The following is a 115343-nucleotide window of genomic DNA, read 5'->3' on the forward strand; positions in this document are numbered from 1 at the left end:
GATGCTGATTCAGACGCCGATGCGGATGCGGATGCCGACTCAGATTCCGACTCAGATTCAGATTCCGATTCCGATGCGGACGCCGATTCAGATGCGGACGCCGATTCAGATGCGGATGCGGATGCCGATGCAGACGCCGATTCAGATGCGGACTCCGATTCCGATTCCGATTCCGATGCTGATGCGGATGCTGATTCCGATTCAGATGCTGATGCGGACGCCGATTCCGATTCAGATGCGGACGCCGATGCTGATGCGGATGCTGATTCCGATTCAGATGCGGATGCGGACGCCGATGCGGATTCCGATGCGGATGCAGATTCAGATTCCGATTCAGATGCCGACGCCGATGCTGATGCTGATGCCGATGCTGATGCCGATGCTGATGCGGACGCCGATTCAGATTCCGATTCAGACGCTGATGCTGATTCCGATTCCGATTCAGACGCTGATGCTGATTCAGACGCCGATGCGGATGCGGATGCCGACTCAGATTCCGACTCAGATTCAGATTCAGATGCGGATGCGGATGCGGACGCCGATTCCGATTCAGATGCGGATGCTGATTCCGATTCAGATGCTGATGCGGATTCCGATTCAGGATCTGGCAATAAGAAACCGGGTAGCAAATTACCACAAACAGGTTCTTCCTCGATTGCAGCCTCAGTTGTTGGTGGTTTAGCATCTGTAGGTGCTGGATTTGGATTGTGGAATAGAAAGAAAAAGAAAAAGAAATAAAAATAGAAAGAAATAAAAATTGGATTGTTGATAGAACACACTCTTCGTGTTCTATCAACAATTTTAAGGATTAATAGTTTAGAGGTCAATGTATATGGCTAAAGACACGCTGAAGAAGTATATATCCAATATACTCATAGTATTTTTAATAATTTTAGGGGCAATAGCTATTTTTAGTGTTCCTCTAAAAAATCAAATCATTAATATGAATGTAAAACAGTTTTCCATCGAAAATATGACAAAGGAACAAGTGAAGGAGAATCATGAAAAATTAACAGAATTAGAAAATGATCCCATTGAAGAAAACAGTTTTGATTTTGAGTCAATCTCATTAACAAGTTTGTCTTCGATTGTCAGATTACAGCTAGATGAAAATAACGAAACAATAGCTAAGGATAGGACGATGGGCGCAATTTTAATTCCAAGTGTAGGTATTGATTTACCTATTTTTTTTGGAGTAACAGATTTTACATTAAGTTTTGGAGCAGGAACTATGAAACAAGACCAAGTTATGGGAGAGGGAAACTATAGTCTTGCAAGTCATAGAAGTGAAAGTAGAAGCTTATTATTTAGGCCTTTAGAGCATGTGGAAATCAATGATTTGATTTACATAACAGACTTGGAACAAGTTTATATCTACAGTGTTTCTTTTAAAGAAATCGTAAACCCAGAAAGTACGTATTTAATTGAAGATATCCCCGATCGGAAGATGATTACTCTTGTGACATGTGATGATGCCAGAGGAACAAGAAGACTAGTAATTCAAGGAGAATTGATAGAGACAGTGGAATATCATAATGATTTTTTTGAATCTACTTAAAAATTAAATTAATACTTACTTTTCCAATGGAACAGACTGTGTACCAAAAAACTCAATTAAGATAGGGTGAAAAAATTGTATATCTATTTATCTGTGCTTCTCGTGAGCATAGCCTTATTAATACTCATCTCATGGAGGATTTTTAAAGAGCGACAATTAAAGAAAACAGAATTAGCAATTGGAAATGATTTGCTGCTAAAAAAAAAATTAATAGTTTTTAAGCAAATACAGCAAAGTGTAAATATCTGGATTATTTTAGGTGTGACTGCCACAATGCTCCTTAGCCTAATTACATTAGGAACATTACAAATGAAAGATAAGAAGTATGTAGAAAATGTTTCGGGAGAATTAACGAAACTAGAAAAACAAGTAGATGAATTATCAAAAGCACAAGAAAAATTTTTGGAACTATCAATCTATAGCTATCCGGAAGAAGGTATTGGTCTTTCTGAGATTGATTGGAAAGATCTCCTTGCACAGATAACGCCAGAAGAGCGTTTTGTTTATGAAGAAAAAATAGGCAGGGATCTTACGCCCTATTTTGGTCGTACTGTGTCAATCATCACTAATAATGTACCTTTACAATACTTAATTTTGTCAATCTATATTGAAGTAAATAATCAACAAGATCTACCAAAGATACAGGAAAATATCGAAGTTTATTTAAGCGAAGTTCAAGACATAAGTTTTTTAAATCAGGCAAACATTCAAATTTTTGATAGCGATACAGAAACTATGATTTCTGATGAAGTATTTTTAAGGACAGATTCTGGTGAACTAGAATTGCTTGAAAAGGGCGATGATAGTGTGGAGCAAGAAAATGAAAATAAGACTGAAGTCAAAGAAAAAGTAGAGCAAAAAGGAGAAGTAATAACGAATGGCTAAGAAAGAAAAAAGTTTTTACAAAAAATTATTAGATGAAATTCAAGAAGTAAATGTTGAGTCTATTGATCTATATGACACTGAGTCTGAGTTAGAAAGCGATAAATTAGTCAAAGAGCACTCTCAGGAGAATAACAATAAGAAACAAGAGCGAACTGAACAACTTGAAAAAAAGGTCAATACATTAGTAGCTGAGAAGAACAATTTGCTTCAAGAACTAGAGATGAGTAAGAAAAACCATCAAAGAATAAATAATGATCTTAGCGCAATAAAAGAAATCCAGAAGCAACAGGAGAATAATTTAAAAAAGATTACCGAAGATCGAAATAATTTAAAGGAACAATTACGACTAGCTCTTGAAGTAAACGAAACGACTGAAAAGGAATTACAAAAATCATTAAAAGAGAGAAACGAACTTTCAACTAAAGTAAAAGAGATTACAAGCCAAAAAGAAAAAATTGAAAATGACTTGGAATCAAAGAACAAAGAGACTAAAGACGGAAGTAATTTGAAGGAACAATTACGATTGGCTATTGAAGTCAAGGAAACGACTGAAAAGGAACTTCAAAAAGCAATAAATGAAAAAAATGAACTTTCAACTAAGTTAGAAGAAATGGTTAGTCAAAAAAATATGGTTGAAAGTGAATTGAATACACAAAACCTAGAGTTAAGAACAAAATTAGAAGAGATTGAAAATCAAAATAAAAATTCAGAAATAAAAGAAGCGTATCAGGAGTTAAAAAATAAATTCGAAACTAGTAAGAAGGATAACCAATATCTTACACACGAACTAAATAAAGCAACACAAAAAGTAATTGAATTAACACAATCATTAGAGCAATACGGCCCTAATCATTTAAATAGTGAAGAATTAGAAAAAGAAAATACGGAAGATTATCGAATTGAACAACTAAAAAGCCAATTAACCAATGTTATTGCTGATACACAAAAAAGATATGATGAATGGCAGGTCGAGAAAGAGCAGTTAAAGGCAACCATCAACAAAGTTGAAGAAAGCTATGAAGAAAAATTAGAAGAAAAACAACATGAGATTGATACTTTGAAAGATAAGCTTTCTGAGAAAGAAATAGCAGAATTAGTTATTACAAAAAAAGATATTCCAAAAGCAATCCAGGACCTTCAGGAACTAGAGACAGAACTTGAAGAAATTCAAGAAGTTCAAGAATTAAAAAAAGAGTTGAGTAAATTAACAAAAGAAAAAGAGAAGTTGCAAAAAGAGAAAGAAGAGTTCGAAGAGGAAATTGGTGAAGTATTAGCATTCGCAAAACGAAAAGCTAAAAGAACTGTCGAAGAAGCACAGTTAGAAGCCAATAAAATGATTCGATTAGCAGAAGTACGTGTTAGTTCTATTCATGAGAGAGCAAAAGAGATTCTATTCGACGTAGATGAAACAAAAGACGAAGTGACAAATCTTTTTGAAGATTTGCAATTTAAAGTAAAACAGCTAGCACATAATAAATTACAATTTAATGACTTTGAAGAATACAAATAATTTTTGTGAAAGAGCATTCTTGCAACAGTCAACAGAAACAAGATAATCATACCATTTTTATCGGATATCGGTCATGTATGGTCAACTGTTGCAAAATACTAAGAACAAAGAATATTTAATATAGATAAATTTTTGTGTAATAATCTAACATTTTTAAAAAAAGCGTTTATTTGAATAGAAATAGGAAAGCAAGAAACAATGAAAGAGAGAATGAAGCGCGAGGAGGTATTAAGATGAAAAATAAGAAGATAGGTATCACACTAATCAGCCTAGGTGTATTAGCAGCACAAAGTTTTACCACACCAACTTTGTTGGCAAGCAATTTAACTGATCATCTTTCTGATAAATCAGAAGACGCAAGCCAATCCACCTTCTCAAAGGAAAGGAAGCAATCGAATGTTGATTTGCAAGAACCCAACATAGAGTTAGTTTCGAGTATGCGACAAGCGTCTAATGTAACATCGAATATAGCAATGAGTACCAGCTCCAAAACCGAATTGTCTAGTGGTTATGTTCCAATAATAGAAGAGTCAAGTGAATCTTCCGATGAAAGTACCGACTTTCCAGAAGAGTCTCATTGGGAAGATGAAGAGTTGGGGGAAGAAAACACTGAAGAACAAGAGTCAGACAAACCTGAAGAATCGCAGCAACCAGATATCCCAATAGAAGAAACGATTCCGTCTGAAGTACCAGAAGCTGAACAAACAGTACCACCTTCTTCTGAGGCACCAGTGCAGCCCGATCCACCAACTTCCTCAACAAATCAAGAGGATCAAAGTTCTGATTCAGGAGCTAATCCATTTCCACCGAGTGCTCCGGTGACTCGACCACCTGCTACAGATCAAGAAATTGATACAATTTTTGAAGGTTTACTCAATAGTGCAGAGAATCAACTTCCAGATGCATTTAGAAGTAGTGAAGTGGCTGAATCAACGTTAGGGAGTTTCACATTACCGTTATTAGCTAGCTTTGACCACTCCTGGCAAGCTGCGTTGGTGTATCAAACCATTCGACAGGTTGGCGCAGATGACATAGAGAGTAAAGAAGTCGATACTTGGCTGAAAGAACTTTATAACGAAGTACTGGCGACAAATCTAGAAAATCTTGATATGAAAGAATCAACCTATAATTCATTACAGCCTGGTGATATTCTCTATAAGGAAACTGCGGAAGGGAATCAATTATTGGGAATTTGGCTAGGAAACGATTATTATGGGACAATTGGTACACAAGAAATGTCAGAAACATTGGAACAAGAATCTCAAGAAGATGAAGTGAATGAAGACGTTGATTTAAATCAATCAGCGACTTCAGTGGTTTATCTTGAGAAGCTGTCCTATCAACAGGTCGATCAAGAAGAATGGGATGAAGAAAACATTTCATTATTGATTAAACGTGCGCAATCACCAGAGTTAACTGAAGTAGGTAAAGAGTTGGTGAAAAATTATCCAGCACAACTTGATTTCCAATTTAATACTGCTACACATGAATTTATCAAACAAATTAGTGAAAAAGCTCGGAAACTAGGGCAAGAGTATGACGTCTTTGCTTCAGTCTTGATTGCGCAAGCTATTTTAGAAAGTGGCAACGGTAGTAGTCTTTTATCAAAGGCACCCTATTATAACCTTTTCGGTATTAAAGGAAGTTATCGAGAAGGTGCAGTAGTGATGACTACCAAAGAGGATTTAGGAAATGGCGAAATGATTGAAATTCAAGATGCTTTTCGTGTTTATCCAAGTTACGATGAATCGTTAACAGATTATATTGCATTGATTCGCGGAGGCGTTTCCCACGATTCATTTTTTTATAAATCAGTCTGGCGCTCAGAAGCAAAAAACTATTTGCGTGCAACTGATGCTTTAACCGGAACCTATGCAACAGACACTAGCTATAATCAGAAATTGAATTCTTTGATTGCTGTTTACGAGTTGACCCAATACGATGAGGATCAATCACAACAAAGTGGTGTCTTCATTAAAGGATTGGAAGAAGTTCCAAATGAATATCGGGAGTTAATGACTTTCCCAGCTTATAATGGGAAAGATTATAATACTTCTGGTTCTTATCCTGTAGGTCAGTGTACTTGGTATGCATTTAATCGAGTCGCACAATTAGGTGGTCGTGTAGATGATTACATGGGAAATGGGGGAGATTGGGGAACTACTGGTCTTAGATTAGGTTATCAAGTTAGTCGAACCCCAAAAGCCGGGACCTTGATTTCTTTCAGCCACGGGACAGCTGGGTCGGATCCCAGGTATGGTCATGTCGCATTTGTAGAAGCGGTTGGACCGAATGGTATTTTAATTTCCGAAGCAAACGTTTATGGTGGTACAACGATTTCTTACCGAGTGATTGGCAATGATCTAGCTCGTTCCTCGTTGGTTCAATATATCACACCGAAATAAGCAATAATAAAAGAGGCAAGTAAAAGATGAATGAATCTTATTATGGAAAGGTGTAACTAAAAGAGTCAATAAGGAAATGAAGGTAGTAAAGCAGGAAGAGAAAATGCTCGATAGAACCTTAACATCAAAAGTCTTACAAGTATTAAAAGAAGAACGTCAGTTGCTCAAAATGAATGCTTAGTGGTATCGGCAGTGATGTAAAATAAAAGTAAAATGTTTAATAGTAGACTGGCGGTTATCAGTATTCTTTGGGGGATCTTCTCTTTCCAACTCGTTCGGATTCAAGGGGGATTCAATGAATCCGACGTTAATAGCATGTTTAAAATCACTTTTACATCTTGATCGTTTTTTGTTGATCAAGAGTGACTCCCATAATGAAGGAGATTTTTATTGGCTATTGTCGCTTCTTCATAAATTACATCTGGAAATTTTTTTAAAGAAGAGGTTTCAAGAGTATCATTCATACATTATCTCACCTATTAAACTACTTTATCGAGAGGCATGTATTTTATTAGCTTCCAAAAAATGTTCACTATTTTTTGGAACGCATTAGAAAGAAATAATCACATAGAGAGGACCTTATGAATCATGCTATTCACAATGAAAGAAGAATATAGCAGCTATTATCAAAAAGAATTTAGGAATGCATCAAGAAAAGAAAAAGATTTGAAAGACTATTTAATTGATTTGTTGCGGCGTTTAAACCAACTAACTGATGAAATCTCAAAAGAAAATTTTTGGAGTGTGCTGCCAAGAATTTTGGGAATTGATGCAAAATTAAACCTATTAGTTGAATTGATTAAATTTGAAGAACTACCAAGCGAAGAAATTATCCGTATCATTGAAAATGACTATCAAAGCTATTTTAAAGAACTATGTGGGTATGATTTAAGTATGGAAACGAGATATTCTTTAGTATTTAACGTCGCATAAATGTATTTTGTTTTTTTGCAAAAAATCGAAGTTGTCTGATGGAAATCCTTTATACTGATTCTGAGAAATTTTCTTAAGAATCAGTATAAAGGATATTTTGTTATCTTCTCGATTCACCAGTACCAGCAGCTCTATTCCTTTCCAACAACAGCCGTTTAATCTCCTCATAAATCTCTCCGGTCTCCGGCGTCGCACGCTGACGATTCTGAATGATAAAAAGATCACGATAGCGGTACTCTGGATCAAGTTCCTGCCAAGGCAACTCTTCTGGTAATGAAAGTTTCGAGATGATCGATTTGCCGATGTTTTGTTTTAGTAGGGACAAAATCACTTCGCTGTTATTGGCTTTGATGATTTGCGGATGCAAGTGCTGTGCGTACAGATAGGTTTCGTTAATGTAGTACATCCCCGAGTCGTTTTCCCGCAAGACCCAAAAATCAGAAGCGAGGTTGCCTGCTAACACCAATTCATCGCGATAAACGAATTCTTTTTGGATCAATGGCGAAACGATTGATTTTTCTATCAGCCCAATATGGGCTTTGTTTGATTCGACGGCATCGATTACTTCTTGAGAATTCATGATTTTGATTTCAAAGGCAAACGTTGGAAATTCTTCAATCAGCTGCGCCATGATGCTGGGCAGTAAGTAGACGGCGGTCGTATTCGAACAAGCGAGTACACACTCTGTTTTAAAATTTTTGGTGTCTTTGGCTTGCGAAAAAATAGTGGACAATGAGCGGAGAGACTCGACCACACGAGGATACAAAAACTCCGCTTGGCTGGTGGGTAAAATCAATTGTTTTCCTTTACGTTCAAAAAGTTTGAAGCCAAGTTCGGCCTCTAAGCGTTGGATTTGCAAGGAAATCGTTGGTTGAGTTTTATAGAGTTGTTTGGCGGCAAGACTAAAGTTTCTCGTTTCATAAACAACAATGAAGGTTTTGAGCAATTCAATCATTTTGGGGACTCCTTTATTATTAATAATATTTATAATTAGTATTTAAAAGTATAATTTTACAAATAGTTATCAGGTGATTATAGTATAAGTGTAGAGAAAAAAGAAAGCAAATTTAGTTGAAATTTTCATACGTTTAGAAAGGATGAGTTGATGAAAACATCGATCCAGCATTTTTTACATTCATTGCCAATCCCGATTTGTGGCTTGATTTTAGGCACTGTGTCATTGGGGAATTTATTGTATTCAGAAGGAATGGAGACGGTTGGAAATGCGTTTTGCACCCTTGGTATTTTCATCATGGGGCTCTTCCTTCTGAAAGTATGCTTTACATTTAAGCACACGATGTCAGAGTTGCAAAACCCAATCGTTGCTTCTGTGGCGCCGACCTTTACGATGGCGCTGATGGTGATTTCCACTGTTTTTGAACGGGTCATTCCCGATGCAGTGATGAATGATCTGCTCTGGTGGGGGGCTATCGGCTTACATTTTGCTTTAATGATCTATTTTGTTGTCGTGCATATTCTGTCTCTTATACACATCTAGATGTGTATAAGAGACAGATTTATAATTAGTATTTAAAAGTATAATTTTACAAATAGTTATCAGGTGATTATAGTATAAGTGTAGAGAAAAAAGAAAGCAAATTTAGTTGAAATTTTCATACGTTTAGAAAGGATGAGTTGATGAAAACATCGATCCAGCATTTTTTACATTCATTGCCAATCCCGATTTGTGGCTTGATTTTAGGCACTGTGTCATTGGGGAATTTATTGTATTCAGAAGGAATGGAGACGGTTGGAAATGCGTTTTGCACCCTTGGTATTTTCATCATGGGGCTCTTCCTTCTGAAAGTATGCTTTACATTTAAGCACACGATGTCAGAGTTGCAAAACCCAATCGTTGCTTCTGTGGCGCCGACCTTTACGATGGCGCTGATGGTGATTTCCACTGTTTTTGAACGGGTCATTCCCGATGCAGTGATGAATGATCTGCTCTGGTGGGGGGCTATCGGCTTACATTTTGCTTTAATGATCTATTTTGTTGTCGTGCATATTTTGCCTGTCGACCTTTCGCTGGAATACATTTATCCGAGCTGGTTTATTACCTTCGTCGGTATTGGCGTCATTCCCAATACTTCTGCTGTCTTTTTTAAAGAGCTGGGGGAAGTGATCGTCTGGATCGCATTGGTATTGTATTTTGCGCTTTTGCCGATTATTTTAAAACGAATCGTCCATCAGAAGCTGACGGAACGTGCGGCAGTTCCTTTGATCACGATTTTAACAGCACCAGGTTCTCTTTGCTTAGCAGGTTACCTTTCCGTATTTGAACAAGGCTCTGCTTGGTTTGTCGCCTTTATGCTGTTATTGTCACAAACGATTTATTTTTGTGTCGTCGCTTATATGAAAAACATGCTGGCAGTCGGCTTTTACCCAAGCTATGCGGCATTTACGTTTCCTCTTGTGATTTCAGCGACTGCTATGTTCAAATCAGCGCAGTTTTTTGCGAATCACCCACTGATATTTGGGTTTCTACAAGCCTTAACGATTATTGAAACAAGCTTTGCCGTGATTGTCGTCTGCTATGTGTTAGGAAAATATGCAATTCATTTGTATCAGCAAGCCAAAGCGCTGATTGCCGGTCATAGTTATTAAGGAAACACAAGAGTACACAAGAGAACATACATTTTTTGAGAAAATACATAATATACGCAAAACAATAGCACAAGTATTTGAAAAGAAAAGGAAGGGATCGCACATGAAAAGTACAAGCAGAAAAGTTGTCGTTGTCGGAACAGGTTTCGTTGGAACGAGCATTGCGTATTCCATGATCAATCAAGGACTGATCAATGAGTTAGTCTTGATCGATGTCAATCGTGACAAAGCAGAAGGAGAAGCCCTCGATTTGTTAGACGGTATGTCATGGGGGCAAGAAAACATCAAAGTTTGGGCTGGAGAGTACTCGGAATGTAAAGATGCTGACATCGTGGTTATTACCGCAGGGGTCAACCAAAAGCCAGGACAAACACGGCTTGAATTGATTGATGTGAACGCCGAAATTATGGCAAGCGTCACAAAACAAGTGATGGCTTCAGGCTTTGATGGCGTGCTTGTTATCGCTTCAAACCCAGTCGATGTCTTAACTTATCAAGCATGGCGTGTGTCCGGGTTGCCAGCCAATCGGGTCGTTGGTACGGGAACGACCCTCGATACCACAAGACTTCGAAAAGAAGTGGCGGCAAAATTAGCCATCGATCCACGGAATATTCATGGGTACATCATTGGGGAACACGGTGACTCGGAAGTCGCTGTCTGGTCCCATACAACGATCGGTGGGAAACCGATCGTAGAATTGATCAAGCAAAAGGATCGTTTGACCGTTGCCGATCTAGCGGTTCTTTCTGAACGAGTAAAAAATGCTGCCTATGAAATCATCGATCGAAAACAAGCAACTTTTTACGGGATAGGGATGAGTGTCGCAAGAATCGTTCGAGCGATCTTAAATGATGAGCAAGCGATTCTGCCGGTATCTTCCTACCTTAATGGGGAATATGGCATCAACGATTTATTCACAGGGGTTCCTGCAGTCGTGGACCAAAACGGCGTCCGCGAAATTATTGAATTGACGCTTACACCTGAGGAAAAACGGCAGTTTGATACTTCGTGTCATCAGTTACGAGCAGTAATTTCCACAATTGGACAAAGCAAAGTCAGCTGATCTCTAGAACACCAATAATGAAATCCTCGTGTTCGTTTTTGCCAAAGCATGGTTCGACTATTTACGGTCTGCCATGCTTTTTTTCATCTAGCAAAGAATGTTAAAAGGAAATGGCGTATTTTACGCGAAACGCCCAGTATTCAACTCTCTTTATTCACACTCCTTTAGGAAAAAACATCCTCAGTGAATGACAGAAAAAGAATGATCGATCAACCTTACAAACTTTCCGAGTTGTAAAAAGTGACAAAGTGTCACCTTATGTGGTATTCTTCAAAAAGTGACACTTTGTCAATATTTGGAAAGTAGGAGGAAAGAACAATGTTTCTGGCTATAAAAGAAATGCGTTATTCAAAATTAAGATATGGGTTGATCGTAGGAATCATGTTTTTGATCGCCTATGTTGTTTTTATATTGTCTGGCTTAGCTACCGGACTTAACTGGGATTTTAAAAAGGCCATCGTCGACTGGGATTCATCCGCGATCGTTTTATCAGAAGATGCGAATGACACATTTGCGGCTTCGCAATTGACGAGAGGGGATTTAGACCGTGTAGAAGGGACACAAAAAGCCCCAATTGGTTTATACAGCAGTGTCATTACGGTCAACGATGAACAAGTCAATGTGACTGTTTTTGGTACACAAGACGATGCGTTCTTGTTACCAGAAGTCTTAGAGGGCAAGCTGTTTTCAAAAGAAAATGAGATCACGATTTCAGAAAACTTAGCAGAAGAAGGTATCAAGGTCGGGGATCAAGTGAAAATCGGACGCTCAGATGAAACCTTCAAAGTCGTTGGGATCACCCCAGAAACGTCTTATACGGTGTCACCAGTGATTTATACTTCCCTCGATACTTGGACGAAAATGAAGTTTGCTAATCAACCATTTGCATCTGACAAGGAGCAGCCAATCAATATCATTGTGACCAAATCAAGTGATCCTAAAGTCGATAACCAAGAAGGAACCCAGCTCAAAGTGTTGGCAACGGAAGACTTTATTGAAAAGCTTCCCGGATTTTCTGCCCAAAACTTGACCTTAAATGCCATGATCTACTTCTTGTTTGTTGTTGCAACGGCAATCGTGGGGATTTTCATGTATGTGATCACCCTACAAAAAACAGCGATTTTTGGTGTGATGAAAGCCCAAGGGATTCGGACCAGCTTCATTGCCAAATCAATTATTGCGCAAGCATTTATGGTAGGAGTGATCGGGGTAGCCCTAGCCTTTGCGGCGGCATACGGCACCAGCTTGTTTTTACCAGATGCCATGCCATTTTTCTTTGAATTAAAGCAATGGCTGCTTTATAGCGGCATCTTGATTCTCGTGGCAGTTCTAGGCGGCTTATTCTCCATTCGGACGGTCACAAAAGTCGATCCAATAACGGCAATAGGAGGGTAACAAAGATGAAAGACATTTTAGTAATGAAGGATATTATAAAAAAATTTGGCAAGCAACATACGGAAGTAACGGCATTAAAAGGACTGAATTTTCATGTTCAAGAAGGGGAGTTTGTCAGTATCATCGGCCCTTCTGGTTCAGGGAAAAGTACCTTTTTGACCATCGCTGGCGGCTTACAAAATCCAACATCTGGAGAGATCATCATCAACCAGGTGAACTTTTCCCAATTAAATGAAAAGCAACGAGGGAAGTTGCGTTTTAAAGAGATTGGGTTTATCTTGCAAAGCTCGAATTTGATCCCTTTTCTAACGGTAAAGGAACAATTTTATTTGGTCGACAAAGTTACAGGAAAAGCCAAGGAAAAGGAACGGGTTGATGAATTGCTTGCTTCATTAGATATTCTCGACCTTCAAGACAAGTTTCCCCGCGATTTATCTGGTGGGGAACGTCAACGAGTGGCGATCGGCAGGGCGTTGTTTAATGACCCAAGTTTGATTTTAGCGGATGAACCAACTGCCAGCTTAGACACCGATCATGCGTATGAAGTCGTGAAGTTATTGGTGAAAGAAGCACATGAGAAAAAGAAAGCGACAGTCATGGTCACCCACGACGAGCGAATGATCCAATGGAGTGATCGCATTTTCCGAATGGAAGATGGCAATCTCATCGAACAAAACGCCCCATCAAGAGAAACTGCACAAGTCTGAGTGGAAAAGTAGAGGGATTTGTTTATAATAGAGGGAGTAGATTGCGAATGATGGAGGAGAATCCCTTGCCAAGTACAACATTTTTTCATTTAAAACAAGAGAAAAAAGAAAAAATCGATGCCGTGCTTTTAGAAGAATTCTTCAGCAAGCATATCAGTCAAGTCAAGGTCTCTGCCATCGTCGAAAAATCGCACATTTCTAGAGGTGCGTTTTACAAGTACTTTCAAAACTTAGAAGATGCCTATGACTATGCGATCACCAACTATTCCAACCAAATCCATTCTGCGATTTTTACGTTTATCAATCGCAACAAAAATGATTTTTTCAAAGGGATCGAAGAATACTTGGCTTGGTGCAGTCAATGGTCACCTGAAGATGATCATTGGAAAATGATCCACTTATGTACTCAAAGCAATGCCTGGACGAAGCGCGATGCGATCCCTGACGATTCGCCCATGATTCGCCAATGGTTGGAGCTGTTGGAAGAAAATCGCTTCACGATCCATGATACGCAAGAAGCCGTCAGTTTCCTTTACTTTATTATGGCGGTCGTGATGGATAGTCTGACAGATTTTATTTCGAATGAATGGACCGCAAAAGAGCTGATCAAAGATTTCCGCTATAAGGTGCAGTGGATCAAGTATGGAATCAAAAAGGACAACAAAGAGTACAACAAAGAGGAATGAATGCTTCGGCAAGAGGATGGAGCAAATACCTCGCACGGCGGAGAAGTTCATTTACAAAGAAAGAGGTGCCCGACAACCGAAATAGTTGTCGGACACCTCTTTTTTGAGCAAATGGTTATTTTTTATTTACACGTTTCGCAATGATTGGCAAGATCAAGCCAATCAAAAGAAAGGCGATCGGCGTAATGATATTTAAGGCCAATTGGAAGAACCAAGCTTGCGGATCTGCCGCATAATCAAGCTTAGGAACCATCCCTAAAATGCAGGCAAAGGCCGTGAACAAGAAGCACCATAAGCCAATCCCAAAGCCAACTTTGGTGTTTTTCACGAATTTATAATCGGAAGTAAAGCGATTGGCGTGTTTGTTGACTAGCATAAAGGCTAAGAAGACCCATAAGTAACGCAGTGGCATGACAACTGAATTCAAGTTCAGCAACCAACGGTACAGTTCGGTCATATTGCCGATTCCTAGTGCTGGAATGATGATCAAAATGCTGACTAGGATACCAGTCATAATATATCCATTTACTGGTGTTCCTTTTTTGTTTAGTTTTGCTAAGCCATTTGGTACAAATTCTGAATCAGCATCAGACAGTAATATTTTCAATGGGGCATCAATTGAAAAGGCCAAAGCAGAGATTTGCGCCAACGCATTGGCGATGGAATAAAGAATGACAAAGAAGTTGCCGATTCCGTAGAAGTTTCCAAGTCGTTGAAAGGCTTCATAAGCGCCGTTGACCATCAAATCTTCTGGAATATGGTTGGCATCAAAAAGCATCCCCATAGCAATCGAGCCGAGCAAGGCACATAACGCCACCATACCAGCTAAAAAGATCATGCCTTTTGGAAATTCTTTTGCAGGATTTTTTGTGTTATTTACGTAAGGCGAGATTTTTTCACAGCCGCCTACCGCAAATACCAGCATCGAGATCGTGGTTAAATAGGTAAAGTCAAATTTAGGGATATAGGTTGAAACAGATGACATGTTTGGTGTAGCAATTTCAGCACCAGTCATTGCTGGAGCGGTGACTGCTAAAAGAATAAAAAGAATCGACATCACGAACATGGCTGTTCCCGCGATGTTCCCAATCATTTTTAAGGTCGTCAATCCTTTAGAGGCAATCCATAAAAAGAATAGAAAAATAGCTAAACAAATCAACGAGACTTCCATGGAACCCATCGTCGATACAAATGTACCATTTCCTTTAAATAACCAACTCAAGGACACTAAGATTCCTTGAGGTTTTTGTGCCAAATAGGGCACGTGCACGACCCAATAAGTCCAAGCAGCAAAAAAAGCCAACCGCTTTGTTGAGGTTTCTTTGATCCATGAGGAGACCCCACCACTTGACTCTTTGAAGGTCGATCCTAACTGACCAACACTTAATGCATAGGGTACAAAATAAAGAGCCATGATTAATAGCCACGAAACAACAACAGTCAATCCTTGTTGAGCGTAATTGTTTACAACATTTCCCAGTCCCCAAACAGAGACGAACGCCATCAGCGCAATATTATACCAGCGTAATTGTTTCTCATTCATCGCTTTCTCCTTCTTAAAATGATTTTTCTGACTGGTTAAAATAGAGCGTTTTTTGAAATTTAGTGAGAAAAAAATTTCTTTCCATAAGTGCTTGATCACTATCAAGTTTCTTATGCACTTTTTCACAAATGTCAAAGGTCAAATTGAATAAAAAAATTTCAGCTGCTCTTTTTTATCCAGTCATTGATTTTCCATAGTTAGGATAAACCTCTGAATTCTTTTGGTCAAGAAAAATTAAATTGTTATTTAAAAAAAATAATAAATTTCTGATGATAGAAAAAGCAAACATCATCATTCATTAATAATCTGAAAGAAATGCTACTACATTCGGTCAAGGGCGTGGATGAAATAGAGAACGTTTCATTTAAATGAATGGACGCATAAAGATGAAAGAAACCCTTTCGAAAGGCTTTTAGCTGGTACTTTTTGGATAGATTTTTAAGCAAAGGAAACAGAAGAGTAGCCATAGTTTTTTTGTTTTTCTAACAATAACTTTGCGCTAACATTCTTTCAAAGAAACACGAAAACAAAGTTAGCTGGATTCTTCATTCCATCGAAATCACTGGTTTTTTTTCTTCAATTTATAGGAGTTGGGTGTTATTCGCTCAAATACTGGCCATAAAAGCAAATAAAAGACGAAGTTTCCACTGGCATGAAAGAAATCGAACCGTAGTCCTTGAAGGTAATAGGCAAGAAACGAAGGAAACTGATAAAGCCAAACCTCCATCAACGAAACGATCAAGCCATAAAGAAGTCCGCAAAGAAAGGCAAAGAAAGCTTGCAGGATACGATTTTTCTTGATGATCGGGATTTTTCCAAGCTGTTGAAAAAGAACGATGGTGCCGGTAAGTGCAGCCAATTGACTGATCGTCCAGGGACCCATGCCTAAATAGATATTTGTTCCGAGCAAACTTAGCAAGGCAATCATCAACGCATCGGTTAAGCAGTAAGAAAAAGCCACTAAAAATAAAAGGGCACTCATAGGCTGAACGTTAGGGATAAAGACAAAAACCAACCGTCCAACGATACACGCTGCGGTGAGCAGTGCTAAATGAGAAATTCTTTGAACGGAGAATACCTTGGATTGGGGAGGAAGCATGAAAATCGCCGACTTTCTAATTGATAATCATTCTCATTATACATGGAAAATAATATAATTCAAGATTGAAATACACATCATATAGTACGATAATAAAAACGGAGCACAATATGTTGTGTTTTTAGAAGGAGAGGGAAAGAAATGGACTACAAAAAACAAACGATTGAGAAATTGAACGAGGATATCAAGTTGTTCCAAGAAGTTTCGGCGATCACACCGGAAATGACCAAAACATTTGAGGGAATCGCTCGTTTGATTATGTTGGATCGTTACTCATTCAAGGATCAAACCCATCAAACGTTGGGTAAGGATGATTTGGTGATTTTGACAACGAAAGCTGATCCTAAATATCCTGCACGAGGAATCGGTATTGTGAAAGCAATCGATGGGGAACTAGTCTCTATCGAAGTGGAAGAGGCCTATCGTTCAGCGTTAGAAGATACTGATGAACAAGCCAGTGGACTTGTGAAAAGAAGAAAAAGTGACATTGAAAAACCGTTAGAACTCTTTTTTGAGCAAGTGGCGCATCGTGTTGCCAAAGGGATTTCTGCCAACGAGTCCCATGACCAGGAGCGCTTCCTTGAGACGTTTTACCAACAAATCGTGTCGCAAAACCTAATTCCCGCAGGCAGAGTACTTTATGGAGCAGGAACAAATTCTCAAGTTACCTACTTCAATTGCTTTGTGATGCCTTTCATCCATGATTCCCGAAAAGGGATTGCTGTCCATCGACAAGAAGTCATGGAGATTATGAGTCGTGGTGGCGGGGTTGGAACCAATGGGTCGACCTTGCGACCAAAATCAAGTGTGGTCCACGGCGTCAGCGGTCGGTCTTCTGGGGCAGTTTCTTGGCTGAATGATTTGGCGAACTTGACGAACCTTGTCGAACAAGGAGGTAGTCGTCGCGGAGCGCAGATGATTATGATGGCAGATTGGCATCCAGATATTTTTACGTTTATTCTTTCTAAAGTTCAAAATCCTGCTGTATTGCTTCACCTGAAAAAAGCAGTCACGAATGCAGCAATCAAACAACTGATCAATGAAAAACTGCAATTTGATCCTTTGACAAAAATGGAAGAAAAAATGTTCACTTATCTAGCGCAACTGCCTGAATCGTCAGATAAGGAACATAATGACATGATCCAAAAGGCAAAAGAAAAATTGCGAATAGGTGGCAGCTATACGGTAAAAGAAAGTGATTTCTTAACTGGTGCGAATATTTCAGTCTGCTTGACAGGAGAATTCATGGAAGCAGTGAAGACAGATGGGTGGTATGAGCTGCGCTTTCCAGATATTGACAATTATTCAGAAGCAGAGATGGCGCAATATGATGCAAAATGGGCGGAAGTCGGGGATGTGCGAGAATGGGCAGCAGCTGGTCATAAAGTCAAAACCTATCAAAGGATCAAAGCTCGTGAGTTATGGGAGTTGATTACTTTTTGTGCAACGTATTCTGCTGAGCCTGGTATTTTCTTTATCGATAATGCCAACAAGATGACGAATGCTACAGCATACGGACAAAAAGTCGTGGCAACCAATCCGTGCGGTGAACAGCCCCTAACCCCTTATGCCGTCTGTAACTTGGCAGCCATCAATCTCGCAAACATGGCGGATCGCCAGAAAGGCACCGTTGATTTTGCCAAACTAAAAGAAACCGTGAAAACAGCAGTTCGTTTCCAAGACAATGTTATTGACGCAACGCCTTACTTTTTTGACAAAAATGAGCAGCAGGCGAAAGGGGAAAGACGTGTTGGATTAGGGATCATGGGCTTGGCAGATTTATTGATCTACTGTGGGAAAAAATACGGATCGGCAGAAGGGAATCAATTCGTTGATCAAATTTTCGAGGCAATGGCAGTCACTGCCTATGAGGCATCCATTGAATTGGCGAAAGAAAAAGGCAGCTTTCCCTTCCTGATTGGAAAAAATGACCAAGAGACGCAAGCGTTGCGGAAGAAATTTGTCGATACAGGATACATGAAAAAAATGCCAGCGCACATCCACGAAGGCGTGCTGCGATTCGGCATTCGTAACTCTCATCTTTTGACCGTTGCACCAACAGGATCGACAGGCACGATGACGGGAGTTTCAACCGGTTTAGAACCTTACTACTCCTTTTCTTATTTTAGAAGCGGTCGACTAGGTAAGTTTATTGAAATCAATGCGGAGATCGTTGACGAATACCTGATGGATCATCCTGAAAGAACCAAAGCGCAGTTGCCGGCATGGTTCATTTCCGCTATGGAGTTGACGCCCGAAGAACATGTCGGTGTGCAATGCACCATTCAACGTTGGGTGGATAGCTCCATTTCAAAAACGGTCAATGCACCAAAAGGATATACAGTAAGCCAAGTAGCCAAGGTTTATCGAGATCTTTATGAAGGAGGAGCCAAAGGAGGGACCGTCTATGTAGATGGCAGCCGAGATTCACAAGTACTTACCTTAGAAGCGGTAGAAAATGAGCTGACCGCACAAGTTGAACCGCTGCCTGTCGTTCAAGTAGATGAACCCGTCGTCTCTGGTGAAATCTGCCCCATCTGCCATGAAGGAACCATTGAGGAAATCGGCGGCTGTAGTACCTGCACAAACTGTAAAATCCAATTAAAATGCGGGCTCTAAGAAAAAACGGGATTGATAAAATAACTCTTATCCGCATATTGGATAGAAAAACGATTAGTATTTTGACTATTGGAGAGGAAGAAATAGATGAAAAAAGTATTTGTCGTATTTATGCTAGTGAGCACATTACTCGTCGCTACAGGATGTCAACAGGCAAGTGTAACGTCAGAAAGCACGCAGCAAAGTTCCTTGAAGCAAGAACAAGGAACAGCTACGATCGTCATCCAAAATCAAGAAGATGTGACCTCAAAAGAAGTAACGTTCCGAGAAAATGAGTCGCTGCTGGAAGTAATGAAAGAAAACTTTACGATCAAAGAAAAAGATGGCTTTATCACCTCGATCAACGGCATCAGCCAAGATCAAAAAGCCAATCTATTTTGGGTCTATACCGTCAATGACGAAATGACCGATAAAGGGGCACAAGCGTTGATTTTAAAGAACAATGACACTATCACATTTGATTTGAAAGCATTCTGATTTGTTTGATTCTAAGGATCTTTATTGGTGCAAAAGAACTTGCACATAAAGATCTTTATCTATACAGATAGACTCTTGCGTTGATTTTGGAGGTAGTTTTGCATTCAAGTTCTATTCAAGAGTCTATTCTTGTTTTTCTATCATAGTTTGGAGTGGTGGCTTATTTTATTTTAAAATTGGAATAATAGGAATAAAGATACCATTACATACATAAGTTTTAGCCATGATGTTTCTTTCGTATTTTGGCTTGCGTTCCTATTTTTTGTAGAAAATAATTTTTTTATAGTAGAGTGGAAATGGACAAAAATTTGATTTATCCGTTAGCTTAAGTGGCTAACGCTTCTATTCTCTAATATATGGTTTTACTTACTATTTTTCTTGCGATTGTTTCCCAATCTGCTTGTTGTTCATAAAAACAATGTTATCATTGTATCATCAGATGTGGGTGGCGAACAGTGGTCTAAAACACGAGCGTTGATTACAAATAAGGTTTTTTCGTTCTCTTTGTTTATTGATCAGAAAAGGTAGGAGGAGAATAATGGTTGAGGTACTTTTGATGTGTGGCGTTAGTGGTGCAGGCAAAACCACTTACTCAAAACAAAAAGAGCAAGAAGGTTATGTAAGATTAGCAATAGATGAATTAATTTGGGAAGACTATGGCGTTTATGGTGTTGATTACCCTTCGGAAAAATATGCAAAAGTTTCGTCATTATCTTCAGTTAAATTGAAAGAGCTTACAGTAAGGGCTGTTCAAGAAGGAAAAAACGTAGTTGTCGATTCTAGTTTTTGGGCTAAAAGTCACCGAGACGCTTATAGAGAACTACTGGCAGCATATGATGTGACGATTAAAGTAATCTATCTAAAAGCTGATTATGATACTTTACGAAAACGATTAGCGATCAGAAATAAAGTCCAGACTGCAAATTCCGCTTTTCCTATTACAGAAGAAATCCTTCAACGGTTTTTTTCAGGATTCGAAGAACCGATAAATGAAGATGAAGTAGTGATTGAGCAAAAGAATAAATGAAGTAGCATCAAAATGTTTTTACTCCTTTTCAATACATTTAGTCTTATTACTATGCAGGACACAAAGGACAGTCATACTAGAAGCAAAACAGTGATTGGCAATTTCTTTTCTTGTTGCATTCTTCGATTAATAAACGGATCAAAAAGCAATCCGCTGAAGACAAAATGACTATGACAGCTGTTAAAGACCAAGAATCAATACAAGAAACCGCCCATTTGGTAAATAGGACGGCAAACAGTAAGCACTTTGAGCAATCGAAACCACAAGTTAAGGCTCAAAAAACGATTACTACAAGACTTGAAGACTTGTAAGAAAAATTAAATATATTCTTCCTCTTTATTTACGTACGTTATAATATGCTTAAGATTTTTAAATAGAAGGAGGAGAAAACATGAAAGTAATTACACCAACGAATGCAAGAAAAAACCTTTATGGAATCATTAAGCATGTTGTGGCTGACAGTCAACCTGTAGAAATTGCGAGTACAAAAGAGGAAGAAAGCGTCATCATGATTAGTAAGAGCGATTGGAACTCCTTACAAGAAACGCTCAACTTACAAAATGTGGGTGTACTTGATCGGATCAAACACTTTGAGAATGAAGAAAGTGAAGACTTAGGTGAAATTGATTGGGATAGAATGTAAAGATCAAAAAGAATGCTCGCAAAGATTTGTCTAAATTGAAGAGTATCAATCTAACTAGTAAGTTTGATGAACTGATCAAAGTCATTAAGGAAAATCCTTTTCAAACACCGCCGCCTTACGAAAAATTAACAGGATTACCTTACTGTTCAAGACGTCTCAATATCAAACACAGGTTGGTATACAGCGTGGAAGAAGAGAGTAAAACGATCACGATTCTCTCTGTTTGGTCACACTATGAACGTGGGATATAATATGCTAAACTATTTCGACTCTTTGTCAATAAGGACTGATGAGTCGTACAAAATCAAATCTGGGTCAGAATAAATAGCATTCTGGCTCAGATTTTTTGTTAGCTTACTTTGATTAGTTGATTGATCAAAATGATTCTAATTCTCATGTTCTCAAATGATTTAAATCTGTAGAATACTCGTTTCGTGATCGGTAAATGAGTCATCGTTTGAGTAAGGGAGAGAATCGTATTGAGATGCCTTCTTCATCGCTCAAAAGTTTTTGAAGTTTTACACAGACCTCTTCAAATAAGAAATCCTCTTATCAAAAAAAATCCCTTTATTCGCAAGGTGATAATAATAAACAAAAAAAATGGAACAGCATAAATGTTTTCGAAATGCTTTCGCACCAACATTTACCTGTTCCGTGGGTTTGGCACCCAATGGGCCGTGAGGGGCTCGAACCCGCGACCCGCTGATTAAGAGTCAGCTGCTCTACCAACTGAGCTAACGGCCCGTACCAAAAGTACTTCATTATCTTAGCACTCCGGTGTTTAAAAATCAATCATTCTTTTGAAAAAAATGTGCGCTTTTTTCAGTTGGAAAACAGGGGTTATCTTAAAAAAACACCATTCGTTCCCCAATTTCAAATGATAGGAAATTCTTAAAAGATTGATCAGATTGCTTTAAAAACTCAGAAAACCGTGATAAAATGTATCTAGTTATCGAAACTAGATGATTAGTTTGTGATAATCTAACCTTCTGTTCGTCAAAATGGAGGATGACATGAAAAAATTACAAGCAGACATGAAAAATTGGGGCAATTCATTGCTGAAATTCCATCTGCCGAGATGGGAAGAGTTGCCAACCCTGGAACTGTATATGGATCAGGTAATCACTTTGATTGACCAATACTTATCACCGGTGATCCAAACAGAAAAACATCCGCTATTGACCTCTTCTATGGTCAATAATTATGTCAAAAAAGGGATGATCCCCGCACCAGAGAAAAAACGCTACAACCAAAAGCATCTCGCATTTTTGATCGCGATCACGATGCTGAAGCAAGTGTTGACGATTCCAGAAATAAAGACAGGCATCCTTTTTCAAGGGAAAGCTGTCGGAATCAGAAATGCCTATAATGTATTTTGTGAAGAACAAGAAAAAGCAATCCATCTTGTTGGCAAAGAAGCAATGGGAGAGCCCGAGCAAATGGCATCGGAACCAATCCCGATTGAATTAGTGGCCATGAAAGGTGCAACGCGTTCCTTTGCCAACAAACTATTGGCAGAAAAAACAATCGAATTAGAAGTCATTTATTTAGAAACACATAAAGGAGAAGCCCATGAATAAAGAGAAAATTGCCCTATTAGTTGATTCAGGTACCGATGTTCCCGCACAGATCATGGAGCAATACGGCATGTATATGCTGCCATTGCAAATTATTTACAAGGATCGGACCTATACCGATAAAGTTGATATTACTGCCGAAGAAATTTACGAACGTTTGCCGCAAGAGATTCCTAGTACTTCATTACCTGATGGCGCGGCGATCGGGGAAATCTTTGATCGGATCAAAGCCGATGGGTATGAAAAAGTCTTTGCTGTAACCATCTCCAGCGGATTGAGTGGAACGTTTAATGTTGTTCGCCTGTTAGGTGAACAACGGACGGATCTTGAGGTTTTCGTGCTTGATACGAAAAATATCGGAATCGGTGCAGGGCTGCAAGCGATTCGTGCAGCAGAACTGTTAGAAAAAGGCGTGACTTGGGAAGAACTGCGGGCACAATTAACGAATGAAGTGCCGAAAAACAAAGTCTTTTTCAACGTAGCTACCTTAGAGTATTTACAAAAAGGCGGCCGCATCGGTCTGGTCGCATCCATCTTAGGCAATGCCTTGAAATTGAATCCAATTATCTCTTGTAATGAAGAAGGGATCTACTATACGGTCGCAAAATCTCGTGGACGGAAGAAAAGCTTGGACAAAACCGTTGACTTGATCAAGCAATTCATCGGTGATCATCGCCATGTGCGTTTAGCTGTGGCGCAAGGTGATGCACTGCAAGAAGCCAAAGAAATGAAAGCACGATTAGAAGCCGAATTTCCTAAGGTCAAAGAAATCTTATTTGGGCAAATCTCTCCCGCGTTAGTTGTCCATACGGGTCCTGGGTTGTTAGGGATCGGTATTCAACTCTTAGAAGAGTAAAAAAGAAAGGCCCCGTGCCTTTCTTTTTTTGTGCTTTCCTTAAGAATGAGGCGGCGGTTTTTGGGAAAGATGAAAAGCCTGTTTAAATAATGTATAATAAGTAAGAAACCAAAAAAAATTGAGGTGACATTTTTGAAAAAGATCCTAGTAGTGGACGATGAGAAACCAATTTCTGATATCGTCAAATTTAATTTAACCAAAGAAGGATATGAAGTATATACCGCCTATGATGGAGAAGAGGCATTAGAAAAAGTAGCCGAGGTCGATCCTGATCTGATTTTGCTTGATTTGATGCTACCAAAAATGGATGGATTGGAAGTTGCACGGGAAGTGCGCAAAACCCATGACATGCCGATCATCATGGTCACAGCCAAAGATTCTGAAATCGATAAAGTACTAGGCCTTGAGCTTGGTGCGGACGATTATGTAACCAAACCATTTTCAAACCGGGAATTGGTGGCCCGCGTCAAAGCCAATCTGCGTCGCGGCTCGGCAGCTGCGAAGGAAGCAGACGACAATGCCAACAGCGAATTAACGATTGGTGATTTAACAATTCATCCGGATGCCTACATGGTCACTAAAAATGGTGCAGCCATCGAATTGACGCACCGGGAGTTTGAATTGATGCACTACTTGGCAAAACATCTTGGTCAAGTGATGACCCGAGAACATTTATTGCAAACTGTCTGGGGCTATGACTACTTTGGTGATGTTCGAACCGTTGACGTGACGGTGCGCCGTTTGCGTGAAAAAATCGAAGACAGCCCGAGCCATCCAAACTATTTGGTTACTCGTCGCGGAGTGGGCTATTACTTGCGGAACCCAGAACAGGAATAAGCTATGAAAAATAAGGTTCGCTTTTTTCAATCGGTGAACTTCAAAATCGCCCTGACTTTTATCTTGATCTTATTGATTGCGATCCAGATTATCGGGGCGTATTTTATTCGCGAATTGGAAAGAACAACGGTCGATGCCTTCAAACGCGACATGGAGGCACGGGCCAGCACGTTAGTGGTGACATTAGGCTCTGAATTGAGTCGCATGGATAATGATGACGGGTTGGATTGGGATTCCATGAATGCTTCCCTGAATCGAATCTTAACGAGTACCAACTCTTCAGAAATTTTGGAGATGCGGGTGGTGGATGAGCAAGGGATTATTCGTGCAACCACCAATATCAATGATCGTGGCTCGGTGGGAGAAAAAAATGATTACCGTGATTACGATACGAACCGCAGTGAAGTCCTTTATGATGAATCCAGCGGTCAGCGGGTGTTCAATATCGTCCAGTCGATCCAATCACCGACAGGGGATACCGTTTTAGGAACCCTTTATTTACGGAGCAATCTAGAGTCAAAGTACAATGAAGTCAGTACGACGGCGGTCATTTTTGTTACCGCCTCGCTGATAGCGGCAGTGATTTCGATCATTGTGGCACTATTGGTCTCTCGTTCGATTACCCAACCAATTGGAGAGATGCGGGAACAAGCGATTCGCATCGCTAAAGGAGATTATAGCCGCAAGGTCGCGATTCATGGGAAAGATGAATTGGGACAATTGGCGGAAACCTTCAATCAACTAGGAGAACGAATCGAAGAGACTCAAGAGGCGATGGAGTCCGAGCGAAATCGCTTGGATAGTGTCTTATCCCACATGACAGACGGCGTTGTTGCCACCGACCGACGAGGCAAAGTCATTACCATCAATGAGATGGCGATGTCCTTGTTGAATGTCACAAACGAAGAAGCGATCGGGCAGTCGATTTTGACGTTATTGGAAATCGATGAAGAATACACGTTACGAAAGCTTTTGGAAAATCCTGAAGACATGCTTTTGGAACGTCCTAGCAATGATTTGACGGGAACAAATCTGATCTTGCGCATTGATTTCTCCATGATCCGTCGAGAGTCCGGGTTCATTTCCGGTCTAGTTGCGGTAATGCACGATGTCACGGAACAAGAAAAAAATGAGCAGGAACGGCGAGAATTTGTCTCCAACGTTTCCCATGAGTTGCGAACACCTCTAACGAGTATGCGTAGTTACATCGAAGCGCTGAGTGAGGGTGCTTGGAAAGATCCAGAAATTGCGCCGAACTTTTTGAAAGTGACTTTGGATGAAACGGATCGAATGATTCGCATGATCAATGACCTGTTGAGTCTGTCGCGGATGGATAGCGGCAATTCGCAACTGCAGTTGGAATACATCAATTTCAATGAAATGGTTAATTTCGTGTTGGATCGTTTTGACATGATGGTGACGAATGAAAGCAAAAAATATTTGATTCGTCGGGAGTTCACCAAACGAGAATTGTGGGTGGAAGTCGATACGGACAAAATGATCCAAGTGATCGACAACATCATGAATAATGCCATCAAATATTCGCCAGATGGTGGGATTATTACGGTGAAATTGATGGAGACTCATAATAACATCGTCCTTAGCATCAATGACCAAGGACTAGGAATTCCGAAAAAAGATCTCACGAAGATCTTTGATCGTTTTTATCGAGTCGATAAAGCTCGAGCCCGCCAACAAGGAGGCACCGGCTTAGGGTTGGCGATCTCACGTGAAGTCATCAAAGCTCATGGCGGTGCGATTTGGGCGGAAAGTCGAGAAAATCGCGGGTCAACATTTTACATCATGTTGCCTTATGAACCGTATGAGGAGGATTGGTGGGTATGAGAATCTCAGAAAAAATCATTCGAGCAGGTTTGATCGTGATGATCGCCTTGAGTTTTTATTTCTCCTATATGATTTGGCTAAATCCGACCGGGTTCAACAATGCCAGCACCGAAACAGATACTGGCGTCAATCCTTCGGTTCAAACCTACAAACAAAAAAGTGATTTGTTTTTGCCCCTATATCTGACATGGAATGACGAAGAGGATATCAAAGAAACCAACTCTGAAGCGGTGATTCGAGAGATCCAAGAGGTGATCAACGAGGCAACGATCAGTGATTTGACCCTGCGAACCTATGGTGAAGAACAGGCTTTTTCGAAAGCCCAAGAGGTCGATCAAGGAATATCCTTAAACTACTATACGACGTTTTACTTGAAAGATTACGAGAAAACCTTTGATAAAGAACTGTCCTTAGAGGACGAAAGTGAAACAGAGGATTTTCCGTTTTCTCGCATCCAGTTTGATCTCGAAGAAAATACGATCCAATTTGTTGACTTTACCCATCAACGAGTAGTTCGAGGCAAGATCGACTGGGATAAAAGCCAAGTAAAACACTTACTAGCAGACAATCCTCGGGAATGGACGGCAATGAGGACTGATCAAGAACGATCCAGCAATCAATACTATACGCAGGATTCGATCAAGCTAAAAAAATACAGCTACTATTCTTCGACACAGTCTCAGAGTTTGTTCCGAGAAGCCTTTTTCAGCAATCCTAAAAATGTCAAGATCAATGACGAAAGTGTCGATACCTACTATTATGAAGGTGGGCAAAACATGACGGTCTTGCAAGATCAGCAGCAAGTCAAGTTTGAAACCACCACAGACGGTTCCGATGAAATGGATCTGGCAATGTTGAGTGCGGATTACATTATTCGTCTAGGCAATAACTTTGGGACGATCCGCTATTTTGATCAACAAGACAAACACTTGGATTATCGGGTTTTCGTCGAAGGCTATCCAGTCTTTAGTACTGGCGGCCAAGGGGTGATCAGTGTCGCTTTTTCAGAAAGTGGTCAGACCGGCAGTCGTGAAATGACGATTTCTGCCAGCTTGAACGCAATTCAAGTGCCGATTCCTTCTGAAACGGAGATTGAATTGCCTTCTAGTTTGTCAGTCAAAAATGATTTGATTGCGGCAGGGGCTGACCCAGAGCTGTTGCAACAGATCATCGTCGGCTATCAATGGGGGGAGATCAAAGATGCACCACTGGTTGATTTGACACCTGCTTGGTATGTCAATTATGACTCGTCTTGGATTAGCTATGATGCATTAATGACAAAATTAGCAGAAACGGAGGAGAATTAATTGGATTTTAAACGAATCGAATGGATTTTTTTCCTCGCTTTTCTTGGTCTGAATGTCTTTTTATTCAATGTTTATAGTGAGGCTCGCAGCGAGCATCAGATGGTTTCACAATCAAACCAAACGATTCCTATCGAACAACGACTCGATTCTGAGGACATTCGGTATTCTGGTGAATTATCAGACGAGGTCTTGAGTGGCTATTATTTGAGCGGTGAACAGACGGATTTTGAGGCAGAACTACGAAATCCGCAACTCAATACTCAGTTCAAAAGAGGGTCGACGGTCAAAGGGCAGCAGTTGATCCATGTCTCAACCAATGGCTTTTATATCAGTGATGATTCTCAAACGGAAGAAACCGTCAATGGTTTCTTGCAACGTAAAGACCAAGTCCTGTTTGGGGATGAATATGACTATTTGGAAAACCTCTCTGTCTTGAACGCCAATCATCCGACGGTGGTGGCGGTCCAGTCGTATGAAGGCATTCCTTTCAATGACAGCTCAAGTCGGATCGATATCACCTTAGAACAAACGGATGATCTACTGCAGATTGCCCGTTATACGCAAACACATATCTCCAATATTACGCCTCTAAGGGAAAAGATGACGGTCTATTCAGAAAAAGAAGCAGTAAATACGCTTTATCTGAACAACAAGCTGCCAAGTCACTCGAAAATTCTCTGGACGGAATTAGCCTATACGATGATTTTGAAGGTTAGGGAAAAAAACGTGTATATTCCTGCATGGTTTATTGCTTTCCAATTAGATGGCGATGACACCATTCAAATCGAAACGGTCAATGCCTTCAGCAATCGGATCATCACGAATAATGCCGTTCAAAAGGTAGAAAATCCATAAAAAAGCGGGTATAATGGAACTCGTTGAAACAACCAGAGAGGAAGTCACGTAAACCATGATGAAGGAAAATGCCTTTCAAGTAAGTATTCTAGCCAGCGGAAGCTCAGGGAATTCGCTCTATATCGAAAGCAATAAAAAGCGGATCTTAGTGGATGCCGGTTTGAGCGGCAAGAAGATCACTTCATTATTGGATGAAGTAGGGCGCAAACCAGAAGACTTGGACGCCATTCTTGTGACCCACGAACATCGGGACCACATCCACGGTGTTGGAGTACTGGCACGAAAATACAAACTTGATGTCTATGCGAATACAAAAACATGGCAAGCGATGGATCCAATGATCGGTAACGTCGCTGTCGAACAAAAACATATCTTTGAAATGGGAAAAGTGCTGACCTTGGGTGACTTGGACATTGAAAGCTTTGGCGTCTCTCACGATGCTGCAGCGCCGCAATTTTATCGTTTCCATAAAGACGGCAAATCATTCGTGATGTTGACGGATACCGGTTATTGCAGCGATCATGTGCGAGGCATTATCAAAGGCGCCGATGCGTACCTTGTGGAAAGCAACCATGACCTAGAAATGTTGCGAATGGGTCCTTATCCATGGAGTCTCAAGCAGCGGATTCTTGGAGATCGCGGTCACTTATCGAATGAAGATGGCGCACTTGTCATGACGGATATCTTGACCGACAACACCAAACGGGTCTATCTTGGTCATTTAAGTAAAGAAAACAACCTGAAAGAGTTGGCGCACTTAACGATGGTCAACACCATGAAAGAACATGATCTAGGTGTTGGAGAAACGTTTGAAGTCTTTGATACCGATCCTGACAAAGCGACGGAATTATTTGCGATCTAATCGATCATCAGAGCGATGAATTTGTTGGGTGGAGGCAGTGGGATGTTTGATGAAGAAAAAATCAAGACTTTGAACGAGCTTGAAATGGCAGTTTATAAATACATTGTCCAGCATTTTGAAGAGATCGATCAGCTGACGATTCGCGAATTGTCAGCTGCATGCCACGTCTCAACGTCGACGATTTTACGATGTATCACGAAATTGGGCTATCGTGGATATTCAGAGTTAAAGTATGCAATCTGTCAAAAAAAGGAACAAGACGCACGAGCGTTTGATCTTTTCTATGATGCAACGATTCAAGTCAATACATTCTTAAAAAAAGTCAATAATGAAGATTACCGTAAGTTTATCCAACCGGCAGTAGAATTGATTCTTTCCGCACGCCATGTGGCGTTTTCCGGTATCGGCACAAGCGGCATTCTGGGCACCTATGGCAGTCGCTATTTTGCCAACTTAGGCATTAATGCTTATAGCATCGTTGATCCCTTTTTGCCAGTACCGTCTCGTGGAATGGAAAATACGTTAGCGATCATTTTATCGGTGTCGGGTGAAACCATTCAAATGATCAAGCAAACGGAAGACTTCAAACGCTATGGAGCAAAAGTACTCAGCATCACCAATGATGAAAAATCGACGATCGCCCAAATGGCGGACTACAATATATCGTATTATATGCCCGTCGTAAGTGGCGGAAAAGAAGTCGATTTGAACCTGACAACGCAAGTCCCGGTGATTACACTGATCGAACTTTTAGCCCATCAAGTCTACAAGCAAATCTAAGCGATCGTAAAAAAACAGCTTCGGCTGTTTTTTTTGTTGGAACATGTTTCATAACTTAGAAAAGCTATAGGCAAGGGGAATATTATCCATTAAGATTTATTTGTAAGCGAATTCACTGGCCGGTGGATGGAATTTTATTTTAGGAGTGATGTGAGATGAACGAATGGATCAATGAGAAATTATTACCCCCAATATTAAAATTTGTTAATACGAAAGCAATCACTGCATTAAGAAACGGTATGCTTTATACGATGCCCTTTTCAATCGTAGGATCGATTTTCCTGCTATTAGCAAACTTTCCCGTCCAGTCGATTGCGGATTGGGTAACGAATAGTGGCTTAGGTGAATACTTCAACCAAGCCTATGGCGCCTCTTTTGCAATTATGGCTTTTTTCGCCGTAATGGGTATCGCCTATTCGTATGTAAAAGCAGAAGGTTACGAAGGACTCCCAGCAGGAATGATTGGTTTAGTTATTTTCTTATTAACTATGGAGTCAAGTGTAACGGATGCTGAAGCAAATGTGACCATCGCAAATGTCATTGATAAAACATGGACTGGTGGACAAGGCATGATCAGTGCCATCTTAGTAGGGCTTTTTGTGGGTTGGGGCTATACTTGGTTCTTAAAACGCGACATCCGGATCAAACTGCCAGAACAAGTACCCACCAATGTTGCAAACTCATTTACAGCGTTGATTCCGGCAGCTGTTTTGACGACCATCGCATTAGGCATTTATGTTTTCTTTGATAAAGTCTTTCAGACAACCGTGGTCGAATGGATCTACACCGTGATTCAAAGTCCAATGCAAGGTGTGACGGATTCTCTTGGCGGTGCAATGATGCTAGGCTTCTTAGTACCATTCTTGTGGTTCTTCGGGGTTCATGGTTCGACGATCGTGGGCGGCATCATGGGGCCGATTTTACAAGCCAATTCATTAGCAAATACGGCTATTCTTGAATCTGGTAAAGCATTGACATTGGAAAATGGGGGACACATCGTGACCCAACAGTTTTTAGATCAATTTATGACGGTAACTGGTGCAGGAATGACAATTGGCATCGTGCTATACATGGTTGCTTTTGCCCGTTCAGCGCAGTTCAAACAATTAGGACGTCTCTCCCTGATCCCAGCATTCTTTAATATCAATGAACCAATTATTTTTGCGACACCGATCGTCATGAACCCAATCATGGTCTTACCATTTATTTTGACACCGATGGTTTCAGGCGTGATCACGTATTTTGCACTTTATACCGGTATCGTACCGTTATTTACTGCTGTGCAAGTTCCGTGGACGACCCCGCCGATCATTTCAGGATTTCTAGTAGGGGGCATCCGGACCGCTATTTTACAATTTGTTGTTTTAGCAATCGGCTTCTTTATTTACTATCCTTTCATTCGTAAGGTCGATAGTTTGAACTATAAACAAGAAACAGAGATCGTTTAATACCAAGGAAGCAGGTTGAACAGAAATGAATAAACTTAGAAACGATTTTTTATGGGGTGGCGCAGTCGCTGCTCACCAATTGGAAGGCGGCTATCGTGCGGGTGGAAAAGGCGTGAGTGTCGCTGATGTCATGACTGTAGGAGGCAACGGAATTTCTCGCCGAATCACGGAAGGTATCCAACCGGGCGAAAGCTATCCCAATCATGAAGCGATCGATTTTTATCATCGGTATCCTGAAGACATCAAGCTTTTTGCCGAATTAGGGTTGAAGTGCTTCCGAACATCGATTGCCTGGACCCGTATTTTTCCAAAAGGTGATGAACGCGAGCCAAATGAGGAAGGCTTGGCCTTTTATGATCAATTATTCGATGAGTGTTTACGCTATGGCATTGAGCCGGTTATTACCCTTTCTCACTTTGAAATGCCCTATCATTTAGTTACCGAATACGGAGGTTGGCGTAACCGTAAGTTGATCGATTTGTTTGTCCGCTTTGCAGAAGTTTGTTTTACGCGCTATCAAAAGAAAGTGAAGTATTGGATGACTTTCAATGAAATCAACAATCAAGCAAACTACAAAGAAGATTTTGCGCCGTTTACCAATTCCGGTCTGTTCTTTACCGAAGGAGAAGACCGAGAAAAAATCATGTACCAAGCAGCCCATTACGAACTCGTTGCTAGTGCGAAAGTGGTGGCGCTAGGGCATGCAATCAATCCTGCGTTTCAAATCGGATCGATGATCGCGATGTGTCCAATCTATCCGTATTCTTGCAATCCCAAAGACATGATGGCAGCCACGGTGGCCATGCAGCGCCGCTATTGGTTTTCAGATGTGCATGCCCGTGGACACTATCCGAGATATATGCGCAGCTATTTTGAGAGAAAACAATTTGATTTAGATATCACCCCTGAAGATGAAGCAATTTTGGCAAAAGGTTGTGTTGACTACATCGGCTTTAGTTACTATATGTCTTTTGCGATCAAAGGTAAGGAAAATGATCCAACCTATGACTATGATGAGAGCCAAGATCTGGTGGATAATCCCTATGTTGATGCTTCCGAATGGGGCTGGCAGATTGATCCCGAGGGCTTACGCTATGCCATGAATTGGTTCAACGAACGCTACGAATTGCCGCTCTTCATTGTAGAAAATGGCTTTGGTGCCGTAGATACAGTGGAAGAGGATGGGCAGATCCATGATGACTACCGTATTGATTACCTGAAAGCCCATATCGAAATGATGAAAGAAGCAGTAGCTTATGATGGCGTCGACTTATTGGGTTATACACCGTGGGGCATCATTGACTTGGTTTCTGCTGGTACAGGGGAAATGAAGAAACGCTACGGTGTGATCTATGTGGACAAAGACAATGAAGGAAATGGGACCCTTGATCGTCGGAAGAAAGATTCATTTGCATGGTATCAGCAAGTGATTGCGTCCAATGGCATGAAGGTATAAAGAAAAAAAACGTTACGCAAAATTTCTGCGTAGCGTTTTTTTCTTTAGGGCATTTGGATATAGCCGTAATGAAGCAACAACTGAATAATAATAACTAAAGTGTTCATTCCCACATGGGTAATCATGGAAGTCCAAATGCTGCCGGTCAAGGCATAAAGCCCAGAAAAGAACAGTCCTAAGAAAATATAGACTAAGAGATGATTGTCATTATGGGCAAAGGCAAAGGCTACAGCGCTGACCACTACACCGACCCAAACATTGCTGTATTTCCCAATGATGCCAACTAAGGCTCTGCGGAAGACAAATTCTTCCATAATTGGTCCACCAACCATTGCCGCGAGGGCGAACAGTGGGTTTTGCAGCACAATAGCAATGATATTTTCGGTATTTTGCGAAGCACTGACTTCACCGAAAAGCGATTCGATAAAAATGGCTAGATTTTGCAACAAGATCGCTGCAATAATACCTGTCAGTCCATAAATAAGAATCGATGAAATTTTTGATCTTTTGTGTTCAAACGATAACGGTTCCGTTTGTTTGAAATACAAGAAAAACATGATCGCAGCACCAACTAAATAACCAATCGTTGTTGCGGCCACTTGATGTCCGCTAGGGATGAAGGCGATCGGTAGAAAAAAGACGATGCCGTAAGTAAGAATCGTGGACAAAGAATATTTTGATAAAGACATAGTTGTTTCCTCACACTCCTTTGCTTCATTATAGACTAGGTTGCTTCTAGAAACAAAAAATCCTACTATTTTTATCAATCAAATAGAAATGCAAAAAAAATTTAGCAAAAGGCTTGCAAAAATTTGGGAAAATGAGTAATATTGAAACTGTAAGTTAGCACTCGATACAAGAGAGTGCTAATGCTAAATTCTATAACATTCATTGGAGGGATTTATCGTGTTAAGACCATTAGGTGATCGTGTGATTATCGAAGTCGCAAAAGAAGAAGAAAAAACTGTAGGCGGAATCGTGCTTGCATCAGCAGCAAAAGAAAAACCACAAACGGGTACCGTTATTGCAGTCGGCGAAGGACGCACGCTCGAAAACGGTGAAAAAGCTCCTGTTGCTGTCAACGTTGGCGAACAAGTAATGTTTGAAAAATACGCTGGCACAGAAGTGAAATATGAAGGAACAGAATATTTGATCGTTGCTGCAAAAGATATCATTGCAGTAGTAGAATAAGAAAAATAAAAAATACTTGAGGTGATGAAATCATGGCAAAAGAAATCAAATTTGCAGAAGACGCACGCGCAGCAATGCTTCGTGGGGTAGATAAATTAGCAGATACAGTAAAAGTAACCTTAGGTCCTAAAGGTCGTAACGTGGTTTTAGAAAAATCTTACGGTTCACCATTGATTACAAATGACGGTGTAACGATCGCTAAAGAAATCGAATTAGAAGATCATTTTGAAAACATGGGCGCAAAACTTGTTTCTGAAGTCGCTTCAAAAACAAACGATATCGCTGGTGACGGAACAACGACTGCTACGTTATTGACACAAGCAATCGTTCGTGAAGGATTGAAAAATGTCACCGCTGGTGCGAACCCATTAGGTATTCGTCGTGGGATCGAAATGGCAACAAAAGTGGCTGTAGAAGAGCTACACAACATTTCATCAATCGTTGATTCAAAAGAAGCAATCGCACAAGTTGGTGCTGTTTCTTCTGGTAGTGAAAAAGTTGGTCAATATATCGCTGATGCAATGGAAAAAGTCGGCAATGACGGTGTTATCACTATTGAAGAATCAAAAGGGATCGAAACAGAATTAGATGTTGTGGAAGGAATGCAATTTGATCGTGGGTACTTATCACAATACATGGTAACTGACAACGATAAAATGGAAGCAGCGTTAGAAAATCCATACATCTTGATCACTGACAAAAAAATCTCTAACATCCAAGATATCTTGCCATTGTTAGAACAAATCTTACAACAATCAAAACCATTATTGATCATCGCTGATGACGTTGATGGCGAAGCATTACCAACACTTGTCTTGAACAAAATCCGTGGAACATTCAACGTTGTCGCAGTGAAAGCACCAGGATTTGGTGACCGTCGTAAAGCAATGCTAGAAGACATTGCGATCTTAACTGGTGGTACAGTGATCACTGAAGACTTAGGTCTTGAGTTGAAAGATGCAACCATCGATAACTTAGGTCAAGCAAGCAAAGTGGTTGTGGATAAAGACAACACAACGATCGTTGAAGGTGCTGGTGAAAAAGAAGCAATTGACGCACGCGTTCAATTGATCAAAAACCAAATCGCTGATACAACTTCTGACTTTGACCGTGAAAAACTACAAGAACGCTTAGCAAAACTTGCTGGTGGAGTTGCAGTGATCAAAGTTGGGGCACCAACTGAAACTGAATTGAAAGAGTTGAAATTACGTATTGAAGATGCATTGAACGCAACACGTGCCGCTGTTGAAGAAGGCATGGTCTCTGGTGGTGGAACTGCCTTAGTCAATGTCATCAACAAAGTTGCAGAAATCGAAACAGATGGCGATGCAGCAACAGGTGTCAAAATCGTTTTACGTGCATTAGAAGAACCCGTTCGTCAAATTGCTGAAAATGCAGGCTACGAAGGTTCAGTCATCATCGACAAATTGAAAAACGCTGACTTAGGTGTTGGTTTCAATGCAGCAACTGGCGAATGGGTAAACATGCTAGAAGCTGGGATCGTTGACCCAACAAAAGTAACGCGTTCTGCATTACAAAACGCAGCTTCTGTTGCCGCATTATTGTTAACAACTGAAGCAGTCGTTGCCGACAAACCAGAACCAGCAGCGCCAGCAGCTCCTGCAATGGACCCATCAATGGGTATGGGCGGCATGATGTAAGCAAGCCTTGAGAACTCCTCTTTTGAGGGGTTCTTTTTTTGTACGATCAAAAAATACTTTAACACAGTAAAAGACAAAAAACCTCTCTTCTTAGTATTCTAAGCACCAAAGAATTGGTTCATTGCTTGAATAAAAGGAGAAAGGACTGGTAGATATGAGCTATCTATTTGTCTTGTAAAGGCAGCGTGTTTTCTAAGGAACCGTGAATTACAACCGTTCCCAAAATCCCTGGGCAAACCCAGTAATAAATTCATAAAGAGCCGGTAGGAGCACAGAAACACATAAGACGAGAAAGACCATTTTCTGAACAGCGGTTAATTGCTTGAGGAAATGGTTTTTTGTGAACAATAAATACGCGATACAGATAACGGCAAGTAGCTGCAATAAATCAAATAAAATGGACAAGAAAATCACCTTTTCTAATTAGATTATATGGATGTTAGAATGATGGATTGTCTTAGCATAGAGCAAAGGGTTGAATGATATTGTTCTGAGAAAACGTGAAGATCAACGTTTATAAAGAAACGGTATTTCGACCCCAAAGAATGCGAAGATACCGCTTAAAAGAAAGTAAGTCAATAAGCCTAAATAAAAAAGGACTTTCCAATTCAATTTCTTTTTCATTTGATCCACTCCTTTTGTGTATCATAGCATAAAAAAACGATAATATAAATAAATAATCTAAAGATGCAAATTTGCATTTTTCATCAAGTGTAAGCTCTCTCAAGCTACATTTTCGCTATCTTGAAAAACCTGAGCTAAAATAGAAAGAGGAACAAAATCATGGCTCACTTTGATTTTTTAAATGAACAACGAGTCGAAAGAAGGAGACATTTCTTTGAAAAAACCATGGATAAAACGCAAAAAGAAGCAAAACGAAAATGAATTATTAACGGAACAGTCCGTTCAAGTCGAGCAAAGTCAAACGAGAGAAGAGCTGCAAGAAGAAGCGGAGTTTACTTCTTTTTTTGCGGATGTCATGAAGCGAATGCCGAAAAAATCGGCTGCCCTTGTGATGAAAGGCTATGACGGATCAAAAGCCCAGGCGGAAAAAGTGTTAGCGAAAAGCAAGGATCAATTTGATCAGGTGTTTGAGGAGTTTTTGGTTGGCGTAGATGATGAAACGCGGAAAAAAGCCCACCGCACGATCCATGCGGCTTCTTTGACGGCGGCGATCATCGGCTGTTCACCGATTCCTTTTTCAGATGCAGTGTTACTTGTGCCGGTTCAAATGACGATGATGGCACGTTTGTATCGCATTTTTGGGCGAACGTGGCGTGAAGGGTTAGCGAAGAGTATCTCGAAAGAGTTAGTGGTGGTGAGTTTTGGACGCAGTGCCGTTGGCAATATCTTGAAATTTGTCCCAGCAGTAGGCACCGTTGCTGGAGCTGCGATCAATGCCAGTGTGGCTAGTGGTATCACCGAAGCATTAGGCTGGGTGACTGTCAAGATGCTGAATGATGGGGAAGATGTGTTTGAGCAAGTGATGTCCTTTAAAGGCCAATTTCACACGCTGTTCAATGCGTTGAAAGTTGGCAAGAAATCCAAGTAGGTCAAAAAGAAGAACGAAGCAGGTCCATCAAAAGACGACTTGCTTTTGTTGCTTCTTTTTCTTCACAGCAAAAAATACTTTTTAAGGAGTGAGTAAAATGAAACAACGAGTGACACGGGAAGAAGTCAAAGAACGGTTGGTCACCGATGCGTATTTTCAAAAAGGTCGTTCTGCTTTGAAGACCCGCCAAACGATTTTGACGATTCTTGCTTGGCTGATGGTCTTGGTTCCGTTTGTCTGGCTGGCCATCCCGCTGACTTTACCGAATCTAGCGGATCGGATCGCCTTTCGGACATATCTGGAAGAAGCAGTGACTTTTGATTTTTTGGCGTTGTTCCTAGGAATTTCTTTTTTGGTCTTGGTTCTGACATTTACTTTGTTGACCTTGAGGAACAACCGGCGTTTCAAAAGATTGTTGCAAAAGCAATCGATGCATGACGAAGTTGCCTTAGAAAAACGCAAAGAAGTATTAGAAGCTTTTTACGAAGAACGCTTCGGAACGAAAGAAGAGCGTCACGCTGCCAAGTACTATGCCGTTACTCCTGAGCAAAACATTGGAGAAACGGAGATCCAAGAACTTTTCCGTAGAAATGGGGTGGGCTGATGGTTGTCAATTTTGATACTGGGTTCCCGTGGTTGGATACATTTTTAACGGTTGTTTTAATGATTCTGTTCACGTATCCCATTTTAGGCGGCTTTGCTTGGTTCATCGGGGTGATCTGCAATCGTTTTTTGTTCCGCTATCGTCAGTTAGAGTGGATACCGATCCCCGAAGAAATCGAGCCGATGATCACCATTATGGTACCGGCTCACAATGAAGAAGTCGTAATTGAAGACACGATTCATTATTTAATGAACAATCTAAACTACAGCAACTATGAGGTGTTGGTGACGGATGATGGCTCAACGGATCAAACTCCTGTGATACTAGATCGATTGATGGAACAGTACCCGAATCTAAGGGTTTTGCGTATCGAAAAAAACCAAGGGAAAGCCCATGCCTTTAATATTGGTGTAGGGTTTGCTAAAGGGGAATTGATTTTGAGCAACGACGCAGATACGGTCCCTGAACCTGATGCATTGTGGAAATATGTCAATTATTTCATCCGCCAAGATTCCATCAATATCTCTGCCATTACGGCGAATATGGACGTTCAAAATCGCACAACGATCGTCGGGAAATCGCAAACCGTTGAATTTTCAAGTATCGTAGGAATTATCAAACGAACCCAGCAAGCCGTTTTCGGCGTCATCTATGCCTATAGCGGTGCCAACACAATGTATCGTAGAGCCGCATTGATGGACGTTGGTCTCTTTCGACAAAATCGTGCCACGGAAGATATCAGTATTGCCTGGGACCACCAATTCCATGGTTGGTTGTCATTGTTTGCGTCACGAGTGATGTTTTTCATGGAGGTGCCAGAAACACTCAAGATGCTCTATCGGCAACGGAAACGTTGGGCGAAAGGCGGAACGGAAGTGTGGTTGACCAATTTTAAAAAAGTTTTCTTACACCCTTTTGAAAATATCGGACGAACCGCCATGTTTGTGGATCAGTCCTTAAGTATTATCTGGTCATTCTTTTTCTGGTTGTCTTCGGCTTTGTTTGTTTTTTATCTGATTTATTATGGGGCAACTGGGAATTACGAGCGGATCTACCATATGTTTACGATGGCCTTTCTCTTTGTTTGTTTTGAGATGATTGCAGGGGTCATGCAGCTATTTACCAGCCTTTTGGCGGATGACAACCGCAGCAAGCTGAAGTATTTCCGCTTTGCCCCTTTTTACATGCTGTTTTACTGGATGATTAATGCCATAACGATCGTCACTACCTTTATTCCAGCCGTCAAAACCATCCTTGGCTACGGTAGCGGCGTTTGGGTCAGTCCCGAGCGAACGGCGAAAAAAAACGAAGAATCTTAACGAGTTCACCTTTCCTAGACAATAAAAACAAGTCTGAGTTTTCTTCAGACTTGTTTTTTTGCCATTAAGGTTCAGAAAGATAGTAAATCTCACGATTTTGGTAAGGATAACGAGTTTGTGAAAATTCGAAGGGCCGTCCGTCGGAGAGACGAGCAACTTGTTCTAATTCTAAGATCGGATCATTGGGATCAACTTCTAAATATTTGATATCATAGGAATCCGCTTTGTCGGCACGGATTTTACGTATGGCGGGGCCTATTTTGAGGTGTAAGGAATCAGTGATATATCGATAGATCGAGTGTTCAAGGATCGCCATATCAATATCGGGAATGGTTTTGATGGGCATGATCGTGTACTCCAATTCAAAGGGTTCGTTATCAACATAGCGCAGTCGTACGATATCATAAACAGGTTCGTTTTCTCGCAAGGACAAGTAATCCATTTCGTTGGCTTCTGGGAAACGAACATTGAAACTAATGATTTTACTTTGCACTTTATGCCGCCCGCCATATCGGTTGACTAGACCGATATACTCATTGATCTGTCCTTGGTAGGTCGCTGAATTGACATAGGTGCCATGACCTCTTTTGGTGGAAATCAGGCCTTCTTGCTTCAGTTGATTTAGCGCTTTTTGGATCGTCATTCGCGAGGTTTGAAATCGTTTGGCTAACGCCGTTTGTTCCGGTAGCTTTGATAAAGCTGGAAAAACACCTTCATAAATATTCGTCCGCAACTGATCAACGATCTCTTTGTATTTTGTCATAGTCATCACTCCTTATGTAAAGTAATTCATGGACTTGAGTTTTGTTTGAAGGGGATAAAAACAAGGTATATCATTAAAGAATCAACTGAAATTCATATGTACAGAAAAAGCTTTACATGTGTTCTCGAAAAATTTACATGCCGATTTCACCTAATTATAATAGGTTTTGTAAGCGAATACAAATGATGGAGGAATCAATATGACGACATTTTATTGGGGAAACAGTGTCAGCAGTATGCAGACAGAAGGTGGATGGAATGAAGGTGGTAAAAGCTTATCCGTTTATGATATACGGGAAGCTTCGGAACGGGCTAGCGATTGGCATGTAGCAAATGATAACTATCATGCGTATACAGAAGATTTTGATTATATGCAAGATTTGGGGATGAACATGTATCGTTTTCAAATTTCTTGGTCAAGGGTCGTTCACGATGGAGATGGTGCCTTTAATGAAGAAGGGATCGCCTATTACGATCGTTTTATTGATGATCTGTTAGCTAGAGGAATCGAACCTATGATTTGTTTGTACCATTTTGATATGCCCCTGCATCTAGCGAAAACCTATAACGGGTTCATCAGTAAAGAAGTGAAGGACGCATTCATTCGCTTTGGAAAAGAAATGGTGGATCGTTTTGCGGATAAAGTCCATTATTGGTTAACCTTTAACGAACAAAATCTTTTCCACCAAGACCATGGTTTTAAGATCAGCGGCTATTTAGAAGGGGAAGAAACAACAGAAGAATTGTATCAAATTTTCCACAATGTCATGGTTTGCCATGCAGAGATCTGTAACTATCTTCATGAAACAACAAATGCGAAGATTGGCGGCATGCTGGCGTATTCTGAAGCGTATCCAGCGACTTGTCGTCCACAAGACATCAAAGCAGCAAGAGAGTTTGATGAATTTGCGAATTTTACTTTATTAGATTGCTATGCGCACGGCAAGTATTCGGCAGCACAAGACCGATACGTGAAAAATCATCAACTCAATATGAATATTTTACCTGGGGAATTAGAAGCGATCGCAGCGCAGAAAAATGATTACATTGCCTTTAGCTATTATGCTTCTTCTACCTTGAACGCTGAAAAAATCCCTGAAGGAACGCCGCCAAATCGGTACATGACTTTTGGAAAACAAGACAATCCGTATATTGAAACGACGGAATGGAATTGGCAAATTGATCCGCTCGGCTTCCGTGATGTCTTAAATAAAGTCTATCAGCGGTACCGGTTGCCAGTGTTTCCGATTGAAAACGGAATTGGTGTCAGAGAGCATTGGAATGGCAACGAACCGATTCAAGATGATTACCGGATTGCCTACCATCAAGAGCATATTCGAGCGATGTTTGCAGCGATGGTGGAAGATGGAGTGGTCTGTCTTGGTTATCTTGGCTGGGGACTGATCGACATTTTGAGCTCTCAAGGTGATATGGAGAAACGATACGGACTTGTGTATGTCAATCGTGGCAATCATGAGTTGCGAGATATGAAACGTGTGCCGAAAAAATCGTATGAATGGTTCAAAGAAGTGATCAAAACGAATGGTAGTACGATCTATACAAACCCATATGCAGAATAGGAGGAACAGAAAATGGCAGCAGAAAAGCGCACGTTTTTAGATAAATTTACAGAGTTTTCGGTCCGTCTCGGCAATCAGGTTCATCTCAAAAGTCTTCGTGATGCGTTTGCGACCTTAATGCCTGCCTTTATTATCGCAGGGATCGCTGTGTTGTTTAATAATGTCTTCTTTCCGTGGTTCTTAGAAGGGGCTGCCTTGGCGCGAATGCAAGTGTTTGGCAATTCCATCACCAATGGAACATTGAATATCGCCGGTTTGCTGATTGCTCCGATGATCGCCTACTTCCTTTGTCGCAACAAAAATAATCCGAGCGCCATCAATGCAACCTTTGTGGCAACGACTTGCTTAGTGGTCATGTTGGCGATGGCTCATGCCGTGATGCCGGAAGGCGCCCAAGCAGAAGTGACCATCAGTGGTGTGATGCTGTTTGATGATGTCGGGACCAAAGGGATGTTTTCTGGAATCATTTGTGGGCTAGTTGCCACGGAATTATTTATTCGGCTATCAGAAAACAAGCACTTAGAAATCAATTTAGGGGATCAAGTTCCTCCTGCTGTCAGCAAATCCTTCAGTACGTTGATCCCTGCTATTTTAGTGATTTCCTTCTTTGCCGTAGTTGCGACCGTGCTAGCAGCATTTGATACCGACCTGATTCAAATCATTTCAACAGTGATCCAAGAACCACTGCGTTTATTGAACACATCGATTTTTGGTTTCTTGATCATCTATTCAACGGGCAACTTTCTGTTTACTTTAGGCATTCACCAAACCGTCATCAATGGCACCTTGTTAGATCCGTTGCTGTTAGTCAATATGAATGAGAACATGCAGGCTGTGCAGGACGGTGCTACGCCACCCAATATTTTAAATTCAGCATTTGTGACGGTTTTCGCACAACTAGGCGGGACTGGATTTACGATCAGTTTGATCATTGCAGTGCTCTTATTCGTCCGCAATTACCAACCTTTTCGGGATGTCGTCAATCTATCCCTAGCTCCGGGTATTTTTAATATCAACGAGCCAATCATCTTTGGTTTACCGATCGTCTTCAATTTACCAATGATCATTCCCTTCGTTGCAAGTCCAATTGTTGCGACGTTGATTGGCTACTTTGCGACCGCAGTAGGATTCATTGAGCCACTTTCAGTCATGGTTCCTTGGACGACACCGCCAATTCTTAGTGCATTATTGGCATCAAAAGGGGATTTCAAAGTTGTTTTGGTTCAGGTGATCATCATCGTCGTCTGTGTAGCAATCTATTTTCCATTTCTAAAAATCGCTCAACGGGTTGCAATCAAATCTGCTGAATTGGAGCGGGCAGAATAAAAAAAGGGAATCCTATATTATAGTGACCTACAAAAGTTAGATCAAAATTCTAACGTTTTGGGGTCACTATTTTTTGAGGTGATTTTTTTACTAAGTTTCTATTTTGAATTTTAATTAAATGGTATACTATCCCAAAAGGAGCGACTATGAAACTATCAGAAATGCAAAAAGCGATTTATCAAAACAAAATCGATCACCAATTCAATGTCACCAATATTGAAAAAGAGTTTTTGGCTTTATATGGTGAAATAGGGGAGGCCTTTGATGCCTATCGGAAGCAACAAGAGGTAGGAGAAGAATTGGCGGATGTGGCGATTTATCTTCTTGGGTTAGCAGAAATCCTTTCCATTGATCTTGAAGCAGAGATTCATAAAAAAATGGCCGTCAACCAAAAGCGCCGTTATATCAGTTATGGCAATGGCTATGCAAAACGAATCGATGATTGATACACGCACAAAAATTAGTGGATTCTTCGAGTATAGGCTCGACCGAAATAGAAAGGGAAGCAGGAGATAGGATGGAAAAGAACGTAAGCATGCGTGAATTAACAACGGCAGATTTAGCAGAAGTCGTGGACCACTATATTGCTGTATTTTCAGCAGAACCATGGAATGACCAATTGACAGTGCCGCAAATCACCGACTATGTATCATCAATGATGGCAATGAATACTTTTATTGGTTATCGACTAACAAACCGAGCATCGAATGAATTGATTGGTCTTTCATTGGGCTTTATCAAGCCCTGGTATCAAGGAAAAGAGTATGTGGTCGACACCTTTTTAATTACAGGCACGCACCAAGGAAAGGGCTTGGGTTCCACTTTCTTAGAAATGATCAAAGAGGATCTGCTCAAGAAAGAGATTCCAACGATCCTGTTAGATACCGAAGAAAGTATGCCCGCAGCGGATTTTTACAAAAAGAATGGCTTTAAACCGTTACCAGATAATGTGAGCTATTATTTATCTCTAGATTAATTCAAGCATGTCAATAACTAAAAAGTCTGCAAAAAAATCGCAGGCTTTTTAGTTATGCACAGTTTCAACAGGTTTATCCACAATATATTGTAGGAACGTGTTTTCGCCTACTAAATATTGTGTTTAAGACCCGTTGGAATAAGAAACTGTCGCTTCTTTTGAGGAAGAGTTTCCCTTTATTGCATTGATGGTAGTCATTCGGTGATTTTCAAGGTGAATTGACAATGGTTGAGATAGAAAGTATCATAGCCTGCTTTTTTTTCGATTACAATAAAGACGAGACTCGCCACCCTTCGGCGAAGCCTCGTCTTTTTACAGATCAACAAAAAAAGAAAACGCAGGATTCTACGCTTTCTTTTTCTGTTCTTCTTTTTTCTTGTCTGTGGTCGGTACGGAATCTAGGGCTTTTTTGAAAATCTCTTCTTTTTTCGTTTTGTAGTTATGTTGTCGTTCAGCATAAACTTTTTCTTTCGTCTTTGTTTTCATACTCGGTCACCTCTTCCTTTTTTTTAGTATAGCATAATTTCACAAACTTATGCAAATTCTTGGTTTTCTCCTTGGTATTATAAACTTTCGTATGAAATACATTGTGAAAATATTTCTTTCGGTAGAAGTGAGGGACTTCTCTATCAAAAAATTCGTATCCAGTTGGAAGCGATGTAACAGGATTTCATCATAGCGTCGATCACACTGGTAAAAGAAGCATTCTTTTTGAAAAAACTTTTTTCACAGAATCCCGTGTGTAAAAAAGGAATGATAAATGGGTGATTTTAGTATCGATTTTTGAAAAAGGGGATCAGGAAAGAAATGTTATTCAAATAACAGTCTTGATTTTCAAAAAGTGGGTTTGTTTGTAAAAAAAATCCTGTTTTTATTCGCGAATTAAAATAACGTTGAATGAAATAGCATTTTTTTGTTGTTTATAGAAATCTTTGTAAATATAGTGCCAACGGTCAGCGTCAAAGAGAAAGTGATTAAAAAGAATAACGCAGGAAAATAAATGACACGTTTTATTAAACGCAAATTAAAAAAATACAAAACGAAAACAATATCAAAAAATATTAATTTTTGTTAAAATGGGGTACAGGGGGTGTTTTATTGGAATCTCGGAAAATCAAACGGAAGCGTTTAGTGAAACAAAAACGGTCCCTTTTCGTACAAAAAGGATTGGGTATCACAGCAGCGTTAGCATCAACATCAGGTGTCTTTACGTCTCTTGCTCATGCGACCGAAACGACGAACGCTTCGTCATCAACCAACACAACTGCTACTCTTGCCAGATCGTCAGCTGAAACGGCGATCAATCGACAATTTAAAACAACAGCTTCACTGAATGTTCGTTCAAATGCTTCAACAAGTGCCTCTATCGTAAGTGGTGTAGGAGCAAATACAACAATCACTGCGGTGGCTCAAAAGAACGGTACCTCAGTGAATGGCAATACAATATGGTATAAGCTATCAACAGGCGGCTGGATCTCAGGGGCTTATGTGAAGAGCACCTCAGGCTCTTCTTCTGCCAATACAGGCTCGTCCAATTCGTCGTCTTCTTCATCGGAAAAAGCAATTTCGAAATCAGTGAAAACGACTACTGCATTGAACGTCCGTTCAAATGCAACGACAAGTTCTAGTGTCGTACGCGGTTTGAGCAGTAATGCGACAGTACAGGTCGTTGCACAAAAGAGTGGGACATCGGTGAATGGCACGACCACTTGGTACAAATTGTCCACAGGCGGTTGGATCACGGCAGCCTATGTCAAAGATGTTTCCAGTAGCTCCACAGGCAATAGTTCTTCTGGCGGCAATACAAGTGTTTCTGCAGAAACGGCTATCAGCAAGAACGTGAAAACAACAGCGGCATTAAATGTTCGTTCGAGTGCGTCAACAAGCGGCAGTGTCGTTGGCAGCCTAAGCAACAGCACGACGGTGAAGGTCGTTGCCCAGAAAAATGGCACATCCGTTGGCGGCACCAATGTTTGGTACAAAGTATCGACTGGTGGCTGGATCACAGCGGCATATGTGCGTGACGTCACGTCTAGTTCTGGAAATACAAGTAATAACAATAATTCAAACACAGGTTCAAACAATACTGGTTCATCAAACGGCTCAAGCAATGCGAGTGAGCAAGCCATCAATAAGACGTTCCAAACAACCACTGGGATGAATGTGCGCTCAAATGCATCGACTTCTGCAAGTGTGGTCAGCAGTTTGGGCAGTAATGCGACCTTCAAAGCAGTGGCTCAAAAACAAGGCACGTCAGTCAATGGCAATACCACTTGGTATAAGTTATCAACTGGTGGCTGGGTATCTGCAGCATATGTCAAAGAAGTCAGTGCGACGACTCCTGGCAACAATAACAACGCAGGCAATACTAATGTTCCGATGAGCGTGAACGGAGCAGCGATCGTTGCAGAAGCTAGAAAACATATCGGCACTCCTTATCAATGGGGAGGCAAAGGACCAGATGTCTTCGACTGTTCTGGGTTTACACGCTACGTCTTCTTAAAAGTGACGGGCAAAAACATCGGTGATTGGACAGTCCCACAAGAAAGCGCAGGGACGATCATTCCTGTCTCGCAAGCACAAGCTGGCGACTTGCTGTTCTGGGGTCAAAAAGGGAATACCTACCATGTAGCGATCGCTACAAGTAATACAAGCTATATCCATGCGCCAAGCACGGGTTATACAGTCACCGAAGCACAATCAGGCTTTTCGACTGCTAGCTTCGCTCTACGCGTGAAATAAATATTTTATTGAAAAGGCAAAGGGTTTGTCCTTTGTTAGAAACGCCCCTAAGAAAGCTGCAATCAGTTTTCTTAGGGGCGTTTTTTGTGCTGGGCGCAGATCTTCTAAAAGGTGGGATTTTGCCCTTGTTTTTTTGACAAAAAGGCCGATTTGTCAAAATCACTTGTTTTTACTAGTACAAATTTTTGTCAAAAAAAATAGTTACTGATACCATAAAAACGTACCAATATTAGGAGGGATCTACATGAGATATACGAACGGAAATTACGAAGCTTTTGCAAGAAGCAGAAAACCGAAAGATGTCGAAAAGAAAGAAGCCTATATTGTTGGTGGTGGATTAGCAGGACTTGCTGCGGCAGTCTTCTTGATCCGTGACGGCCATATGGCGGGTGAGAAAATCCACGTCCTTGAAGAACTTTCTTTATCAGGCGGTTCATTAGACGGAAAATTCATTCCCCATGATGGATTTGTGACCCGCGGCGGTCGAGAAATGGAAAATCATTTTGAGTGTCTGTGGGATCTATTTCGCTCGATTCCGTCTTTGGAGGTGGAAGATGCTTCGGTGTTAGATGAGTTTTACTGGTTGGATCACGATGATCCAAATTCGTCTAACTGTCGGATCATCCACAATCGCGGCCAACGACCAGCAGATGATGGAGAATTTACCTTGTCTGCTACAGCACAAAAAGAATTGACTCAATTATTTATGACTTCAGAAGATCAATTGATCGGGAAAAAAATCGAAGATGTTTTTGGCGAAGAATTCTTTGAATCCAATTTTTGGCTATACTGGTGTACGATGTTCGCCTTTGAAAAATGGCATTCGGCGATTGAAATGCGTCGCTATGTGTTGCGTTTTGTGCATCATATCGATGGCTTGCCTGATTTTACCGCGTTAAAATTTACCCGTTACAACCAATATGAGTCATTGGTCAAACCACTACTTGCTTATTTGGAAGAACAAGGAGTCGACTTCCAATATGAATGCACAGTCAGCAATATCGATGTTCGGATCGTGGGCGAGGAAAAAGTTGCTCAAAAACTTGTGCTAGAAAAAGCGGGGGCAATCGAAGAAATTCCTTTGTCAGAAGATGACTTGGTCTTTGTTACCAACGGATCGATCACTGAAAGTTCCACGCAAGGGGACCATTATACTCCAGCGCCTATCTCAAAAGCACCTGGTGGTAGCTGGCGTTTATGGAAAAACTTGGCGGCGCAATCGCCTGATTTTGGTCATCCAGAAGTCTTTTATGAAAACTTACCTGAAGAAAGCTGGTTTGTTTCGGCAACTGTCACTTGGCAAAATTTTGATGTTGAACCTTATTTAGAAAAATTGACCCATCGCAAGTTGCGAACAGGCAGAATCGTCACTGGGGGGATCATCACCATCAAAGATTCCAATTGGATGATGAGCTTTGCGACCCATCGCCAACCGCACTTTAAAGAACAAAAAGACCAACAAACGATCACATGGGTGTATGGCTTGTTGTCAAATACGCCAGGAAACTACATCAAAAAACCAATTGAGCAATGTTCTGGACAAGAAATCGTGCAAGAACTGCTTTACCATTTAGGCGTGCCGGAAGCAGAAATCCAACGCATTTCAAAAGAATCAAGTGTGGCAGTTCCGGTTTACATGCCGTTTATCACTTCCTACTTCATGCTGCGTGAGCCAGGGGATCGGCCATTGGTTATTCCAAATGGCTCCAAAAACTTAGCTTTTATCGGTAATTTCGCAGAGACTGAAAGAGACACTGTTTTTACAACAGAGTATTCCGTTCGGACTGCAATGGAGGCTGTTTATCAGCTATTAGATGTGGAACGCGGGGTACCAGAAGTGTTTGCTTCCGCTTATGATCTGCGTACCTTGGCCAAAGCTGTCTATTATCTGACCGATAAGAAAAAAATCACGGAAATGGAGCTACCATTTATCGAACGGAAACTATTGGAAGGCTTCGTTAAGAAAACTGAACATACCTACATTGGCGATCTGTTGAAAGAAAACCATTTGATTTAATTAAAACACAACGACGACGAGGCGAAAGAAACTGCTCGTGGTCGTTGCGTTTTTTCATTTACTTTTTAGTGTTGTTTAGACGAATCCTTATTCCTCAGATAAAATCCGGACTTGGATCTCTGTCAAATAAGCTTGCTCGTTGCTAAGGGTCGTTTCATGGATCGATCGTTCATAGAAGTAGTCATCGATTTGCCATTGGTGCGCTGCAATCAGCTGCTTGAGTTTTTGATAGAACTGCTTCAATCCTTCGTCATCCCCCTGATAAATGGTGGTTAAATAGCAACCTGCCGGTTTCACGAAGGAAGCTCGTTGTGGTTCTTCTTGCCGCACATAAACGTAGTCGATGTCCTGCGTATTGCCTTTGTTCGTCCGAATCATAAAACCGTATTCGTTATTCGAGAAAAGATAAGGCTGTGCCATCAAAAGGTCGTAGGCTTGGGTGATCATCTCTGGGATGCTGCTGCCGTTTAATCTAGGACTAAGGGAGAAATACTCCTCTGGCTGTTCCTTCAAGGTGAAGGGGGAAGTTTTTTCTGCAGCCAGACGCAAGTCCGCTGCTTTTCGTTCGATGATTTTTTGGATGTTGGACAACTGCTGAATTTTTTCATCGATGGTTTGCCGCTTGGCTTCCAATAAGTTTCTCATGGTCTCGGCATCCCCCTGCAACGCTGTTTGAATCTCTTTTAAGGGCATCGATAATTCTTTCAAAGACAGGATCAATCCGAGATCCAAAAGTTGATCAAGGGAATAATACCGGTACCCGTTCTCGTCTTTGCTGTTTGGTTGAAATAGCCCAATCTCGTCATAATAGTGGAGTGTCCGAGGATTGATTCGCGCTAAGCGTGCCATTTCCGATACTTTTAATTTGGTTTTCATGGCGCTCCTCCTTGACTTTACAGTTACTGTAAACTTTATACTAAAGATAGTCAACTACTGGGAGGAAGATAGAATGAATAAACAAGTAACATATCGACCATTTAAACGAGAAGATCTGCCTGCGCTTGTGCAAGTAATTATTGATAGCTGGAACTACGACAAGCAATTTGACCCGAAGACCGCCAAACACTTTGCTCATGTCTTTTTGTGTTATGAACTTGCCCGTGCTACCTATTCACGTGTGGCTCTTTTAAATGGTGAAGCTGTCGGTATCTTATTAGCAGACAGTAAAAGAGGGAAGAAGCTTCATCCAATGCGCTATTGGGGGAAAACGATGTGGCATGCTGGCTGCTTAATGCTTTCTAATCAAGGGAGAAACACGCTGCTGCATTATGCCAAAGAGGTGGCTGAGTTAAATCAAGCGATGTTGAAAGACTTACAAATTCCTTTTCAGACCGAAGTTGGTTTGTTTGCCGTTAGTCCCAAAACACAAGGATTGGGTGTAGGCAAGCAACTCTTTACTTCCTTCTTAGCGATGGTCCAGCATGATAAAACAGCTCCGTTTTTCCTTTATACCGATACCACTTGTAATTACGGTTTTTATGAGCATATGGGCTTGAAGCGGGCAGCTGCTGTGAAACGCTGGATCAAAAAGCCGATCAAGAAGGAAATCGAGTTTTATATCTATACTTCCTAAGAGTGCAGCGATGCACTCTTTTTTTCATTGGCTAGTATGGTAAACTGGAAGCAAAGAAGGACAAGAAAGCTGTTTTCGTTTTATGGAAACGGCGCTTGTTTTGGTCGAAAGCGATGGATCAATTCGCTTTCGTAAAAAGGATGGGGAATGGGAAAGGATGGTTTATTTGGAAAAAAAGCAGATTGGGTTTATTTTAAGTGATATCGATGGGACGATCTTGGATCATAAACATCAAATCGATCCGGTTTTGATTGAAGAAATCAAACGGTTGAAGCAGCAAGCGATTCCTTTTGTTTTGGCTTCCGCTCGCTCCCCGAAAGGAATGCTACCGATAGCTGAAGAATTAGAGATAGAAGACTGGCCCTTGGCTTGCTACAACGGTGCCCTGATTGGACGGTACGATCATACGGGTACGCTTGTACCAATATTTATTCATGAGGTCAAAAAAGCAGAAGCAAAAACTTTGGTTGCGCGCATCAAAGCTGATTTTCCTGGTGTTTCCATCAATGTCTACTCTGGTGATCAGTGGTATTGCGAAAGAGTGGACCAATGGGCACGAGCAGAAGCGGCGATCACCAAAGAGACTCCTGTAGAAACTTCATTAGAACAACTGTTGGCACAAGAAGCTTTTGAGGTTCATAAGTTTCTTTTGATCGGCACAACGGCAGAAATCCAAGCGCTTCATGCTGCCTGCCAGAACGCTGACTTTTTAGAAAGCGCCTTTTATTTATCCAAAGAGAATTATTTGGAAGTCACTCATCAAGCTGTGGGAAAAGATAAGGCGCTAAATGAATTAGCGGCCTATTTCCAAGTGTCGCTGGCGCAAACCTTAGCGATCGGCGATAATTTTAATGACCTGCCAATGATTGCTTCAGCCGGTATCGGTGTTGCGATGGAGAATGCGCCCGATTTGGTCAAAGCAAAAGCTGATTTTGTGACGGCTAGCAATACAGACCATGGGGTTGCTGATGCATTGCGGCGATTTGTCACAGAATAAATAAAAAAACTAGGTTTTTTGAACAAATTGATTGACTTTCATTTCTACTCTCCTTAAACTTTTAGCTATACCTAAAAAGGTAAGTGTTTGTTGGAAAGAAGGAGAAAAATGAATAAGAAGATCGAGAAGACATTGACCAAATTTGCCGAGCCGTTGGGGCTCTCAGTTGATACTTCCACCGGGGTGATTTATGGAACGTATCATAGTTATAAACTTTTTTTAGTTCAAGAGAATAACAATAGTTATTCTCTTGTGGCTCATTTTTCCCTTAGCAAAGAGGGGGAACTTCCGAACCAAGAAGAAGTCAAAGAAGTTTTAAGTGAGTCAAAAGAGATCACCGACTGTGTGATCCAAGGATATCAAGTTGCCTATACATTACGCGGAGCGATGACTGCAGGGAAAACTGTGGACAAGATCCGTACTGCGTTGGACCAATTGACGAATTTCTTGAAGACGAAAGGTTACCAAAATGCTTGTACCTTCTGCGGAACGATCACTGAGCCGGTTTCGCTGTATGCTATTGGCGGCACTCCCGTCATTGCGTGTGAAGCTTGCTTTAAGAAACAACAAGAAGCGGTCCTTGCACAAGAACGGGAAAAAGGGCAGAAAAAAGAAAATTGGCTAGCTGGAACAGTGGGCGCGTTTCTTGGTTCACTGATTGGTGCCGGCGCAATTATTTTATTAGGACAACTGGGATATGTAGCTGCATTGTCTGGAATCGCAATGGCGATCTGTGCCATCAAAGGGTATGAATTATTAGGTGGAAAACTCAGTACAAAAGGTATTATTAGTAGTATCATCGTCATGATCATTATGGTCTATGTCGGGAATCGTATCGACTGGTCGATCAGTGTAGCGAATTATTACACGGACGTTGATGTCTTCTACGCTTTCCGTATTTTACCTGATTTGATTCGTGAAGGGTATTTGGAAGCGAGTCAATATTACGGGAACTTAGGTCTGGTCTATCTCTTTACGGCGATTGGGGCTATTCCAACTATTATCGCTGCGGTACGAGAGGGTAAAGTGACGCGTCAAAGCTATAAAATGGAGTAATCCACTTTTCTATCCAAAGATAAAAAAACGCAAAGCGCGATCTCTTTCGCTTTGTGTTTTTTGTTTTTGTGTCATAAATAATAACATGCAGTGTTAACATAAAAAATAAATAATAATAAAATGAGAAAAATAGCTTGCTTTTATAATTAATATTTATTAAAATCTTATTTACATTCAGAGTTTTGTAATAATTCTGAAAATTTTGGATTTTCATAAGGGGTAGGTAAGATGAAGAAAAAATGGGGATATGGTGTCATCGCTGTTTGTGGAATCGTATTAGCAGGTTGCTCAACAGGAGGGACATCAAGTACAGGTGAAAGTTCAAGTGGTAGTGGGACAGCAGCTGCCGAACAAATTTTTAATGTTGTGGTTCAACAAGAAATGCCTAGTGCTGATCTATCCTTAGCCACCGATACGATCAGTTTCAGTGCTTTAAATAATGTGTATGAAGGGTTGTACCGCTTAGATGCTGATAGTAAGCCCGAACCAGCAGGTGCCGCCGAATTAGCGGAAGTCAGTGAAGATGGTCTGACCTATAAATTGAAATTACGTGAAGATGCCAAATGGTCAAATGGAGAACCAGTAACAGCAGCGGATTATGTCTTTGGCTGGCAACGCACCGTAAGTGCGGAAACAGGTTCTGAATATGCGTACTTATTTGCGCCCGTAACCAATGCCGAAGCGATAACAGCAGGTGAAAAAGATGCCTCAGAATTGGGGATCAAAGCAGTCAGCGACTATGAATTAGAAATCACGCTGACGACACCTACGCCATACTTCCAATACTTATTGGCATTTCCATCCTTCTTCCCACAAAGCCAAGCAGTCGTAGAAGACAACGGCGATCAATATGCTTCAACAAGCGACAATGCCGTTTACAATGGACCGTTTGTGTTAGCTGGCTTTGATGGTCCAGGAACCGATACAGAATGGTCATATGAAAAGAACGACCAATATTGGGATAAAGATACGGTGAAACTTGATACGATCAATGTCAGTGTCGTAAAAGAATCATCGACCTCTTTGAATCTATTCCAGGATGGGCAAGCGGACGACGTCATCTTAACAGGAGAATTGGCGCAGCAAATGGCCAATGATGAAGCGTTTGTGTCAGAACCATTAGCCCGTACTTCCTATATCGAGTTGAATCAGCGAGAAGAAGATTCGCCATTTCGCAATGAGGATCTGCGTAAAGCAATCTCTTATGCCATCGATCGTGATGCATTAGTGACATCGATTTTAGGTGATGGTTCATTGGCTTCCACAGGATTGATACCAAAAGGAATGACCTTTAAACCAACTGATAATACTGATTTTGTCGATGAAGCGGAAAGTGTCATTGAATACGATCAAGAAAAAGCCAAAGAACATTGGGAAAAAGCCAAAGAGGCTTTGGGAATCGATTCTTTAAGTTTTGAAATTTTGGCCTCTGACACAGACTCAACCAAAAAAGCCATTGAATATATTCAAAGTGCGATTCAAGATACGCTTGATGGGGTGAAAGTTAGCCTAAGTCCAGTACCTTTCTCCGTTCGCCTTGATCGTTCAAACTCAGGTGATTTTGATGTCGTTATGGGTGGCTGGGGTGCTGACTATGCGGATGCCAGCAGTTTTACAGATCTATTTGTAACCGATAATTCATACAACCGAGGTCGTTGGACAAGCGATGAGTACGATGCAGCAGTGAAATCATCTGCCACGACAAATGCTGGCAATCCAGATGCCCGCTGGCAAGATTTGTTGGATGCAGAGAAAATCATCATGGATCAACAAGGGGTTATCCCTGTGTACCAAAACGTTGAAGCTCATTTACGTGCACCAAAAGTAAAAGGGGTCGTTTCTCACGGTGCCGGTGCGCAATACGATTACAAGTGGGCAGTTATTGAAGAATAAGCGCCTAAAGAAGAAGCTGGTTTTGCGTAAGCAAGCCAGTTTTTTTCTTGTGCTTTGTTCTTACTTACACAATGTTAGTAATGAGAGCGGATGCAATTGTTTATAAAAAAACAAAAAAAAGTTGACAAGGATCAATGATCAACTTGTCAACCTCGTTTTTTCTTCATCTATTTCACAGAAATCCAGTGAAAGATTATTCGCTAACTGTTACGTCGCCTGTTACAGAAGCGCCATCTTCGTCAAGTGTTGCTGAATCTTGGAATTCTTTTGAAGTGAATGTTACGTTACCTTCAACTTTTGCACCGTTCAATACAAAGCCGTTTGCATTCACTTCAACGTCACCTTTGATTACACCGTGAACGATGTTGAAGTTTTCTGAGTTAACGATCAATTTAGGAACAGTTACTGTGTACTCAGCTGTTACGTTGCGGTCTTCATCTTGTGAGTACAATGCAAATTTACGGTAGATATCAGCTGAGTCATCGCCTTTATCATGGAATTCGCCATCAACGGTTACATCGTTATCAAATGTCATGTCAGCAGTTACAGCAACGATCCAGTTACCATCTGCACCCAATGCTTTTTCAATGACTGAAGTTTGGTCACTGATAGAAGCAGTTGAAACAACATCATCTGATGATTCAGTTGATGCAGCAGTTGAAGCTGCTGTTGATGATGAGCTTGCAGCTGTGTCGTTATCTGAACTACATGCAGCTAAAAGAGTGCCTCCCATAAGCAATGATGCAGCGATTAAAGTGATTTTAGTTTTTTTCATGTTTCCTTCTCCTTTGTATTCCCATAGTTTTCTTAAAAACAAAATGATTATACCATACCGAAGTGAAGTTTGTGAAACAAAAAACATAAATGAGGAGAAATTTAATAAATATCAGCCTAGGATTAAAAAAATTTCAAAGAAACTAGGAATAAATGCGTGACGCTTACGAATGAATGAGACATCTCATTCACAAAGAACCCTCCATTATGGAGGAAATGCACTTCTTCTATAATGGAGGGTCATTACTACATTCGCTTTCGATCAGTCAACTGCTTGAACTTCGATACGATCAAATCCATGATGAACTGATACATAAAGGCATGGGTTTGGAAATGGGTTTGATGAGGGAAGATGATTGCTTCTTGGACAAAGGGAAGTTCCGAGATCTGTGGGTTGGCGGTGATCACGATGACTTTGGCTTTGGTTCGATCAAAGAAATCTTTTCGAGGCGTTCCATTTCGAATTTGTTGCTTGGTCAGGTAGTCACCGGAATTGGTAAAAATAATAAAAAGCGATTCTTCATCGGCAGATTTGATGATTTCTTCCTGTACGAGATCGTCTTGGAAGGTCCGAATGAACTTGCCGTTGTAAGCTAGTTTGATCTGGAAATCAATAGCAGCCGATTCTGAGAATAATATTCCAAAAGCAAAGACATTTTTATGCGAAACAATTGCTTGTGCGACCCGTTCGATGGCTGGCAGATCAAGATGATGCCGCAGATAATCGATGTCTTGTATCACTGCGTCAAAATAGGAGTCTACGCCTTCTTGCTCCAAAGCAGACAAAATATTCGAGCGATAATTTAGCGGATTGTTGAAGCGGTTCTCGATGAAAGCTGCGTTGTCTTTTAAATCACCATAGTCATCAAAGCCTAAGGTACGGGCGAATTTTGAAACGGTTGACTTTGACACATGGCAAAGAGCGGCGAATTCACCAATACTTAGAGTTTGGATCTGATCGTAATAGTTGATCATGGTCAAACCGATATAGTAGTTGGTGGAATCAGTGGGTGCATTATTTAAAAGATTCAATAAACGAATGATTAAGAGGCCCATTTTCTTTCCTTTCTTGTAAGCAGTTTCCAAATTGCGAACTTTCGCAGGTGTGAGAAAAAAATCTGCTATAGTAACGCCATAAAGCGCTTTATAAATCAAACACGGGAGTGAGTCATTTGGCAAAAGATTATTCAAAACTTGCTAGTGAAATTATAGCACAGGTCGGTGGGGAACAAAATATCGTTAGCCTGTATCATTGCATCACTAGATTGCGTTTTAAGTTGAAAGATGTCGAGTTGGCACGAAAAAATAAGAACAAAATTCAGCAGCTTGATGGGGTATTGTCAGTCATTGAAGGAAATGGCCAGTTTCAAGTCGTGATTGGGAATCATGTGGCAGATGTTTTTCAAACGATCATGAGCAAGTATTCGATCCAAAACGCTTTGGAAAGTGATGGAGATGCCGAAGAATCAACAGAAAAACAAGGCAATGTATTTATCCAATTCTTCAATGTATTGTCTGCGATCTTTAATCCAATCATTGTTGCGCTTGCAGGGGCAGGGATGTTGAAAGCTTTACTAGTTGTTTTTACGACCTATCATTTGATGGACGCAGAAGGAAGCACCTATAAAATATTAGCTGCTGCTGGCAATAGTGTCTTTTATTTCTTGCCTTTATTTTTAGCGATCAGTGCAGCGCGGATTTTCAAAGTCAATATGTTTATTGCTTTAGCAATCGTTGGGGCGTTGCTGGAGCCGAATTTTACAGCAATGGTGACGGAAAACGGTGTGACGGTTGATTTCTTTGGCATCCCAGCTGTGCTGATGGGGTATTCGGGTACCGTGATTCCAGCGATCGTTTCGATCTATATCTACTCGCACTTGGAACGCCTACTCAAACGGATCATTCCTAAGAGTATCGAGATTTTTGCTCTATCGCTAGTGGCTCTTTTGATCATGGTGCCTCTGACCGTTTTGATCATTGGACCGGTAGGTGTAATGCTTGGGGACGGTTTAGGCAATGCCATGAACTTTATCAGCGATAAGAGAGGGCTGTTGGCTGGCTTGTTGATCGGTGGCGGTTGGACATTCTTAGTAATGATCGGGATCCATTGGGGAGTTGTACCGATCATGGTCAATAACCTAGCGGTATATGGCTATGATACGCTGCGCCCGATGATCGCAGCAGCAACATTTGCGAGTGCTGGGGTTGCTTTAGGTGTATTTTTACGCTCTCGCAGAAAAGAAACCAAAGGTCTGGCGCTATCTTCCTTGCTTCCAGCATTGCTTGGAGGAATTACAGAACCCATCGTCTATGGACTTTCGGTAAAATTTAAAAAGCCGTTGATTGCTCAAACCATCGTTGGTGCCATTGCGGGTGCGTTTATGGGCATGATGCAAACCAAGGCCATCGTCTATGTTTTTCCAGCATTGACGACATTGCCAGCTTTCTTTGGGGACACCTTTGTGTACTATTTGATCGGCATTGCCTTTGCGTTCTTCGGTACTGCTATTTTGACCTATGTATTAGGATTTGAAGAAACGCTAGAACCTGTTTTAGAAGAAGGTGCAGGGCTGCAAGTGATGACACCAGTTGCTGGTGAAGCGATCACGCTTGATGATGTCAAAGATGAAGTATTTTCTTCTCGAGCAATGGGAGATGGATTAGCCGTTTATCCATCAGCCGGCGATATTTATGCGCCACTTACTGGTACGGTTGTGACAGTGTTTCCAACTGGACATGCTTTTGGGATCCAATCAGCTGCTGGGACGGAAGTGTTGGTTCATATCGGCTTAGACACGGTTGATTTAGCAAAAGGCGTGTTTGAGATTTCGGTGAAACAAGGGGATCAAGTCGTGAAGGGGCAAAAAATTGGCACCTTTGACTTAGCAAAAATTATTGAAAAAGGATATGATCCGACAACCATGTTGGTCTTTACCAGTGTGATCAAAGAAGATGCATTGACAGTTGTGGATCAAGCGAAAAAAGACGTTACCGCATTGGTAGCAAATGATTTATTAAAAGGAGCGATTTCATGAGTGTATTTCCAAAAAAATTCCTATGGGGCGGCGCAATCGCCGCAAATCAAGCCGAAGGAGCTTATTTGGAAGGAGGAAAAGGATTAAGCGTAGCAGATATTTTACCAGTTGGTGAAAAACGTATTGAGCAAGTTTCACTGCAGCTTGAAGAGGAAAACTTTTATCCGAGCCATGAAGCCATCGACTTTTATCATCGGTACCCAGAAGACATTGAACTGTTTGCGGAAATGGGCTTGAAATGTTTGCGTACCTCAATTGCTTGGAGTCGCATTTTTCCGAATGGGGATGAGACGGAACCGAATGAAGCAGGTTTACAATTTTATGATGATTTATTTGATGCCTTGAATGAAAAAGGGATCCAACCAGTTGTTACGTTAGCTCACTTTGAGACACCACTGCATTTGGTAACGAAATATGGTGGTTGGCAAAATCGTGCACTGATCGATTTTTTTGATCGGTATACAAAAGTGGTTTTTGCACGCTATAAAGGGAAAGTGAAATATTGGATGACTTTTAATGAAATCAACCATACCCATACGATCCCTTTACTCGCAGCAGGTATCGATGTGTTTTCTTTCGAGACTGAAGAAGAAAAATTACAGGCACTTTATCAAGCGAGTCATAATATGTTTGTTGCAAGTGCCAAAGCAGTTCTGAATGGGAAGGCAGTAGATGAAAACAATCAGATTGGCTGTATGCTGTCACTGAGTCCGATTTATCCTGCAACGTGCAACCCGCAAGATGTTTTTGAATCGTATCAACTGCGCCGTCGTTCTTTGTTTTATAGTGATGTGCAATTGCGAGGAGCGTATCCTGAATACTTCGACCGCATCGTGAAGGATAATCATCTGTTGCTGGACATTACAGAAGAAGATCTAGCGATCATTAAAGCGGGGACCTGCGATTATTTAGGCTTTAGTTTTTACCGCAGCTCATTACATGAAGCGGGCATGAAAATTTTAGGCAATACTGGCGGATTATTGGGGAAAAAGAATCCTTACCTAAAAGAAACTGCTTGGGGATGGCCGATCGATCCGTTGGCATTACGCTATGTTTGCAGCGAATTGACTGATCGCTATCAAAAACCATTATTTATCGTTGAAAACGGAATTGGTTTAAAGGATGTTGTCAATGAAGATGGATCGATCGTCGATGAAGAACGGATGGCTTATTTGAAAGACCATGTAAAGGCAATGGCGGAATCGATCAAAGATGGCGCAACGATTCTAGGCTATACATGGTGGGGACCGATCGATATCGTTTCTGCGGGGACAGGAGAGATGGAAAAACGATACGGCTTTATCTATGTCGATAAGCAAAATGATGGTAGCGGAGATCTTTCCCGCAAGAAAAAAGCTAGTTTTGCGTATTATCAGCAAGTGATCGCCACGAATGGGGAAGCGTTGGCGTACGAATCATTTTTGAAAGGAGGCAAGTAAAATGAAAAGTTATTTTCCAAAAGATTTCCTCTGGGGGGGAGCAACAGCTGCCAACCAAGTTGAAGGAGGCTCTGGGATCGATGGAAAAGGCTTGTCGGTTTCTGATGTATATCTGTTCGATTCCTCAATGCCGAAAGAACGTTGGACTGACCAATGGCATATGATGACTCATCAGCAAGTTGCAGAAGCACAGGATCCTAACAGCACGAAATACTATCCGAAAAGACAGGGCATCGATTTTTATCATCACTTTAAAGAAGATATTCGCTTATTTGCTGAGATGGGCTTCAAAGCCTATCGGATGTCAATTGCCTGGACACGGATCTTTCCAAAGGGGAATGAGGTAGAGCCAAACGAAGCTGGATTGGCATTTTACGACGCAGTCTTTGATGAATGTTTGAAGTATGGGATTGAACCAGTGGTATCACTATCCCATTATGAGATGCCTTTGTATTTAGTGACTGAGTATGGAGGATGGCCGAATCGGCAAGTGATCGACTTTTATGTCCGTTTTGCCAAGACGGTGATTGAGCGATACCAAAAGAAAGTCAAATACTGGGTGACTTTTAATGAAATCAACTGTGTCAAACACCATCCATATGTTAGTGTTGGGATCATTGAAGAAGGCCATCCAAATATTGAACAAGACAAGTACCAAGGGGCGCACCATCAATTTGTCGCCAGCGCAATCGTGACTGACTTTTGCCATCGATTGATTCCCGATGCCAAGGTCGGCTGTATGATCAGCTATCAATTATTAACGCCGTACAGCTGTGATCCAGATGATGTCCAAAAAACAGTCGAAAGTCAACGAACCTCACTCTTTTTCAGTGATGTGCAGGCAAGAGGCTATTATCCAGCATATGCCAACCGCATGTTTGAAGAAAAAGGAGTGGAATTGGTGATCGAACCAGGAGATTTAGAAGTCATCCGGGAAAACCCTGTGGATTTTGTTTCCTTCAGTTACTATATGTCCAGTGCAGTCAGCGCGCATCCAGAACGATTGGAAAGTGCTGTCGGGAATTTGATTACTGGTGGGATCAAAAACCCCTATTTGCCAAGCAGTAAATGGGGTTGGCAGATCGATCCCAAAGGGTTGCGAATAGCATTGAATCAACTCTATGATCGCTACCAAAAACCTTTGTTTATTGCCGAAAACGGTTTGGGAGCAGAGGATGTCGTAAACGAAGATGGCACCATCGATGATTTTTATCGAATCGACTATCTGCGTCAGCATATTGAACAAATCAATGAAGCGTTGCATGATGGCGTCGAGGTCTTTGGCTATACGGTATGGGGCTGCATCGATATCATCAGTGCTTCGACCTCACAAATGTCGAAACGCTATGGTTTTATCTACGTCGACCAAGACGATGAAGGCAATGGCACAAAGAAACGCTTGAAGAAAGCGTCTTTTGATTGGTACAAAAAAGTAATTGCTTCAAACGGCGCAACTCTTTGATTTTTGATTCTTCCAGATAAAGCAATTCCTAGGCTTAATCATAAGGTTTCTTAACAATTTCGCTTATTATCAAGAAAAAAGCCCAAATTTATTTGCTATTTTATTTTAACCATGCTATGATGAATAGGTAAAGTTCTGATATGTTAATACTTGTTTATCTTTTCTATTGATACACACTTCAATTACACATCATTTTCTATTACAAACAAATAAACACAGTCGATGTGTAATATGGAGGTATACGTTTATGAATAACGGTACAGTAAAATGGTTTAATGCAGATAAAGGTTTTGGATTTATTACAGGTGAAGACGGCAATGATGTATTTGCTCACTTCTCAGCTATCCAAGGCGACGGCTTCAAAACTTTAGAAGAAGGTCAAGCAGTGACTTTCGACGTTGAAGAAGGCCAACGTGGCTTACAAGCAACAAACATCGTTAAAGGTTAATTGACGTTAACAAGCGAGAATCCATTGGGTTCTCGCTTTTTTTTGTTTTATTTTATATAAGTATTGAAATGGATAAGGTTTCCAGGATCTGTTACAAGAGAATAGTTGCAGGATTTGAGAGCCTAACATGGTAAATAGTACATCTTTGCTTTCGATAGTCAACTAACCCTAAGCGTTGTGTTTTACTTATCCATGATTTCTCATTCGATGATAAGCGTATAAAAAGAGGAAAAGAGAAAGAGGGCACTATACCGTATTCAATAAATAAATGCTTTTCACAGTAAATGAAAAAGTGATTGAACAGGTTTAGTAGCATCGCTATCAATTAAAATCACTGATCGCAAGTGATTCAAATGGCATGTCTCATTTGAATAGAATAAAGAAACAGGTACAGTGGAAAATGCCACGATTCAATGTATGGTCCCCCGTACTTATACAAGAGTAATCGATGTGCAAGATCGATAATTCTTATTCGTTTCATCGATATTGTCTTGAATCAATTGCAAAAGTAGAATATATTGATACAAATTAGATACTTTTTTTATTGCAGATGGGAACAAAGATGATTACCTATCGAGGGGGAATCTATATGAAGCCAAAAGAAATACTTTGCCAATGGGTTGATGCGTTTAATCAAGCAGATGTAGAATGTATTTCAGAATTATATGATGACAATGCAATAAACCATCAGGTTGCCAATGAGCCAGTTATTGGGAAAGAAGCGATAAAGCAGATGTTTGAGCAAGATTTTTCTAACGCAAAAATGGTTTGTATCGTTGAGAACATTTTCGAAGATGGACAATGGGCAATTTTAGAGTGGCGTGACCCATTGGGTTTGAGAGGCTGCGGTTTTTTTCAAATAGTAAATGATAAAATTTTATTTCAAAGAGGCTACTGGGATAAATTATCTTTTTTAAAACAGCACGACTTGCCTATTGAATAAAAGGAATTCCCGTATAGGAATGGTTAGCAGATATGCATGACAGGAAGGTTAATCGCTTCACGTAAAATTCTTAAAGGGCAACACTGTATGAAAACAAAGCTTTTTGTTTAAGTAATGTTTAAGAATAAGTACGTTTTCTTCCATTTGCACTCTGTCTCGTGGTATAGTTATTAATAAGCGACAAATATTTTTGTACCACACGTTACTTGTTTTGAAGAAATTTATTCAAACCTGGCGTAACTTCAGAGTTACAAGGATACAATAGAGGTTAGGGATTGTATCGTTTAAATGAGAAATAAATAATAGTAGTAATAGTATGCTGCACTTTCAAAGAATAAATATTGACTCGTCAGATAGCCTTCTCGTTTACCCAAACGAGAGGGCTATCGTTTATTAGAAAAGAAAAAGTGTCTTTTTCCTAAAAGAAAGGAAGAAGACACTTTTTGGCTTTATTCTGCTGTGAGGGGGATCGTCAGCTTGCGATCATCGGTTTGATCGTCGAGCATTGAATCGACATATTGCTTCAAAAAGTAAGAATAGGTCGATAACCACTGATACTCCTCGGAGTCTTTGATGGCAGCTATTTCCTCGACTGAGTAAGTATCATTGCCAGTAAAAAGGGCCGTGTTCAGCTTCGTGACAAACGTGCAAAGTTGTGTGATCTGGGCTTCTGACAGTTCAGACACGGCGGACAATTGGTCGCGGACCAGTTGGTCGGTGTCATTTTCAAAAATACTTTTCTGGTAGTTTTGATAGTCCAGTAACTGTTCATCAGTTTGCTTCGTTTCAGCCGCCCAAGCATCGAGATCAATCTGCCGAGCTTCGTAGTCGATATCTTTGTCAGAAAGAGAAAGGACGCCGTAGCCTAATTCTGCTGTTGAATAAGACCCAGTGACTGCTTCATAAAGCGAATCATTCCCTTCGTTAATGTCTTGAATGTGGATATGACCAGAGAAAACGGCTGGCACGTTGAAGCGTTCCAACAAAGCGACAGTCTCAGAGGCGTTGTTGAGAACATAACCGTCTTGTAACAATTTATTATGACTGAACAAGTTATGGTGTAAAAAGACCAGTGGTACTTGCTCTGCTTCTTTTGTCAGGGTTAATTGCTCCTCCAACCAGGTTAGAGTAGCTGGTTTCAACTCACCATTCGTTGTAGGCTCATCCCAATTAACCTCAGAATCGTAGATACATGAATCTAGTAAAAAGAGGCGATACTTGTCATTTAACTGAATGCTGTAGCTAAGGGAAGACTTGTCGATACTGTTGGCTTTTTCGTAACCTTCAGCAAAAATCGTTTGAAAATCCTCAGGACTGATTTGATCGGCATAGTATTCCTTTTCACCTTGAAATGCTCGCGCCCAACCATTGTAAATCTCGTGGTTGCCAGGTAATGCTAAAACCATAATGCCAGCTTCTTGCAATGGTTCAAGCAATCTTGCCAACTCTTGAGCACTTGCTTTCTCGCCATTGAGCGTCATATCACCGGTCAAAATAATTCCCGTTGGTTTCTCCTTTAAGGCTTGAGCGGTGAAGGCCTCGATTGATTGTTCTTGATACATCATCTCTTTGCCAGCAGCTCCTTGCGTGAAGGTCTGAAAGGCTTCGCCATTATCATGAAGCGTGGAGGAAAGAAAATGAATATCACTTAAGAGCCAAAACTCACTGTTGCTTGCCTGTTGCAAAGGTGTATCGGCTTCATGCACCTTACGAAATTGAAAGAATAACAGGAAACAGGTGACAAAAAGTGTAAGAAGTGCCAATGGCCAAAACCATTTTTTGTGTGTACGAATCGCGATTCCCTCCTCGCTTGTTTTATTTATTATAGGAAGGAAAAGGAATCTTGTCACATAAAGGGTCTTTTTTTGAAAGATTTCTTGTTTTCATAGTTTTTCTTGTTAAGATAATTCCGAAAAAACTATAAGTGCTCTTATTTAGGTGCTTTTATGTGATAAAAATAACTAAAATAGAAAGAACATCATTTTTTGAAAATGAAAAGAAAACGCGGTGTTTTATTCAGAAACATTGATTTAACGGTCTTTAATTGTTCTGTTATTTATCGCTGAGATAAAGGAAGTGTTAGATTGAAACATTTTTGTAACATTTCCTTTATCTGTGTGTCATATCATTATGGTAGAATTCATTTGTCGTTAAATCGAACATTAAACTTTCTTAGACAAAATTAAGTTTTTATAAAGGCAGTTCATCTGTCAAATCAACCAGCTAGTCGGAGGAAAAACGAGTGAAGAATAGTTTGTTATCAGCATTAATGGTGTGTTCACTAACATTAACCGCAGTTGCAGCACCTGCATTAGCATTTGCAGATTCCATTGATGATCAAATCGAGCAGCAAGACCAAAAAATCAATTCTCTTAAAGGTCAGCAAGCTGACGCCCAATCACAGATCGATTCTCTAGAAGCAGAAATTGAAACAGTGAGTGCAAAAGTTGCTTCATTAGAAGCAAAACAAGTTGAGTTAGGTCAAGAAGCTGAGAAATTGCAAGACAAAATCGCAACATTGAAATTGCGTATTGCCAAACGTGAAGAAGCAATTCAAAAGCAAGCCCGTGATGTACAAGTTAACGGTCAAAGCACCAATTTCATTGATGCTGTTTTAGAAGCAGATTCTTTAACGGATGTTATCGGTCGCGTACAAGCGATGACAACGATCGTCAATGCAAACAATGATTTAGTTGAACAACAAAAACAAGACAAACAAGATGTTGAAGACAAAGTCAAAGAAAACGAAAGCAAGATCCAAGAAGTTGCTGCAAACCAAGCAGAACTTAGCCAACAAAAAGATGCCATTGCAGCAAAACAAGCTGATTTAAATGTCTTGAAAGCAAACTTAGCAGCAGAACAAGCAACTGCTGAAAAAGACAAAGATGCATTGAACAAGAAAAAACAAGAAGCGGAAGCTGAAAAAGCCCGTATCTTGAAAGAACAACAAGAAGCTGCTGCTGCTCAAAAAGCAGAAGAAGAAAGACAAGCTGCTGCTTTGAAAGAAGCACAAGAAGAAGCTGCTGCCCAATCAACAGAGAGCACGACAGAAAATACAGTTGCTTCTACTGAAACAGCAACAAGTAGTTCTTCAAGCAACACAAGCTCAAGTTCAAGCAATACTAGCAGTTCTAACAGCTCAAGTTCATCGAACACAAGCTCTTCGAACACTGGTTCAAGCAATTCAAGTTCAAGTAACTCAGGTTCAAACTCTTCATCAAACAATGATTCTACCGGAAGTACTTCTACAGGCGGCGGAAAAGATCATTCAAGCTCAGGGAACATGTATGCTTGGGGTCAATGTACTTGGTACGTGAAAAACCGTGCTCCTTGGGTAGGTACTTACTGGGGTAACGGGGCCCAATGGGGTGCGTCAGCTGCAGCTGATGGGTACACTGTCAATGGTACACCAGCAGCCGGTGCTGTTGTAGTCTTTGCCGCTGGTCAATCAGTTGGTGGCGTTTGGACTGCTGATCCAACTTATGGTCACGTAGCCTATGTTGAATCATACAACCCATCAAACAATACGATCACGATCTCTCAAGGCGGAATGGGCTTTGACAGTCCTGGTGGACCAAACACTGCAACATTGAGCGCATCTGGATATACTTACATCCATCGCTAATCAAATCAAAAGCAAAGCATCAACGCAATCGCGTTGATGCTTTTTTATTTGATCGATCGCTTTCTAAATCGGTCAGACAAGAGAATTACCCAGAGAGACAAGACAGGGTTCTCTCAAATCTTATCAAGATTCTATAGAAAATAGGAGGTTTCTCGTTCTACTATCAAATAGTGAGAAACGGTGAAAAGGTCGTTTTTGAAGTTACCATCAGTTCTTCCATTGCACGAGAAATCGCCGTATAGAGAATCCGCTGATCTTGATCGGTATGATAATTTTCTGCTGAAACATCATATAAAAGAACCTGCTTAAATTCCAATCCTTTGGCAAGATGAATCGGTAAAACCGTTCCATGAAATGACACGGCCTGTTTATCGAAGAATTGTTTAAGCTCTTCACTGGATCGACTATCTTTTGTGATGATCGTTACTGGCTGCTTAAGTTCCTTTACTATGTCTACCAAGGCAACGTCAGTCAGATTGGCATAAAACTGTGGCAACTTTCCTGCTGGTCGAACGGCAGAGATTTTTAAATTGGTTTCTTTTGGTAGCATTTGAGCAAATAACCGTGTGATTACACCGCTAGACCGATAACTCGTAGTCAGCTGATACGTTTCGAGGGATTTCGCCTGTTGTTGAAATATCGTTTGGATTTCTGATACGGTGATGGCACTTGTAAAAATCGCCTGTTGCTGATCCCCCACGAGGGTGAAAGCGGTCATAGGAAAAAGACATAATAGAAACTGCAGTTGTGCTGGCGTATAATCTTGGACTTCGTCGATAAAGAGATAGCGCAAAGCAGGGACAGGTTGTTTTTCGGCCACCAAATGACGTATCAGCAATAGACAAACAGTATAATCCAAACTATCTGTTGTTTGCGTCAAAGTGATCTGTCCATGAGTAAAATAGTCGGCACTGTCTGCTAACAATTGTTTCGTATCAAACCACGTAAGGTCGTTGATTTGTTTCGTAACTTTTGCATATTTTTTCTTTAGGAGGCGAAGGGCTGCTTTCTGAATCGTTTTTTCTGAATCATCTTTTAAAACTGTCCCTAAAAGGGATCGTTGTTCATCTTCAGTCAAAGAACGAACTTGGTCGTGAACATTCGCTGCTAAGGCATTTTTTTGCAATCGTTCCTCCCAAGCGTAAGCCAATTTCTTTTTGACAGCTTGGATGCGATCGCGCAAGGGTGCCTGTTTCGGTGTTTCTTGGAAGAAAGTGTCGATCGTTTCTTCAGAAAAAAGGACGACGTTTTTTCTTTTGATTGGTTTAAACTGAAGCACAAGTTCTTCTGGCAGCTGTTTGCTCAAGGATTGAAGAAAGCGGCTGAAGTCAGCACTGCGTAAAAGTTCGATTGCTTCACTGGGTGCTTGCTGGATGCGGTCAAAATAAGCCTCTTCCGATTCTAAGTCAACGCTAGGAAATGCTTGGCAAAACTGCCGCATGGTCAACGTCAATGGATTTTTTTCACCGAGGGAAGGCAGCACTTGCGAAATATAATCAATAAACCGCGAATTTGGGGAGAGGATCAAGACATTCTCTGCGGTCATCTCTTCACGAAAATGGTACAGCAAAAAGGCGATCCGCTGCATGACAGCAGAAGTTTTTCCGCTTCCAGCAACACCGTTGACCAGTAGGTTTTTATGCGCTAAGTCACGGATGATGACGTTTTGTTCGTGTTGGATCGAAGCAGTGATATCCTGCATTTTTTGGCTATTATTGGCTTCAAGGGCTGCCAGTAACACGTCATCTTGAATCGCCACTGAGGTATCAAAGGCTTGCTTCAATTGATCTTTTTCGATAATAAATTGACGGCGTTGTTCAAGAACGGCAGAAATCGTCTGATTGTTCACTTGATAAGAGACCGGACCCAAGCGTTTGGCATAGAACAATTCGGCAATTGGGGAGCGCCAATCATAGATCAGCCCTTCCTTATTTTCATTAACAAAACCATTGATCCCAATGTAAAAATCTTCTATCGTTTCCTCATCTTCAAATTGTAGGGAGATTTTACCAAAGTAGGGACTATCCAGAAGACGGTCGATGGCAGCTAATTCACGTTCAGCAGATTGAAGAGCGGCGTTCATTTGGTCGATCTCACGATTCTTACTTTCGATGGCAGCAAAAGTATCTAAACGGTCAGCAAAATTATCAAAGTTTAAGCGAATCTCTTCGCCGATGCTTTGCATCGCAAGGCGATCCTTTTTTCTGCCTTCAGTCAAGAAACTGTTCAGCACTGTCTTTCGTGTTAGCAATTGCTGGTACGTGTCTGCGAGATGCTTCTTTTCAGCCTTTAGGTTGTTCATTCAGACTCACATCCATTCTCCAAAGTAACTCAATTATACGGGCATCCACCAAAAATACTAGTCTATTTTTTTGACTCTGGATGCGGTATAATAATAGTGGGAAGAGGCATCTGATTGTTCCAATGTCATGGGAGCAAGCAGAATGCGTCTATTTTTTTGTTTTAAAAATGAGAAAAAGGGTCATTGCTTGTGTTTTTGAAGGGGCTGTTTATACTGAATATAGAGAAAAATACAAAGCGAAAAATCGTTGAGGGAGTGTCAACATGTCCAAACTATTGTCACCAGTGAAGCTAGCGAATTTAACATTGGCCAACCGCGTCGTTATGTCGCCGATGTGTATGTATGAAGTAAAAAAAGAAGACGGTGTTGCGGAGCCCTTTCATTTTGTTCACTATGGGGCACGAGCATTAAGCAAAGCCGGATTGATCATTATCGAAGCAACTGCCGTTGAACCAGACGGACGAATCACAAACAATGATCTAGGGTTATGGAATGAAGAACAGCAAACAGAACTGACGAAATTGGTGGAACTGCTGCATGGGTTCGATGCGCAAGTAGGCATCCAACTAAGCCATGCAGGACGAAAAGCAGTTGATGCCACCAATCCTTTGGCACCAAGTGCCGTTGCCTTTAACGAACGCTACCCGTTACCGTCAGAAATGACCCTGGCGGAGATCAAACGGGTGCAAGACAGTTTTGTTCAGGCTGCCCAACGAGCAGCTAATGCGGGTGTCGCGATGATCGAACTTCATGGGGCTCATGGCTACTTGATGGATCAATTTCTTTCGCCATTCGTCAATCAACGCACCGACCAGTATGGTGGTTCCTTAGAGAATCGGTATCGCTTTGTAAAAGAAACGGTACAAGCAGTTCGGGCGGTCTTTTCTGGGGCATTGTGGATGCGCTTGTCACTGACAGACTATGAAGAACCAGGACGCCAAAATTCGTTGGAAGATTGGCAGCAAGTAGCCCAATGGCTTCAAGCAGATGGCATTGATTGTCTTGATTGCTCAACCGGTGGTGTGGTGGATAAAAAGCCTAATATTCCGATCTATGATGGCTACCAAGTGCCCTTTGCTGCAGCCATCAAGCAAGTGGTCGATATTCCCGTAGCAGCAGTCGGTTTATTGGATAATCCTGATCTTTGTGAATATCTTTTGCAAACCAATCAAGTGGATTTGGTTTTACAAGGCCGCGCATTGATCAGAAATGCCAACTGGTTGGCAGATGCAGCGGCTAAACTTCACGATAAGTCCTTTCAAGCGTACAATGATTCCTATCAACGTGGGGTGAAACGTTGATATATTTGATAAAAACATCTCCTAGAAGAAAATTCTTCTTAGGAGATTTTTTTATTCTGCTAGAATATTTTCAAACGAGTGATGAAAGAGCAATAAGCAAAACCAGAAACAAGTGTCTTACTTGTTTCTGGCTTTTTTTACATAGAAAAAGCATTATCCTGAGGAATCTTTCTGCTTCATGCTACACTAAAAAAGAAACGGAGGGAAATCAAGATGTTGACAACAGATCAGTTCTTTCACGGCCACGACAAGCAGACCGCTTTTTTTGAAGGCTGGTACCATAAACACCAAATCGGTGAAGAAGTCTATGCTTTTATTCCTGGTTTTTCGATTCAAAAAGACGGGACCAAAGAAGTATTCATTCAAGTGATCAATCATGAGGGTGCGCATTACTTTTCCTTTCCAGAAACTGACTTTCAAGTGTCTGAAGAGGAGCGTAAAGTAACGATTGGTGACAATATCTTTAGTGAAGCAGGCATCCAAGTCTCTTTAAAAAATAACGAGCTTCAAGTACAAGGGTCAGTAAAGTATAACGACCACAAACCGATTCAGCGGACACGTTATGCGCCGAGTATCATGGGTCCTTTTTCGTATCTGTCATTTATGGAGTGTTATCACGGGGTCTTGAGCATGAGTCATACCTTAGAAGGTACGCTGCAGTGGAACGACGAAGCAATCGATTTTACGAACGGGATCGGTTATTTGGAAAAAGATTGGGGAACCTCCTTTCCAGCAGCTTATATTTGGGTTCAATGCAACAGCTTTGATGCGCCAGATGTTCGGTTCTTTTTCTCCGCAGCCGACATTCCCTTTGCTGGTTTTGCTTTTTTGGGAACGATTTGTGTTCTGCAAGTCGGGAGCCAAGAATATCGTTTTGCTACTTATCATGGTGCAAAGATTCATGATGTCAAACGCACGGAAGACCGTTTAGTGATCCATCTCAAACAAAAACAATGGTCCTTAACGATCGAAGTTTTGACGAAAGAAGGGCATTCTTTGAGGGCACCTTCTATTGGGCAAATGAATCGGATCATTCGCGAAAGTGCCAGTACGGAAATTGCCTTGACCCTTTTAGAAAATGGGCAGGAGATCTTAAGGCAGACAGGGATGTCGGCTGGTTTTGAAGAAGTTGCGAATTTGCGAGGATTTCACTATTAAAAAAAGCAGAAAAATTCGTTTCTTTTGATATACTAGTAGATAGTTACTACGAAAACACGTATATTTGGAGGGAAATGGATGAAAAAAATAACGAATGAGACACTGTTTGAACTGAAAACGATTGCGCAGCCTGCAGTGGGGCAAAATCAGGTTTTTTACTTGGAAACGGTAGTCAACCCAGAGACCAACACGTATGATTCAGCGATTTATAGTATTGACGCAAAGACCAATGAACGGCGTGAGTGGGGCACCGAAGCGACGACCCACAACAGTCTAAAGGTCTCGCCAGATGAGCAATGGCTCAGTTTTGTGACGACCGATCCAAAGAAAGGTGAAAGTACGTTATGGACGATGGCGGTGTCCGGCGGCAAGCCCCAAGCACTTGTGACTGAAAAAGGTCTGGGCGACTATTTTTGGAAGCAAGACGCAACGGCTATCTATTACCAGCTGGCACAAGAGGAGACGGTTTCAGAGAATCAAGACGACAAAGAAAAGATGGACAAGCAAAAGGAATTTCCACAAGTAAAAGCTACTACGAAAGTCAATTATTTGGCGGATGGCGTCGGCTTTTTAAAAGAAAAAAAACATTCGATCATCAAAAAAACGATCGCGACACAAGAAACGGAACTGATTTTTGAGCATAAGTATCCCTTTGTGTTCTCTGGCTTAGCGGATGATCAAGAGACTTTGTTTCTCACTTTTGACAAAGAGGAAGAAGACGAGTGGGACTATGGATCGAAGGTTTGTCTCCTAAATAGCCAGACGAAAAAGACAGAAAGTTTAGAAAACATTCTGCCAGAAGGAACGTATACTTTTGCTGCAGCGCGCAATGATCAGCTGCTATTATTAGGCAATGACCTCTCTTACGGATTTGTGACCTTGGATGATTTATTTTTGATCGATTTAAAAACGAAAGCAGTCAAAAATCTTTCCAAGGAGTTAGATGTTGCTTTTGGCAATGCGATCATCAGTGATTTTCAACAAAAAAATCGCGGCGTAGCGATCACCTGGTTGACGGATGACACATTCCTTGTACCCGTAACGGAGCATGGCAAGCTACAATTGTACCGCGCCTCGATCCAAGGAGAATGGACCAAACTGCTTGATGAAAAAATGGATATCCTTGATGCGGCGATCTATTCGGAATCCAAACTTGCTGTTGCTTATGCGACCACAACGATCCCTAGTCGCTTAGGCTTGATTGACTTAGCAAGTGGCGAAGTAACTGATCTATACGATCCCAACCAAGCAATTATGTCACAGTTAGCGATCAGTAAACCCGAAGCGTTTTGGTACGAAGGAGCAGATGGGTGGCAAATTCAAGGCTGGTATTTGCCCCCGACCGAAACACAAGAAAGTCATCCAGCAATTTTGTACATCCATGGCGGTCCGCAAGTCTGCTACGGCGAAACATTTTTCCACGAGATGCAAGTCCATGCCGCTAACGGCTATGGGGTCATCTTGTTGAACCCTCGTGGCGGGCAAGGGTACGGTCAGGCGTTTGTCAAATCGATTTTAGGTGATTATGGCAATAAAGATTATCAAGACTTGCTGTTGGGGGTTGATGCCGTGGTGGCAAACCATCCAGAAATCGATACGAACACGATCCATGTAGCTGGTGGCAGCTATGGTGGCTTTATGACCAACTGGATCGTTGGTCATACCGATCGTTTTTGTGCGGCAGTTACGCAACGCTCGATCTCAAATTGGATCAGCTTTTATGGGACGAGCGACATTGGACCTGCCTTTGTCAAATTCCAATTGTTGCGGGAACTTGATGGGACCGAAGGACTTTGGAAGATGTCGCCTTTGGCCTATGCCAGCCAAGTCAAGACACCTACGCTAGTCCTCCATGGGGAAAATGATTTGCGATGTCCGCAAGAACAAGGACAGCAGTTTTACATGGCGTTGCAGCGTAAAGGCGTCGATACGAAGCTGATGCTGTTTCCTCAATCCTCTCATGGTTTATCACGCAATGGCTTGCCGAACTTGCGGATAGAACGCTTGCAAGCGATCAGTGAATGGCTTGCATCACATGAGAACAAATCAGTAAATTAACCGAAAGAAATCACCTGATAAAGGATCACGACGTGGGCTGCTTGAAAAGCCCGACCAGTGATTCCTTAAAGATCAGGTGGTTTTTTTGCGCGATCAAAAGCTACAGGTTCCTGTTACCTTGCCGCCAATGACAGCAACGATTGAAAACAAATTCATATGACGTTTTCTTCACGTGTTAAATAACAAAAAGAAGAAATAGTTTTGCTTGCTTCCTATGTTTGAGTGTGATATGATACAAAACGTAATCGTTACACTTTAACCTTTTTTGGTGTGACGCAAGAGAAAGGAGCTGGTTATTATGAGAAACAATATTATTTTGGCATGTGTGGAGACAGGGGAAAGACTTTATTTGACTAATAAGAACCAGCGCAATACGCCGGAACGTTTAGAATTAAAAAAATATTCACCAAAGTTGCGGCGCAGAGCGATTTTTCGTGAAATCAAGAAATAGGAAGGACAATAACTGAATGGCAAAAAAATCAAAAATGGCAAAATACAACAAGCAAGTACAACTGATCGAACAATACCGAGCAGTGCGTCAAGAATTAAAAGCGCAAGGAGATACCCAAGCATTGGCCAAACTACCGAAGGATTCGAATCCGACTCGTTTGAAGAAACGGGATATGATCGATGGTCGTCCTCGGGGCTACATGAATAAATTCGGCATGTCACGGATCAATTTCCGTAAGCATGCACACCTCGGAGAAATTCCCGGTGTTACAAAAGCAAGCTGGTAACAGAAAGGAGTCAACATGGAAAAAACGGACTTGTCTAGTGCGTATCGACGTTTAAAGAGCCCGAACATCAAAACAAGGAAACGCGCATTAAAAATCATTCATGAATTTAAACGAAACAAACGAAAAAATGCATTGCAGCTGCGTGCATAATGAAAAAGTGAAAGAAAGTTGGAAATGACATGGCAGTACCTGCAAGAAAAACATCAAAAGCAAAAAAGAATAAGCGTCGGACCCACCATGGCGTCAAATCCCCAGCGATTTCGTTTGATGGGACAACAGGAACCTTCAAGCGCAGCCACCATGTATCTTTAGCAGAATACAAAGCACAGCACCCAATCGAAAAGAATTAACGCCGTCTTATGACGCCGTCCAGAAAGCAGGGGGAAAATGGAGATCATCTATCCGTCATTGATTGAAGAAGCCTATCGTCACAGTAAAAAATTTCATCCAGAGATCACCAAAGAGGCCATCTATCGCCATTTTTACGAAGCTGGTTTAATCAAAGAAAATGGCGATCCAACGGAAAAAGCCTTGTCAGAAGGGGTCGTTAAAGATTATACTGAGGACTGGGATCTTACCTTTGAAGAATTTTTGATGATCTACCCGGTGTTTCGTTCCTTTGACTCAAAGCATTTCAAGAAGATCGAGCATTTTTGGGAAATGGATTTGACTTTGCAAGAACAAATCCTTGCCCAATGGGAGCAAGAAACCTTCACAGAGGAAGAGATCATCGATCTAACTGCTTTTTTTGAAGAGCGACTACCTTCTAAAAGGGAACAGTAAATGAACCATGAAAGGCGTACATGTGATGAAAAAGACGATCCAGCCATTTTTAAAACTTCTAAAGCCCTATGATTATCTGCTGTTTATTCTGTTAGTTGTCGGCTCTTTTTTACCGCTTTTTCTATTTGAAGCACAAGCTCAAAGTGATACCGGCGATCGGTATGCAATCGTGCGAATAAATGGAGAAGAGGTTGACCGTTTTAACTTAGAAGAAATCGATGCGATGGAAAAAACCTACTATCCAGCAGAAGGTCAGTACAATATCGTCGAGATCAAAGATGGCGCGATCCGAGTGCGTGAAGACAATAGTCCCGACCAGATTGCTGTCAAAACCAGCTGGATCTATCGCAATGGGCAGACGAGCATTTGCCTGCCTCATAAGCTAGTGATCGAGATCAAGCAAGCTGGTGCTTCTGACTATTTGATTTATTAATCGAACTTTGTGGTAGTTGGAAACTACACTATTTTGTGTTGGTGGGAAATCGTTGGATTTTCTACTGACACTTTTTTATTGAAACTAGAAAATAAGTGCGTCTAACTGGAGACAATCTGTTGATCAAACTCAGTCTCATTTGATAAGAAACGAGGAGCATATGAAAAAGATAAGTTTCTGTAAACATCCTTCAAACCAAAGCTATGTCAATAATGCTGTATTGCCAGAAATGGGGAACGGTGAAGGGGAGAAGAAAGGATCGTTCCGTTTGTTCAACAAATTTTCTTCTAAACCTAGAAAAACAGTTCAGCATTACGAAGCATTGGTTGCGTCTAAATCGCTTGTCCAATAAAGAGGAACGAAAACCCTAAAAATCCTTTTTTATGAAGGGCTATAAGTTGAAGATTTTTTTTATTTGCGATAGGCTATTAGTAAAGCATTCGGGAGATGAAAACACATGAAATTTAAATTGAATCTAAAAGAAAAAGTAACGGAAGTTGCAGAGCATGTCTATGATGTGGTGAAAAAGGAAGATTATGCGATTCGTGTGGCTCCAAAAGGAATCAAAGTAACGAAACAGCGCAAGACGAAAGACACGATCAAATGGCGTTCAAAGAATCACTAATATCCTCTTCAACAATAAATAGTTTTTAATGAGTAGAAGAAAATGAGAAAAAAGCATGATGCAAGCATCAATGCTTTTTTTTGTTGCCTGAAATAGAAAACCAGCAAGCAGCAGGAGTTAAATGGTTTGATTAATTAATCGTTCAGGTCGTCTATAGAATGTTATGTTATATTATTATTAATCGGTTTTTTTCGATTTCATTAAAATTGTCTTAAAAATATATTTTTTTAATTATTTAAGGATCTTTTAGACGAAAATAATCTGATATGTTAAACGAAATAGGTGGGTTATTTATACAAATTATAAGTTTTATATTGAGTATCTGTTATCATATGGTACTATTGATTTATATATTAAGCGCTTTCATAGGTGAGAGAGGCTTTTCTATCGTCAGTTGAGGACTAAAAGAAGAGCTAAAAGTTCTTGCTTCATCCTCGCTTGGGTAGATTATTGATCAAAAGAAAGAGGATGACAGGTAATCACATACTTCGGCATCCTGATAAACAGAAGAATCAGGAGAAAAAGGCAATAACGTTCTAATCTCTATCGTTTAAGAGCGTGCATTGCAAAGCTAGAAGTAGATTGGAAGCAAATGAAGCAAGTAATGAATAATAGTTAAACGTTTACGTATTACTTACGTAAACGTTTAACTAAAAGTGATTTTTTAAGTCCTTAAGGAAAGTACCTCCATTTCCATAAGAAAAATAAAAGACAAAAATATAAATGAGGAGTGTTTTGTATGAAAAAAAGCAAAATAGTAAGGTCGGTCTGTTTGTTCTCAAGTTTATTCCTTTTAGGAGCTTGTAGTAATTCCAATGATCCAGATACCACAGAATCTGGAAACCATGTTACATCTGATGAAGAAGGGGATTTGGCATGGCAAGAAGAGGAGATCGATCTGGTTTTTGCCAGCCGCTATTATGGGGAAGAAAATAGCGAAAATCCAATGTGGTTAAATATTGAGAAATTTATGGAGAAGTATCCAAATATCAACGTTATTCGCGATGCGCAATTTGCCAATGGCGAGAATGGAAACTTTGAACAATTGGAAATGCTGAATGCTCGTGCGCAAGACAATGACTTACCAGACATTTACTTTTCGCCGATGTCTGCTGAAGTTTATGATCGTGAGTTTACGCTTGATTTAACACCTTATTTAGAAGCAGATGATGAAGCGCAATGGATCTCTGATAATGCGATGGAGTTTTTACGTACCCATGATGGTGAAGAAATCTATGGCTTGGCTTGGCAGTCTGTTTCCCAATATGTATTAGTGAATACACGTCTTTTGAGAGAAAATAATCTCTCGATTCCAGATTATAACTGGAGTTATGAAGAGTATGAAGAGCTTCGAAGTGAAATTGCAGTTTTGACAGCCAATAGCCCGATCTTTCCCGGCGTTGTTGGGTTTGGGGAAATAGGACCTAATTATTTTGATGATATTCCCAATGGGTGGAAAGGGTTCAATATTGAAACAGAACGATGGGATTTAGCTAGTGCGACAAACTTTGGCGAGTACTATGAGCGATTTGCCCGTGAAGCGATCGAAGGATTGCATTTTTATGATCTCAGTGAAGAAGAACGAGTTGCAAAAGTCGGCAACTTGAGTTGGGCATTTGGTGATGGCTTGCAAGTCTTAGAAAGTGGTTGGTTGTGGGCATTAAGCGGCGATGTCTCTGAATTGATTGAAACACGAGACATGGAGATCGATATTTATCCAATGCCAACTGCTCCTCGTGGCGAAACATACATTCCTGGTTACTATGATACTTTTAGTATCTCTAGTCAGTTAGAAGATGATCCGGTGAAGGCTCAGGCGGCGTTTGAGCTGTTGAAGTGGCTAACTTATGGCGAGGAAGGCTTACTTTCAAGATGGGCCTTGATCGATGAATACTCAGGTCTTCCAGAAGATGCACCATTACGAGCTGAGGATCGTTTGATGGACTTCATTCAAGGATGGCCAATTACGACTAATCCAACGGTGTTAGCGAATCATCCATTGGTAAAAGGGTTCGATGAAGAGAGTGGATTAGCTAACTACAATTTCGCCGCTTTTAAAGAAGAAGCCTTCCAGCAACAATTATCTAACCCTGTCGCTTATCCGAGACAAATGCCTGGTTTCTCTAATGTCCAAGGGGATGTTGATCCTTGGGAAATCATGCATCAAATCAAGGATGAAGGAGTTCGCTATAGTGACATCGCTAGCGAATGGGACCGCAGAATCAATGAACAGATCGAAGAATACTTACGACAATACAATCGTTGATCACTTCCATCAGTACCTACCTTGTTATGGTCATTTGAACCATAACAAGGTTTCCTTACATCAAAAAATGAGTGATAGGTTGGGATTCTATGACAAAGAAAAAAAGAAGTATGTTTCAAATAGCCTGGTCAATCGGCATCACAACAGTGATCGTATTGGCATCCGTTCTTTTTTCTAGAAATGATACCGAACAAGAAAAGGAAGTAAGTCGGAGTGATCTAAGAAGTACTGAAGAATTAATGGCTTTTTCCCACGAAGCAGATCATTACTATGCGGTAGCGATGGAACGAGTACGAGAAGGGCTTGAAATACCTACTGAGGAGTCAGTTAACTTAGCGCAAGAGCGCCTGGGTGGTGAATTGGTGCCTCCTTCTCAGAGTAAGAACTATGAGGGATATGTCACGAATCTTCAAGCTGGAGATAAAATCGAGTTGACCATCAATGCGCCTGTTGGGGGTTTGTATGAGGTTTGGCTGGATTACCGTGTAGAAGAGCAGACATTTTTAAACCCAGAACTGTCCTTCGAAATCAACGATACGACTCAGTTTAATGAGATGAACGCCTTAACGTTGCCCTTGCAATGGCAACAAGCGCACGAGAAATCTGCAATTCAATTTGATCGTTATGGCGATCAGCTTCAGGTGCGATCAGAGCTAGCTGGGGAATGGGACCAACAACCATTGAAAGACCCAAATCATTTCTTTGCTGATCCGTTGAAGTTTGAACTAGCAGAAGGTGAGAACACGCTTTCCTTCGAATTGATTGAAGGAGCTATTTTACTAGGAGATATCATTATCAAGAACACGCAACGATCCACCCTTTCCTATGAGGAATACCTTGTCGTGCACGAAGGCGCATCAAAACAAAATGATCAACAATTATTGACGATCGAGACAGAAAATCCTGTGACTAAAAGTCGAAGAAGTATCCGCGGTCAATATCTTCGTAACCCAGCATTAAGCCCCTATGACTATCAAACCCGATTATTGAATGTTTTAGATGGTGCTTCTTTTTCTGAGCCTGGGGACCAAGTGTCGTATGTTTTGACTGTGGAAGAGAGTGGCTTTTACCAAATCACCTTCAAATACTTACAAAACATGAATAACGGAATGCCTGCTAGAAGACGAATCGAGTTGAATGGCGAAGTTCCGTTTGAAGAATTGAGTACTTATTCCTTTGATTATTCAAATAAGTGGATCCATGAAACACTGAGTGATGATGAGGGAAACGCCTTTTTATTTTATTTAGAAGAGGGACAACATACGCTATCGCTTGTCATTGACAGCACGCTTGTTGCAGCACCATACCATGAATTGTTGGCATTACTGGCAAAGATGGATGGCATCGGTGCGGAAGTGGTGCGCTTGACGGGTGGATTGGTTGATCGTCAGAGAGACTGGCGGATCGAAACCTATTTCCCAGAACTCAAAACATCATTAGCAGAGATCCTAGATGGATTGAACGCACAAAGAGAAGTGTTGATCGATTTATTAGGCAATGAAAAATTACCGATTTTGACAGAATTAGCGGTTGCAATCGCTATGGTCGAGAGTTTCTATGAACAGCCGGATACATTGCCTCATTATTTAACCCGTTTTAATCAAGGCTACTCCTCGGCCTACGGAAGGATCCAATCTGTCTTACCAACTTTAATTGCTAGTCCCTTATCAATGGATCGAATTTTTATCCATGATGCGAATGTCGAACTGCCAAGGGAGCGAGTAGGGATTTTTACCACAGCTTTGGAAAGCGTAAAGGCATTTGCTTATACGTTTATCAATCCAAGATATCGTCAAATAAATGAAACTGAGGGAGAAGCGATAGAGGTTTGGGTCAATCAATCGCGTTTAAATTTAGAGATCATTCAGCGACTTGTTGATGAAGAATTTACACCGAAAACGGGCATCCAAGTGAATTTATCCTTGTTGCCTGATGAACAACGAATCATCTTAAACAATGCTGCAGGAAGTGTGCCAGATGCGGCCTTAAGTGTCAGTCATGGGATGCCTTTTGAGTTGGGACTGCGAGGAATCATCGAAGATCTAAGTGAGCTGGAAGGATTTGAGCAGCTTACCGCTGAATACAACCCAAATTCCTTTACGCAATATATCTATGACGAAGGAGTCTATGCGATTCCGGAAACACAGACAGTCAAGTTACTTTATTACCGTAAGGATCTGTTGGAGATGATCGGAGAAGAACCACCGCAAACATGGGAAGAAATGATCAGCATCATTCCATTATTACAAAGATACGATATGAATATTTATATCCCTTTAGGATCCGACAGTTCACATAAAGGATTCGACACGACCACGCCGTTTATTTATCAGTATGGCGGGCGGTTGTTCGATGATACTGGGAGTCAGACGGAGATTCATTTAGGTGGTTCCTATGAAGCGTTTGATTTTATGACCAGTCTTTTTACAGTCTACAACATGCCCTTGACTACTGCGCAATTCTATCAGAGTTTTCGTGATGGGAAAACTCCTATTGGGATCGGCGATGCTAATCTCTATGTGCAATTGAAGCATGCAGCGCCTGAAATTGCCGGTCAGTGGGGGATGATCCCAATTCCTGGGATCGAAAATGACAGTGGAGAGATCGAACGATGGGATCCTACCTATGGTTCTGCGTCGATTATTTTTAGCGATAGTGAGAAAAAAGCAGAAAGCTGGTCTTTCTTACAATGGTGGAACAGTAGCCAAACACAGGCGACGTTCTCCTATGATCTGCAGGCGACTCTGGGACACCAATTTCTCTATTTGCCAGCCAACCTAGAAGGATTTAAAGCAAGTGCTTGGCCGCAAGAATCAAAGCAAGTGATTTTAGAGCAATGGCAATGGATTCAAACAACAGGGAGAGTTCCCGGTGATTATATTGTAGAAAGAGAGCTTAGCAATGCTTGGAACAAAGTAGTTCTCGATGGAGAGAATCCGCGGATCGCCATCGATCATGCGGTCAGGATAATCGACAAAGAGTTGGAAAGAAAATTGAGGGAGTTTGGGTATATCCAAGAAGACGTCTTGGTTCGGCCTTTTAATGTTCCCGTACTAGAAACAATTGAAAGGTGGATACCAAGTCATGATGGGGATAACTAAATCAAATCAAAAGACAGCCAAAAAAGAGTATCGCTGGCTAGATCGTCTACTGAATTCATCGTTTCTCTTTCTTTCGCCTTATGCGCTATTATTTGGCTTGTTAATTTTATTGCCAGTTATCGTCGCATTTCTTTTGTCCTTTACCTATTTCAATACTGTTCAATTTCCAGAATTCATCGGGTTTCAAAATTACATTGATTTGATTATGGGAGATACGATTTTTTTACAAAATGCGCTGATGAATACGATTTTGTATGGTGTGATTGTTGGGCCTGTCGGCTATATGCTCGCTTTTTTTCTCGCCTGGAATATTTCGCAAGTTACCCATCGAATGCGGACCATTTATACAGTGATCATTTACTCACCTTCGATTACAGGCTCCATCATGATGGGGACAGTTTGGCGGGTTTTATTCAGTGGTGATGAGACCGGCTACTTGAATCATTGGCTCTTAGAGTGGGGCATCGTGCGAGAGCCGATTCAATTTTTACAACAGCCAACGATTTTATTTGTCATTATGATTTTTATCGGGATCTGGAGTAGCATGGGGGTCGGCTTTTTAGCTATGCTAGGCGGGTTATTGAATATCGATCGCTCACTTTATGAAGCAGGAAGTATTGATGGAGTGAAAAATAGATGGCAGGAAGTCTTCTTTATTACCATTCCTTCCATGAAGCCACAAATGCTATTTGGCGCAGTCATGGCCATCGTTGGCACGTTTAACACAGCTGGTTTGGCGGCAGCTTTGAGTGGTGGCAATCCACCACCTCAATATTCCGGCTGGTTGATCGTCGATCATGCCCAAGATTTTGGCTTTACCCGGTATGAGTTAGGCTATGCCTCAGCGGTTACAGTTGTGCTATTACTTATTGTGATTCTATTTAATCGTGTCAGCTATAAGCTGTTTAGTGAAAACTAAAATTATTATTTAGAGAGTGGTGAAAAGATGTCCAGTCCCGTCAAAGTGAATCCGCAGCGATTTCATAAGGATCAACTAAAAATACATGTACTTTTGGTCTTCGTCTCATTGATCATGGGGTTACCAGTGATCTTTATTGTGAATCATGCATTTAAACCTTTTACCGAGTTATTTGCTTATCCGCCGACTTTTTTTGTTCGGCAACCCACATTAGAAAACTTTCAACTACTGACCAATTTTTCCAATCAGTCAGGCATACCAATGAGCCGCTATTTATTCAATAGTTTATTCGTAGCGTTCACGTTGATTGTCTTGACGTTGTTGATCAGTTCCTCTGCTGCCTTTGCATTGTCTAAACTGCATTTTAAAGGTAAGGAGACCTTCAATAAAATCAATACTTTGGCGCTGATGTTCGTTCCGGTTGCGGTGGCGATCCCCCGATTTCTGATCATTGTTCAATTGGGCTTATACAACTCGATTTGGGCACATATTATCCCAATGTTGGCAATGCCTGTCGGCTTGTTTTTATTGAAGCAATTTATCGATCAGATCCCAGATTCTTTGATCGAAGCAGCTAAAATGGATGGAGCAAGCTTCGCCCGAATTTATTGGAGTATTATCATGCCGATGATCAAACCAGCACTGATCACTGTTTCGTTGTTGACGTTTCAGTCCGTATGGGGCAACGTAGAAGCTTCAGCGATTTTTATGGATAGTGAAACTATCCGTACGCTTCCGTTTTATATGTCGACCCTATCTTCGCAAACGGGAAATGTCGTCGCAAGTGCGGGTGTCGAAGCGGTTGGTGGACTGATTATGTTTGTCCCTAATTTATTGTTGTTTATCATTTTACAAAATAAAGTCATGAATTCAATGGCGCATACGGGGATCAAGTGATATGAAAAAGATGACGATGCTTATTTTATTTGTTATGGTCTTCGCAACTATTTTACCGAATAAAGCCGTTGCCCAAGAGGTTCCATATTTTACTTTTACGACGGATAGTGAAAATTATTTTTTGCGGACCCAAACAGCCTATACACCTGCAAAAGAAATCACAGCGTTTGATGGTCATTCATTTGTCGAACCAAATCATGTTTTTGTTGATAATGAAGACAATGTTTATATTTCTGATACGGGGCTGAATCAAGTCATCATTCTTGATAAAACGTTGTCCTATCAAGGATTTCTAGAGAGTGAAGAATTAGTGGAAGTACATAGTACTTTCGTGACAGAAGATATTATTTATGCAGTAGATACGAGCCAAAATAAAATTTTCTCATATGACAAAGAGAGCCATGAATTATTACAAGAAATTGGTACGCCAGATGCACCTGTATTCAATGAAGGCTATCCTTTCTTACCGACGCATCTTGCGGTGGATATGAGGGGGAACATCTATGTTCGAAGTTCTGAATCAAGTAATGGCTTGATTATGCTGAATCGTGCAGGAGAGTTCGTGACTTTTTTTGGTGCCAATCCCTTAAATGTCCCCCTCTTAGATCAAATCCGTTCCTTCTTTTTAACAGAAACGCAGCAACAAGCGATGGAAACTGTCTTTCCAAACATTATCGCGGATGTGAGTATTGACCAAAAAGGATTTGTTTACACGGTGACCTCTTCGTTGGCAAATGGTGCGATCAAAAAGTTTAACGTTGCAGGGACCAATTATTTTCCAGACAATTTGTTAGGTGAGTTTAATATGGAAAGTATTTGGATCGGTCAGCAGGACAGTGTTTATGCAGTTTCTTCAGATGGTTGGATCTATGAGTACGATTCTCAAGGGCAGTTGCTCTTCGTATTTGGAGGGAATGATGTGATCTCTAGTCGTTTCGGGATTTTAAGCCGACCTACGAGTATTGCAGCAACGTCCGAAAATGAGCTGATCGTCGTCGATCAAGGAGCCGCTTCGCTAGTGAAGTATGAACGCACTCGTTTCACCGAAGCGGTCCATCAAGCCATGAGTAGTTATCAACAAGGAGAGTACCGAGTCAGTCAAGAACTTTGGGAATATACCTTGAATTATAATTCAGTGTTTGATAATGCACGGATCGGATTGGGTAACGCTTACTTGCGAGAAGGTGAAGCACAGTTGGCGTACCAAGAATTTATGAGTGCTGAGTTTACACCAGGAATATCAGCGGCTTTTTGGGAGATTCGACAAGACTGGTTGAGTGCCCATTTAAATACGTTGTTTGTCTTGATGATGGTTGGATTGATATTGTGGAGTTTATGGCGATTGGTGAAGAAATTTAGTCGGCGTTCTATTTCACTCACTCATAAGCTTCAATGGCTGAAAAAGTATAAATTCGTCGATAATTTTTTGTTTATTTTCGAGTTTCATCAAGCAATTTTTGATGGGATCTATACGATCAAGCGTCGCAAACGGGTATCCGTGTTCTTCTCTATGATTCTCTTTCTTCTCTACATCGGTTTGTTTCTCATGTACCATCAATGGACGAATGTGATCTTTGTAGCAGATAATCCTTATCTTTTGTATGAGCTAGCAACCTTCATTTTTGTCGTCTTGTTATGGATGGTATCGAATTACTTGATTTGCTCGATCAATGATGGGGAAGGCACGTTTCTTCAAAGTGTCAATGGGACAGCTTATGCGATGACACCAATATTGTTTGTTTTCCCAGTGGTGATTTTGCTGAGTAATGGTCTCACTTTAGAACAAAGCGTCTTTTTTTATCTCCCACAAGCGATTGCAGGTCTTTGGGTCTTATTTTTACAATTTTTTGTGATCAAAGATCTACACAACTATGAAGTTGGCGAGACCTTTACGATTATCTTCAAAAGTATTTTTACCATGTTGATTATTGGATTGTGTGTGTTTGTCCTTTATACATTAGGCAGCCAGCTAATCAACTTTATTCTAGACGTGATAACTGAGGTGAGTGCCCGATGAATAAGAAATGGCTGACTTATATACTATTTTTACCAATGATTGTTTTACTGGGATTTTGGTTGTTCGATTCGCAAGAGGTAAGACCTACGATCGAGCCGCTGATGAATGATTTTCAGGCGGTGACTGTCAATACCGCAGCAAACGTTTCTGAGGGGAGGTATGAGGCACCATCAGAAATTCCAGACACTTTTCGATTAGCGGCTGAAAATGAACAACTCGTGTTGTATGTCGAGGAGGAGACGGCAGCAATTCTTGTCTTTGATAAGGTGAATGGTGAGCAGTGGGCGTCTTATGATTACCAAGCAGACTATGTTGAGATGCAGTATAGTCAAGAAATCATCAATTATATCAAGTCCGGTGTTTCGATCGTTACCTATGACCGAGCCACACCGGGACGGCGTACCCTGATGGACTCAGGGGTCACGAGGGAATACCAATTTCATGAGGATGGCTTTGTTGTTGCAATTGATTTTACTTCACAAAAGATTCGTTTTGAAATGAGGGTCACTATTCAAGGCGGGGATCTTCTTGTTCATATTCCGAAGGAGAGTATTGAAGAATACAATGAAAACCTTTGGCAGCCGGGAAACAATAATATTTCATTGAACCAATTGATCATGTATCCTTTTTTTGCTAGTACAGAAGGGGAAGAAACGGGGTATTTGGTCATACCCGATGGTCCTGGAGCAACCATTCGCCTTGATGAGACACCGCGGTCATTGGTGGGGTATTCGGCACCAGTCTATGGTTTAGATCAAGGATATGAGGACAATCCTCGAGGCGGTGCCTATCCTTCAAAACCAATTGAACTTTTGACATTGCCTCTTTATGGTGTGATCAAAGAAGAGAATAGTGCCGGTGTTTTAGTCATTTCTGAAAACGGAGAAAGTTATGCCACGTATAACTATCGACCCAAAAATACGGATACACATTTCTATCAATCTTATTTTACTTATACGTATCGAACCGCCTATTCTCAATTTCAAAGTCGGATCAATGAAGATCAGCATATCCTAGGTTTTCAAGAGCTTCCCAACGAGTATGATATCGTGCAACGCTATGTTTTCTTGCGAGAAGATGAGGCAAATTATGTTGGGCTGGCAAAGAGTTATCGCAGCTTTATTGAACAGCTTGGAAAAACCAAAGAGAAAGAAACGCCCGAACAATCGCTGCCTTTAAAAATCGATTTTTTGATGAATGAAGTAAAGATGGGGAGTTTGGGGATTGAGGAAGTAACCTTGACAGATCCTCTTCAAGCAAAAGCTATCACGGAACAATTACTAGAAAATGGCATCGAGCAATTAACCGTCACTGCCAAAGCGTTTCTGCAAGACCGTTGGACGTATGGCATTGGCCCACAAAAAAATCTGAACAATGACGATGATTTCCAAGCGTTACTGGCTTACTTTCATGAACACGAGGTAGATTTCAATTTTTACGTCGACTATACAAAAACGTATCACAATGCAAGCAATCAGCAAACATACAAATTAAATCGGAATGACTTTCAATTTTTTGATCCTGAAAAGGCAACCCTCAATTATATGAACAGTCCGTACTTCTATGCTTCATCTTTAGAAAATGATTTAACGACACTCGCTGATCTTGCGGGAGTAAGTCTGGCTTTGGCTGGTTTTGATCACAATGTATTTACTTTTTTTGAAGAACGTCAGATCCATAGTAGTCTTGTGACGATGACCAGTGTCAAACAGCTGCTTGAGCGGTTGGAAGCAGCTGAAATAGCAACGAATATCTATCAACCAAATGCGTATCTTTTCCCTTATCTTGATGAGTATTATGATACACCCATCTACTCTTCCGGTTTTGTGTTTATTGATGAAACGATTCCTTTATTGCAGCTGATTTTAAGTGGCCAAGTAGAGATGTATTCTACGTATCTTAATAGTGTTTCCCATGATCAAGATACTCTTTTGCGGCTGATCGAATTTGGTGTGTATCCCACATTTGTCTTGACGGGAGAGCCTGCATACAAAATGAAAAATACTGGGGCGAGTGCGATCACTGTTTCGGAATATGAGTATTTATCAGAGCGAATCATGTTTTATTATGAAGCGATGGATGAAGCTTTGTCAGTTGTCAGAGGGAGTGAGATGGTCGATCATCAACTCTTAGCCGACGGAGTCGTTCAAGTAACCTATGCAAATCAAAAGACACTAACAATCAACTATAATGAGACAACCTTTGAAACAGGAGAAGTCATAGTAGAAGGAAAGGGGGTCTTTGTACGGTGAAATTATCCATGCAAAAGAAAAAGAAATTAACAGGGCTGCTTTTTGTTAGTCCATGGATCATTGGGTTTCTGACATTAGTGGCCTATCCGCTTACTCGAACGATCTTCTTTAGCTTTCATAATGTCTCCTATGGCATTCGTTCTGGCTGGCGTTATAATTGGGTCGGTTGGGAGAACTATGACCGAATTTTGTTTCAGGATATTGACTTCGTGATTGCCTTACAAGATTTTTTTGTTGCTACCTTGTTTCAAGTTCCTGTGATTATCGCTTTATCGGTGATTATTGCCATGCTTTTGAATCAAAAAATTCACGGCAATTGGTTCTTTCGCTTAGTCTTTTTTCTACCAATCATTATCTTAAGTGGCAAATTGATGACTATGATCAGTGAGTATGGTGGTACAGGGATCGTTGAGAATCTGGTGATTCTCAATATCTTAGATTTATTTATTCCTTCACAAGCCGTTGTCCTGCTGGTTGCAGAATTATTTGAAATGATTGCGCAACTATTGTGGTATTGTGCAGTTCCGGTATTGATTTTTCTAGCATCCCTCCAAAATGTCAACCCGAGCATTTATGAGGCCGCATCAATCGATGGTGCTTCTTCCTGGGTCAGTTTTTGGAAAATCACCTTACCAATCATTTTTCCACTGATCAATGTAGCGGTCGTCTTTATTGTGGTTTTTTTAGCGAATTTTGAAGCAAATCCGATTGTTTCGATCATTCTGGAATCGACCTACGATGGAGCGAGAAGAGAAGGCTATGCGTCAGCGATTGCTATTTTATATACGTTGTTCCAATTCATAATGATTGGTATTTTGTATATGGTCATAAAAGAACGCAAGAAAAGTAAGGCGGGTTAAGAATGATGATACGACGAAGAGGAAATACCCATAGAATGAAAAAACTGTTACTGGGAACCAATTTTACAAACGGCTTATTAGGAAAAATCGTCATTTATGCAATCTTGATCGTGCTTAGTTTTGTCTTTATCTTCCCGCTGATCAATATGATAACTGTAGGATTGATGTCAAATTTAGATTTGGCTGATCACTCGATCGAATGGATTCCTTCAGAATTTTATCTAGAAAATTTTCGGCTTACGTGGCGGGCGTTACGTTTGCCAGGGAGCTATTTCACTACGGTACTTGTTGCAGGAGTATCGACCGTTTGTCTGATGCTTTCTTCTGCTTTGATTTCATACGGGTTAGCCCGTTTTCAAGTACCTGGAAAATTTCTGATCTTTTCATTGTTGCTTTTTACGTATCTTGCGCCGAAGGTGTTGTTTTTTATTCCTCGCTATCAACTCTTTACGACGTTAGGATTAAGCGGAAATATGGGGGCGCTGATTTTTCCAGCTCTTATGGGTCAAGGAGAACAAGCCGCTTTATTCATTTTGATCTTTTATCAGTTTTTCAAAATGATCCCAACTGCATTAGAAGAAGCAGCCTTTTTGGATGGAGCGGGTGCCTTTAAAACCTTTTATAAGATCGCCTTACCGATGGTGAGACCTGCATTTGTGATTGTGGGGATCTATGCGTTTGCGTTGTACTGGAATGAAACCTTGTTGACTTCTTTCTATTTAGAAGGAAACATTCAAACAACTCCAATGTTACTCAATTCATTGGAAAGTCAATTTAACAATGTCGTCAACAATACCTCGAATCTAGGTGATCCAGGAGTCAATCCCAATCTTAGTTATACAGAGGCGGTAGCCTATTCGGGAACGATTCTGAGTATTTTTCCATTGATCTTCTTCTATGTTTTTGTTCAGAAATGGTTTGTTGAAAGTATCGACAAGTCTGGGATCACGGGTGAATAAGCAGGTATCTTAGAACCAATTTCCATCGTTTTCCTCCGATTAACGATAGCTAGAAGTCGTTTTTACTTCTTCTAACTATCGTTTTTTTCTCAATATTTGTTAGAATGGAAGAGACACTTGGCTGAAATTGTCGGCCAAGTATGGAAGGAACAAGCCTTTTTCTATTCGATCGAAAGAAAAGGCAATGAAAGCAGATAAAAGGAGTTTTGATATGGCGGCAACTATCAAAGATATTGCTCGAGAAACAGGCGTTTCAATTGCCACTGTGTCGAGAGTGCTGAATAATATTGGCGGATATAGCAAAGAAGTTGAAGAACGTGTTCTTTCGGCAGTCAAAAAGTTAGGATACCGTAAGAATGAAACTGCTATCAGTCTTGTAACGAAAACGACAAAGACGGTGGGGATCATTATGCCGAACTCCGACACCTCTTTTTATGTAAAAATCATCGAGGGGATTGAAGAAGAAGCACACGCTAGAGGGTTTAGTGTGATCGTGACTCATGCAGGTGTTGGTGGAGAAGGGTTTCAGAAAAGTTTAGATCTTATGGCTGAACGTCGAGTCGACGGTATTATTGTGTTTTCCATTTTTTTGTCTAAATACGATTTAGCACCGATCGAAAGCTTGAATATCCCGATTGTTCTAGTTTCTAGTACTGATACAAACAAAAAAATTCCTTCGATAAAAGTGGATGACTATTTGGCATCTTTTACCGCTGTTGATTATCTGATCAAACAGGGGCACTACAATATTGGCTTGGCAGGATTAAGCTATGATGATGAAAATACGAGTGTGCCTAGGATCAAAGGGTATGTCGACGCCCTAGAGAAGAATCAGATTCCCGTAAATAAACAATTTATTGATTATGGCTACTTTAGTTTTCAATCTGGAAGACGTGCAATGAGCGGGTATTTGGAGAGGAAAGAACCGATTACAGCTGTGTTTTGTGCGAGTGATGAAACAGCACTAGGGATTATCTCTATTTGTTATGAAAACAAGATCGTCGTCCCCGATGATCTTTCGGTAGTCGGTTATGATAATTCTCGGATTGCCGCAATGGTCAGTCCACCGCTGACCACCATTTCCCAGCCTTTTCATGAGATGGGGAAACGCGCTTGTTTAAAGCTGCTTGACTGTATTCTTAACGGGAAAAAAATCACCTCAGAAATCATTCCTTTCGAATTGATTGAACGCAAATCTGTCAAAAAGAACGTAAATAATCGGTAAGAAACCCGTCCATGTGATCAAGCGATCTGGACGGGTTTTTCCATGATTCCAGAAAAAAATAAACGGTTAAACGTTGTTAAAATGAATGCTCTTCGCAAAAAGGGAGCGACCCCCTTCTCTTTGGGCAAACCAGTAAAGTGGGTTTGGCAGCTATTCCTCAATCTCAATCCCCAAGACAGTCAGGTGGCCGTTTGCCACCAGTTTGATGACAAGTTTTGCTAGATGGTCGGGTGTCATCGTTGTTTCTGCCGTTAGCCACCAATGCAAGGTACCAACAAATATCGAGGTCATATAGTCAATGATGAAGTCTAAGGGCACTTCAATGTCTCCTTCGGTGATTCTCAACGTTGAAAAGATCTCTTGGTAACGTTCAGTCAAAATCAGGCCCAACTTTTTACGGATGATCTCAATGGCAGAGGCATCCATGATCGTCAAATAAAAGGAACGATTGTTTTGAATGTGTAAAAAAAGTTCGGTCATGGCCGCTTCGATTTTGCGGATTTTGATGCGATTGCCTTGAACAAAATCTTCAAAATCAAGAATCGCGGTAAATGATTCGACAGCCAAGTCAAATATCTTTTCATACAAGTCTTGTTTGTCTTTGTAATGGGCATAAAAGGTTGCACGGTTGATCATGGCTTCATCGGCGATATTTTGGACAGTCACTTGCTCGAAGCCTTTTTCTTCCACTAAGCGGATAAAAGCTTCAATAATGTACTTATTGGTTCGTTTGACACGTAAATCCAATTTTTTCATATTGTGAATTTCCTTTCAAAATAAACAACAAAAAACGGGTAATTGTTGTTTATCCCACACCTTCCTTAGAATTGTTTGTTGAATTATCAATTAAAAGAATTACAATGAACATAAGTATTATAACAAACGGCTTGTTAGATAATCAACAAAGTGTTGTTTAGATGGAGGCAACAAATGAAAAAATATAAAGCGGGCATCGATGTCGGGTCGACAACAGTCAAGATGGTTCTGTTAGATGAAGGCAATCAAACGTGTTTTTCAAGATATGAACGGCACTATGCAGATATCCAGAAAGCAGCGGAAAAAATCATTAGAGAAGCGCAAGAAGTGATCGAAGATCAGCCGCTTGCGCTGGCGATTACCGGATCAGGTGGGATGGGTCTGGCGGAAGTTTTGCGGATCCCATTTGTCCAAGAGGTCATCGCTTGTACCAAAACAGTTGAGACAGTGATTCCCGAAACCGATGTGGCTATCGAGTTAGGCGGCGAAGATGCGAAGATCACCTTTTTTGAAGGGGCATTGGAGCAGCGAATGAACGGCAGTTGTGCCGGTGGAACGGGTGCGTTTATTGATCAGATGGCAGTTTTATTGAAAACCGATGCCAATGGGGTCAATGAACTAGCCAAAGATTATCAAACCCTTTATCCGATCGCATCGCGCTGTGGCGTCTTTGCCAAAACCGATGTGCAGCCGCTGATCAATGAAGGAGCAGCAAAAGCAGACATTGCGGCGAGTATCTTTCAAGCGGTGGTCAATCAAACGATTGCTGGCTTGGCTGCTGGTCGTAAAATCAAAGGCAAGGTAGCCTTTCTAGGTGGACCGTTGACGTTTATGTCGGAATTGCGTCAACGATTTATCGATACGTTGAACCTGCAAGAAGCAGATATCATTTTTCCCGAGAACCCAGAACTGTTTGTGGCGATGGGGGCTGCACTGTATGCAGAAGAAGAGCAACAGCTTTCCGTGCTATTAGCCCGCTTAGCCAACGGAGAAGATGGCAAACTCGCGCCAACTGATACATTAGCCCCATTGTTTAAAGACGAGGAGGAATTGACTGCTTTTCGTGCTCGCCATGCTCAAGCGGTGGCCACAGAAAAAGCGTTGTCTGAGCATACAGGCGCTGCTTATCTAGGCATCGATGCAGGATCAACCACAACGAAAGTGGTTTTGATCAATGATGCAGGGGAATTATTGTTTTCTTTCTATGGCAATAATGAAGGTGAACCGTTAGCGACAACGATGGCGGTTTTACAAGAGCTTTATCGTCAGATGCCTTCTGACGTTTACATCGCAAAGTCAACGATCACAGGTTACGGCGAGCATTTGATCAAACATGCACTGAAAGTCGATATCGGTGAAGTGGAAACGATGGCCCATTACAAAGCTGCCGAACATTTCCAGCCGGGGGTTGATTTTATCCTAGATATCGGTGGACAAGACATGAAGGCGATGACGGTTAAAGATGGCGCGTTATCTTCGATTCAATTGAATGAAGCCTGTTCCTCAGGATGCGGCTCCTTCATTGAAACTTTTGCCAAATCTATGAATCAGGATGTCAAAGAATTTGCGTTGGCAGCTACAAAAGCCCAAGCACCGGTTGACCTTGGTTCGCGTTGTACCGTCTTTATGAACTCAAAAGTGAAACAGGTCCAAAAAGAAGGGGCTTCTGTTGGCGACATTTCAGCCGGCTTGTCTTACTCGGTCATAAAAAATGCTATCTATAAAGTCATCAAGGTTCGGCGACCTGAAGACCTCGGCGAGAAAATCGTCTGCCAAGGAGGGACTTTCTATAACGAAGCGGTTCTGCGCGCTTTTGAATTGATCAGCGGCCGTGAAGTCGTTCGACCATCGATCGCCGGTTTGATGGGGGCATATGGTGCCGCCTTGATCGCTTTAGAAGAAGCAGCCCTTGACGATGTTAGTACGTTGGTGTCTCCAGCAGAAATGGCCGATTTCCAAGCAGAAAAAGAATTTACGAATTGCGGTCTATGCGAAAACAATTGCTTGTTGACGGTGACCCTCTTTTCTGACGGTCGAAAATTTATTACCGGGAATCGCTGCGAACGTGGTGCGCGAATCAAAATCAAGAAAGAAGACCGCAAAATCAATCTTGTGGATGAAAAATATCGCCGCTTGTTTAAGTACCGTTCCTTACGTAAAAAAGAGGCCGTCCATGGCGAAATCGGCCTGCCAAGAGTATTGAATCTTTATGAAAATTATCCGCTTTGGCATACCTTTTTCACCAAGTTAGGGTTTCGAGTAACCTTGTCGCCACGTTCCAACAAAGAACTATATGAGCAAGGGATTGAAACGATTCCTAGTGATACGGTTTGTTACCCAGCCAAACTAGCCCATGGACACATCCAGGCACTGATTGATCAAAACGTACCGTTGATTTTTTATCCAGGTGTTATTTTTGAGCGACTAGAGAACACTGCCGCTGAGAATCATTTTAACTGTCCAATTGTGCAAAGCTATCCAGAAGTGATTCGTAATAACGTCGATGCGATTCGTGAAGGGGCGGTTGACTACCGCTGTCCGTTTTTGAATTTGGCGGATGAAGCCTCAATGGTCAAAACTTTAACGAGTACTTTTCAAGATTTTGGTTTTGTAGAAGAAGAAATTGCCCAAGCCCTACGCAGCGGTTTCGAGGAGCTGGATCAGTTCAAGACAGATATTGCGCAACGGGGAGAAGAAACGCTACGTATGCTGATGACGACCAATCAAAAAGGGATCGTTTTATCTGGAAGACCATATCATTTGGATCCTGAAATCAACCATGGGATTGCAGAAGTCATTACCCAAGAAGGCTTCCATGTATTGACTGAGGACAGTATTGCTCATTTAGCAAATGTCGGCGATCTGAGGGTTGTGGATCAATGGGTCTATCATTCGCGATTGTATGCGGCAGCTCGAGTGGTCGCGAAAAACAAACAATTAGAACTGGTTCAATTAAACTCATTCGGTTGCGGGATCGACGCAGTCACTACTGATCAAGTCGAAGAGATTATGGCGCAGTATGGGAAGTTATATACGGTGTTGAAAATCGATGAGGGAGCAAACCTTGGGGCAATTCGGATTCGGTTGCGTTCCTTGAAAGCAGCAGTCAACGAACGGGACAAACAGCACTTTGTACCTAAAAAGCAATACGAGGAACCGGCAAAGATCATTTTTACCAAAGAGATGCGCAAGCAGCACACGCTCTTATTGCCGATGTTGAGTCCCATCCATCAAAGCGGGTTAGTCGATGTTGCTTTGCAAGCTTCTGGGTATCAAGTGATCTGTCTACCTAGTGAAGATCGTGAGGCGGTTAATGTCGGTTTACGCTTTGTCAATAATGATGCGTGCTATCCGGCGATCATTTCCATTGGACAGCTAGTAGAAGCATTGCAAAGCGGAAAATATGATGTTGAAAATACCAGTGTTTTGATGACTCAGACGGGCGGCGGATGTCGTGCAACGAACTATATTCCTTTGTTACGTAAAGCACTGAACGATGCAGGATTTCCACAAGTGCCGGTGGTATCTATTTCGATGGGCAACACCGGGGTTGAATCAAATCCGGGCTTTCGCTTTACCTTACCGATGATGAAGCGTTTGGCGGTGGCATTTTTATACGGAGATCTCTTTGAACGGGTCGTTTATCGCACCCGTCCGTATGAGCAAGAAGCAGGGGCTGTCGATCGGCTCCATCAAGAATGGCTGGAAAAAATTGCCAAAAACGTTCGTAATGGCTCCTTCAGTCTGTTTAATCGAAATATGAAAAAAATCATTCAAGCCTTTGATCAAGTGCCGATAAGAGATATCAAGAAGCCGCGTGTCGGTGTCGTGGGAGAGATTTTAGTGAAGTATTCACCGACTGCCAATAACGATGTCGTTCGCCTGTTAGAAGCAGAAGGAGCGGAAGCGGTCGTACCAGATATTGTCGGCTTCATGAATTATTCCCTCTACAATCAGATTTGGCGCTACGAGCATTTGGGGATGGCGAAGAAAAGTAAAATGATCGCTGATTTTGCGATCATGGCGATTGAGAGGCTCCAAAAACCGATGGATAAAGCACTGAGGGCGTCAACGCGTTTTGATGGTATCCATTCGATCCATCAGCTTGCGGAGCAAGCGAGCGAGATTGTTTCCATTGGTAATCATACGGGAGAAGGCTGGTTCTTGACCGGTGAGATGATTGATCTATTGGAAAATAATGTCAACAATATCATTTGTCTGCAACCATTTGGCTGTCTGCCCAATCATGTGGTAGGAAAAGGTGTTATGAAAGAATTACGTCGTCAATACCCGCAGGCGAACATTGCGGCCATTGATTATGATCCAGGTGTCTCAATCGTCAATCAATTGAATCGTATCCGATTGTTGATGGCCACTGCCAATAAAGCGTTGGCTGAATAAATTCTCAAGCCAGCGACCGAACCAATTTAAAAGAAAAGCGACTGCTCTTGTTTGGACATTTTGTGATAACTTCTTTCTTCTGCCTATAAAATAGGGAAAGAATTCGCACAAATTGAGAAAAACAGAGCAGTTTTTGCTTTTTTTATTAGCTATTTAGGTATATACCAGTTATAATAGGAGGGGAACGGAGGAATGTGTAGTGGTGGAAAAATTACCTGTTTATATCCAAATTCATGATCAAATTAAAGCCAATATTGAAAACAATACATACAAAATCGGGGATCGTCTGCCCTCAGAGCGCGAGTTGTCGAAACAATTCGGCGTGAGTCGCATGACGTTGCGACAAGCGATCCAAACCTTAGCAGATGAGGGGATTCTTGAGCGTAAAATCGGTTCCGGCACTTATGTGGCTCGCCAAAAAGTACAAGAGAAAATGACGGGCACGACGAGTTTTACCGAAATCATGAATTCTCTTGGTCGTAAGCCTTCCAGCAAAGCGGTCGCTTATTTCTTGACGGCACCTAGCTCCAGTGAGATGGAAAAGCTGCAATTAGAAGGTCACGAAACGATTTTACGGATGGAGCGGATTCGGTATGCGGATGATGTGCCGATCTGTTTTGAAGTAGCGAGTATCCCTGAAAAGTTTATTCATGACTTTAGCAAGGAGGAGATCATCTCTTCCCTCTATAAAGTGTTGGAAGAAAAAGGACAGCGGAAAATTGGCGGCGCTTCGCAAACGATCTCAGCTATGGTCGCTTCCGAGCAAATTGCTGATTACTTACAAATCAAACGCGGCGATGCGATTTTACGTATGCGGCAAATCACTTCATTTGAAGATGGTCAACCATTTGAATACGTGCGCACCCAATATGTTGGTAATCGTTTTGAATTTTATATGGAAAAATAACCTGTCTTGAGACGGCTGGAAACAAAAAAGACGCGAAAAGCCGAAAGGACACTGCGAGCATACTTGCTGTTGCTCCGCATCGGTCATTTCGGGTTTTCAACGATAGGGCCGTTCCTGCATTCGCTGCAGCAAACGGCATAAGTGTCCACGCTTTGAGGAAAAGAGCAAACCCGACATGGTGCTTGCCATGCGTAGTTACTCGGTTGGCTCCTCAATGAGGCGCTCTACATATTCGGTCTTGCCTTTGTTTAGCTGCACTTGCCCTTGCAGCAAGTCAATCAGAGCGGCTTCTTGGTCGGCAAGTACTGCTTCAGGAATCATTGAGGTGACAACGATTTTCTCCGTATAAGCAATATCTTTTATATAGATATTCTGCAGTTCTAAGTAGTTTTGGAGCTTGCCTAAAAGGGGATAATCGATGGTCAAGGCAAGTTCTTGATGCAAAATACCCTCGACGATTCCTACCTCTTTGATTCCAGCAGAGGCCGAACTTGAATAAGCGCGAATCAATCCACCAGCACCCAGTTTCGTTCCACCGAAGTAGCGGGTAACAACGGCGATCACATTGATCAGTTCGTTTTTCTTTAACACTTCTAAAATCGGTACCCCAGCGGTGCCGCTCGGTTCACCATCATCACTGCTGCGCTGGATCTCATGGTTTTCACCTAATACATAGGCGCTGCAATGATGATTTGCCTTCCAATGCTCTTTCTTGAGGGCTTGAATAAACGCTTTGGCTTCGTCTTCTGATTGAATTCGTTTTAATGAACAGAGGAAACGCGATTTTTTGATTTCTATTTCTGTTTCTCCGTCTTGTCGAATCGTTCGATAAGTCACGCGCACGATCGCCTCCTTTATGTTTCTAGTATAGGCAATCGGAAGGAAAGTTACAAATAGAAGAAAGAAACAGGTACGAACATAGACTCTAAAAAGAGGAGGCAGTTGCTTTGGGTAGACGCAAAAAGTACGATACGATCACTCACTATTTAAAAAACAACGGTGGTTCGCAAATCACCTTAACGTTTACGCAGTTTGATGAATTTCTTTTCCCAGCATCCGGTTTGCCCAAAAGTGCCCGCACCAGTAGCGATTGGTGGGCGAATGATTACCGACATCCAGAAAATGGGGCTTATGCGTGGCTGAATGCCGGCTACGAGGTAGTCCTAGTCAATTTAAAAAAAGAGTACGTCGTTTTTAATCGTTTAGTAAAATCAAACTGGTTGCTGGATAGAAAGCGTTGACAAATTTCAAACTTGTTCTATACTAGAGATAGGAAATGTTATCTTATTCTTAAAATTCAAGGAGTGTTCGATATGGCGAAAAAAACAATTATGTTAGTTTGTTCTGCAGGGATGAGTACAAGCTTATTAGTAACAAAAATGCAAAAAGCAGCTGAAGCAAAAGGATTAGAAGCAGATATTTTTGCAGTTTCCGCATCAGAAGCAGATCAACATTTAGAAAGCAAAGACGTAAACGTTTTACTATTAGGACCACAAGTTCGTTTCATGAAAGGCGATTTCGAGAAACGTCTAGCGCCAAAAGGAATTCCATTAGAAGTAATCAACATGGCAGATTACGGCATGATGAACGGCGAAAAAGTCTTAGATCAAGCTTTGACATTGATCGGCGAATAAGCAAGACCTGCTGTTGAAGCAAACAAGAAACCTGTAATCGGTTCAAGTACTTTTCAAAAAGTACTTGAACCGATTTTTTTGCGTAGTTAAAACTGAGGTGTATGTTATGACCAATCAAAAAGGAAGACAATTTTTTGTTTTAGATGAAACAATGAGTGTAGGAAAAACTTTTGATTCTCGACCGGCAATGCTCGAGCAGGGGAAGAGAATCGTTTGTCAGCGTTGCGGTTCTTCCCACCACAAGCCGTCGGTTCTATTGCCGATAGGCTGCTATTACTGTCCAACTTGTATTCGCTATGGTCGGATCACATCAGATGGCCAACTCGTAATTCAACAAACGGATCTTCCAGCCTTTGATCACAAGATCGTTTGGCCAGGAGTGTTGACTTCGTTTCAGCAAAAAATTTCTCAGCAACTAGTGGCAAATTGTCGACAAAAGAAATCGTCTCTTGTTTGGTCAGTCACGGGTTCAGGGAAGACCGAGATGATCTTTGAAACGATCCGCCACATACGGCAAGAAGGTGGTCGTGTGGCGATCGTCTCGCCACGGATCGATGTCTGCCGTGAACTGTTCCCCCGGATTCAACAAGCGTTCCCACAAGAGGAAAGCCTGCTCCTTTATGGGAAATCAGAAGAACCTTATCGTTATACAACGATCCTTATTGCCACCACTCATCAGCTACTGCATTTTTATCGCAGCTTTCAACTGATCGTGGTGGATGAGATAGATGCATTTCCCTACGAGGGCGATGCGCAGCTGCGTTACGGATTATACAATGCCTTGGCAGAAAACGGGTGTCTGATCTATTTAAGTGCGACGCCTTCAAAACGATTGTTGCAAGAAATTCATTCGGAATTTGCAGTGTTAAAAATGCCTCTACGGTTTCATCAGCGTCCGCTGATCGTTCCGAAACCTATTCATTATAGCCGCTGGGCGCAGGCTTATCGCAAAAAACGTTGGCTGCGACCATTGCTACAGCACTTGCAGCGGTTGGTTAAAAAAAACTTTGTCTTGGTATTTTGTCCAAGTATTCAGCTGATGAAGGAAATGGAAGGGGCTGTCCGCAGGCAAGAAGCATCATGGCTCCTCACTAGTGTTTCTTCACAAGATGAAAAACGGAGGGAAAAAGTCCAATCGGCACGCAGCCAAGTGTACAAGGTGTTGTTTACAACGATGATTTTAGAACGAGGTGTAACGTTTGAAAATGTCTCAGTGGTGGTACTGGGAGCCAATCACCCGGTCTTTACAAAATCGGCGTTAGTACAAATCGCTGGCCGTGTCGATCGCAAAGGTGCGTTTACAGAAGGGGAAGTCATTTTTTTCTACGACCAAATGACAGAAGCAATCCGTCAAGCAATCAAAGAAATCAATGAGATGAACCAATTAGCAAGGAGCTGGTTGACCGATGGAGTGTAGTTGGTGCCAAATATTTTTTTCAAGAGAGGTAACGATCATTGAGCTGTTGGCTCCTTGGCGCATCCCCGAAAAAGAATTATGTCCACAATGCGCTCAGCGATTTACAGTGATCGATTGGCAAAGCTGCTGCCCAACATGTGGCAAAAAGGATACCATTTCCTGCAGTGACTGTCTCTTTTGGGCGAAAACCTGTCCCATGATCCATTTGCAGCATCGGGCACTGTTCGCTTACGATCAAGGGATGAAGGAGTGGATTCATGAATACAAATTAATGGGAAACTATCAGTTGCGAGAGACCTTTGCTGCTGCCATCAGACAAAAGATCAACAACTTTGATTACGATTGTTTGATACCTATCCCGCTATCGGCAGAACGTTACCAGGAGCGAGGGTTTAATCAAGTGACCGCTGTGCTAGACGCAGGCGGAGTTAAGTCGAAAGAATGGCTGGATAAAGTGGTTGATACCGCACCACAAGCTCAACGTTCTCGCAAGCAACGATTAGAGGAGGTGCAACCTTTTGCGGTGAAGCCAGAGGCAACGGTTGAAATAAAAAACAAGAAACTGTTGTTGATCGATGATGTTTACACTACCGGTAGAACGTTATATCACGCAGCTGAAGCATTGCAGACCTTTGGCCCCCAGTCGATTCGATCCTTTTCCTTTGCCCGTTGAATCGTTATTTTGAAAACGCTTAAAGAAATTTGTTCGATTTACTAGGCAAATGAGCAAGAGTTCGATATAATAGAGTTAAGAAGAAGAAAAGAGTGGTCCTTTTCCTTCTTTACTGGTAGACGAAAGGGGTAATTTTTATGTTTAGATATAATGTGCGCGGCGAAAATATCGAGGTAACAGAAGCGATCCGTGATTACGTCGAGAAAAAAGTAGGTAAATTAGAACGTTATTTTAACGATGTGCCGGAAGCAACAGCACATGTTAATTTGAAAGTTTATACTGAAAAAACAGCAAAAGTAGAAGTAACGATTCCTTTACCATTCTTAGTTCTGCGTGCGGAAGAAACCTCACCTGATCTATATGCTAGTATCGATTTGGTTGTTGACAAATTGGAACGCCAAATCCGCAAATTTAAAACAAAAATCAACCGCAAATCTCGCGAGACAGCATTGGTTCCGCCAACAGATGGTGATTTGTTCACAACTGAAGCAAACGATGAAGAAAACAATGGTTCTGAATTAGACATCGTACGTACAAAACGTTTGTCTTTAAAACCAATGGACAGTGAAGAAGCTGTTTTACAAATGAACATGCTTGGACACAACTTCTTTATCTTTGAAGATGCGGAAACGAATGGAACGAGCATTGTGTATCGTCGAAAAGATGGCAAATACGGGTTGATCGAAACCGATTAACAAGTGTTGATACCTTTTTCTCGACACCCCAAAAAAATAGTCTTTTTTGACAGAGTAGCTGAGAAGCCACTCTGTTTTTTTATACTCGTTAAATTGGCTGGAAATCTTTTTTATATAGAGAGTGCCTTGGTTCTTCTTTTGGTTTATTATGTTATACTATAGATGAAATAATACAAGGAGAGTGAATCATGACTACGCTAGCAGATGTTGCTAAAAAAGCAAATGTTTCCGCAATGACCGTTTCTCGAGTGATCAATCATCCGGACAAAGTAACTGAAGAGTTAAAGCAGCTGGTTCATCAAGCGATGCTTGAATTGGATTATCAGCCGAATATTGCTGCCAAATCATTAGTTTCCAAGCGTTCCCATATCATCAAAGTGTATATTTTAGAGGAGATGGATACGACGGAACCTTACTATATGAACTTATTGGTTGGGATCGCTCGTTCTATTGGTAAAGCACACTATTCTTTGCAGCTAGTTACGACTGACGGGGTGGATCGTGGTCCAGCAGATGGCTGCATCATTACGGGCTTTCGCCAGGCTGACATGGACTGGATAAGAAATTTAAGAAAGCCTGTGGTGTTGTTTGGCGAAAATGAAGCTGGGTTCAGTTTTGTTGACAGTGACAACTATCAAGGAATCGTTTCTGCATGCAAACATGCTATCGACACCGGCTATCAACAATTGGTCTATATTGGTTTAGAGTTGGAAGAAGCGTTTACGAAAAGCCGAGAAAAAGGGTACATAGATACAGTCACAAAAGCGGGAATATCACCAAAAATCTATCGTTTTGACAACCGATCTTCCGCCGCCCGCAAGTTTATCCAATCGCAGAATGAGCATTTAATGAAAAACACTTGTTTTATCTGTGCCACAGATCGTTTAGCGTTAGGCATCAATCAAGGCTTACAGTCGATCGGAGTGGAGGTGCCAGATGATTTTGGGATCATCGGCTACGATGGCGTATTCCTTGATCAGGTAAGTTCGCCAAAATTGACAACGATGAAGCAAGCCATTGTGGAAATGGGGGAAGTTTGCGGCGAATTATTGATCCAAAAAATCGAACATAATGATACGAGCCAGCGACAACAGCGCTTTTTACCTCAACTCGTGGTTCGTGAATCCACAAAATGAAAAATTAAGCAAATGGTTGCGCAATTTCTTTTCGATTCCTCGACATCTTAATTTAAAGGATTTTTCTATTTTTGTTATCGCTAACATTTAGAAAAGGTTTGCCATTTTAAGAAACCGGTTGCATAATGGAGTTACAAATTGCAGGAGGTAAACAGGATGAAAGTGAATTGGAAAAAGGCAGCTCTAGGATTAGTTTCAGGAAGTGCGTTGTTAGCGCTTGCGGCGTGTGGCGGCAACGGTGGTAGTACCGATGGTAGTAATGCAGATGCAGGTTCAGGTAGCGATGAAAAAACGCTCACGGTCTCTGTAGGCGCAGACTATATTGATTATATCAATGAAGTGAAATCTGACTTTGAATCTGAAAATGATGTGACCATCAACGTTGTAGAAATGGATATGTTCGATCAAATGGATGCGCTTCAACTAGACGGTCCTGCTGGGAAAGGTCCAGATGTTACGATGTCTCCTTACGATCGTGTAGGTCAAGTAGGCTCGCAAGGGCATTTGGCAGAAATGACTTTGCCAGATGATGGACGGTACAGCGATACAGACAAGCAACAGGTAACGATCGATGATAAAATCTATGGCGCACCAGCAATGATTGAAGCAGTTGTCATGTTCTATAACAAAGATTTGATCGATGAAGCGCCAGCAACTTTTTCTGATTTAGAAGAGCTAGCAAAAGATGATCGTTTTGCAGAAGGCGATGACAATGTTGGTTTCTTAGCTCGTTGGACAGACTTTTATTATACGTATGGTCTATTAGCTGGTTATGGTGGTTATGTCTTTGGGGATGAAGGGACAGATCCATCTGATTTAGGGATTAACAATGAAGGTTCTGTTGAAGCAATCACGTACGCAACTGATTGGTTCCAAAATGTCTGGCCGCAAGGAATGCTGGATGTATCAGCCAACGAAAACTTGATGTTAGATTACTTTAACCAAGGCAAAACAGCAGCCATCATTTACGGACCATGGGGCGTGAACGGCTTTGAAGAAGCAGGGATTAACTATGGCGTAGCGAAAATCCCAACGCTGAGCAATGGCAATGATTATGAAACGTTTGGTGGTGGAAAAGCATGGGTTGTTTCCAACTACTCACAAAACAAAGACGTTTCTCAACAATTTGTCGAATATTTAACAAACGAAGCTAATCAAGAGAAATTGTATGAAATGCGTCATGATATTCCAGCAAACATTATGGCTCAAGAAACAGTTGCTGCTTCTGATGATCCAGTAGCAAAAGCAGTGATCGAGCAATACAGTGTTTCACAACCAATGCCAAATATCCCTGAAATGTCTGAGGTTTGGGTAGGGGCTGAAAACATGCTGTTTGATGCAGGTTCAGGCAATATGACTCCTCAAGAAGCAGCGGATAATGCTGCCAAAACAATCGAAGAAGCGATTGAGCAGAAATATTAATAAATAGCCGATTACGGTCTGTCATTCATGTCGACGATTCTATAGAGGATGTTTGTCAAAAGGATTCCTTGCAACGTAGCACGCAAGAAATTGCTTGATGAGATTGATTTCTATGGATCGTCGGCCGCTTGGCAGACTTTCGATTTTAAGGAGGATACATATGAGGACGAATTCAAAAGCCACGCAGACAGCGCTTCTTTCAATCATCCCTGGGGTGGGACAATTCAAAAATGGTCAGAAATTTAAAGCGGGACTCTTTTTTGCGGTCTTTCTAATTTTTCTAGGCGAAATGCTTTTGTTCGGTGGACAAGCATTATATAACTTTGTCACACTGGGATCAGTACCGATGGAACACAATTCTTTGTTCTTGTTGATCGAAGGAACGCTACAGGTCATCGTTACCGTTATTTTCATTATCTTTTGGGTTTTAAATATCAAAGATGCCTATCAAGTTCGCCAAAGTATTGAAAAAGGGTTCCCGGTGGCAGTTACGAGAAAAGAGTTTTTCAATAAATTGTATGAGGATGGTTTCGCTTATCTATTGACGATCCCAGCCTATCTGGTGATGATCGTAGCAATTATTTTTCCGGTAATGGTGACACTCTTCATGGCGTTTACCAACTATGATTTTCGACATATTCCGCCAGCAAACTTAATCGACTGGATCGGTTTTTCGAATTTTACGAATATCTTCACCTTAAGTTCTTACCGCGACACCTTTGTAAAAGTGTTTAGTTGGACGGTGATTTGGACCGTTTTAGCAACTACTTTGCAAATTACCTTAGGAATACTGACAGCTGTTGTTGCCAATCAAAAATTTGTGAAGTTCCGTCGGGTCTTCGGGGTGATTTTCTTGCTTCCTTGGGCGGTGCCAGCGTTTATCACAATCATGAGTTTTTCAAATATGTTTAATGATACCGCAGGAGCGATCAATACGCAGGTGATCCCGCTATTGAACAATCTGCCCTTTGTGGATATTGGGAACATTGCTTGGAAGACCGATCCGTTTTGGACGAAAACGGCGATTATTTTGATTCAGGGTTGGTTAGGGTTTCCATATATTTATGTTATGGTCTCAGGGATTTTACAATCCATTTCTGAAGATTTGTATGAAGCAGCCAAAATGGATGGAGCAAATGCGATTCAGCGTTTTCGCAATATTACGTTACCGGCGATCTTTTTGGTGGCAGCACCAACCTTCGTTACGCAATATACAGGGAACTTTAATAACTTCTCCATGATCTATCTCTTTAACGAAGGTGGTCCAGGAAGTTTAGGTGGAAATGCCGGTTCGACGGATATTTTGATTTCATGGATCTACAAATTGACGACGGGCGGCTCGCCACAATACTCGATTGCTTCTGCATTGACCTTGATCATTTCCTTTGTGGTGATTTCCATTTCATTACTGGTGTTTAAAAAGACGAATGCATTTAATATGGAGGATTGAGGATGAAAAAGAAAAAGTTTTCTTTCAGCAAATTATTTACCTACTTGTTTATGATCGCTTTATCGATCGTTATCATCTATCCCTTGTTGATTACCGCCACCTCAGCCTTCAAGGCAGGGAATATGATCGCCTTTCGCTTGGATTTTGATGCGGATTGGACATTGAACAACTTTCGACGATTGTTCAATGAAACCCCCTATTTGACATGGTATAAAAACACCTTGATCGTGGCTGTTTCCACGATGGTGATCCAAGTAATGATCGTAACACTGGCAGGGTATACTTACAGTCGTTATCGCTTTGCCGGTCGTAAGAGCAGTTTGATGGTGTTCTTGATCGTTCAGATGGTGCCAACAATGTCGGCGTTGACCGCTTTTTATGTCATGGGCTTATTAGCAAACGGCCTAGATAGTTTCTGGTTCTTGACACTGATCTATATCGGTGGTGGGATTCCCATGAATACTTGGCTGATGAAAGGGTACTTTGATACGGTACCGATCGACTTGGATGAATCAGCAAAACTTGACGGTGCAGGGCATTTCCGCATCTTTTGGCAAATCGTTTTGCCCCTCGTAAAACCAATGGTCGCCGTGCAAGCATTGTGGGCCTTTATGGGGCCATTCGGCGAATTCTTGCTGGCGCGGTTCTTGCTTCGCTCACAAGAGCGTTTGACCGTCGCAGTCGGTCTGCAGACTTTTATCAACGATGCCCGTAACCAACGGGTAGCACTTTTTGCGGCTGGGGCGATTTTGATCGCCGTACCGATTGCTGCACTGTTTTTCTTCTTACAAAAATACTTTGTTTCAGGTTTGACCTCGGGCGGAACAAAAGGATAGGAATGATAGGATGTCTGAACAACGATTTCCCTTAACATACTTTGGGGCCATATTTTCTCCAACAAAAGTCTATGCATGGCGTAAAAAATTAAATCGCTGGCAGCAAGTGTTTGTCTATATTTTCTTGATGTCCTTGCTGATGATCCCGCTGACCTTGATGATCAGCAAGCAAACGGATCAAGCCTTTGCAGCATTTTTCCCCCATGCAAAAACACTCATGACTGCTGAAACAGCAGCCGAATACAGTGAACTGCAGCTGGAAGATGGCAAACTTTTAACGGATGAGTCACAAGTCTTTTCGCAAACAGAAGCGGGCATTATAGGTGTTGCGCTTTCAGAAGCGGACCTTTCAAGAGCAAAATATGCCATCAATTTTCGTGAAACAGACTGGACCATCAAAGAGGAAATCGATGGACAAACCTATCATTATGAGATGCGTTACACGGCGGAAATGATGCCTGATCAAGTGCATGATGCGGCTTCGTTTCAGAAAGTGATCGAAGACGGCTTTTATCGCAACAACGAGACGGCGATTTTCTTCAGCCAGACGATCACGGTGGCATTTTTATTGGTGGCAATGAATAGTATCCTCGTCATGGGCGCAGCGTTTTTCCTCTGGCTGACGAAAAAGTCGCGACTGTCGACGATCAGCAGTTTCAAAGAAAGTACCAACGTGATTTTGAATGCACTGGGGGCAGGCTCTCTGGTGGCGATGTTGGCAGGATTTATTGGCGCGGACATCATCTTGATGATTGGGATCCAATCTTTAGGCATGCTGCTGATGCTCTTCTTAGCTTTCTTAAAAACCCGTTTTAAAACGGCCTAATTTGCAAATATTCGCAACAAGTCATTTGGACGTGCGCTGGACTTTGGGCACCGATCGATGGCTTGTTGCGTATTTTTTCCCTTCGTTTCTTTAAAATCTGTGAAAAAAGGTTAAGAATCCGTTTATCACGCAAGATTGATGCGATAGTTCTATCGAAAAATATTTCATTTATGGTGAACTAGTGCTAAAATAGTTAGGAGAGTTTCCAGCTAGGATAATGTAGAAGTAAAAGGAGAATTATTAAGGTATGGCCAATTTTTTTAGAAAATTAATCGAAAACGACAAAAAAGAATTAAAACGTCTTGACCATATTGCGAATCAAGTTGAATCACATGCGGATGAAATGGCCGCTTTATCTGATGAACAATTACGCGGGAAAACCGATGAATTTCGTCGTCGTTTCCAAGAGGGAGAGACTTTGGATAAATTATTACCTGAAGCTTTTGCAGTAGTACGTGAAGCTGCAAAACGCGTTTTGGGTCTTTATCCTTACCACGTCCAATTAATGGGTGGGATCGTCTTGCATGATGGGAATATTCCAGAGATGCGTACCGGTGAAGGGAAAACCTTGACGGCGACATTACCTGTTTATTTGAATGCCTTGAGTGGTCAAGGCGTCCATGTCGTAACCGTCAATGAATACTTGGCAACTCGTGACTCGACTGAGATGGGAGAGCTGTACAACTTTTTAGGATTGACAGTCGGTTTGAACATCAACTCAAAATCAGCAGAAGAAAAACGTGCGGCGTATGCTTGTGACATCACTTATAGTACAAACAATGAATTAGGGTTTGACTATTTGCGGGACAACATGGTGGTTTATCGTCATCAAATGGTACAACGTCCATTAAACTATGCCATTGTCGATGAAGTCGATTCGATCTTGATCGATGAAGCGAGAACGCCATTGATCATTTCAGGACAAGCAGAAAAATCGACCGCGCTATACAATCGGGTCGACAATTTCGTCAAACGCTTGACGGAAGAAGAAGACTACAAAATCGATATTCAATCAAAAACGATCGGCTTGACAGAACGCGGGATCGAAAAAGCGGAAGAGACCTTCGGCTTAGAAAACTTGTATGATATCGAAAACACCGCATTGACCCATCACTTGGACCAAGCGTTGCGGGCGAATTACATCATGATTCGTGACATTGATTACGTGGTGCAAGATGGCAAAGTAATGATCGTTGACCAATTTACAGGTCGGATCATGGATGGCCGCCGCTATTCTGACGGGCTGCATCAAGCGATCGAAGCAAAAGAAAGTGTCGAGATCGAAGATGAAACCAAAACGATGGCGACGATCACATTCCAGAACTACTTCCGGATGTACAAAAAATTGTCTGGGATGACCGGTACTGCGAAAACGGAAGAAGAAGAGTTTAGAGAAATCTATAACATGCAAGTCATTCAGATTCCTACGAATAAACCGATCTTACGGGATGATCGTGCGGACTTGCTTTATCCAACACTTACCAGCAAATTCCAAGCAGTCGTTCAAGACATCAAAGAACGTCACCGCAAAGGGCAACCAGTCCTTGTAGGGACCGTCGCTGTTGAGACTTCTGAATTACTATCATCAATGCTTGATCGGGAGAAAGTTCCTCATGAAGTATTGAATGCCAAGAATCACTTTAAAGAAGCGGAAATCATTTTGAATGCTGGGCAAAAAGGCGCTGTAACGATCGCGACCAATATGGCTGGTCGGGGAACGGATATCAAGTTGGGTCTTGGTGTTGCAGAACTAGGCGGATTGGCAGTTATTGGTACCGAGCGTCACGAATCACGACGGATCGACAACCAGTTGCGGGGACGTGCGGGACGTCAAGGAGATCCAGGGATGTCGCAATTTTACCTGTCGCTAGAAGATGATTTAATGAAACGTTTTGGTTCTGAACGAATCAAAGTGTTCTTAGATCGGATGAAAATCGATGAAGGCGATGCCGTGATCCAAAGTAAGATGCTTTCAAAACAAGTAGAATCTGCCCAAAGACGAGTGGAAGGGAATAACTACGATACCCGGAAAAACGTCTTGCAATACGATGACGTAATGCGAGAACAGCGGGAAGTTATTTACGGACAACGTCAAGAAGTAATCATGGAAGAAACGGATCTTTCACCACAATTAATGAATATGGTGAAACGTTCCATCAGCCGTGTCGTTGACAGTCATACGCAATTAGAAGAAAGCAATTGGAATTATGAAGGAATCGTTGATTTTGCTGCCAATGCACTTGTTCATGAAGATACCATCAGTATTGAAGACATCAAGGGCAAATCAGCTCAAGAGATTAAAGATTATCTAAACCAACGGGCAGAAGAAGTCTTTGAACAAAAGAAAACACAACTTAATAGTCCAGAACAATTACTGGAATTTGAAAAAGTAGTGATTTTACGAGTCGTTGATACGAAGTGGACCGACCACATCGATGCCATGGATCAATTGCGCCAATCGGTTGGGTTACGGGCTTATGGACAAAACAATCCGTTAGTTGAATACCAAACAGAAGGATTCAATATGTTTGAAAACATGGTTGGAGCCATCGAGTATGAAGTAACTCGTCTGTTTATGAAGGCAGAAATCCGCCAAAACGTTCAACGGGAACAAGTAGCCCAAGGAGAAGCACAAGGGGTAGAAGAAGCACCGGCTGCCCAAGCGCCAAGTTTCAAAAACGTGGGCCGCAATGATCCTTGTCCTTGCGGAAGCGGGAAAAAATTCAAGAATTGCCACGGGAAAAATATGTAACACGTTTTGAAAAAGGTGAGAGTAGGCTGGCAGACGTTTTTGTCCAGTCTACTTTCGTTTGTAAGAAAAAAAGAAAGAAGGAATTTTAATGGAAATCGCAGATATTCGGAATCAATTGACCCAGATGAATGAAAAAATAATCAGTTTTAGGGGGTCTCTTTGACTTAGATCAGTTAGAAGAGGACATTGCGGAAGCGGAACACCAAATGGCAGATCCTACCTTTTGGGATGATTCAGAAAAAGCTCAACAAGTCATTAACGCCAACAATGCCAACAAAGAGACTTACGATCAATTCAATCAGCTAGCAGAAGAATTGGAAGAACTCGAAGTGATGTTGGAAATGATTCAAGAAGAAGCCGATCCGGAAATGGAAGCAGAACTTGATGCGCGAATCGGTAAGTTAAATGAGAAAATGGCTTCTTATGAATTGTCGATGTTGTTAGATGAACCCTATGATCGAAACAATGCCATCATCGAGCTGCACCCGGGAGCAGGCGGTACCGAGTCGCAAGACTGGGGCAGCATGCTGTTACGGATGTATACTCGTTTTTGCGAACAACATGGGTATCAGGTGGAAACTTTGGACTATCAAGCCGGTGATGAAGCGGGGATAAAAAGTGTCACATTACTTGTGAAAGGCCACAACGCCTATGGCTATTTGAAGTCGGAAAAAGGCGTGCATCGCTTGGTCCGTATTTCACCTTTTGATTCTGCTAAGAGACGGCATACGTCATTTTGCTCGGTGGATGTGATGCCAGAATTAGATGGGGCGATCGATGTGGAGATCAACTCAGATGATTTGAAGATCGATACGTACCGCGCAAGCGGCGCTGGTGGACAGCACATCAACAAAACCGAATCTGCTGTGCGGATCACTCACATTCCAACAGGTACAGTGGTCGCTAGCCAAGCCCAGCGTTCACAGCTGAAAAACCGTGAGCAAGCGATGGGGATGTTGAAAGCTAAGCTGTATCAATTAGAAGTCGAAAAGAAAGAACAAGAAGCAGCAGCCTTGCGAGGCGAGCAATTAGAGATCGGCTGGGGCTCGCAAATTCGTTCTTATGTCTTCCATCCCTATTCAATGGTCAAAGATCACCGAACGAATTTCGAAACTGGGAATGTACAGGCAGTCATGGATGGCGATTTGGACGGCTTTATCGATGCCTATTTGAAGCTGAAACTGAATCAAAAATAACCTGGTATGACTTAAACAGATTGAAACACAATTGTAATCTGTTGCAAGCAAGGTGAAATATATTCATGCTATAATAAGCCAGAATGAAAATTTGAGATGGAGAGATAGCTGTATGATAGAAATGAAAGATATAATGAAAAAGTACTCTAATGGTACGACTGCTATCCGTAACCTTTCGATTTCAATTGATCAAGGGGAGTTTGTCTATGTCGTTGGACCATCCGGCGCCGGAAAATCAACCTTTATCAAATTGATGTATCGAGAAGAAAGAGCAACAAAAGGCGTTTTGAATGTCGCAGGATATGATTTGGTCGGCATGAAAAACCGTGAGATCCCTTTGATGCGCCGGGAAATCGGCGTGGTCTTCCAAGACTACAAACTTTTACCGCGGAAAACGGTCTTTGAAAATGTTGCTTATGCAATGCAAGTTATCGGACGCAAACCCCGTGATATCAAAAAACGGGTGATGGAAGTTTTGGATTTGGTCGGACTGAAACATAAAGTTCGGGTCTTTCCAAGTGAGCTTTCCGGTGGGGAACAACAACGGGTGTCGATCGCTCGTGCCATCGTAAATACACCAAAGGTATTGATTGCGGATGAACCAACCGGAAATCTAGATCCTGAAAACTCATGGGAAATCATGAAATTGCTTGATCGAATCAATGCACAAGGAACAACGGTCGTTATGGCGACCCATAATAGTACGATCGTAAATACGATTCGTCATCGCGTGATCGCGATTGAGAATGGCCGCATTATTCGCGACCAAGCGGAAGGAGAATATGGTTACGATGATTAGAACATTTTTCCGTCATCTCCTGGAGAGTATTAAAAGTTTAAAGCGTAACGGCTGGATGACTATCGCGTCATTGAGTGCCGTGACGATCACATTAACATTAGTCGGTATTTTTCTAGGTGTAATCTTAAATGCAACAAAACTAGCCGAAGATATTCGTGAGAATGTGGACGTGTCGGTTTTCGTTGATATTGGTACAGAACAAGAAGACATGGATGCTTTAGAACAGGCCTTAAATGATCTGCCGAACGTTTCAGAAGTGACATTTTCTAGTCGAGACGAAGAATTGCAGAAGATCCAGGATGCCATGGGGGATTCATGGAACTTGTTCGAAGGCGACAGTAATCCACTGTATAACGTATTTGTTGTAAGTGCAACAGATCCAGAGTATACGACAGAGATCGCAGAACAAGCTGGGGATTTGCCGAATGTCTTTAAAGCCGATTACGGTGGAGATTCTTCTGACCGAATCTTTGAATTGTCTGCGGCTGTGCGGACTTGGGGCTTAGCTGCTGCTGTCTTACTGATTTTTGTGGCAATGTTCCTAATCTCTAATACGATTCGGATCACGATTTTGTCCCGTCAAAGAGAAATTCAAATCATGCGTCTGGTTGGGGCGAAAAACGGCTACATTCGTTGGCCATTCTTCCTTGAAGGAGGCTGGATCGGACTCTTAGGATCAATTGTCCCAATTGCGTTGATGTACTTCGGGTATCATCAAGTTTATGCAATGGTCAATCCATCCTTGCTACGTTCAAATTACAGCTTAATTGCACCAAATATGTTTCTAATACAAGTGTGCGGTGTGATGGCACTGATTGGTATCGTGATTGGTTCGCTTGGTTCCGTCTTATCAATGCGCCGATTTTTAAAATTCTAAACGTATGTTTTATTAAAGTCGATCGTCAGATCGGCTTTTTTTGTTTCATCACAGTGTTTCTTTACTTTAGGTACTATTTTTTGATATGCTTTAGTAGCGGGAAATCGGGGAAGAGGTGGAAAAATGGTTGTAATGGATAATTTGGTAACCATTTTATTTATAGTTAATATTTTGTTATCAATCATTATCATTTTCAGAGAGAGACGTCAGACTGCTCAGACATGGGCTTGGCTTTTGGTCTTGATGTTCATCCCAATCGTTGGTTTTGTGCTTTACTTTTTCTTTGGTAGAGGAATTTCCAAGGAAAAGATTTTCGATATGCGCTCACAAGCAAAGATTGGTCTAAACGTTGAATTAGAAGAACAAAAACAAGCGCTCGCGCGTCATTTGTTTCCGCATCCGCCGACTGCTCAAGTAGAAGTCCAGCAGTTAGTCTATCTGTTGACGGTCTTTGGTCAATCCCTCTATACGACAGCCAATAGCATGACACTTTATACCGATGGGCGGCAGAAATTTGATGCCTTGATTGCGGATATCGAACAGGCAAAAAATCACATTCATATGGAATATTATATTTATCGCAGTGATGCATTGGGAAATGAGGTCAAAGAAGCATTGGTACGAGCCGCAAAGCGAGGCGTAAAAGTAAGAGTCTTGTTAGATGCTTGGGGCAGTACCCAGGTATCATTGAAGTTTTTTGATGAATTGCGTCTGCATGGCGGGCAAATTGCCTTTTTCTTTCCTTTGTTCGTTCCTTATGTCAATCCGCGAATCAATTATCGGAATCATCGTAAAATCGTGGTGATTGATGGTGAGATTGGTTATACAGGCGGTTTTAATGTGGGAGATGAATATCTAGGACAAGTGGAAAAATTTGGTTATTGGCGAGACAATCACTTGCGAATTGCCGGTTCAGCTGTCTATTCGCTGCAAAATCGGTTTTTGATGGATTGGAATTCACAACATGCCTTGGAGATCAAATATGATCCTTCTTTGTTTCCTGAAATCAAACAAGCGGGGACAGTCGCAGCCCAAGTCATCACTAGTGGTCCTGATACGGAACATGAAGAAATTAAAATGACGTATTTGAAAATGATCAATTTAGCCAAGAAAGAAATCCTAATTCAAACGCCGTATTATATTCCGGATGAAGCCATTCATAACGCCTTAAAGTTAGCACTGCTCTCTGGGGTGAAAGTTCATATACAAATTCCGAACAAACCAGATCATCCCTTGGTTTACTGGGCGACCTATTCCTTTGCGGCTGAGCTGCTTCATTTTGGAGCAATCATTGAAACCTATGAGAAAGGGTTTATGCATGCGAAAACGATGATTATAGATAGTGGACTTGTATCGATTGGTTCAGCAAATATCGATGTTCGATCCTTTCGCTTAGATTTTGAAGTCAATACGATTATCTATGATGCGCAACTTGCGACTCAAACAAAAGAAGCGTTTCTGGCGGATTCGATCGATTCCAAACCGTTAACGATCGAAGCGTATCAACAAAGAAAATTGACGATCAAGATCAAGGAAGGCCTGGCACGTCTTGTGTCACCGTTACTGTAAAAAAATGCCCTTTTCCAAAAGATGGAAGCCATCATTTTGGAAAAGGGCATTTTTTAATAGGATTAACCCATAATACTTGTGTACGCTGCTAAGAAAATCGAGCCGACAGTGAGAATAAGCATGGTCCAGATCACGACTTGCGTGATTTTTGCAAAGGTACTTTTTGGTTTTTTCTCGTTCATTCTAATCCACCTTTTAGAGTTATTCTAGTGACAGTTTACCCTCAATTTCTCAAGAACTCAAGTTGATCCAAGGAGAAATTAAGAAAATTTCAATTTCACTATAAAAAAATTCGTTAGAATGGCAAGATAGGCTTGTTGAAGCTACTCCCTTCTGTTTTAATAGGTAAAGAAATACATTCTTTAAAACTTTCAAAAGTTAGTTGTTGAAATAAGAGCCTCCTTAAAAAATTTCATGGCTGTCTTATTCCGGCTTAAATTTTTAAAAGAACTGAAACATGGATGTAAAGAAAATAAAGTATAGTGACACTAGTTGTTAGAAAGGATTTTGCTGTATGTCTGGATTTAATCCAATCGTTTTGTTTTGGTATATTTTTCCTGTGCTCGTTTATTTTGCTTGTCGTTTTATCGTTTCTGCACTTTCGTTGAATGATCGTTTCCATGTGAAGGCACCGGATTTAGCGGTACCATTTTTAATGGTGGGGATTCATCAATTATCAAAATATACTTTTGATCAAGCAATCACATTGTATTATTTGATCTCCATTTTTTTATTAGGCATTCTACTGGCCGTCTTTCAGGCGTACTACTATGAAGAGATCCAATATGGTCGCTATTTTAAGATGTATTGGCGCAGTATTTTTCTATTTACGATCATTTTTCATGTCGTTTTGATCATTCTAAATATCGTAAGTTACTTATAGTGTTTTGCCCCTTGATAAACGTCCATTTTTTCACTTAAAGTTTTTTTAAAGACTTTAAGGAGTCTGATTTCCTCTTTTTGTTCATTTGGTAAAGAAAAGTCAAACAACTTCCCTTTCAAATTTCATATAATTTGTGGTAGAAAGTGGGGGATTGTGGTAGACTGTGAATATCAGGTGGAGATCGGGGGTTATTTATCGATGTTTATGGGTGAATTTCAACATTCGATAGATGCAAAAGGCCGACTAATCGTCCCTTCAAAACTACGAGGAAAACTCGGAGAAAAATTTGTTGTGACACGTGGATTAGATGGCTGTTTATTTGGCTACCCCTTATCTGAATGGGAAAAACTTGAAGAAAAACTAAACGAAATGCCTTTAGCGAAAAAGGATGCTCGGACATTTGTCCGCTTCTTTTATTCTGCTGCAACAGAGTGCGAGATCGATAAACAAGGACGAATCAATATCCCTGTTACATTGAGAAATCATGCAGACCTTACTAAAAGCTGCGTGATCATCGGGGTTTCAAATCGAATCGAGATTTGGGATGAAACGCGTTGGCAAGCATTCTCTGAAGAAGCAGAAGAAAACTTTGATGAAATTGCTGAAACAATGATCGACTTTGGCTTATAGGCTTGATAGGAAGAGGAAAAAACACATGGCAGATTTTCAACACTACACCGTTATGCTACAGGAGACCGTTGATGGATTATCAATTCGTCCAGAAGGCGTCTATGTCGATTGTACATTAGGTGGAGCTGGTCATAGTGAATATTTATTGTCACAACTGTCTGAAGAAGGACATCTCTTTGCTTTTGATCAAGACCAAACCGCCATCGACCATGCAAAAGAACGTTTAGCACCTTATGTTGCTAAAGGGATGGTCACGTTTATTAAAAGTAATTTCCGCTATTTAAAGGAAGCATTGAATCAACACGGCGTAAGCCGAGTCGATGGTATTTTGTATGATTTAGGTGTTTCCTCACCCCAATTAGATGAAGCCGAACGTGGCTTTAGCTACCACCAAGATGCACCGCTGGATATGCGGATGGATCAAACTGCAGCATTGACTGCCTATGAAGTGGTCAATCAATTCGACTACCATCAATTAGTCAAAATCTTCTTCCGTTATGGAGAAGAAAAATTCTCAAAACAAATCGCTCGGGAAATCGAGCGGGTGAGACAAGATCATCCCATCGAAACAACGGGGGAATTGGTCGATATCATCAAAACAGCCATTCCAGCTCCAGCAAGAAGAAAGGGCGGTCA

Annotated in this window: 102 protein-coding genes and 1 tRNA gene (1 of these 103 only partly in view); 88 read left to right on the forward strand and 15 right to left on the reverse strand. The window is 41.3% G+C overall.

Annotated elements, in window-relative coordinates:
• From A5882_RS19785 to A5882_RS08590, 6 genes are all read left to right on the forward strand, one after another.
• Window positions 1–738: LPXTG cell wall anchor domain-containing protein (locus A5882_RS19785; RefSeq protein ID WP_176462015.1), on the forward strand; the 738-nt coding region annotated here is incomplete at its 5' end.
• A gap of 94 nt (window positions 739–832) precedes the next feature.
• Window positions 833–1558, forward strand: coding sequence for a class A sortase (locus A5882_RS08565; RefSeq protein ID WP_225869262.1), 726 nt, complete (start codon window positions 833–835; stop codon window positions 1556–1558).
• Window positions 1559–1624: 66 nt separating this feature from the next.
• A complete protein-coding gene (locus A5882_RS08570) occupies window positions 1625–2443 on the forward strand; it encodes a hypothetical protein (protein WP_016613756.1) in 819 nt (272 codons plus the stop codon).
• Window positions 2436–3953, forward strand: coding sequence for a hypothetical protein (locus A5882_RS08575; protein ID WP_008377200.1), 1518 nt, complete (start codon window positions 2436–2438; stop codon window positions 3951–3953). The genes A5882_RS08570 and A5882_RS08575 overlap by 8 nt, the downstream gene beginning before the upstream one ends.
• Window positions 3954–4186: 233 nt before the next feature.
• Window positions 4187–6358: a glucosaminidase domain-containing protein gene (locus A5882_RS08580; protein WP_233499090.1), complete on the forward strand. Its 2172-nt coding sequence runs from the start codon at window positions 4187–4189 to the stop codon at window positions 6356–6358.
• 588 nt (window positions 6359–6946) lie between these two features.
• Window positions 6947–7291, forward strand: coding sequence for a hypothetical protein (locus A5882_RS08590; RefSeq protein WP_005237412.1), 345 nt, complete (start codon window positions 6947–6949; stop codon window positions 7289–7291).
• Window positions 7292–7391: 100 nt separating this feature from the next.
• On the opposite strand, the gene A5882_RS08595 is transcribed toward A5882_RS08590, so the two are convergent.
• On the reverse strand, window positions 7392–8246 hold the full coding sequence (locus A5882_RS08595) for a LysR family transcriptional regulator (protein WP_008377207.1): 855 nt from the start codon (window positions 8244–8246) through the stop codon (window positions 7392–7394).
• A 150-nt stretch (window positions 8247–8396) separates the two neighbouring features.
• On the opposite strand from A5882_RS08595, the gene A5882_RS08600 reads away from it, so the two are divergent.
• The 6 genes from A5882_RS08600 to A5882_RS08625 all read left to right on the forward strand — a co-directional run bounded on the left by A5882_RS08600 (window position 8397) and on the right by A5882_RS08625 (window position 13749).
• Window positions 8397–8789, forward strand: a complete 393-nt coding sequence (locus A5882_RS08600; RefSeq protein ID WP_254908475.1) for a hypothetical protein — start codon at window positions 8397–8399, stop codon at window positions 8787–8789.
• A 140-nt stretch (window positions 8790–8929) separates the two neighbouring features.
• Window positions 8930–9898, forward strand: a complete 969-nt coding sequence (locus tag A5882_RS08605) for a TDT family transporter (protein ID WP_042890594.1) — start codon at window positions 8930–8932, stop codon at window positions 9896–9898.
• 103 nt (window positions 9899–10001) lie between these two features.
• The gene (locus tag A5882_RS08610; RefSeq protein ID WP_034878749.1) at window positions 10002–10961 is read left to right on the forward strand and encodes an L-lactate dehydrogenase; all 960 of its coding nucleotides are present in this window, start codon (window positions 10002–10004) and stop codon (window positions 10959–10961) included.
• A gap of 318 nt (window positions 10962–11279) precedes the next feature.
• Window positions 11280–12356, forward strand: a complete 1077-nt coding sequence (locus tag A5882_RS08615) for an ABC transporter permease (protein ID WP_005237408.1) — start codon at window positions 11280–11282, stop codon at window positions 12354–12356.
• 5 nt (window positions 12357–12361) lie between these two features.
• Window positions 12362–13063 (forward strand): ABC transporter ATP-binding protein, encoded by a 702-nt coding sequence (locus tag A5882_RS08620; RefSeq protein ID WP_086372666.1) that lies wholly within the window; start codon window positions 12362–12364, stop codon window positions 13061–13063.
• 47 nt (window positions 13064–13110) lie between these two features.
• Complete coding sequence (locus A5882_RS08625; protein WP_016613761.1) at window positions 13111–13749, forward strand: TetR family transcriptional regulator; 639 nt, start codon at window positions 13111–13113, stop codon at window positions 13747–13749.
• A gap of 115 nt (window positions 13750–13864) precedes the next feature.
• On the opposite strand, the gene A5882_RS08630 is transcribed toward A5882_RS08625, so the two are convergent.
• A complete protein-coding gene (locus tag A5882_RS08630; RefSeq protein ID WP_005225272.1) occupies window positions 13865–15292 on the reverse strand; it encodes an APC family permease in 1428 nt (475 codons plus the stop codon).
• A 559-nt stretch (window positions 15293–15851) separates the two neighbouring features.
• Complete coding sequence (locus A5882_RS08635) at window positions 15852–16391, reverse strand: hypothetical protein (protein ID WP_086372667.1); 540 nt, start codon at window positions 16389–16391, stop codon at window positions 15852–15854.
• A 141-nt stretch (window positions 16392–16532) separates the two neighbouring features.
• Between A5882_RS08635 and A5882_RS08640 the strand changes: the two genes are divergently transcribed.
• From A5882_RS08640 to A5882_RS08665, 5 genes are all read left to right on the forward strand, one after another.
• Window positions 16533–19010, forward strand: a complete 2478-nt coding sequence (locus A5882_RS08640) for a vitamin B12-dependent ribonucleotide reductase (protein WP_086372668.1) — start codon at window positions 16533–16535, stop codon at window positions 19008–19010.
• A gap of 87 nt (window positions 19011–19097) precedes the next feature.
• Window positions 19098–19487 carry a DUF4430 domain-containing protein gene (locus A5882_RS08645; RefSeq protein WP_008377219.1) on the forward strand — a complete coding sequence of 130 codons (390 nt, stop codon included), beginning with the start codon at window positions 19098–19100 and terminating at the stop codon, window positions 19485–19487.
• Between the two features lie 538 nt (window positions 19488–20025).
• On the forward strand, window positions 20026–20514 hold the full coding sequence (locus A5882_RS08650; RefSeq protein ID WP_005237399.1) for an ATP-binding protein: 489 nt from the start codon (window positions 20026–20028) through the stop codon (window positions 20512–20514).
• A 391-nt stretch (window positions 20515–20905) separates the two neighbouring features.
• The gene (locus A5882_RS08660) at window positions 20906–21157 is read left to right on the forward strand and encodes a type II toxin-antitoxin system Phd/YefM family antitoxin (RefSeq protein WP_086372669.1); all 252 of its coding nucleotides are present in this window, start codon (window positions 20906–20908) and stop codon (window positions 21155–21157) included.
• A gap of 35 nt (window positions 21158–21192) precedes the next feature.
• The gene (locus A5882_RS08665) at window positions 21193–21408 is read left to right on the forward strand and encodes a Txe/YoeB family addiction module toxin (protein ID WP_236919532.1); all 216 of its coding nucleotides are present in this window, start codon (window positions 21193–21195) and stop codon (window positions 21406–21408) included.
• A 420-nt stretch (window positions 21409–21828) separates the two neighbouring features.
• Here the strand turns inward: A5882_RS08665 and A5882_RS08670 are convergent.
• Window positions 21829–21901: transfer RNA gene (locus tag A5882_RS08670), tRNA-Lys, on the reverse strand.
• A 269-nt stretch (window positions 21902–22170) separates the two neighbouring features.
• Between A5882_RS08670 and A5882_RS08675 the strand changes: the two genes are divergently transcribed.
• The 10 genes from A5882_RS08675 (at window position 22171) to A5882_RS08720 (ending at window position 32980) form a co-directional block, all read left to right on the forward strand.
• On the forward strand, window positions 22171–22737 hold the full coding sequence (locus A5882_RS08675) for a DUF1836 domain-containing protein (RefSeq protein WP_008377223.1): 567 nt from the start codon (window positions 22171–22173) through the stop codon (window positions 22735–22737).
• The gene (locus A5882_RS08680) at window positions 22730–23590 is read left to right on the forward strand and encodes a DegV family protein (protein ID WP_005225280.1); all 861 of its coding nucleotides are present in this window, start codon (window positions 22730–22732) and stop codon (window positions 23588–23590) included. The genes A5882_RS08675 and A5882_RS08680 overlap by 8 nt, the downstream gene beginning before the upstream one ends.
• Before the next feature lie 132 nt (window positions 23591–23722).
• Window positions 23723–24427: a response regulator YycF gene (gene yycF, locus A5882_RS08685; protein ID WP_010747607.1), complete on the forward strand. Its 705-nt coding sequence runs from the start codon at window positions 23723–23725 to the stop codon at window positions 24425–24427.
• A 3-nt stretch (window positions 24428–24430) separates the two neighbouring features.
• A complete protein-coding gene (gene walK, locus A5882_RS08690) occupies window positions 24431–26272 on the forward strand; it encodes a cell wall metabolism sensor histidine kinase WalK (protein WP_008377228.1) in 1842 nt (613 codons plus the stop codon).
• Window positions 26269–27579: a YycH family regulatory protein gene (locus A5882_RS08695; RefSeq protein ID WP_086372670.1), complete on the forward strand. Its 1311-nt coding sequence runs from the start codon at window positions 26269–26271 to the stop codon at window positions 27577–27579. Before walK ends, A5882_RS08695 begins: the two co-directional genes overlap by 4 nt.
• Window positions 27580–28434 (forward strand): two-component system regulatory protein YycI, encoded by an 855-nt coding sequence (locus A5882_RS08700; protein WP_005237391.1) that lies wholly within the window; start codon window positions 27580–27582, stop codon window positions 28432–28434.
• A gap of 55 nt (window positions 28435–28489) precedes the next feature.
• Window positions 28490–29296, forward strand: coding sequence for an MBL fold metallo-hydrolase (locus A5882_RS08705; RefSeq protein WP_005237390.1), 807 nt, complete (start codon window positions 28490–28492; stop codon window positions 29294–29296).
• A gap of 42 nt (window positions 29297–29338) precedes the next feature.
• Complete coding sequence (locus tag A5882_RS08710) at window positions 29339–30076, forward strand: MurR/RpiR family transcriptional regulator (RefSeq protein WP_008377233.1); 738 nt, start codon at window positions 29339–29341, stop codon at window positions 30074–30076.
• Window positions 30077–30231: 155 nt separating this feature from the next.
• The gene (locus tag A5882_RS08715) at window positions 30232–31524 is read left to right on the forward strand and encodes a PTS sugar transporter subunit IIC (RefSeq protein ID WP_005237388.1); all 1293 of its coding nucleotides are present in this window, start codon (window positions 30232–30234) and stop codon (window positions 31522–31524) included.
• A 25-nt stretch (window positions 31525–31549) separates the two neighbouring features.
• Entirely contained in the window at window positions 31550–32980 is a 1431-nt protein-coding gene (locus A5882_RS08720) for a 6-phospho-beta-glucosidase (RefSeq protein WP_086299172.1), read from the forward strand.
• A gap of 44 nt (window positions 32981–33024) precedes the next feature.
• On the opposite strand, the gene A5882_RS08725 is transcribed toward A5882_RS08720, so the two are convergent.
• Entirely contained in the window at window positions 33025–33669 is a 645-nt protein-coding gene (locus tag A5882_RS08725) for a CPBP family intramembrane glutamic endopeptidase (RefSeq protein WP_008377239.1), read from the reverse strand.
• Window positions 33670–33886: 217 nt separating this feature from the next.
• On the opposite strand from A5882_RS08725, the gene groES reads away from it, so the two are divergent.
• From groES to A5882_RS08755, 5 genes are all read left to right on the forward strand, one after another.
• Window positions 33887–34171, forward strand: a complete 285-nt coding sequence (gene groES, locus A5882_RS08730; RefSeq protein WP_005225291.1) for a co-chaperone GroES — start codon at window positions 33887–33889, stop codon at window positions 34169–34171.
• A gap of 32 nt (window positions 34172–34203) precedes the next feature.
• Window positions 34204–35832: a chaperonin GroEL gene (gene groL, locus A5882_RS08735; protein ID WP_005237384.1), complete on the forward strand. Its 1629-nt coding sequence runs from the start codon at window positions 34204–34206 to the stop codon at window positions 35830–35832.
• An 805-nt stretch (window positions 35833–36637) separates the two neighbouring features.
• Complete coding sequence (locus A5882_RS08745) at window positions 36638–37384, forward strand: YcjF family protein (protein ID WP_005225303.1); 747 nt, start codon at window positions 36638–36640, stop codon at window positions 37382–37384.
• Window positions 37385–37481: 97 nt separating this feature from the next.
• A complete protein-coding gene (locus A5882_RS08750) occupies window positions 37482–37988 on the forward strand; it encodes a hypothetical protein (RefSeq protein WP_005237370.1) in 507 nt (168 codons plus the stop codon).
• Complete coding sequence (locus tag A5882_RS08755; protein ID WP_005237369.1) at window positions 37988–39307, forward strand: glycosyltransferase; 1320 nt, start codon at window positions 37988–37990, stop codon at window positions 39305–39307. The genes A5882_RS08750 and A5882_RS08755 overlap by 1 nt, the downstream gene beginning before the upstream one ends.
• Before the next feature lie 64 nt (window positions 39308–39371).
• Here A5882_RS08755 and A5882_RS08760 read toward each other — a convergent pair whose 3' ends face one another.
• Window positions 39372–40070, reverse strand: a complete 699-nt coding sequence (locus A5882_RS08760) for a GntR family transcriptional regulator (RefSeq protein ID WP_034868333.1) — start codon at window positions 40068–40070, stop codon at window positions 39372–39374.
• Between the two features lie 199 nt (window positions 40071–40269).
• Between A5882_RS08760 and A5882_RS08765 the strand changes: the two genes are divergently transcribed.
• The 4 genes from A5882_RS08765 to A5882_RS08780 all read left to right on the forward strand — a co-directional run bounded on the left by A5882_RS08765 (window position 40270) and on the right by A5882_RS08780 (window position 43951).
• A complete protein-coding gene (locus tag A5882_RS08765) occupies window positions 40270–41649 on the forward strand; it encodes a glycoside hydrolase family 1 protein (protein WP_086372671.1) in 1380 nt (459 codons plus the stop codon).
• Between the two features lie 12 nt (window positions 41650–41661).
• Window positions 41662–42975, forward strand: a complete 1314-nt coding sequence (locus tag A5882_RS08770) for a PTS sugar transporter subunit IIC (protein ID WP_086299174.1) — start codon at window positions 41662–41664, stop codon at window positions 42973–42975.
• A gap of 146 nt (window positions 42976–43121) precedes the next feature.
• On the forward strand, window positions 43122–43421 hold the full coding sequence (locus A5882_RS08775) for a MazG-like family protein (protein WP_005237365.1): 300 nt from the start codon (window positions 43122–43124) through the stop codon (window positions 43419–43421).
• Between the two features lie 71 nt (window positions 43422–43492).
• Entirely contained in the window at window positions 43493–43951 is a 459-nt protein-coding gene (locus A5882_RS08780) for an N-acetyltransferase (RefSeq protein ID WP_008377253.1), read from the forward strand.
• Between the two features lie 345 nt (window positions 43952–44296).
• Here the strand turns inward: A5882_RS08780 and A5882_RS19790 are convergent, their stop codons facing one another.
• Window positions 44297–44437, reverse strand: a complete 141-nt coding sequence (locus A5882_RS19790; protein ID WP_005237363.1) for a hypothetical protein — start codon at window positions 44435–44437, stop codon at window positions 44297–44299.
• Between the two features lie 612 nt (window positions 44438–45049).
• Between A5882_RS19790 and A5882_RS08785 the strand changes: the two genes are divergently transcribed.
• Both A5882_RS08785 and A5882_RS08790 read left to right on the forward strand, forming a co-directional pair.
• Complete coding sequence (locus A5882_RS08785) at window positions 45050–46693, forward strand: SH3 domain-containing protein (protein WP_008377254.1); 1644 nt, start codon at window positions 45050–45052, stop codon at window positions 46691–46693.
• 244 nt (window positions 46694–46937) lie between these two features.
• A complete protein-coding gene (locus tag A5882_RS08790) occupies window positions 46938–48710 on the forward strand; it encodes an oleate hydratase (protein WP_086372672.1) in 1773 nt (590 codons plus the stop codon).
• A gap of 87 nt (window positions 48711–48797) precedes the next feature.
• On the opposite strand, the gene A5882_RS08795 is transcribed toward A5882_RS08790, so the two are convergent.
• A complete protein-coding gene (locus tag A5882_RS08795; RefSeq protein ID WP_086299176.1) occupies window positions 48798–49586 on the reverse strand; it encodes a MerR family transcriptional regulator in 789 nt (262 codons plus the stop codon).
• Window positions 49587–49659: 73 nt separating this feature from the next.
• On the opposite strand from A5882_RS08795, the gene A5882_RS08800 reads away from it, so the two are divergent.
• From A5882_RS08800 to A5882_RS08815, 4 genes are all read left to right on the forward strand, one after another.
• Window positions 49660–50283 (forward strand): GNAT family N-acetyltransferase, encoded by a 624-nt coding sequence (locus A5882_RS08800; protein WP_086299177.1) that lies wholly within the window; start codon window positions 49660–49662, stop codon window positions 50281–50283.
• A gap of 157 nt (window positions 50284–50440) precedes the next feature.
• Complete coding sequence (locus A5882_RS08805) at window positions 50441–51280, forward strand: Cof-type HAD-IIB family hydrolase (RefSeq protein ID WP_176462016.1); 840 nt, start codon at window positions 50441–50443, stop codon at window positions 51278–51280.
• Between the two features lie 108 nt (window positions 51281–51388).
• Complete coding sequence (locus A5882_RS08810) at window positions 51389–52336, forward strand: hypothetical protein (protein WP_016613784.1); 948 nt, start codon at window positions 51389–51391, stop codon at window positions 52334–52336.
• A 228-nt stretch (window positions 52337–52564) separates the two neighbouring features.
• Window positions 52565–54229, forward strand: a complete 1665-nt coding sequence (locus A5882_RS08815) for a peptide ABC transporter substrate-binding protein (protein WP_086372674.1) — start codon at window positions 52565–52567, stop codon at window positions 54227–54229.
• A 193-nt stretch (window positions 54230–54422) separates the two neighbouring features.
• Here the strand turns inward: A5882_RS08815 and A5882_RS08820 are convergent, their stop codons facing one another.
• Window positions 54423–55004 (reverse strand): polymer-forming cytoskeletal protein, encoded by a 582-nt coding sequence (locus A5882_RS08820; protein ID WP_005237347.1) that lies wholly within the window; start codon window positions 55002–55004, stop codon window positions 54423–54425.
• 245 nt (window positions 55005–55249) lie between these two features.
• Window positions 55250–56059 carry a MurR/RpiR family transcriptional regulator gene (locus A5882_RS08825; RefSeq protein ID WP_008377267.1) on the reverse strand — a complete coding sequence of 270 codons (810 nt, stop codon included), beginning with the start codon at window positions 56057–56059 and terminating at the stop codon, window positions 55250–55252.
• Between the two features lie 107 nt (window positions 56060–56166).
• Between A5882_RS08825 and A5882_RS08830 the strand changes: the two genes are divergently transcribed.
• From A5882_RS08830 to A5882_RS08850, 5 genes are all read left to right on the forward strand, one after another.
• Entirely contained in the window at window positions 56167–58038 is a 1872-nt protein-coding gene (locus tag A5882_RS08830; RefSeq protein ID WP_086372675.1) for a beta-glucoside-specific PTS transporter subunit IIABC, read from the forward strand.
• On the forward strand, window positions 58035–59477 hold the full coding sequence (locus A5882_RS08835) for a glycoside hydrolase family 1 protein (protein ID WP_086372676.1): 1443 nt from the start codon (window positions 58035–58037) through the stop codon (window positions 59475–59477). Before A5882_RS08830 ends, A5882_RS08835 begins: the two co-directional genes overlap by 4 nt.
• Before the next feature lies 1 nt (window position 59478).
• The gene (locus tag A5882_RS08840; protein WP_086372677.1) at window positions 59479–60939 is read left to right on the forward strand and encodes a glycoside hydrolase family 1 protein; all 1461 of its coding nucleotides are present in this window, start codon (window positions 59479–59481) and stop codon (window positions 60937–60939) included.
• Window positions 60940–61186: 247 nt separating this feature from the next.
• The gene (locus A5882_RS08845; protein ID WP_005225331.1) at window positions 61187–61387 is read left to right on the forward strand and encodes a cold-shock protein; all 201 of its coding nucleotides are present in this window, start codon (window positions 61187–61189) and stop codon (window positions 61385–61387) included.
• A gap of 589 nt (window positions 61388–61976) precedes the next feature.
• A complete protein-coding gene (locus A5882_RS08850; protein WP_005237337.1) occupies window positions 61977–62330 on the forward strand; it encodes a nuclear transport factor 2 family protein in 354 nt (117 codons plus the stop codon).
• A gap of 449 nt (window positions 62331–62779) precedes the next feature.
• Here A5882_RS08850 and A5882_RS08855 read toward each other — a convergent pair whose 3' ends face one another.
• Window positions 62780–64180, reverse strand: coding sequence for a metallophosphoesterase (locus A5882_RS08855; RefSeq protein WP_016613791.1), 1401 nt, complete (start codon window positions 64178–64180; stop codon window positions 62780–62782).
• A 392-nt stretch (window positions 64181–64572) separates the two neighbouring features.
• Between A5882_RS08855 and A5882_RS08860 the strand changes: the two genes are divergently transcribed.
• Window positions 64573–65955, forward strand: a complete 1383-nt coding sequence (locus A5882_RS08860) for a CHAP domain-containing protein (RefSeq protein ID WP_042890032.1) — start codon at window positions 64573–64575, stop codon at window positions 65953–65955.
• Between the two features lie 163 nt (window positions 65956–66118).
• Here the strand turns inward: A5882_RS08860 and A5882_RS08865 are convergent, their stop codons facing one another.
• Window positions 66119–68257, reverse strand: coding sequence for a UvrD-helicase domain-containing protein (locus A5882_RS08865; RefSeq protein ID WP_086372678.1), 2139 nt, complete (start codon window positions 68255–68257; stop codon window positions 66119–66121).
• 263 nt (window positions 68258–68520) lie between these two features.
• Between A5882_RS08865 and A5882_RS08870 the strand changes: the two genes are divergently transcribed.
• The 20 genes from A5882_RS08870 to A5882_RS08960 all read left to right on the forward strand — a co-directional run bounded on the left by A5882_RS08870 (window position 68521) and on the right by A5882_RS08960 (window position 89848).
• Window positions 68521–69558: an NADH:flavin oxidoreductase/NADH oxidase gene (locus A5882_RS08870; protein WP_086372679.1), complete on the forward strand. Its 1038-nt coding sequence runs from the start codon at window positions 68521–68523 to the stop codon at window positions 69556–69558.
• A gap of 213 nt (window positions 69559–69771) precedes the next feature.
• Window positions 69772–70716, forward strand: a complete 945-nt coding sequence (locus A5882_RS08875) for a tocopherol cyclase family protein (protein WP_008377300.1) — start codon at window positions 69772–69774, stop codon at window positions 70714–70716.
• A gap of 78 nt (window positions 70717–70794) precedes the next feature.
• Window positions 70795–72774, forward strand: coding sequence for a S9 family peptidase (locus tag A5882_RS08880; RefSeq protein ID WP_086372680.1), 1980 nt, complete (start codon window positions 70795–70797; stop codon window positions 72772–72774).
• Between the two features lie 298 nt (window positions 72775–73072).
• Window positions 73073–73225: a 50S ribosomal protein L33 gene (gene rpmG, locus A5882_RS08885; protein WP_005225339.1), complete on the forward strand. Its 153-nt coding sequence runs from the start codon at window positions 73073–73075 to the stop codon at window positions 73223–73225.
• 16 nt (window positions 73226–73241) lie between these two features.
• Entirely contained in the window at window positions 73242–73511 is a 270-nt protein-coding gene (rpsN, locus tag A5882_RS08890; RefSeq protein ID WP_005237326.1) for a 30S ribosomal protein S14, read from the forward strand.
• A 15-nt stretch (window positions 73512–73526) separates the two neighbouring features.
• Window positions 73527–73661, forward strand: a complete 135-nt coding sequence (locus tag A5882_RS08895; RefSeq protein ID WP_005237325.1) for a putative metal homeostasis protein — start codon at window positions 73527–73529, stop codon at window positions 73659–73661.
• Window positions 73662–73690: 29 nt separating this feature from the next.
• A complete protein-coding gene (gene rpmF / locus A5882_RS08900; protein WP_005237324.1) occupies window positions 73691–73861 on the forward strand; it encodes a 50S ribosomal protein L32 in 171 nt (56 codons plus the stop codon).
• A gap of 37 nt (window positions 73862–73898) precedes the next feature.
• Window positions 73899–74294: a hypothetical protein gene (locus tag A5882_RS08905; protein ID WP_086372681.1), complete on the forward strand. Its 396-nt coding sequence runs from the start codon at window positions 73899–73901 to the stop codon at window positions 74292–74294.
• 25 nt (window positions 74295–74319) lie between these two features.
• Window positions 74320–74727: a NusG domain II-containing protein gene (locus A5882_RS08910; RefSeq protein ID WP_034868672.1), complete on the forward strand. Its 408-nt coding sequence runs from the start codon at window positions 74320–74322 to the stop codon at window positions 74725–74727.
• A 160-nt stretch (window positions 74728–74887) separates the two neighbouring features.
• Window positions 74888–75079 (forward strand): hypothetical protein, encoded by a 192-nt coding sequence (locus A5882_RS08915; protein WP_005237321.1) that lies wholly within the window; start codon window positions 74888–74890, stop codon window positions 75077–75079.
• Window positions 75080–75184: 105 nt separating this feature from the next.
• Window positions 75185–75352 (forward strand): hypothetical protein, encoded by a 168-nt coding sequence (locus tag A5882_RS19795; RefSeq protein WP_005237320.1) that lies wholly within the window; start codon window positions 75185–75187, stop codon window positions 75350–75352.
• 739 nt (window positions 75353–76091) lie between these two features.
• The gene (locus A5882_RS08920; protein WP_005237319.1) at window positions 76092–77618 is read left to right on the forward strand and encodes an ABC transporter substrate-binding protein; all 1527 of its coding nucleotides are present in this window, start codon (window positions 76092–76094) and stop codon (window positions 77616–77618) included.
• Window positions 77619–77707: 89 nt separating this feature from the next.
• Entirely contained in the window at window positions 77708–80719 is a 3012-nt protein-coding gene (locus A5882_RS08925) for an extracellular solute-binding protein (RefSeq protein ID WP_086372682.1), read from the forward strand.
• Window positions 80703–81638, forward strand: coding sequence for a carbohydrate ABC transporter permease (locus A5882_RS08930; protein ID WP_005237317.1), 936 nt, complete (start codon window positions 80703–80705; stop codon window positions 81636–81638). Before A5882_RS08925 ends, A5882_RS08930 begins: the two co-directional genes overlap by 17 nt.
• 27 nt (window positions 81639–81665) lie before the next feature.
• A complete protein-coding gene (locus A5882_RS08935) occupies window positions 81666–82535 on the forward strand; it encodes a carbohydrate ABC transporter permease (RefSeq protein ID WP_005237316.1) in 870 nt (289 codons plus the stop codon).
• Between the two features lies 1 nt (window position 82536).
• Window positions 82537–84552: a hypothetical protein gene (locus tag A5882_RS08940; protein ID WP_086372683.1), complete on the forward strand. Its 2016-nt coding sequence runs from the start codon at window positions 82537–82539 to the stop codon at window positions 84550–84552.
• A complete protein-coding gene (locus A5882_RS08945) occupies window positions 84549–86804 on the forward strand; it encodes a DUF5696 domain-containing protein (protein ID WP_086372684.1) in 2256 nt (751 codons plus the stop codon). Before A5882_RS08940 ends, A5882_RS08945 begins: the two co-directional genes overlap by 4 nt.
• Window positions 86801–87664, forward strand: a complete 864-nt coding sequence (locus A5882_RS08950; RefSeq protein WP_139843242.1) for a carbohydrate ABC transporter permease — start codon at window positions 86801–86803, stop codon at window positions 87662–87664. The genes A5882_RS08945 and A5882_RS08950 overlap by 4 nt, the downstream gene beginning before the upstream one ends.
• Window positions 87665–87699: 35 nt before the next feature.
• Complete coding sequence (locus tag A5882_RS08955) at window positions 87700–88623, forward strand: carbohydrate ABC transporter permease (protein ID WP_139843243.1); 924 nt, start codon at window positions 87700–87702, stop codon at window positions 88621–88623.
• A 211-nt stretch (window positions 88624–88834) separates the two neighbouring features.
• Window positions 88835–89848 carry a LacI family DNA-binding transcriptional regulator gene (locus A5882_RS08960; protein WP_034872458.1) on the forward strand — a complete coding sequence of 338 codons (1014 nt, stop codon included), beginning with the start codon at window positions 88835–88837 and terminating at the stop codon, window positions 89846–89848.
• Between the two features lie 150 nt (window positions 89849–89998).
• Here the strand turns inward: A5882_RS08960 and A5882_RS08965 are convergent, their stop codons facing one another.
• Window positions 89999–90604 carry a TetR/AcrR family transcriptional regulator gene (locus tag A5882_RS08965; RefSeq protein ID WP_005237309.1) on the reverse strand — a complete coding sequence of 202 codons (606 nt, stop codon included), beginning with the start codon at window positions 90602–90604 and terminating at the stop codon, window positions 89999–90001.
• Window positions 90605–90778: 174 nt separating this feature from the next.
• Here A5882_RS08965 and A5882_RS08970 point away from each other — a divergent pair, with 174 nt between their 5' ends.
• Both A5882_RS08970 and A5882_RS08975 read left to right on the forward strand, forming a co-directional pair.
• Window positions 90779–95005, forward strand: coding sequence for a 2-hydroxyacyl-CoA dehydratase (locus A5882_RS08970; protein WP_086372685.1), 4227 nt, complete (start codon window positions 90779–90781; stop codon window positions 95003–95005).
• Window positions 95006–95204: 199 nt separating this feature from the next.
• Window positions 95205–95912: a GntR family transcriptional regulator gene (locus A5882_RS08975; RefSeq protein ID WP_005228765.1), complete on the forward strand. Its 708-nt coding sequence runs from the start codon at window positions 95205–95207 to the stop codon at window positions 95910–95912.
• A gap of 195 nt (window positions 95913–96107) precedes the next feature.
• On the opposite strand, the gene A5882_RS08980 is transcribed toward A5882_RS08975, so the two are convergent.
• Window positions 96108–96749, reverse strand: a complete 642-nt coding sequence (locus A5882_RS08980; protein ID WP_035006530.1) for a YigZ family protein — start codon at window positions 96747–96749, stop codon at window positions 96108–96110.
• A gap of 110 nt (window positions 96750–96859) precedes the next feature.
• Here A5882_RS08980 and A5882_RS08985 point away from each other — a divergent pair, with 110 nt between their 5' ends.
• The 15 genes from A5882_RS08985 to cls all read left to right on the forward strand — a co-directional run bounded on the left by A5882_RS08985 (window position 96860) and on the right by cls (window position 113194).
• Window positions 96860–97153: a hypothetical protein gene (locus A5882_RS08985; RefSeq protein ID WP_005237305.1), complete on the forward strand. Its 294-nt coding sequence runs from the start codon at window positions 96860–96862 to the stop codon at window positions 97151–97153.
• Window positions 97154–97225: 72 nt separating this feature from the next.
• Window positions 97226–97546 (forward strand): PTS sugar transporter subunit IIB, encoded by a 321-nt coding sequence (locus A5882_RS08990; protein WP_005228768.1) that lies wholly within the window; start codon window positions 97226–97228, stop codon window positions 97544–97546.
• Window positions 97547–97652: 106 nt separating this feature from the next.
• Entirely contained in the window at window positions 97653–98963 is a 1311-nt protein-coding gene (locus A5882_RS08995; RefSeq protein WP_086372686.1) for a DEAD/DEAH box helicase, read from the forward strand.
• Window positions 98953–99636, forward strand: a complete 684-nt coding sequence (locus tag A5882_RS09000; RefSeq protein WP_086299190.1) for a ComF family protein — start codon at window positions 98953–98955, stop codon at window positions 99634–99636. The genes A5882_RS08995 and A5882_RS09000 overlap by 11 nt, the downstream gene beginning before the upstream one ends.
• Before the next feature lie 137 nt (window positions 99637–99773).
• Complete coding sequence (raiA, locus tag A5882_RS09005; protein ID WP_005237301.1) at window positions 99774–100331, forward strand: ribosome-associated translation inhibitor RaiA; 558 nt, start codon at window positions 99774–99776, stop codon at window positions 100329–100331.
• 188 nt (window positions 100332–100519) lie between these two features.
• Entirely contained in the window at window positions 100520–101467 is a 948-nt protein-coding gene (locus tag A5882_RS09010; protein ID WP_005237300.1) for a LacI family DNA-binding transcriptional regulator, read from the forward strand.
• Window positions 101468–101623: 156 nt separating this feature from the next.
• Window positions 101624–102889: an extracellular solute-binding protein gene (locus A5882_RS09015; RefSeq protein WP_005237299.1), complete on the forward strand. Its 1266-nt coding sequence runs from the start codon at window positions 101624–101626 to the stop codon at window positions 102887–102889.
• Window positions 102890–103049: 160 nt separating this feature from the next.
• Entirely contained in the window at window positions 103050–104339 is a 1290-nt protein-coding gene (locus A5882_RS09025; RefSeq protein ID WP_005237298.1) for a carbohydrate ABC transporter permease, read from the forward strand.
• A 2-nt stretch (window positions 104340–104341) separates the two neighbouring features.
• Window positions 104342–105175 carry a sugar ABC transporter permease gene (locus A5882_RS09030; RefSeq protein WP_005237297.1) on the forward strand — a complete coding sequence of 278 codons (834 nt, stop codon included), beginning with the start codon at window positions 104342–104344 and terminating at the stop codon, window positions 105173–105175.
• 10 nt (window positions 105176–105185) lie between these two features.
• The gene (locus A5882_RS09035) at window positions 105186–106001 is read left to right on the forward strand and encodes a DUF1189 domain-containing protein (protein ID WP_086299192.1); all 816 of its coding nucleotides are present in this window, start codon (window positions 105186–105188) and stop codon (window positions 105999–106001) included.
• Between the two features lie 247 nt (window positions 106002–106248).
• Window positions 106249–108753, forward strand: a complete 2505-nt coding sequence (gene secA / locus A5882_RS09040; RefSeq protein ID WP_005237295.1) for a preprotein translocase subunit SecA — start codon at window positions 106249–106251, stop codon at window positions 108751–108753.
• Between the two features lie 88 nt (window positions 108754–108841).
• Window positions 108842–109949 (forward strand): peptide chain release factor 2 gene (gene prfB / locus A5882_RS09045; protein ID WP_101495161.1). Its coding sequence is split into 2 segments (ribosomal slippage): window positions 108842–108913 and window positions 108915–109949, totalling 1107 coding nucleotides; the frame shifts between segments, so codons are not numbered across the junction.
• Window positions 109950–110061: 112 nt separating this feature from the next.
• Window positions 110062–110748 (forward strand): cell division ATP-binding protein FtsE, encoded by a 687-nt coding sequence (gene ftsE, locus A5882_RS09050; protein WP_005237293.1) that lies wholly within the window; start codon window positions 110062–110064, stop codon window positions 110746–110748.
• On the forward strand, window positions 110741–111625 hold the full coding sequence (ftsX, locus tag A5882_RS09055) for a permease-like cell division protein FtsX (protein WP_005237292.1): 885 nt from the start codon (window positions 110741–110743) through the stop codon (window positions 111623–111625). The genes ftsE and ftsX overlap by 8 nt, the downstream gene beginning before the upstream one ends.
• 123 nt (window positions 111626–111748) lie before the next feature.
• A complete protein-coding gene (gene cls / locus A5882_RS09065) occupies window positions 111749–113194 on the forward strand; it encodes a cardiolipin synthase (RefSeq protein ID WP_005237291.1) in 1446 nt (481 codons plus the stop codon).
• 62 nt (window positions 113195–113256) lie between these two features.
• On the opposite strand, the gene A5882_RS09070 is transcribed toward cls, so the two are convergent.
• On the reverse strand, window positions 113257–113376 hold the full coding sequence (locus A5882_RS09070; protein ID WP_005237290.1) for a DUF4044 domain-containing protein: 120 nt from the start codon (window positions 113374–113376) through the stop codon (window positions 113257–113259).
• Window positions 113377–113708: 332 nt separating this feature from the next.
• On the opposite strand from A5882_RS09070, the gene A5882_RS09075 reads away from it, so the two are divergent.
• From A5882_RS09075 to rsmH, 3 genes are all read left to right on the forward strand, one after another.
• Window positions 113709–114077: a DUF3397 domain-containing protein gene (locus A5882_RS09075; protein WP_005237289.1), complete on the forward strand. Its 369-nt coding sequence runs from the start codon at window positions 113709–113711 to the stop codon at window positions 114075–114077.
• Between the two features lie 198 nt (window positions 114078–114275).
• Complete coding sequence (mraZ, locus tag A5882_RS09080) at window positions 114276–114707, forward strand: division/cell wall cluster transcriptional repressor MraZ (RefSeq protein WP_086299296.1); 432 nt, start codon at window positions 114276–114278, stop codon at window positions 114705–114707.
• A gap of 25 nt (window positions 114708–114732) precedes the next feature.
• Window positions 114733–115343 carry the 5' portion of a 16S rRNA (cytosine(1402)-N(4))-methyltransferase RsmH gene (gene rsmH, locus A5882_RS09085; RefSeq protein WP_034878729.1) on the forward strand. Its footprint extends 349 nt past the window's final position, so 611 of the gene's 960 nt are visible here — the first part of the coding sequence; its start codon is at window positions 114733–114735; its stop codon lies beyond the right edge, outside the window.

Origin of the sequence: Enterococcus sp. 4E1_DIV0656 (assembly GCF_002140695.1) — a bacterium.
Classification (GTDB): domain Bacteria; phylum Bacillota; class Bacilli; order Lactobacillales; family Enterococcaceae; genus Enterococcus_D; species Enterococcus_D entomosocium.

Coding starts and splice junctions, on each gene's coding strand:
- A5882_RS08770 (WP_086299174.1), top strand. CDS start 41,662: ATGGCAGCAGAAAAGCGCACGTTTTTAGATAAATTTACAGAGTTTTCG.
- A5882_RS08760 (WP_034868333.1), bottom strand. CDS start 40,070: ATGACAAAATACAAAGAGATCGTTGATCAGTTGCGGACGAATATTTAT.
- A5882_RS08660 (WP_086372669.1), top strand. CDS start 20,906: ATGAAAGTAATTACACCAACGAATGCAAGAAAAAACCTTTATGGAATC.
- A5882_RS08835 (WP_086372676.1), top strand. CDS start 58,035: ATGAGTGTATTTCCAAAAAAATTCCTATGGGGCGGCGCAATCGCCGCA.
- A5882_RS08780 (WP_008377253.1), top strand. CDS start 43,493: ATGGAAAAGAACGTAAGCATGCGTGAATTAACAACGGCAGATTTAGCA.
- A5882_RS08755 (WP_005237369.1), top strand. CDS start 37,988: ATGGTTGTCAATTTTGATACTGGGTTCCCGTGGTTGGATACATTTTTA.
- A5882_RS08815 (WP_086372674.1), top strand. CDS start 52,565: ATGAAGAAAAAATGGGGATATGGTGTCATCGCTGTTTGTGGAATCGTA.
- A5882_RS08960 (WP_034872458.1), top strand. CDS start 88,835: ATGGCGGCAACTATCAAAGATATTGCTCGAGAAACAGGCGTTTCAATT.
- A5882_RS08745 (WP_005225303.1), top strand. CDS start 36,638: ATGAACAACGAGTCGAAAGAAGGAGACATTTCTTTGAAAAAACCATGG.
- A5882_RS08990 (WP_005228768.1), top strand. CDS start 97,226: ATGGCGAAAAAAACAATTATGTTAGTTTGTTCTGCAGGGATGAGTACA.
- A5882_RS08800 (WP_086299177.1), top strand. CDS start 49,660: ATGAATAAACAAGTAACATATCGACCATTTAAACGAGAAGATCTGCCT.
- A5882_RS08725 (WP_008377239.1), bottom strand. CDS start 33,669: ATGTCTTTATCAAAATATTCTTTGTCCACGATTCTTACTTACGGCATC.
- A5882_RS08695 (WP_086372670.1), top strand. CDS start 26,269: ATGAGAATCTCAGAAAAAATCATTCGAGCAGGTTTGATCGTGATGATC.
- walK (WP_008377228.1), top strand. CDS start 24,431: ATGAAAAATAAGGTTCGCTTTTTTCAATCGGTGAACTTCAAAATCGCC.
- A5882_RS08615 (WP_005237408.1), top strand. CDS start 11,280: ATGTTTCTGGCTATAAAAGAAATGCGTTATTCAAAATTAAGATATGGG.
- A5882_RS08915 (WP_005237321.1), top strand. CDS start 74,888: ATGAAAAAGATAAGTTTCTGTAAACATCCTTCAAACCAAAGCTATGTC.
- A5882_RS08910 (WP_034868672.1), top strand. CDS start 74,320: ATGAAAAAGACGATCCAGCCATTTTTAAAACTTCTAAAGCCCTATGAT.
- A5882_RS08870 (WP_086372679.1), top strand. CDS start 68,521: ATGTCCAAACTATTGTCACCAGTGAAGCTAGCGAATTTAACATTGGCC.
- A5882_RS09030 (WP_005237297.1), top strand. CDS start 104,342: ATGAAAAAGAAAAAGTTTTCTTTCAGCAAATTATTTACCTACTTGTTT.
- A5882_RS08625 (WP_016613761.1), top strand. CDS start 13,111: ATGATGGAGGAGAATCCCTTGCCAAGTACAACATTTTTTCATTTAAAA.
- A5882_RS08930 (WP_005237317.1), top strand. CDS start 80,703: ATGATGGGGATAACTAAATCAAATCAAAAGACAGCCAAAAAAGAGTAT.
- ftsE (WP_005237293.1), top strand. CDS start 110,062: ATGATAGAAATGAAAGATATAATGAAAAAGTACTCTAATGGTACGACT.
- A5882_RS08565 (WP_225869262.1), top strand. CDS start 833: ATGGCTAAAGACACGCTGAAGAAGTATATATCCAATATACTCATAGTA.
- A5882_RS08920 (WP_005237319.1), top strand. CDS start 76,092: ATGAAAAAAAGCAAAATAGTAAGGTCGGTCTGTTTGTTCTCAAGTTTA.
- rpmG (WP_005225339.1), top strand. CDS start 73,073: ATGAGAAACAATATTATTTTGGCATGTGTGGAGACAGGGGAAAGACTT.
- A5882_RS08640 (WP_086372668.1), top strand. CDS start 16,533: ATGGACTACAAAAAACAAACGATTGAGAAATTGAACGAGGATATCAAG.
- A5882_RS08705 (WP_005237390.1), top strand. CDS start 28,490: ATGATGAAGGAAAATGCCTTTCAAGTAAGTATTCTAGCCAGCGGAAGC.
- A5882_RS08845 (WP_005225331.1), top strand. CDS start 61,187: ATGAATAACGGTACAGTAAAATGGTTTAATGCAGATAAAGGTTTTGGA.
- A5882_RS08820 (WP_005237347.1), bottom strand. CDS start 55,004: ATGAAAAAAACTAAAATCACTTTAATCGCTGCATCATTGCTTATGGGA.
- A5882_RS08875 (WP_008377300.1), top strand. CDS start 69,772: ATGTTGACAACAGATCAGTTCTTTCACGGCCACGACAAGCAGACCGCT.
- rpmF (WP_005237324.1), top strand. CDS start 73,691: ATGGCAGTACCTGCAAGAAAAACATCAAAAGCAAAAAAGAATAAGCGT.
- A5882_RS08715 (WP_005237388.1), top strand. CDS start 30,232: ATGAACGAATGGATCAATGAGAAATTATTACCCCCAATATTAAAATTT.
- A5882_RS19790 (WP_005237363.1), bottom strand. CDS start 44,437: ATGAAAACAAAGACGAAAGAAAAAGTTTATGCTGAACGACAACATAAC.
- A5882_RS08965 (WP_005237309.1), bottom strand. CDS start 90,604: ATGAAAAAATTGGATTTACGTGTCAAACGAACCAATAAGTACATTATT.
- A5882_RS09010 (WP_005237300.1), top strand. CDS start 100,520: ATGACTACGCTAGCAGATGTTGCTAAAAAAGCAAATGTTTCCGCAATG.
- A5882_RS08945 (WP_086372684.1), top strand. CDS start 84,549: ATGAATAAGAAATGGCTGACTTATATACTATTTTTACCAATGATTGTT.
- A5882_RS08650 (WP_005237399.1), top strand. CDS start 20,026: ATGGTTGAGGTACTTTTGATGTGTGGCGTTAGTGGTGCAGGCAAAACC.
- A5882_RS08630 (WP_005225272.1), bottom strand. CDS start 15,292: ATGAATGAGAAACAATTACGCTGGTATAATATTGCGCTGATGGCGTTC.
- A5882_RS08995 (WP_086372686.1), top strand. CDS start 97,653: ATGACCAATCAAAAAGGAAGACAATTTTTTGTTTTAGATGAAACAATG.
- A5882_RS09075 (WP_005237289.1), top strand. CDS start 113,709: ATGTCTGGATTTAATCCAATCGTTTTGTTTTGGTATATTTTTCCTGTG.
- A5882_RS09025 (WP_005237298.1), top strand. CDS start 103,050: ATGAGGACGAATTCAAAAGCCACGCAGACAGCGCTTCTTTCAATCATC.
- A5882_RS08765 (WP_086372671.1), top strand. CDS start 40,270: ATGACGACATTTTATTGGGGAAACAGTGTCAGCAGTATGCAGACAGAA.
- A5882_RS08850 (WP_005237337.1), top strand. CDS start 61,977: ATGAAGCCAAAAGAAATACTTTGCCAATGGGTTGATGCGTTTAATCAA.
- A5882_RS08940 (WP_086372683.1), top strand. CDS start 82,537: ATGAAAAAGATGACGATGCTTATTTTATTTGTTATGGTCTTCGCAACT.
- A5882_RS08720 (WP_086299172.1), top strand. CDS start 31,550: ATGAATAAACTTAGAAACGATTTTTTATGGGGTGGCGCAGTCGCTGCT.
- A5882_RS09070 (WP_005237290.1), bottom strand. CDS start 113,376: ATGAACGAGAAAAAACCAAAAAGTACCTTTGCAAAAATCACGCAAGTC.
- A5882_RS08880 (WP_086372680.1), top strand. CDS start 70,795: ATGAAAAAAATAACGAATGAGACACTGTTTGAACTGAAAACGATTGCG.
- A5882_RS08790 (WP_086372672.1), top strand. CDS start 46,938: ATGAGATATACGAACGGAAATTACGAAGCTTTTGCAAGAAGCAGAAAA.
- A5882_RS08935 (WP_005237316.1), top strand. CDS start 81,666: ATGTCCAGTCCCGTCAAAGTGAATCCGCAGCGATTTCATAAGGATCAA.
- A5882_RS09000 (WP_086299190.1), top strand. CDS start 98,953: ATGGAGTGTAGTTGGTGCCAAATATTTTTTTCAAGAGAGGTAACGATC.
- A5882_RS08580 (WP_233499090.1), top strand. CDS start 4,187: ATGAAAAATAAGAAGATAGGTATCACACTAATCAGCCTAGGTGTATTA.
- A5882_RS08710 (WP_008377233.1), top strand. CDS start 29,339: ATGTTTGATGAAGAAAAAATCAAGACTTTGAACGAGCTTGAAATGGCA.
- A5882_RS08610 (WP_034878749.1), top strand. CDS start 10,002: ATGAAAAGTACAAGCAGAAAAGTTGTCGTTGTCGGAACAGGTTTCGTT.
- A5882_RS08865 (WP_086372678.1), bottom strand. CDS start 68,257: ATGAACAACCTAAAGGCTGAAAAGAAGCATCTCGCAGACACGTACCAG.
- A5882_RS08680 (WP_005225280.1), top strand. CDS start 22,730: ATGAATAAAGAGAAAATTGCCCTATTAGTTGATTCAGGTACCGATGTT.
- A5882_RS08620 (WP_086372666.1), top strand. CDS start 12,362: ATGAAAGACATTTTAGTAATGAAGGATATTATAAAAAAATTTGGCAAG.
- A5882_RS08675 (WP_008377223.1), top strand. CDS start 22,171: ATGAAAAAATTACAAGCAGACATGAAAAATTGGGGCAATTCATTGCTG.
- A5882_RS08970 (WP_086372685.1), top strand. CDS start 90,779: ATGAAAAAATATAAAGCGGGCATCGATGTCGGGTCGACAACAGTCAAG.
- A5882_RS08590 (WP_005237412.1), top strand. CDS start 6,947: ATGCTATTCACAATGAAAGAAGAATATAGCAGCTATTATCAAAAAGAA.
- A5882_RS08775 (WP_005237365.1), top strand. CDS start 43,122: ATGAAACTATCAGAAATGCAAAAAGCGATTTATCAAAACAAAATCGAT.
- A5882_RS08805 (WP_176462016.1), top strand. CDS start 50,441: ATGGTTTATTTGGAAAAAAAGCAGATTGGGTTTATTTTAAGTGATATC.
- A5882_RS08825 (WP_008377267.1), bottom strand. CDS start 56,059: ATGGGCCTCTTAATCATTCGTTTATTGAATCTTTTAAATAATGCACCC.
- A5882_RS08840 (WP_086372677.1), top strand. CDS start 59,479: ATGAAAAGTTATTTTCCAAAAGATTTCCTCTGGGGGGGAGCAACAGCT.
- A5882_RS08605 (WP_042890594.1), top strand. CDS start 8,930: ATGAAAACATCGATCCAGCATTTTTTACATTCATTGCCAATCCCGATT.
- A5882_RS08750 (WP_005237370.1), top strand. CDS start 37,482: ATGAAACAACGAGTGACACGGGAAGAAGTCAAAGAACGGTTGGTCACC.
- A5882_RS09035 (WP_086299192.1), top strand. CDS start 105,186: ATGTCTGAACAACGATTTCCCTTAACATACTTTGGGGCCATATTTTCT.
- A5882_RS08795 (WP_086299176.1), bottom strand. CDS start 49,586: ATGAAAACCAAATTAAAAGTATCGGAAATGGCACGCTTAGCGCGAATC.
- A5882_RS08895 (WP_005237325.1), top strand. CDS start 73,527: ATGGAAAAAACGGACTTGTCTAGTGCGTATCGACGTTTAAAGAGCCCG.
- raiA (WP_005237301.1), top strand. CDS start 99,774: ATGTTTAGATATAATGTGCGCGGCGAAAATATCGAGGTAACAGAAGCG.
- A5882_RS19795 (WP_005237320.1), top strand. CDS start 75,185: ATGAAATTTAAATTGAATCTAAAAGAAAAAGTAACGGAAGTTGCAGAG.
- secA (WP_005237295.1), top strand. CDS start 106,249: ATGGCCAATTTTTTTAGAAAATTAATCGAAAACGACAAAAAAGAATTA.
- A5882_RS08575 (WP_008377200.1), top strand. CDS start 2,436: ATGGCTAAGAAAGAAAAAAGTTTTTACAAAAAATTATTAGATGAAATT.
- A5882_RS08905 (WP_086372681.1), top strand. CDS start 73,899: ATGGAGATCATCTATCCGTCATTGATTGAAGAAGCCTATCGTCACAGT.
- A5882_RS08600 (WP_254908475.1), top strand. CDS start 8,397: ATGAAAACATCGATCCAGCATTTTTTACATTCATTGCCAATCCCGATT.
- cls (WP_005237291.1), top strand. CDS start 111,749: ATGGTTGTAATGGATAATTTGGTAACCATTTTATTTATAGTTAATATT.
- A5882_RS08810 (WP_016613784.1), top strand. CDS start 51,389: ATGAATAAGAAGATCGAGAAGACATTGACCAAATTTGCCGAGCCGTTG.
- A5882_RS08925 (WP_086372682.1), top strand. CDS start 77,708: ATGACAAAGAAAAAAAGAAGTATGTTTCAAATAGCCTGGTCAATCGGC.
- A5882_RS09015 (WP_005237299.1), top strand. CDS start 101,624: ATGAAAGTGAATTGGAAAAAGGCAGCTCTAGGATTAGTTTCAGGAAGT.
- A5882_RS08595 (WP_008377207.1), bottom strand. CDS start 8,246: ATGATTGAATTGCTCAAAACCTTCATTGTTGTTTATGAAACGAGAAAC.
- A5882_RS08635 (WP_086372667.1), bottom strand. CDS start 16,391: ATGCTTCCTCCCCAATCCAAGGTATTCTCCGTTCAAAGAATTTCTCAT.
- ftsX (WP_005237292.1), top strand. CDS start 110,741: ATGATTAGAACATTTTTCCGTCATCTCCTGGAGAGTATTAAAAGTTTA.
- mraZ (WP_086299296.1), top strand. CDS start 114,276: ATGTTTATGGGTGAATTTCAACATTCGATAGATGCAAAAGGCCGACTA.
- A5882_RS08645 (WP_008377219.1), top strand. CDS start 19,098: ATGAAAAAAGTATTTGTCGTATTTATGCTAGTGAGCACATTACTCGTC.
- A5882_RS08955 (WP_139843243.1), top strand. CDS start 87,700: ATGAAAAAACTGTTACTGGGAACCAATTTTACAAACGGCTTATTAGGA.
- groL (WP_005237384.1), top strand. CDS start 34,204: ATGGCAAAAGAAATCAAATTTGCAGAAGACGCACGCGCAGCAATGCTT.
- rpsN (WP_005237326.1), top strand. CDS start 73,242: ATGGCAAAAAAATCAAAAATGGCAAAATACAACAAGCAAGTACAACTG.